Consider the following 115,343-nt stretch of genomic DNA (forward strand, 5'->3'; position numbering starts at 1 on the left):
GCCGCGCGCGCCAGCCAGCTGCCGGCGGCGGCGAAATCCGAGGCCGCCGCAGCCGCCTCGGCGCGGCGGATCAGCGCGCTCTCCACCGCCGCCACGCCCTGCCGCGCGCGCGCATCGTCGGCATCCAGCAGCAGCGCCTCGCGGAAATTGGCCAGGGCGCCGTTGCCGTCCTCGCCCAGGCGGCCACCACGCAGGTCGTCCTCGCCGGCGCGGTTGTAGGCCAGCACCCGCGAGGCGGTCTCCACCCGCTGCTGCAGGCGCCGCACCCCCGGGTCCTCGGCATCCAGCCACAACGCCACCATCGCGATGCGCGCAGCCTGTTCGAGCGTGCGCTCGGAAAGATCCGGGTCGCGCAGCGCCTGCGCGCCGAGCTGCAGCAGACGCCGCCGCGCCTTGCGCAGGCCGTCCTGGGCGATGCGATCGTTGGGTGCCAGGCTGCGGATCGCCAGGTACAGCGGAATCGCCGACTGCGCGTCCTCGAACAGGCGATCCTCGGCCAGCGCGCGCGCCGCCTCGCGTCGCGCCTGCGGCAGGCCGCTGCGGGTCAAGGTCGGCAACGGCGGCTGCCAGCGCGCCACGGTCTCGGCCGCGTCCTCGCCGCCGATGGTCACGCTGGGCGCCTGCACCGGCCGGGCCGGCGGCGACCGCGCCGGCGCGGCCGCCGCGGCGCGCGCAGGCGCGGGATCGGCGGCCGGCGCCGGCGGCTGCCGCGCACAGCCGACCAGCGCCGCCGCAAGCATGCTCCAGACCATCACAACGCCGCTGCTGCGCACCTTTCCTCCGAACATGGCCCTAGGGCGACGCCGTCCCGCCCGGCGCGCCGTGCGGCCGGCGGAGCGACGTTAGGCTATTCTCGCCTGCCTGAGCAAACCCTGCAGTCAACGGAAATCACGTGCCTTATTGGATCAAGCAACCCGCCGAGCTGAGCGAACGGCTGGCGCAGCGGCCGGCCCGCATCGGCCTGGATACCGAATTCGTCCGCGAGCGGACTTACTGGCCGCAACTGGCGCTGGTGCAGATGGCGGTAGGCGACGAAATCCTGCTGATCGACCCGCTGATCCCGGGCATGCCGCAGGCGCTGGCGCCGTGGCTGAGCGACCCGGGCATCCTCAAGATCATGCACAGCGCCAGCGAAGACCTGGTCGCCTTCAAGTGCGCCTGCGGCACCCTGCCGCGGCCACTGTTCGACACCCAGATCGCCGCCGGCCTGGCCGGTCTGGGCGCCGGCATGGGCTACCAGAAGCTGGTGCTGGAAATCACTGGCGTGCACCTGGCCAAGGGCGAAACCCGCTCGGACTGGCTGCGCCGCCCGCTGTCGCCGGCGCAGCTGGAATACGCCGCCGACGACGTGCGTCATCTGTTCGCGTTGCACGACGCGCTGCAAGCGCGCTTGCAGACCCTGGAGCGCAGCGACTGGCTGCACGAGGACGGCGAACGCCTGCTCGGCACCGTCGAGCACGACGACGGCGAACGCTGGCCGCACCTGGGCATGCGCGCGGCGCAATTCATGGACCGCCCCGCGCAACTGCGCCTGCTGCGCCTGTTGCGCTGGCGCGACGCGCAGGCCCGGCACAGCGACAAGCCGCGCAGTTGGATCCTGGACAACGAACTGGCCGCCACCCTGGCGCGGTTCCCGCCGCAGGACCCGCCGGCCATGCTGGCCCTGTTCGACAAGCACCCCAAGGCGCCGCGCAAGCTCAGCGATGCGCTGTGGCAGGCGCTGACCACGCCGCTGGCCGACGAGGCCGACGCGCCGCAGGCGCTGGCCGCCAGCGACGACAACAAGGCGGCGCTGAAGCGGCTGCAGGACGCGGTGGCCGCACGCAGCGCCGAACTCGGCCTGCCCGACGGCCTGCTGGCCTCGCGCAAGCACCTGGAAGCGCTGCTGGAAAGCGCGCAATGGCCACAGCCATTGGCGGGCTGGCGCCGGCGCGAACTGGAACCGCGGCTGCAGCCGCTGCTGGCCGGCACGCGTTGAGCGGTGCGGCCGAGCCCGGCCGCGATCGCGCCATCACGTGCCACGTCGCCCGGCGCATCGGGCATAAAAAAGGCCAGGAGATCCTGGCCTTTTTTCGTCAGCTCAATACTTGAAGAGCGGGAACTTCAGATCCGGATGGCGCGCCTTCCATTCGTTGTAGGCGGCGGTGCCTTCCCAGGCGGCGAACGCCTTCGGCGTGCGGCCGCGGCCGGACCAGGTTTCGCCGGTATGCGGCAACTGGTACTTCGGCTTGACCTCGCTGCGGCCGCCGGCGGCGGACTTGCTGCTGGCCGGCTTGGACGCCGCGCTGGTCACGTAGGCGGCGATCTCGTTGCGCTGCTTGGCGCTGAAGAACTCGGCGAACTGTTCCAGCAGCGACAGCACGTTGGCATGCGCCGCATTGGTTTCGCCCTCGCGCGCCTGCCGCTCCTGCTCTTCCAGCTTGCGCATTTCTTCCTGCAGCTTGGCCTTGGCTTCGGCGATCTGTTGCAAGTTGCGAACTTCCGTCATGTGTAAAAGACCCGTCTTTAGTAAAAGGTGTGGAGCGGACGGCATTATTTCGTCCGGAACGAAATCACCGCGGGAGATTTCGGCCGCCGAGTATATCCACTCCATGCGCGCGCTGTAGACAGCATGCTGAGTGCGTTTGCGCGGGTCCCGAGCGGCCCCCGCCCCGGCGCCGCGGATGTTGCATTGCCCCCTTGGCATGCGGCCCCATGCCCAGTTACACTACGCGTCTGATGTGGGGCGGTAGCTCAGCTGGGAGAGCGTCGCGTTCGCAATGCGAAGGTCGAGGGTTCGATCCCCTTCCGCTCCACCATCTTTCCGTCTTCGACGGTGCAACAAGGCCAGACAGCCACCAGGCTCTCTGGCCTTTTTGTTGGCCGGTATTGGCTGTCTGCCGATCCTGGCGCTGACCGCGCTCGCTCACGCCGATCCTTCATGCGAGGCGCGACCGGCGATGGCGCGCCCCGGGCCCTCGGCCTTCTCACTAAAGCAAAGCGGCGGGATGCCGACGCGCTGCGCCCCCCGCCGCTTGCTCGATCAGCCGTTGTCGTCCTGCGCGGCCTGGTCCTGGCCGGAGCGCGGGCCGCGCTCGTGCGCCTCGCGCAGCTTCTGGTCTTCCAGGCCGGGCCGCTGCTTGGCGGTGTCGTCCTGGGCACGGTCCTGCTGGCCCTCGTGGATGCCCTGCTGCTTGCCGGACTGGGTGGTCTCGTCTTTTGCCATGGTCTGCACCTCGCTGGGGCGGATGCCCCTCCGCTGCCACCCTAGCGAGACCGCCGTGATGCACCGATCACGGCGTGCCGGGCGTCACGCCGCCAGCGCCGGCGCGCCGGCCTCGGCGATGTCGTCGCTGCGCAGCAGCCGCGCGCGGTCCAGCAGGATCACCAGCCGATCCTCCAGCTTGCCCATGCCTTGCAGCAGGTCGCGGCGGATATCGCTGCCGAAGGCCGGCGGCGCCTCGATCTGCTGCGGCGGCAGTTCCAGCACCTCGTTGACCGCGTCCACCAGCAGGCCGAAGGACTGCGCGCCGCCGCCCTCGTCGGTGGCGGCGGTGGCGATGACGATGCAGCTGCGCCGGGTGACCTGGCTGGGCGCGCGGCCGAGCCGCGACTGCAGGTCCACCACCGGCACCACCGCACCGCGCAGGTTGATCACCCCGCGCACGCAGGCCGGCATGGTCGGCACCGGGGTGGGCGCGCGGTACTCGATGATCTCGTGGATGCCGGCGATGTTGAGCCCGAACAGTTCGCGATCCAGCTGGAAGGTCAGGAACTGCCAGCTGCTATGCGGTGTGTCTCCGGCCGCGGTCTCGTAGCGATCGTTGTGCATGATCTTCCCCTTCAGAAGTTGACGAACTGGCCTTCGTCCGGCGCATCCGCCAGCGCGTAGGCCGGAACCTGGCGTGCCCGCGGGCGCAGGCCCTTGCCGGCGCTGCGCACGGGCCGCGTGGCCGCCGGCCTCGGCGCCACCGGTGCGGCGCGGCGTGGCGCGCCCAGTTCCTGTTCGCGGTTGAGGCGGAAGAAGCCCATCGCCTGTTGCAGCGATTCGGCCTGGGTGCTCATCTGCTCGGCGGTGGCCGCCAGTTGCTCGGAGGCCGCCGCGTTCTGCTGCGTGGCCTGGCTGAGCTGGGCCACCGCCAGGTTGATCTGGGTGACGCCGGAGGACTGCTCCTGCGAGGCCGATGCGATCTCCTGCACCAGATCCGAGGTCTTCTTGATGCTGGGCACGATGGTGCCGAGCAGGTTGCCGGCACGATCGGCCAGGCCGACGCTGCTGGCGGCGACCTCGCCGATCTCCTGCGCCGCCACCTGGCTGCGCTCGGCCAGCTTGCGCACTTCCGCCGCCACCACGGCGAAGCCCTTGCCGTGCTCGCCGGCACGCGCGGCCTCGATCGCCGCATTCAGCGCCAACAGGTTGGTCTGGTAGGCGATGTCGTCGATGATGCCGATCTTCTGTGCGATCTGCTTCATCGCGTGGGTCGAAGCCAGTACCGCTTCGCCGCCCTCCACCGCTTCCTTGGCCGCCTGCGCCGACATGCCTTCGGTGACCTTGGCGTTGTCGGTGTTCTGCGCGATGGACGCGGTCATCTGCTCCAGCGAGGCGCTGGTCTCCTCCACGCCGGAGGCCTGTTCGGTGGCGGCCTGGCTCAGCGACTGCGCGGTGGCGCTGACTTCCTCGGACGAACCGGCCAGCGACTGCGCGCTGGCGTTGACCTCGCCCACCACCTCCGCCAGCCGCTCGACCATCGCCTGCAGCGCCACCATCGCGCTGGTGCTGTCGTTGGGACGGGTCGGCACCTGCACGGTGAGATCGCCACGCGCGATCCGCGAAGCGACTTCCATCACCGTGCTCGGCTCGCCGCCGAGTTCGCTCATCAGCGAACGCGCGATCAGGAACCCGATCACCGACGCGCACAGCGCCGCGACCAGGCTGCCGACGATCAGGGTGAGGTTGGTGCGCTGCTGCAGCTGCTCGGCCTCGGCGGCGCGCACCGCCAGCAAGTCGCTCTCGGCGCGGCGCACTTCGGCCATGCGGTCGCGCATCGCATCCATGTAGGCCTTGCCCTTGGAGGCGCGTACCGAGGCGGCCAGCGCTTCCATCGTCGCCTGACCCTCGTTGACGTTCTTGCGCAGCGCGATCTGCGGATGCACCGCCTGGCTGAGCCATTGCGCCTGGGTCTGCTTCAGCGCGTTCAGGCGCTCCTGCTGCTTGGGATTGTCCGCGGTCAGTTCCTGCGCCGTGCGCAGGTGGCTGTCGAAGCTGGCGACGCCGTCGCGGTAAGGCTGCAGGAAGGCGTCCTCGCCCGTCAGCGAGAAGCCGCGCGTACCGGTCTCGATGTTGATCAGGCTGCTGAGCGCGGCATCGACTTCGGCGATCACCTTGTAGGTGTGGGTATTCCAGTAATTGGCCTGCGACAACGCGGACACGTTGAAGTAGGCCACGCCGGCCAGGGCCAGCAGGATGCACAGGACCACGGCGAAACCGCCGTAGAGTTTGGTTGCGATTTTGAGATTCTTCAGCACGGCACTCTCCCGACGATGGGGCAGTTGTGACAACGACGGCGACACGGAACTGGCGGCGCGACACGCGCCGCCGGGTAAATGGATCAGGCGTGGCCCAGCAGCGCTTCGCTGCGGTCGCGATTGCCTGCGCCTGGGCGGCGCGCGGCCGCAGATGGCGCGCGCGCCGACCAGCGCGCGCCGGCCGCACGCAGCGGCGCCGCCTCGCTTTCGTCCAGCACGTGCGTGGCGCGGCGCGTGGCGGCGGACAGCTGGAAGAAGGCCATGCTCTCCTGCAACTGCACGGCCTGCGTGCTCATCGATTCGGCGGTGGCCGCCAGCTCTTCGGAGGCGGTGGCGTTCTGCTGGGTGATCTGGCTCAGCTGCACCACCGCCGCATTGATCTGGGTGACGCCGGAGGACTGCTCCTGCGAGGCGGCGGTGATCTCCTGCACCAGGTCCGAGGTCTTCTTGATGCTGGGCACGATGGTTTCCAGCAGTTGCCCGGCGCGCTCGGCCAGTTCCACGCTGGAACCGGCGACCTCGCCGATCTCCTGCGCGGCCACCTGGCTGCGCTCGGCCAGCTTGCGCACTTCCGCCGCCACCACCGCGAAGCCCTTGCCATGCTCGCCGGCGCGCGCGGCTTCGATCGCCGCGTTCAAGGCCAGCAGGTTGGTCTGGTAGGCGATGTCGTCGATGATGCCGATCTTGTGCGCGATCTGCTTCATCGCCGCCACCGTGGCCACCACCGCCTCGCCGCCCTCCAGGGTCTCGCGGGCCGCCTGCGCGGCCATGCCGTCGGTGATCTTGGCGTTATCGGTGTTCTGCGCGATGGACGCGGTCATCTGCTCCAGCGACGCGCTGGTCTCCTCCACGCCGGCGGCCTGCTCGGTCGAGGCCTGGCTCAACGACTGCGCGGTGGCGCTGACTTCTTCCGACGCGCCAGCCAGGCTCTGCGCACTGGCATTGACCTCGCCGACCACCTGCTGCAGCTTGCCGACCATGCGCTGCATCGCCAACAGCAACTGCGCGGTCTCGTCGCGGCCGCGTACGTCGATCGACATGCTCAGGTCGCCCTCGGACAGCGCATTGGCCACGCTGACCGCCTTGCCGATCGGCCGGGTCACGCTGCGACTGATGAACACGCCCAGGCCCACGCCGAGCAGCACGCCGCCGATCACGATGGCGAGCATGGTGCGGGTGCTGCTGGCGTAGATCTCGTCGGTGGCGTCGTTGGCCTTGGACGCATTCGCTTCCTTGATCTCGCTCAGCTCGGACATCAGCGCATCCAGTTCGTCGGAGCTGCTGCGCACGCTCTTGGACAATGCGGCCAGCTGCGGATTGCCTTCCGGCAGCGGCTCGCGCATCACCGAGTCGACGAACTGGCCGCGTCGCTCCAGATAGGTCTTCCACACCTGGTCGAAGCGGGCCAGCTTGGCCAGCGTGTCCGGGTCGTCGAAGGAGGCCCTGGCCTTGTCCATGTGCTCGACCACCTTGGTGGTGTACTTGTCGAGGCTCGCGACATGCTTGGCACGGTCTTCCGCCGTGCTGGCCAACTGCAGGTTGGCGCGCGAACGGCCGGCGTTGATCAGGTTGATGTTGGCCTCTTTCAGGTGCGACAGGCCGAGCAACTCGCGTTCGTACAGCACCGTGGCGTAGTCGTTGATGCGGCCCGAGTTGCGGATGCCGACCCAGCCGATGCAGGCGCCGATCGCCGCCACGATCAGGAACGCCGCCGTCAACCTGACCCCGATTTTCATATTGCCCAACATGGTGTGTACCCCGATTTGTGTGTGTCCGCATGCGCCGGGCGATGCATCCGGCTGCGTTTCGCGGCGCCTCGCGGAGCAGTCCCGCTCGCCAGGTCGCGAGGGGAACGCTGCGCTGCAACGTCATGCGTGAGGGCTATCGGCGCAATTGAGGACGCCTTTAAATCGCGTGAAAACTGCGGAATCCCGCATAACGCAGGTGGTTTCGCGACATTCGTGAATGCGCAACGAACCTTGCGCCACGGCACTCGACACAGAAAAGAGAACACGAGGGCCGCTCGTCGCCGATGCCGCACTTGTTCTGCAATGGCAGATCCCCCCGGTTTTGCACCGAGGCCAAAGTGGGATACCAACCCCTTTAATTTGTAGACAGAATGTGAAAGCAGCGCCGATATACCGGCATCGCGATGCGCGGCCGCGGGCGGGGCGCAGCGGCTTCACACCATCGGCAGCGCCACGACCGTTCGCCGTTCCGACGCACTGCCACCGCGCAACAGCCGCTGCGCTTGCGCATGCTCCTCGGCATCCATGTCCTGCAGCGGCTCGAAGCGCTCGCCGACCCAACTCGCCATCGGCACACCATCCCGGTACAGCACGCGCGCGCCCGCCACCCGCGGCACGCGCGCGCCGGGCAACACGCCGCCGAGCAGATTGGCCGGATCGGCGGCGGCCACGCACACCCAGCTGCCGTCGCCGGGCTGGCGGCGCACCTGCCGCAGCAGGCCGATCGCCTCCGGCAGGGCGAACTGTTCGCCGGACAGGCCGTCGATGAAGCGCCCACCGCGGATCTCGCCACGCGCCTCCAGGCGCTGGTAGACCCGCAGCAGCTCGCGCCACGGCGGCAGCCACGCCGCCTCGCGCTCGAGCAGGCGCCAGCAGACTACGCCGTAGCGGCGCAGCAAGGTGCGCGCGACATGCTCGACCGCCTCGCTGCGCGCGGCCGGGTCGTCGGCCTCGGCACCGGCGCGCAGTACCGCCCAGCGCCCGGCATCCTGGATACCGCCGTACAGCGCCATGCGCGGCCGCCGCCGCGACAGCGCCGAGGGCCGCTTCGATGCCGGCACCAGCAAGGCGCGCAGGCCGGCATAGCTGTCGCAATGGACCCGGCCGGCGGCGACCAGTTCGGCCAGTGCCGCCTCCAGCTCGGTGGACAGCAGGCGCGTGGCCTCGGCGATCTCGTCGAAGAACGAGGCGCCGTGCGCCTCGAGATGGTCGGCCACCTTGCGCGCGCGCGACCCCAGCGCGCCGGCTTCCGGCGCTGGCGACAGCCGCGACCACTGTCCGGCGCTGCGCCGCGGCAGCAGCAGGATCGGCGTGCTGCGCAGCGTCGGCGCGGCGCCGCCGGCGCCGGGGCGCAATCGCGTCCACAGCGTACGCCCGGCGCTGCAGGCCTCGTCCAGCCATGCCGGGCGGTAGTCGCGCACCCGTGCCGGCAGCAGTTCCGCCTCCCACAGCGGCGCCGCCGCCTCCACGCCCTCCAGTTGCGCCAGCACCGCGCCCAGCGCCTCGGCGCCCTCCACCTGACCCTGCGCATCCAGATGCTGCCAACGGAACAGGAAGCGCGCGTAGTCGCGCGGCGCCACCGGCTCGATCTCGCGGCGCAGGCGGCCGAGGGTGTAGCGGTGGATGCGCGCCAGCAGGTGCCGCTCGCACCATTCCTCGGCAGTGGCGTCGGCGCTGAACCGCCCGCCCAGCACATAGCCGTCCTGCTGCAGCGCCAGCAACCCGGCCTGCACTTCGCGCAGCGGCAGGTGCAGCGGCGCCGCCAGCGCCTCGGCGGTGACCGGCCCCAGCCCGGCCAGGCGCCAGCGCAGCAGTTCGCGCAACGCGCTGTCGCGCTCCCAGTCGGCGACCGCGTAGCCATCGGGTACGGCGATGACCGGTTGCGCGCCGGCCTGCGGATACAGCGGCGCCACCGCCGCCAGCGCCTCGGCCGCCACCCACAACGCCGCCGCGGCGCCGTCGACGCCACGCAGGCAGGTGGCCCGCGCGTCTTCCGCCAGTTCACCCAACCACTGCCGCCACTGCGGCTGTGCAGCGACCTCGTCCGCGCTCACCGCGCCGAGCGTGAGCAGTGCCTCGTGCATCTCGTCGCGGCTGCGCGGCTGCGGCCAGGCCTCCTCGCGCACCGCGGCGATCGCCTGCGGATCCAACTGGCCGAGATCGTCGGCATTGTCCGGATCATGGTAGCGACGGCTGTGCACCGCCTGGGTCCGCCGTTCCTCCAGCGGGGCGTCGTCGAGAAAGGCATAGGGCCGCGCATCCAGCGCCTCGGCCGCCAGCGGCGACGGCGCGGTCAGTTCGCGCGCCAGTACGCGCACGTCGCCGGCCTCGAGGTGGCGCAGCAGTTGCAGCCAGCCGGCGCTGTCCATCGCCTCGTCCAGGCAGTCGCGCAGGGTCTGCGCCACCAGCGGGTGCTCGGGAATCTCGCGCTCGCCGACAAGATTCTCCGCGCACGCCACCTGGTCGGGAAACACCGTGGCCAGCAGATCCTCGGACTTCATCCGCTGCAATTGCGGCGCGACCTTGCGCCCGCCGGTGAAGCGCGGCAACGCCAGCGCGTTGGTGGCGTTCCAGCGCCAACGCACGCCGAACAGCGGCGCGTCCAGCAACGCCTGTACCAGCACGTCCAGCGCCGAGGCGGCGCGCAGGTAGCGCGCCACCTCGTCCAGGGCGAAGCTGTGCCGGGTCGACAGCGACAGCACGATCGCATCCTCGGTCGCGGCCGCCTGCAGCTCGAAATTGAAGGTGCGGCAGAAGCGCTTGCGCAGGGCCAGGCCCCAGGCACGGTTGATGCGGCTGCCGTAGACGCTGTGGATCACCAACTGGGTGCCGCCGGTGGCGTCGAAGAAACGTTCCAGCACGATGCACTGCTGGGTCGGCAAGGCGCCCAGCGCCGCATGCGCGCGGCCCAGATAGTCGACGATCTGCTGCGCGGCGGCCGCATCCAGCGCCAGCGGCCCGCACAGCCACTGCAGCGCCTGCGCCGCCCCGCCCTGCGCCAGCGCCTGCTCGACCTCCGCCCGCAGCCGTGACACGCCCAGCGACAGCGCGTCGCTGCGCCCCGGCGCTTCGCCGATCCAGAACGGGATGTTGGGCGGCGCACCGCGCGCGTCCTCCACCCGCACCCGCCCGGCTTCCACGCGCAGGATGCGGTAGCTGGCGTTGCCGAGCTGGAACACGTCGCCGCCCAGGCTTTCCACCGCGAAATCCTCGTTGACCGTGCCGATGGTCTGCGCCTGCGGCTCCAGCACCACGCTGTAGTCGCCGGTCTCGGGGATGGTGCCGCCGGAGGTGAGCGCCGCCATCCGCGCGCCGCGGCGCTGGCGTACGCGGCGATGCACCGCATCGCGATGCAGGTAGCCGGCGCGCGGCCCCAGCCGCGTGCTGAAGCCTTCGCTGAGCATGCGCAGCACCGCGTCGAACTGCGCGCGCGGCAACGCCGCATACGGCCAGGCGCCACGCACCAGCGCATACAGCGCGTCTTCGTCCCACTCCTGGCAGGCCACCTCGGCGACGAGCTGCTGGGCGAGCACGTCCAGCGGCGCATCGAGCATGCGCAGCGCATCCAGTTCGCCGCGGCGCACGCAATCCAGCATGGCCGCGCACTCGACCAGGTCGTCGCGCGACTGCGGGAACAGCCGCGCCTTCGGCGTGCCGCCCACCGCATGCCCGGAGCGGCCGGCGCGCTGCAGGAATGCGGCGATCGACCGCGGCGAACCGAGCTGGCAGACCAGGTCGACGTCGCCGATGTCCAAGCCCAGTTCCAGCGACGCGGTCGCCACCAGCACCTGCAGTTCGCCGGCCTTGAGCCGGCGCTCGGCGAGCAACCGGGTCTCGCGCGCCAGACTGCCGTGATGCGCCGCCACCGCCTGCGCGCCGAGCAGTTCGCCGAGATGCCGGGCGGTGCGCTCGGCCATGCGCCGGGTGTTGACGAACACCAGGGTGGTGCGGTGCGCGCGCACCAGTTCGGCCAGGCGCGTATACACCTGCTGCCACTGATCGGCGGACATCGTCACGCTGAGCGGCGTCGGCGGCACCTCCAGCGCCAGGTCGCGGGCGCGCACATAGCCGATGTCGACGATGGCGCAGTCCGCCTCGCCGTCGTGCACCGCCGCGCTGCCCACCAGAAAGCGCGCGACCGCATCGATCGGCTTCTGCGTCGCCGACAGGCCGATGCGCAGCGGCGGCACTTCGCACAGATGCTGCAGGCGCTGCAGCGACAGCGCCAGATGGCTGCCGCGCTTGTTCGCTGCAAGCGCATGGATCTCGTCGACGATCACCGTGCGCACATGGCGCAGCGTCTCGCGCCCGGACACCGAGCCGAGCAGCACGTACAGCGACTCCGGCGTGGTCACCAGCACGTGCGGCGGACGCCGCCGCGCCTGCGCGCGCTCGCGCTGCGGCGTATCGCCGGTGCGCACCGCGGTGCGGATCTGCACATCCGGCAGGCCCAATGCCGCCAACTCGGCGCGGATGCCCTGCAGCGGCGCCTCGAGATTGAGCTGGATATCGTTTGAAAGCGCTTTCAGTGGCGACACGTACAGCACCTGGGTGCGGTCCTGCAGGCCGCCGTCGCGCAGGCCTTCACGCACCAGCGCATCCAGCGCGGCGAGGAACGCGGTGAGGGTCTTGCCGGAGCCGGTCGGCGCGGCAACCAACGTGTGCCGTCCGGCCTGGATCGCCGGCCACGCCGCCGCCTGCGCCGGCGTGGGCGCAGCGAAACGCTGTTCGAACCAGCGTGCAACGGCGGGATGAAAGCGCGTGTGCGCCAACGACATGCGATCTCCTGTACCGCCGAGGTGCGGCGCGCAGCGATGCCACGTTTTGCGCATTGTCCACGCGACTGTCTCGCGTCATCGCCTCGCCAATGAAAATGGTGACGTTATCTAGGCAATCAAGCGCATTCGCATGCGAGTGCTGTTTTTATGGGGTTTTCCATTAAGCATTCATCGAACGACATAATGTCTACCACTCGCTCCGCAGAGCGCGGTTATGTTGTCGACGGCATCACGTATCTCGGCCTAGCGTTTGCGCAGACGCGCAAGCTTCGTTTCCGGGGACGGAATGCGGCACGGCAACACAAGCGAACACTGCTATCGCCCATCACGCGCGCGGGACGCTCCACCACCCGCGCACGCGGTTGCGGCGGCACGCGTTCGCCTCGCCTTCCGCCTCCCGTCTCTCTTCGATGTCGAACTGCCGCCGCCTCGTGGCGAGCGGCAGCGATGGCGGCGGCATCCGCCATCGGGTCCTGCATTGCCGGACTGCGCATGCGTTGCACCTCTCCATCCGCCATCGCCAAGGAGCATCACCAATGGCACAGAGCAGCCCGTATCTCTCCAGCAACGACCTGAGCCAGCGCCGCAGCAGCGACGCGCCGCAGTCGCTCGGTGTCGCGCCGAACGTGTTCGAAGGCAACGACCCGGCCGCGATCGCACGCGCGCTCAAGCAATCGGCCGACCTGCACGCACGCCGCCGCACCGGTCCGTATCGTTCGGCCATGTCGATGCTGACCTTCTACATCAATCGCGCCGGCGATCAGTTGCCGGCGCAACGCCGACAGATCCTGGAGCAGGCCAAGGACGAGTTGCGCAGCCTGTACGGCAAACCGCGCAAGGGCGACGCCGGCGACAGAGCGTAAGCGGCCACGCAGCGTGATGGAGCGATCAGTTCCGCACGCTGCCTGAGCCTGGTGCATCTCGCCCGATTGCCGTCCTCCGACGCATTGCCACATGATGCGGACATGGCCAAGGCATCCGACATCTCGGACCTCATCCAGCACGCTGCCGCCGCGACGCAAGACGACGCGGCGCTGCTGTCGCGCATCATCCTGGCGCAGGGCGAGATCGCCGCGGCCGGCGGCGATCCGCTGCAGGTGGTCGACGTGGTCACCCGCCGCGCGCAGGAGCTGACCCGCTCCAACGGCGCCGTGGTGGAGATGTGCGACGGCAAGGACATGCTGTACTGGTCGGCCAGCGGCGTCGCCGAACGCCACCTCGGCCTGCGCCTGCCCAGCAACGGCAGCCTGTCCGGCCTGTGCATGCGCAGCGGCCAGGTGTTGCGCTGCGACGATTCGGAAATCGACCCACGCGTCGACCGCGCGGCCTGCCGGCGCATCGGCCTGCGCTCGATGCTGGTGGTGCCGCTGCGCTATGGCGACCGCAGCATCGGCGTGCTCAAGGTGCTGGCGCCGCAACCCGATGCCTACAGCGCGCAGGACGTGCGCACGCTGGAACTGCTGGCGACCCTGGTCGGGGCGACGCTGGCGCTGGCGATGGACCGCGCCGCGCTGCAGACCGACATCGCGCGCCGCCAGGACGTGGAGAAACACGCGTTTCGCGAGAAGGCGGCGATCGCCACCCGCATCCGCGAAACCATCGCCGGTGGGCGCCTGCAGATCGTGACCCAGCCGGTGCTGGCGCTGGCATCGCAGCGCATCGTCGGCGTGGAAGCGCTGTCGCGCTTCCCGGCCAATCCGGCGCTGCCGCCGCTGCGCTGGTTCGACGATGCGAGCCGGGTCGGGCTGGCGCTGGAGCTGGAACTGGCTGCCGCGCGCAAGGCGCTGGACCTGCTGGCGCAGTTGCCGGCACCGGTCTACCTGGCGATCAACGTGTCCGCGCAGACCCTGCTGCATCCGCAACTGCAGGCGCTGCTACACGGCCACGACCTGTCGCGGATCGTGCTGGAGATCACCGAGCAACTGCAGGCACCGGACTATCCGCGCCTGTCCGAACACATCGGCCTGCTGCAGCGGCAGGGCCTGCGCATCGCCCTGGACGATGCCGGCACCGGCTTCGCCAGCCTGCGCCACCTGCTGCACCTGGCGCCGGACATCATCAAGCTGGACCTGACCCTGACCCGCGGCATCGACGCCGAACCGCGCCGGCAGCGGCTGGCGATGGCGATCCTGTCCTTCGCCGCGGAAACCAATGCGGACGTGGTGGTCGAAGGCATCGAGACCGAGAGCGAACTGGCGACGCTACAGGCGCTGGGCGCGCGCTACGGCCAGGGCTACCAGCTCGCCCATCCCGGGCCGCTGTCGGCGCACCTGGCGCGTTATCCGGCGATCGGCGACGGCATCGGCTGAGGACTTCCACCGCACGCGCGGCGCTGGTCCTCGGTTCGGGGTCACCCCAGGCATTCCCAATAGATCGCCATGCCGGCCTGGTCGCGGCTGAAGCCGCTCCTACGAAAGCGTACGCTACGGGCGCGACAGCCACCCTCGCCGACCCTGGGCCGCTGTCAGCGCATCTGCAGACGCTCTCCAGCGATCGCCAACGGCCTCGGCTGAGCCGCGGGTCAGGCGCTCCATCATCCTAGGGCGGCCTCAGCCGCGACGCGGCGTCACCGTTGACGCCCCGTCGCGCTGGCGCAAACGCCAGGCAAGAAAAAAGCGGGCCGAAGCCCGCTTTTCCCTGGAACGACGCTGGCAGCGCGCGGCTTATTCGGCCGACACGCCCTCGCCTTCCTCGACGGCCTTCATCGACAGGCGGATGCGGCCCTGCTTGTCGACTTCCAGCACCTTGACCTTGACCACGTCGCCTTCCTTCAGCTTGTCGCCGACCTTCTCCACGCGCTCGCTGGAGATCTGCGAGACGTGCACCAGGCCGTCCTTGCCCGGCAGGATGGTCACGAACGCGCCGAAGTCCATGATCTTGGCGACCTTGCCTTCGTAGATGCGGCCCGGCTCGACGTCCGAGGTGATCTGCTCGATGCGCGACTTGGCGGCCTGCGCCGCGATCGCGTTGACCGAGGCGATGACGATGGTGCCGTCGTCCTGGATGTCGATCTGGGTGCCGGTTTCCTTGGTGATCGCCTGGATGGTCGAACCGCCCTTGCCGATCACTTCGCGGATCTTGTCCGGGTGGATCTTGATGGTCAGCAGGCGCGGCGCGTAGTCGCTCAACTCCGCACGCGGGCTGGTCAGCGCGCTGGCCATCTCGCCGAGGATGTGCAGGCGGCCGGCCTTGGCCTGGGCCAGGGCCTGCTTCATGATTTCCTCGGTGATGCCTTCGATCTTGATGTCCATCTGCAGCGCGGACACGCCCTCGGCGGTACCGGCGACCTTGAAGTCCATGTCGCCCAGGTGATCTTCATCGCCCAGGATGTCCGACAGCACCACGAAGTCGTTGCCTTCCTTCACCAGGCCCATGGCGATACCGGCCACCGGCGCCTTCACCGGCACACCGGCGTCCATCAGCGCCAGCGAGCTGCCGCACACCGAGGCCATCGACGAGGAACCGTTGGATTCGGTGATTTCCGACACCACGCGGATGGTGTACGGGAACTCTTCCATGGTCGGCATCACCGCCAGCACGCCGCGCTTGGCGAGGCGGCCGTGGCCGATCTCGCGACGCTTGGGCGCGCCGAAGCGGCCGCACTCGCCCACCGAGTACGGGGGGAAGTTGTAGTGGAACAGGAAGTTTTCCTTGTACTCGCCGGAGACCGCGTCGATCACCTGGCCGTCGCGGGCGGTGCCCAGCGTGGTGACCACGATCGCCTGGGTCTCGCCGCGGGTGAACAGCGCCGAGCCGTGGGTGCGCGGCAGCACGCCGGCCTTCACGCTGATCGGGCGCACGGTGTCCAGCGCACGGCCGTCGATGCGCACCTTGGTGCTCAGCACCGAACCGCGCATGGTCTGGTATTCCAGCTCGCCGAATTCCTTGGCCAGGTCGGCGGCGACCCAGTTCTCGGCGGTGGCGCGCGGCGCCAGCTGCGCCAGCACGTCCTTCTTGATCGCGGCGATGGCATCGCGGCGCTGCAGCTTGTCGCGCACCTGGAAGGCGGCGGCCAGCTGATCGCCGACGGCTTCCTTCAGCGCGGCGATCATGGCCTCGTTCTTGGCCGGGGCGACCCACTCGGACGGCTTGGTGCCGGCTTCGACGGTCAGCTCGTTGATCGCGTTGATGACCTTCTGCATCTCGCGGTGGCCGAAGGTGACCGCACCCAGCATCACTTCTTCGGACAGCAGCGCGGCTTCGGACTCGACCATCAGCACGGCGTTGGCGGTACCGGCGACGACCAGCTCCAGCTGCGATTCCTTCAGATCCGACACGGTCGGGTTGAGGATGTACTCGCCGTTCTTGTAGCCGACCTTGGCGGCGCCGATCGGGCCCTTGAACGGGGTGCCGGCCAGCGACAGCGCGGCCGAGGCACCGATCAGCGCGGCGATGTCGCCGTCGATGTCCGGGTTCATCGACATCACCGTGGCGATGATCTGCACTTCGTTCTTGTAATCCTCCGGGAACAGCGGACGGATCGGACGGTCGATCAGACGCGAAATCAGCGTCTCCTTCTCGGTCGCACGGCCCTCGCGCTTGAAGAAGCCGCCGGGGATGCGGCCGCCGGCGTAGAACTTCTCCTGATAGTCGACCGTCAGCGGGAAGAAGTCCTGACCTTCGCGCGCGCTCTTGGCGGCGACGGCGGTGACCAGCAGTACGGTGTCGTCCATCTTGACGATGACGGCACCGCCGGCCTGGCGGGCGATCTCGCCGGTTTCGAGGGTGACGGTGTGCCTGCCGTACTGGAAGGTTTTGGTGATTTTTGCCACGGGGTTTCCTTGGATGATGCTGTCTGCAAATGGACCGCTGACGGCCCATGCCGCTGGCGGGTGGCCGGGAGGATCCGGCCGGTGGCGCGGAGCGATCCCCGGGCCACGGTACTACCCAAAACAAAACCGCGGCGCATCGCTGCGCCGCGGTGGGGTTCGTTGCCTCAGCGACGCAGGCCGAGCTTCTCGATCAGCGCCTTGTAACGCTCGCCATCCTTCTTCTTCAGGTAGTCGAGCAGGCTGCGGCGGCGGTTGACCATCTGCAGCAGGCCGCGGCGGCTGTGGTGGTCCTTCTTGTGGGTCTTGAAGTGGCCGGTCAGCTGCTCGATGCGGGCGGTCAGCAGGGCGACCTGCACTTCCGGCGAACCGGTGTCGGCAGCGCCGCGCTTGTTTTCTTCGATGACTTTCTGGGTGTCGATGGACATGAGGTTTTCTCTGAGATGCGGGGCCGGCAGGAACGTGCGAAGGACGCACCGCCTGGCTCGCCGATTGCGAAGGATTGCGCCGGAGCGCAGCGTGCCGGAAAGGCCGCGAAATTGTACCGGCCCTGGCCCGGAGGAACAAGGCGTTAAGACAGCGTCATGACTGAACGACAGTCAGGTGGCGGCCGATGCGCCTGCCGTTGCGGTCACGGATTGAACATGCGCTGCGGCGCCAGCAGCCCGCTGGCATCGACCTGGCCCAGGCCCAGCAGCACCCCGTCGGCGTCGAACACCGCGGCCAGGCCGGGCGCCCAGGCCGGATCGCGCAGGCGCTGGCCCATGCGGAAACGCTGCGCCGCAGCATGCTCCAGCCGCACCGGCGGGAAATCGGCCAGGCCGGCGGCCAGCGGCAGCACCAGCGCCTCCAACGCCGCCGGATCCTGCGCGGCCAGTTGCTGAAGATACTCCAGGGTCACCATCTGCGGCGTGCGGAACGGCTCCACCCACAGCCGTCGCAGCGCGGCGATGTGCGCGCCGCAGCCCAGCGCCTCGCCCAGGTCGCGGGCCAGGCTGCGGATGTAGGTGCCGGACCCGCAGGCCACATGCAGGCGCAAGCGGTCGCCGGCGTGGGCGAGCACGTCGATCGCATGCACCTCGACCTCGCGCTCCGGCGCCTCGATCGCCTCGCCGCGGCGCGCCTTGACGTACAGCGGCTCCCCGCCCTGCTTGAGCGCGGAGTAGATCGGCGCGCGCTGGCGGATGCGCCCGCGCAGCGGCGCCAGCGCCGCCTCCAGCGTCGCCGCGTCCAGCGGCGGCACCGGCCGGGTCCGCAGCACCGCGCCCTCGGCATCGTCGCTGTCGGTGGTGACCCCTAGCACCACCTCCGCCTCATAGGCCTTGGCCGACCCGAGCAACAGCCCGGCCAGCTTGGTCGCCTCGCCGAAGCACAGCGGCAGCAGCCCGGTGGCGAGCGGATCCAGGCTGCCGGTGTGGCCGCCCTTCTCGGCACGGAACAGCCGCCGCGCCGCCTGCAGCGCCGCGTTGGAACTCATGCCGATCGGCTTGTCGAGCAGCACGATGCCGTCGAGGCGACGGAAGACGATACGGGGCAGACGCGGGCCGAAGACGGGCATGGGGTGAGGGCGGGGATTCGGGATTGGAGATTCGGGATTGGCGGATCCGACCCCCAGCATGGCGCGGGCGAACGGCACGCATGGAACAGCGTGACGCCAGACGGATGAAAGAGCGCCGCGATCGCGACTGCGAAACGGGCGCTCGCATTCGGCGCCCGCACTCAAACACTGGGAGCCGACGCCGCGGCGTCGGCAGCGGACTCAGTCCTTGCGCGGCGCCGTTTCGGCGTCGTCGGCGGCATGGCCGTCGTCGTCCTGCTTCTGCTGCAGTTCCGGAATGTCGCGCAGCAGGTTGTCGATGCGCTCGCCGCGATCGACCGAATCGTCGTAGTGGAAATGCAGTTCGGGCACATGGCGCAGCTTCATCGCCCGCGCCAGTTCGCTGCGCAGCTGCGGCGCAAGCTCGCGCAGGCCCTTGACCGCCTCGACCGAACGTTCCGGCATCAGCGCGGTGACGAACACCTTGGCATGGGCCATGTCGCGGGTGACTTCGACGTCGGACACGCTGACCGACGGCAAGCCGTGATCGCGCACGGCCGCATGCACGATCGTGCCGAGGTCGCGACGGATCTGCGCGGACACGCGATCGGTACGGTGGAAGGATTTGGTCGGCATATTAGGTCCGGAATCTCTTTAATTCGGGACCCGGGACCCGGGACCCGGGACCCGGAAAAGCAAAAGCCGTTGCTCTTGCCTTTCCGGGCTCCCGGGTCCCGGGCCCCGAGTCCCGGCTTTCACAGCGTACGCTGCACTTCGATGCGCTCGAAGCACTCGATCTGGTCGCCGGCCTTGACGTCGTTGTAGGCCTTCACGCCAATACCGCACTCGGTGCCGTTGCGCACTTCGTCGACGTTCTCCTTGAAGCGACGCAGCGATTCCAGCTCGCCCTCGAACACCACGGTGTTGTCGCGCAGCACGCGGATCGGCTTGTTGCGCTTGACCACGCCCTCCACGACCATGCAGCCGGCGACGGCGCCGAACTTGGAGCTGCGGAACACGTCGCGCACCTGGGCGATACCGATGATCTCTTCGCGGATCTCCACGCCCAGCAGGCCGGACGCCACCTGCTTCACCTGGTCGATCACGTCGTAGATGATCGAGAAGTAACGCAGGTCGATGCCGTTGGTCTCGATGATGCGCCGCGCCGAGGCGTCGGCACGCACGTTGAAGCCGATCACCGTGGCCTTGGACGCCAGCGCCGAATTCGCATCGGACTCGGTGATGCCGCCCACGCCGGAGTGGATCACGTTGATGCGGATCTGCTCGTTGGACAGCGCGGTCAGCGACTGCTTCAGCGCTTCCACCGAACCCTGCACGTCGGCCTTGATCACCAGGTTCAGCGACAGCTGGCCCTCGCCCTTGCCGAGCTGCGACATGATGTCTTCCATGCGGCTGCCCGCCGTGGACACCAGGCGCGACTCACGGCGCTTGGTCTCGCGCTGCTGCGCCACGTCCTTGGCCAGGCGCTCGTCGTCGACGACCACGAAGTCGTCGCCGGCATCCGGCACGCCGGACAGGCCGAGCACCTGCACCGGGATGGACGGACCCGCGGAATCCGGCTGCTTGCCGGTCTCGTCGAACAGCGCACGCACGCGGCCGTACTGGATGCCGCACACCAGGTAGTCGCCCTTCTTCAGCGCGCCCTGCTGCACCAGCACCGTCGCCACCGGGCCGCGGCCCTTGTCCAGCGAGGACTCGATCACCACGCCGCTGGCGCGACCTTCGGCCACCGCGCGCAGTTCCAGCACTTCGGCCTGCAGCGAGATCGCGTCCAGCAGCGTGTCGATGCCCTGGCCGGTCTTGGCCGACAGCTCGACGAACTGGGTGTCGCCGCCGAACTCTTCGGCGACCACGTCCTGCGCCAGCAACTCGTTCTTGACCCGCAGCGGATCGGCGCCGGACTTGTCGATCTTGTTGACCGCCACGATCAGCGGCACGCCGGCCGCCTTGGCATGCTTGACCGCCTCGACCGTCTGCGGCATCACGCCGTCGTCGGCGGCGACCACCAGCACCACGATGTCGGTGAGCTTGGCGCCGCGGGCGCGCATCGAGGTGAACGCGGCGTGGCCCGGGGTATCCAGGAAGCTGATGACGCCGCGGTCGGTTTCGACGTGGTACGCGCCGATGTGCTGGGTGATGCCGCCGGCTTCGCCCGAGGCGACCTTGGTGCGGCGGATGTAGTCCAGCAGCGAGGTCTTGCCGTGGTCGACGTGGCCCATGATGGTGACCACCGGCGGCCGCGGCAGCTTCTCGCCCTGCGCGTCCTCGGTGTGCGCCAGCAGCGCGTCCTCGGCGTCGGCACTGCCCGCACGCACCGGCTTGTGGCCGAGCTCTTCGGTGACCAGCGCCGCGGTGTCGTGGTCGATGGTCTGGGTGATGGTGGCCATCACGCCCATCTTGAACAGCGCCTTCACCACGTCGCCGCCCTTCAGCGCGAGCTTCTGCGCCAGGTCGGCCACGGTGATGGTGTCGCCGATCGCCACTTCGCGCACCACCGGCGCGGTGGGACGCTCGAAGCCGTGCGCGCCGCCGCCGCTGCGCGACGGCTCGGCCTGGCGACGGCCGCCGCTGTGGCTGCCGCCGCGCGGCTTGCCGCGCACGTTGGAACGGCGCGCACGGTCGGCCGCGGACAGGTGCAACTGGCCGGCGAAGCGGCTGGTGCTGTCGTCGTCCTCGACACCGGCGACCATCACGTGCGAGCCGCGGGTCTTGTGCTTGTTGTTGGCGTTGTTGCGGTCGTCGCTGCGCGGGGCCGCCGGCTTGGCCGGATGCGCCGCACCGGCCGGACGCGGCGCCACCGCCGGACGCGGTGCGCGCGGCGCAGCGGCGGCGTTGCGGTCGGCGGCAGGCGCGGCCGGCGCCGCAGCCGGCGGCGCCGACTCGGCTTCCAGCGCCGCCTGCGCGGCGCGCTGCTCGGCCTCGGCGCGCTCGCGCGCTTCCTGCTCGGCCTTGCGCTTGCGCTCGATTTCCTCGGCGCGCGCACGGTCCTGCTCGGCGAGCTTCTGCTGCTCGGCCAGGTTGCGCTGCTTGGATTCCTCCAGCTTGCGCAGGATCTCGGCCCGCTCGTCGTCCACCCGTCCGCCCGCGGACGGCGCCGCACGCTCGGCGGCCAGGTCCTCGGCCGACTTCACGTAGGTGCGCTTCTGCCGGACCTCGACGTTGACCGTGGTCTTGCTGCGCCCGGCGCTGACCGTCACTTCCTGCAGCTTGCGCCGGTTCAGGGTGATCTTCTTCGGCGCCGCCTGGGCCTCTTCCTCGACCGGCTTGTCGGTCTTGCCGTGGGTACGGCGCAGGAAGCCCAGCAGCTTCATCTTTTCGGTGCTGGTGACGACCTGGTCGGGACCGCTGAACTTCATCCCGGCGTCGGCCAGTTGAACCAGCAGTTTCTCGACCGGCGTGTTCACCAGTTCGGCCAGCTTGCGGATGGTGGTTTGCTGCGACATTCGGATCCTATGATCTGGTTGGCGCCCCCTCGCCGCGTGCGAAGGTAGCGCGGATTCTAAGCCCTGATCGGGTCAGGGCGGCATTCATCGCTGACTCATTCGCCGCGCTCCAGGCGGGCGATCTCCTCGGCGCGGGCGGCCAGGATCAGGGCCGCGGCGCGGTCCTTGTCCAGGTCCTCGATGCCGAACTCGAGGATTTCGTCGGCAGCCAGATCCGACAGGTCCTCGCTGGTGCGTACGCCATGGCCGGCCAGCGCGTAGGCGGTGGCTTCGTCCATGCCCGGCAGCGACAGCAGGTCCGCCGCCGGCACGCCGTCGTCGTCGCTCTCCTCGGCGGCCAGCGCCTCGTTGAGCAGCGCGTCGCGGGCACGGGCGCGCAGTTCCTCGACAATGTCCTCGTCGAAGCCTTCCACCGCCAGCAGCTCGCCAACCGGCACGTAGGCGATTTCCTCGACCGAGTTGAAGCCCTCGGCGACCAGGATCGCGGCGATCTCCTCGTCCACTTCCAGCTTGTCCATGAACAGCTGGCGGGCCACGGCCTGCTCGGCCTCGGACTTGGCCGCGACCTGCTCGGCGGTCATCACGTTGAGCTGCCAGCCGGTCAGGCGGCTGGCCAGGCGCACGTTCTGGCCGCCCTTGCCGATCGCCTGGGCCAGGCGGTCTTCCGCCACCGCCAGGTCCATCGAGTGCTTTTCTTCGTCGACGATGATCGACTGCACCTCGGCCGGCGCCATCGCGTTGATGACGAAGTTGGCCGGGTTGTCGTTCCACAGCACGATGTCCACGCGCTCGCCGTTGAGCTCGTTGGACACCGCCTGCACGCGCGAACCGCGCATGCCGATGCAGGCGCCGATCGGATCGGTGCGGGTGTCGTGCGCCAGCACCGCGATCTTGGCGCGGTCGCCCGGATCGCGCGCGCAGGCCTTGATCTCGACCAGGCCCTGGCCCACTTCCGGCACTTCCAGCTTGAACAGCTCGATCATGAATTCCGGCGCGGCGCGGCTGATGAACAGCTGCGGGCCGCGCGGCTCCGAACGCACTTCGGCCAGGTAGCCGCGCACGCGGTCGCCGGCGCGCAGCACATCGCGCGGAATGCCCTTGTCCTTGGGAATGAAGGCCTCGGCGTTGCCGCCCAGGTCCACGTAGATGTTGCCGCGCTCGGCGCGCTTGACCACGCCGGTGACCAGCTCGCCGACGCGATCCTTCCACGCGTCCACCACCTGCTGGCGCTCGGCCTCGCGCACGCGCTGCACGATCACCTGCTTGGCGGCCTGCGCGGCGATGCGGCCGAAGTCCGGATTCTCGATCTGCTCTTCGATGTAGTCGCCGACCTCAACGCCCTCAGCCTCGTCGACCGCGTCCATCAGGCGGATCTGCCGGTCGGGCGACTCCATCACCACGTCGTCGGCCACCACTTCCCAACGCCGGAAGGTCTCGTAGGTGCCGTCCTTGTGGTCGATGGTGACGCGCGTCAGCACGTCCTGGTCGGGGTAGCGCTTCTTCGCCGCCGACGCCAACGCGGCCTCGATCGCATCGAAGATCACTTCGCGCGGCACGCCCTTTTCGTTGGCCACCGCGTCGACTACCAGCAACAGTTCCTTGCTCATTCTTTCGCTCCGCGCGCAGCCTCGTCGGCCGCCGGTTCGTTGGATGGTTTCTTATTGGATTTTGCGTTCTTGCCGGCCGGCTTCGGCCCCTTGCCCGGCTTGGTCGGGGCCAGGCCCAGCGCCGCCCAGTCGGGCATGATCCGCGCCTTGTCGATATTGTCGAAGTCCACCGCCAGTTCGGCGCCGTCGACCTCGAAGGTAATGCGGCCGGCATCAGCGTCGGCCTGCACGATGCGCCCCTGCAGGCGCCGACGGCCCTGCTGCGGCAGCTTCAGCACCACCTTGGCCGATTCGCCCAGGTGGCGGGAAAACTGTTCAGCGCTGAACAGCGGCCGGTCCACGCCCGGCGAGGACACTTCCAGCGTGTAGTTGCCGCTGATCGGGTCTTCCACGTCCAGTTGCGCCGAGACCTCGCGGCTGACCCGCTCGCAATCGTCGATATTGACCACGCGCTCGGGCTGCTCGGCCAGCGGCACGTCGATGTACAGGCGCAGCGTGGCGCCGCCGGGGGCCGGCAGATATTCCGCGCCCAGCAGTTCCAGGCCCAACGCGTCCACGGTCGGGCCCAGCAGAGTCGCGATTTCGTTTGCCTTGTCGCTCACAGCCTGCCTTGCATCTGAAAGGGTTGAAGAGTCGGTTGCGTGCATTTTCCGGACCCCGGAAACGACAAAGGGCCCTCTGGGCCCCTTGTCCGGTAAAACTCCGGTCACGCTGGATTCCGGTTGCGACGACGGGAACATGCGTCATCACGAAGCCCAGATTTCCCTGCCGCAGACAACCGATGCGCTGGTTGCCGCTGCAGACAAATATGGTAGCGGGGGCAGGATTTGAACCTGCGACCTTCGGGTTATGAGCCCGACGAGCTGCCAGACTGCTCCACCCCGCAGCAGAAGCGGAATTATGAAGAATCAGTGCGTCGATTGCAAGCCCTGATTTTCATCTCGACGCGGTAGCGAGGCTGCCGTGCGAAGGACGCCATGATAACCGCACACGATGGAAAACGAAACAGCAATCGCATCGCCGAATGCAAAAACGCCGACGCCGCCTTGCGGCGGCGTCGGCGGAAACGACGGGAAAACCGCCCTTTCGCGATCAGGCCAGGTGCGCGAAGGCGCGCTGGCACCACGCCATCAGCGGGCTCCAGGCCAGGCCGAAGGCCAGCAGGCCCAGCGCGTTGACGCCCAGCGCCACGCCCAGCACGCGATCGTCGTTGGCCGGCAGCGGCGAGCCGACCGGCTCGTCGAAATACATCACCTTGATCACGCGCAGGTAGTAGAACGCGCCGATCACCGCGCACAGCACCGACAGTACGGCCAGGCCGGTCCACCACAGGTTCTGGTCGGGCACCGCGACCACCGCGCCCAGCACCGCCAGCTTGGCCCAGAAACCCAGGAACGGCGGCACGCCGGCCAGCGAGGCCATGATGCACAGCACCAGCAGCGCCATCCACGGGTTGCGCGCGTTCAGGCCCTTGAAGTCGTCGATGTTCTCGGCCTCGAAGCCCTTGCGCGACAGCGCGATGATCGCGCCGAACGAGGCGGTGGACATCACCGCGTAGCAGATCGCGTAGAACAGCGCCGCCGCATAGCCGCGCTCGCCGCCGCCGGCCACGCCCAGCAGCAGGAAGCCGATGTGCGAGACCGTGGAGTACGCCAGCATGCGCTTGAGGTTGCTCTGCGCCACCGCCATCAGGTTGCCGACCACCAGCGACAGGGCCGCCAGGCCGCCGATCACCCAATGCCACTGCGCCGCCAGCGGACCCACGCCCACTTCCAGCAGACGGTAGGCCATGCCGAACGCGGCCAGCTTGGAGGCCGAGCTGATGAACAGCGCGATCGGCGCCGGGGCGCCCTGGTAGACGTCCGGCAGCCACATGTGGAACGGCGCGGCGCCGAGCTTGAAGGCGACGCCGGCGATCATGAACACGGTGCCGGTGAGCAGCAGCATGTGCTCGCGGCCGTTGCCGATCGCCTCGTGGATGCCGCTCAGGCTCAGCGTGCCGGTGGCGCCATAGATCAGCGACATGCCGTACAGCAGCAGGCCGGAGGCCAGCGAACCGAGCACGATGTACTTCATCGCCGCTTCGGTGGCCATGCCGTTGTCGCGGTTGGAGGCGACCAGCGCGTAGGAGCACAGCGCCAGCAGTTCCAGGCCCAGGTACACCATCAGCAGGCTGCCGGCCGACACCAGGATCATCATGCCGACCGTGGCGAACAGCACCAGCACCGGGATCTCGCCCTGGTACAGATTGCGCTCGCGCAGGTAGCTCCAGCCGTAGATCAGGGTCAGCGCGCTGAGGCCGACGATCACCGTCTTCATCACGTCGGCGGCGGCGTCGCGCACGAACATGCCCTGGAACACCTCGCCCTGCCCGCCCACGCCGGCCAGCAGCATCGCGAACACCGCGACCAGGATCGCCACCGACACGATGTGGGTCCAGGCCTTGTTGCGCTCGCTGACGAACAGATCGAGCATCAGCAGGAAGAAGGCACCGGCGGTCAGCACCAGCTCGGGCAGCAGGGGCGGCAGGTCGACGGTGGTCAGAGGCAGCAGCGCAGGGGTGGTCATCATCAAATCTCTGGAATCAATACGCTCGACGGCCGCTTACAGCTTGCTGGTGGCGATCTGCGCCGCCAGCTTCGCGATCGAGGGCTCCATCAGGTCGGTCAACGGCTTCGGATACAGGCCCAGGGCCAGCACGCCGAGCGCGAACACGCCCAGCACCAGCGCCTCGCGGCCGTTGATGTCCTTCAGCTCGGCGACGTGCGCATTGGCGACCTCGCCGAAGAACACGCGCTTGTAAAGCCACAGGGTGTAGGCGGCGGTGATCACCAGGGTGGTCGCCGCGCCGAAGGCCAGCAGCGGGTGCTTCTGGAAGCTGGCCATGATGACCATGAACTCGCCGACGAAGCCGCTGGTGCCCGGCAGGCCCGCGTTGGCCATGAAGAACAGCATCGCGAAGGTGGCGAACCACGGCATCACGTTGACCACGCCGCCGTAGTCGGCGATGCGGCGGGTGTGCATGCGGTCGTACAGCACGCCCACGCAGGAGAACATGGCGCCGGACACGAAGCCGTGCGAGATCATCTGCACCATCGCGCCCTGCAGGCCCAGCCGCGCGGCGTCAACGCTGCCGAAGCCGACCAAACCAAAGGCGACGAAGGTGCCGAGGGTGACGAAGCCCATGTGCGCGATCGACGAGTACGCGATCAGCTTCTTCATGTCGTCCTGGACCAGGGCGACCAGGCCGACGTAGATCACCGCGATCAGCGACAGCGCGATCACCAGCCATGCCCACTCGTTGCTGGCGTCGGGCAGGATCGGCAGGTTGAAGCGCAGGAAGCCGTAGCCGCCGATCTTCAGCGCGATCGCCGCCAGGATCACCGAACCGGCGGTCGGCGCTTCCACGTGCGCGTCCGGCAGCCAGGTGTGCACCGGGAACATCGGCACCTTGACCGCGAAGGCGATCAGGAAGGCGAAGAACAACCAGGTCTGTTCCTTCGAGGTCAGCGAGAGCTGGTACAGGTCGGCGAGCTGGAAGCTGCCGCCCTTCAGGTACAGGTAGATCAACCCGACCAGCATCAGCACCGAGCCGAGGAAGGTGTACAGGAAGAACTTGACCGCGGCATAGATGCGGCGCGGGCCGCCCCAGATGCCGATGATCAGGAACATCGGGATCAGCATCGCCTCGAAGAACACGTAGAACAGCATCGCGTCGGTGGCGGAGAAGATGCCGACGGTGACGCCTTCCAGGATCAGGAACGCGGCCACGTACTGGTTGACGCGCTTGTCGATCGAGGTCCACGCGCCGATCAGCGCCAGCACCGTGACCAGGGTGGTCAGCACGATCAGCGCGACCGCGATGCCGTCGGCGCCGAGGTTGTAGCCGATGTCGTACGCCGGGATCCAGGCGTGGGTCTCGACGAACTGCAGCGCGTCGCTGGCGTAGTCGAAACCGGTGAGCAGCGGCACGCTGAGCGCGAAGGTCAGCAACGCCACCAGCAGCGACGCCCAGCGTGCCGCACGCGCGTCGCGCACGGCGAGGACCAGGGCGCCGCCGATGATCGGCAGCCAGATCAGGATGGAGAGTAGAGGCCAGTTCGACACGTGTTCTTATTCCGTACAGGTCAACGCCAGAAATGCATCAGCACGCCCAGCAGGGCAATGAGACCGACGATCATCGCGAAGGCGTAGTGATAGAGGAAACCGGATTGCGTGCGACGCAGCAGGTTGGCCGCCAGGTCGATCACGCGTGCGGTGCCGTTGACCATGACGCCGTCCACGACATGCGTATCCACCGCACGCGACACCTTGCCCAGGCGCACGCCGCCGCCGGCGAAACCGCCGATCCAGAGCTTGTCGAAACCGTACTTGTTCTCGAGGATCCACACCGGCACCGAGAAGGTCTTGCGCGCCTTCGCCGCCAGTTCCGGCTTCCACAGGTACAGGATCCAGGCCAGGGCGAAACCGGCCAGGGTCAGGAAGAACGGCGGCTGGGTCAGGCCATGCAGGGCGAACGCGACCGGGCCATGGAACTCCTCGGCCAGCGCACCGACGGTGTCGCGCGCCGGGTCGTAGAAGTCGACGATGCCGGTGAAGAAGCTGACCGCCTGGCCCTTGATCGCCGCCGCGGCATGCTGCCCCGCCCAGTCGGTGCCGAACAGCATCGGGCCGATGGTGAAGAAGCCGATCGCGATCGACGGGATCGCCAGCAGGATCAGCGGCACCGTCACCACCCACGGCGACTCGTGCGGCTCGTGAGCGCCATGGTGGCCGTGGTGGTCGTCATGCGCATGCGCGTCGTGCGCATCGTGCGCGTGGGACTGCGCCTCGGCGTCGGTGTGGGCGCTGTCGTGGTGGGCGTGCACGTCGTGCGCATGCGCATCGCGGAAACGCTCCTGGCCGTGGAAGGTCAGGAACAGCAGGCGGAAGCTGTAGAAGCTGGTGATCAGCACGCCGCCGAGCACGGCCATGTAGCCATAGTTTTCGACGCTCCAGAACGGCATCCCCTCGGCGTGATGCGCGGCCGCCTCGATGATGGTGTCCTTGGAGTAGAAGCCGGCGAAGAACGGGGTGCCCACCAGCGCCAGGGTGCCGATCACGCTGGTCCAGTAGGTGATCGGCATGTACTTGCGCAGGCCGCCCATCTTGCGCATGTCCTGCTCGTGGTGCATTCCGATGATCACCGAGCCGGCCGCCAGGAACAGCAGCGCCTTGAAGAAGGCATGGGTCATCAGGTGGAACACCGCCGCCGAGTACGCCGACACGCCCAGCGCCACGGTCATGTAGCCCAGCTGCGACAGTGTCGAGTAGGCCACCACGCGCTTGATGTCGTTCTGCACGATGCCGATCAGGCCGGTGAAGAACGCGGTGGTGGCGCCGACGACCAGCACGAAGTTCAGCGCGGTCTGCGACAGTTCGAACAGCGGCGACATGCGCGCCACCATGAAGATGCCCGCGGTGACCATGGTCGCGGCGTGGATCAGCGCCGAGATCGGCGTCGGGCCTTCCATCGAGTCCGGCAGCCACACGTGCAGCGGCACCTGCGCCGACTTGCCCATGGCGCCGATGAACAAGCAAATGCAGATGATGGTGGAGACGTTCCAGGCCTGCCCCGGGAGCAGCTGCACCTGGGCCAGGCCGCCGGCGGCCTCGTTGCCCAGCACCGCGGTGGCGTTGGCGAACACACTGGCGTAGTCCAGCGTGCCGAACCACAGCAGCACGCCGGCGATGCCGAGGATGAAGCCGAAGTCGCCGACGCGGTTGACCAGGAACGCCTTCATGTTGGCGAACACCGCGGTCGGGCGCTTGAACCAGAAGCCGATCAGCAGGTACGACACCAGGCCCACCGCTTCCCAGCCGAAGAACAGCTGCAGGAAGTTGTTGCTCATCACCAGGCTCAGCATCGAGAAGGTGAACAGCGAGATGTAGCTGAAGAAGCGCTGGTAACCCGGGTCATCGGCCATGTAGCCGATGGTGTAGATGTGCACCAGCAGCGACACGAAGGTCACCACCACCATCATCATCGCGGTCAGGCGGTCGACCATGAAGCCGACGTGGGCCGAGTAATGGCCGACCTCGAAGAAGGTGTAGAGGTTCTGGTTGAACGGCGAAGCGCCCTGCCCCACCAGCTGGTACAGGGTCCAGCACGACAGCGCGCAGCTGACCGCGACGCCGAGGATGGTGGCGAACTGCGCGCCCTTGCGGCCGACCTGACGGCCGAACAGGCCGGCGATGATGCTGCCGACCAGCGGGGCCAGCACCACCGCGATCAGCAGACTCTTGGAGAGCGTAATTTCCATCTGCAGGTCAGCCCTTCAGCGAATCGACTTCGGCCACGTTGATCGTGTGGCGGGTACGGAACAGCGTCACCAGGATCGCGAGGCCGATGGCGGCTTCGGCCGCGGCCACGGTCAGGATGAAGAACACGAACAACTGGCCGGCGGCGTCGCCGAGCTCGCGCGAGAAGGCGACGAAGTTGATGTTGACCGACAGCAGCATCAGCTCGATCGACATCAGCAGCACGATGACGTTCTTGCGGTTGAGGAAGATGCCGGCCAGGGCGATGCAGAACAGCACCGCGCCGAGCGCCAGCAGATGGCCTAGGGAGATCATGGCTGGCCCTCCTGCGATGCCGGCGGAGTGTGGAGCGTGGGCTTCTCGGCGTCCATCTTGACGATGCGCAGACGGTCGCTGGCCTTGACCCGCGACTGGTCGCCCGGGTTCTGGGTCTTGATGCCGGTGCGCTTGCGCAGGGTCAGCATCACCGCGGCGACCACCGCCACGGTCAGGATGATCGCGGCGAACTCGAACGGCAGCAGGAACTGGGTGAACAGGGTCTTGGCCAGCCAGGTGATGTTGGAGGTGTCGGCGGCCTGGGCCGCGGCGTTGTCGGCCGGGAACGGCGCCGCGCTACGCGCCTTGACCCCGATCAGGGTGACCATCTGCACCAGCATCGCCACCGCCACCACCAGGCCGACCGGCAGGTAGCGCACCCAGCCTTCGCGCAGGCGGGCGGTGTCGATGTCCAGCATCATCACCACGAACAGGAACAGCACCATGACCGCGCCGACGTAGACCAGCACCAGGGTCACGCCGAGGAACTCGGCGCCCACCAGCAGCCACACGCAAGCGATGGAGAAGAAGGTCAGGATCAGGCACAGCACCGCGTACACGGGGTTGCGCACGCTGATCACCGCGCCGGCGGCGACCGCGGCGATGGTGGCGAAGATCCAGAAAGCGATATTTACCCAATCCATTTCGGAACCTCAGCGGAAGGGAGCGTCGGCAGCGCGGCGCTCGGCGATCTCGGCCTCGAGCCGGTCTCCGATCGCCAGCAACTGCGGCTTGGTGACGATGTTCTCGCCGCGCTTCTCGAAGTGGTACTCCAGCACCTGGGTCTCCACGATCGAATCCACCGGGCAGCTTTCCTCGCAGAAGCCGCAGTAGATGCACTTGAACAGGTCGATGTCGTAGCGGGTGGTACGGCGGGTGCCGTCCTCGCGCTTGGTCGAGTCGATGGTGATCGCCAGCGCCGGGCACACCGCCTCGCACAGCTTGCAGGCGATGCAGCGCTCTTCGCCGTTGGGATACCGGCGCAGCGCGTGCAGGCCGCGGAAACGCGGCGACTGCGGGAACTTCTCCATCGGGTACAGCACGGTGTACTTGGGACGGAACGTGTACTTCAAGGTCAGCCACAGGCCGCCGAGCAGCTCGAGCAGCAGCAGGCTCTTGAAGTAATGGGTGATTTTATTCATCGCTTACACGCCCTTCTGGATCACGCCGTAGAACACCATCAATGCCGTCACCGCGATCCACACGATCGTCAGCGGGATGAACACCTTCCAGCCCAGGCGCATGATCTGGTCGTAGCGGTAGCGCGGGAAGCTGGCGCGGAACCAGATGTACGCGCTGGCGAAGAACAGCACCTTCATCAGCAGCCACGGCCAGCCGCCGGTCCAGATCCAGTTGACCCACGGCGACACGTCGGCGGTGACCCAACCCTGGATCGGGCTCAGCCAGCCGCCCAGGAAGAAGATCGAGACCAGGAAGCTGACCAGGATCATGTTGGCGTATTCGGCCAGGAAGAACAGCGCGAACGCACCGCCCGAATACTCGACCATGTGGCCGGCGACGATTTCCGACTCGCCTTCGACCACGTCGAACGGCGCGCGGTTGGTCTCGGCCACGCCGGACACCCAGTACACGATGAACAGCGGGAACAGCGGGATCAGGAACCAGTCGAAGAACCCGGAGCTGCCGGCCTGCGCCTGCACGATCGTGCTCAGGTTCAGGCTGCCGGCGGCGATCATCACGCCGACCAGGGCGAAGCCCATCGCGATCTCGTAGCTGACCACCTGCGCCGCCGAGCGCATCGCGCCGAGGAAGGCGTACTTGGAGTTGGACGCCCAGCCGGCCAGGATGATGCCGTACACGCCCAGCGAGGTCATCGCCAGCAGATACAACAGGCCGGCGTTGGCGTTGGACAGCACCAGTTTGGCGTCGAACGGCACCACCGCCCAGGCGGCGAAGGCCGGCGCCAGGGTGATCAACGGCGCGATCACGAACATCGCCTTGTGCGAGCTGCTGGGCTGGATGATTTCCTTGAACAGCAGCTTGAAGACGTCGGCGAAGGCCTGGAAGATGCCCATGCCCACGTACATCGGCCCGTGGCGCACGTGCATCCAGCCGATCAGCTTGCGCTCCCAGACCACGTAGAACGCCACCGCGATGATCACCGGCATGGCGATCACCAGGATCTTCAGCACGATCCACAGGACCACGCCGAGGGCGCCCAGGCCGAGGAACCACTGGTGCAGCGGGTCGACCACGTTCAACAGCATCTCGTTCATGCAGCCACCACCGTCACCCGACCGGCGCCCAGCGGCGCGGTCGCGCCGTGGCCCGTTTCGATCCAGGCCGCGCCCGGCGCGACCCGCTTGTCCGTCGCCAGCGGCAACGTGGCGCTACCCGCCGCGGTGCCGACCTTGACCATCTGCCCGTCGCGCAGGCCCAGCCGCGCCGCTTCGTCCGGATGCAGCGCCACGCCCGGCGCACGGTTCAGCGGATGCTGCTGCAGCGCCTGCGCGCGACGCACCACCGCATCGGTGCGGTAGATCGCCGGGCTAGCGGCCAGTTCCAGGCCCTCGTCCTGGCGTGCCGGCTGCGCCGAGCTCGCCGCGGCGACCTCGCGCGGCTGCAGGCCATCGCGCAGCCCGGCCAGGTCGATGAACGCGAAGCCCTGCAGGCCCAGCTCGCCGCCGAGCGCGCGCAGCACGCGCCAGCCCTCGCGGGCCTCGCCCGGCAGCTTGCCGCCGGCGCGGGTGCGCTGGTCGCTGCCGTTGAGGTTGGTCAGCGTCGCCTCGATTTCCGGCAGCGCGCCGATCGGCAGGATCACGTCGGCCACGTCGCGAGTGGAGGCGCAGGCGAAGTGGCTGAACGCCACCACCTTGGCACCCGCCAGCGCGCTGCGCGCGGCAGCGGCGTCGGCGAAGTCCAGCCCCGGCTCCAGGCCGTACAGCACGTAGGCGCTGCGCGGCTCGGCCAGCATCGCCGCGACGTTGCGGCCGCGCGGCAGCACGCCGTAGCGCGACAGGCCCAGCGCGTTGGCGCCCTGCGGGATGCGGCACAGCGCCGCGCCGGTGGCGGCGGCGAAGTCGCGCGCGGCCGCGCGCAGCGCCGCGGCCTGCGGATGGTTCTCGACCAGCGCGCCGACGATCAGCACCGCACGGCCGGCGCCCTGCACCGCCTCGCGCAGCGCGCCGTCGGCCAGCGCCTCGGCGAACTTCGACGGCGCCACGATCTGGCGGCCGGCCTGGTCGAAGGCCACGTCGAAATCGACCGGGTTGATCGAATACACCTTGGTCTGGCGCTGCATCCGCGCCTTGCGCAGGCGTGCATGCAGCAGCGGCAGTTCATGGCGCAGGTTGCTGCCCAGGATCACCACCACGTCGGCCTGCTCGATCTCCGCAAGCGGCAGCGCGAACGGTTCTGCCAGCGCGGCATCGGAGAAGTCGCGGTTGTACACGCGGTGATCGAGGTTGCCGCTGTCCAGGCCCTCGGCCAGGCGCGCCAGCAGCGCGCCCTCCTCGTTGGAGGTGGACGGATGCGCGAGCACGCCCAGCGCGTCGCCACGGTTGGCCTTGAGGATCTCGCCGGCGGCGGACAGTGCTTCCGCCCACGACACCTCGCGCCACTGCCCGTCGACCTTGCGCATCGGCCGCAGTGCGCGGTCCTCGGCGTACAGGCCCTGGTGCGAATAGCGATCACGGTCGGACAGCCAGCACTCGTTGACCGCCTCGTTGTCGCGCGGCACGGTGCGCAGCACTTCGCCGCGACGCACGTGCAGGAACAGATTCGAACCCATCGCGTCGTGGTAGCCCAGCGACTCGCGCGCCACCAGTTCCCAGGGGCGCGCGCGGAACTGGAACACCTTGTTGGTCAGCGCGCCGACCGGGCACACGTCGACCACGTTGCCGGACAGCTCGGTGGTCAGCGGCTTGCCGTCGTAGGTGCCGATCTGCAGGTTCTCGCCGCGGTACATGCCGCCCAGCTCGTAGGTACCGGCGATGTCCGCGGTGAAGCGCACGCAGCGGGTGCACTGGATGCAGCGGGTCATCTCGGTGGCCACCAGCGGCCCGATGTCCTCGTCCGGCACCACGCGCTTGCGCTCGTTGAAGCGGCTGACCGAGCGGCCATAGCCCAGCGACACGTCCTGCAGTTCGCACTCGCCGCCCTGATCGCAGATCGGGCAGTCCAGCGGATGGTTGATCAGCAGGAATTCCATGACGCTGCGCTGGTACTTCAGCGCCTTGTCGCTGCGGGTCTGCACCTTCATGCCGTCCATGACCGGCGTGGCGCAGGCCGGCGACGGCTTGGGCGACTTCTCGACGTCGACCAGGCACATGCGGCAGTTGGCCGCGATCGGCAGCTTCTCGTGGTAGCAGAAGCGCGGGATCGGGATGCCGGCCTTGTCGGCCGCCTGGATGATCATCGAGCCCTTCGGCACGACCAGCGACTGGCCGTCGATCTCGACGGTCACATGGCCTTCCGGCACGACCGCCGGGGTCGCGCCGGGGTTGTTGGGTTGCGCGCTCATGCGGCGGCTGCCTCCAGCTTCTTGCCGTCAACCATCGAATGACCGTTGACGATGTAGTACTCGAATTCGTCCCAGAACTGGCGCAGGAAGCCCTGGATCGGCCAGGCCGCCGCTTCGCCGAAGGCGCAGATGGTGTGGCCTTCGATCTGCCCGGCGACGGTGCGCAGCTGGTGCAGGTCTTCCATCGTGGCCTTGCCGGCGACGATGCGCTCCAGCACGCGGTGCATCCAGCCGGTGCCTTCGCGGCACGGGGTGCACTGGCCGCAGGACTCCTTGTGGAAGAACTGCGAGATGCGGCAGGCGAACTTCACGCAGCACACGCTGTCGTCGAGCACCACGATCGCGCCCGAGCCCAGGCCGGTGCCCAGCGCACGCAGGGTGTCGTAGTCCATCTGCAGGCCCGCAAGCTGCTCGGCCTTCAGCACCGGCATCGACACGCCGCCCGGGATCGCGCCCTTGAGGGTGCGGCCCGGCTTCAGCCCGCCGGCCATCTCCAGCAGTTCGTCGAAGGTGGTGCCCAGCGGCACTTCGAAGTTGCCGCCCTTCTGCACGCAGCCGGAGACCGAGAAGATCTTCGGGCCGCCGTTCTTGGTCTTGCTCAGGCCCAGGAACCATTCCGGGCCGTTGCGGATGATCGCCGGCACCGAGGCGTAGGTCTCGGTGTTGTTGATCGTCGACGGCTTGCCGTACAGGCCGAAATTGGCCGGGAACGGCGGCTTGTAGCGCGGCTGGCCCTTCTTGCCTTCCAGCGACTCCATCAGCGCGGTCTCTTCGCCGCAGATGTAGGCGCCGGCGCCCAGCGCGCCGTAGATGTCGATGTCGATGCCGCTGCCGAGGATGTCCTTGCCCAGCCAGCCATTGGCGTACGCGTCGGCCAGGGCCTGCTCGAAATGTTCGAACGGCTCGTGGTGGAACTCGCCGCGCAGGTAGTTGTAGCCCACGGTGGAGCCGGTGGCGTAGCAGGCGATGGCCATGCCCTCCACCACCGAGTGCGGGTTGTAGCGCAGGATGTCGCGGTCCTTGCAGGTGCCCGGCTCGGACTCGTCCGAGTTGCACAGGATGTACTTCTGCGGCGCGCCCTTGGGCATGAACGACCACTTCAGGCCGGTCGGAAAGCCGGCGCCGCCACGGCCGCGCAGGTTCGACTGCTTGACCATCTCGATCACCTGCTCCGGCGGGATCTTCTCTTCGAGGATCTTGCGCAGCGCGGCGTAGCCACCGGTCTTCAGGTAGCTCTCGTAGGACCACGGGGTGTCGTAGTGCAGCGTGGTGTACACCACCTGGTGCGGCTGCGGCGCGGGGCCGACCGGACCGGTGGGGGCGTGGGGATGCTGTGCCATTGCCGTTACTCCAACCCGTCCAGCAATTCGTCGACCTTGTCCTTGGTCAGGTGCTCATGGTAGTGGCCGTTGATGACCATCATCGGTGCGCCGGCGCAACCGGCCAGGCACTCTTCCTCGCGCTTGAGGTAGACGCGGCCGTCGGCGGTGGACTGGCCCAGCTTGCAGCCGAGCTTCTTCTCGGCGTGCGCGACCAGGTCTTCGGCGCCGTTGAGCCAGCAGCTGATGTTGGTGCAGAACGCGACGTTGTTGCGGCCGACCTTCTCGGTCTCGAACATCGAGTAGAAGCTGGCGACCTCGTAGGCCCACACCGGCGGCAACTCCAGGTACTTGGCCACGCCGGCGATCAGTTCGTCGGTCAGCCAGCCCTGGTTCTGTTCCTGCGCCGCGTGCAGGCCCTGCAGCACCGCCGAACGCTTGCGGTCCGGCGGGAACTTGCTCAGCCAGTGATCGATGTGCGCGCGCGTCTTGTCGCTCAGCACCACCATCGGATCGACGTCGCGCGCCGCTTCGAAATTACCTGTCGCCTTCATCGGTCGACCTCACCAAACACCAGATCATAGGTACCAATCATCGCCACCACGTCGGCCAGCATGTGGCCGCGCACGATCGCGTCCATCGACGACAGATGGGCGAAGCCCGGCGCGCGCAGGTGCACGCGGAACGGCTTGTTGGCGCCGTCGGACATCAGGTAGCAGCCGAACTCGCCCTTCGGCGCCTCGACCGCGCAATAGGTCTCGCCGGCCGGCACGCAATAGCCTTCGCTGAACAGCTTGAAGTGATGGATCAGCGCTTCCATGTCGTCCTTCATGCCTTCGCGGCTGGGCGGAGCGACCTTGAAATTGGTGACCATGACCGGGCCCGGGTTGGCCTTCAGCCACTTCACGCACTGCTTGATGATGCGGTTGGACTCGCGCATCTCGGCCACGCGCACCAGGTAACGGTCGTAGCAGTCGCCGTTGGTGCCGAGCGGGATGTCGAAATCGACGCTGTCGTACTTGGCGTACGGCTGCTTCTTGCGCAGGTCCCAGGCGATGCCCGAGCCGCGCAGCATGGGACCGGTCATGCCCCAGGCGTAGGCCTGCTCCGGGGTGACCACGCCGATGCCGACGGTGCGCTGCTTCCAGATGCGGTTGTCGGTCAGCAGGGTTTCGTATTCATCGACCCGCCCCGGGAACACGTCGGTGAAGTACTCGATGAAGTCGAGCAACGAACCTTCGCGCGCGGAATTGAGCCGCTTGAGCGCGCCGCCCTTGTGCCAGCGCGACTCCTTGTACTTGGGCATGTGATCCGGCAGATCGCGGTACACGCCGCCCGGACGGTAGTAGGCGGCGTGCATGCGCGCACCCGACACTGCCTCGTAGACGTCCATCAGCTCTTCGCGTTCGCGGAACGCGTACAGCATCACCGCCATCGCGCCCAGGTCGAGCGCGTTGGAACCGACCCACATCAGGTGGTTCAGGATGCGGGTGATCTCGTCGAACATGGTGCGGATGTACTGCGCGCGCTCCGGCGCCTCGATCCCCATCAGGGTCTCGATCGCGCGCACGTAGGCGTGCTCGTTGCACATCATCGACACGTAGTCCAGCCGGTCCATGTACGGCACCGACTGGTTGAACGGCTTGGACTCGGCCAGCTTTTCGGTGCCGCGGTGCAGCAGGCCGATGTGCGGATCGGCACGAACCACGGTCTCGCCGTCCATCTCCAGGATCAGGCGCAACACGCCGTGCGCGGCCGGATGCTGCGGGCCGAAGTTCATCGTGTAGTTGCGGATCTCCTGCTTGGCTTCGGCAGGATTGCTGGCGAACCCGTCGTGCGCCTGGTGGTACTCGCTCACTTGGCGGACTCCTTCTGTGCTTCGCCCGCCGCGGTCTGGTAGCGCGCATCGTGGCGGATCACGCGCGGCACGCCCACGCGCGGCTCCACCGATGTCACCGGCTCGTAGATCACGCGCTTCTTCTCTTCGTCGTAGCGCACTTCGACGTTGCCGATCAGCGGGAAATCCTTGCGGAACGGATGGCCGACGAAGCCGTAGTCGGTGAGGATGCGGCGCAGGTCCGGGTGTCCGGAGAACACCACGCCGAACAGGTCGAACGCCTCGCGCTCGAACCAGTTCGCGCCCGGCCAGATGTCGGTGACCGAGGCCACCACCGGCAGGTCTTCGTTCGGCGCGTAGCAACGCACGCGCAGGCGCTGGTTGTGGCGGTAGGAGATCAGCTGCGCCAGCACCGCGTAGCGCTGCTGCGGGACCGGCATCGGCTGCACGCCGGCGGCGGTCTCGGCGCTGGGGAACTCGCCCCAGGCGAAGCGGCCCATGGCCTTGCCTTCGACGCCACGGCTGAAGCCGTGCGAGGACACGTCCGAGGTATCCCACTCGTCGCTGCCGTGGCCCAGGTAGTCCACGCCGCACAGGTCGGTCAGTTGTTCGAAGCCGAACTCGTCGCGCAGCGCCAGGCAGGTGGCGTGCCAGGCGTCGGCCGGCACTTCCAGGGTGACTTCACCGCGCGGAAGGGCCACGAAGACCTGGCTGCCGGGGAAACGGGCGCCGAGTCGGTCGCTAAAGGAAGATGCTTGCTCTGCCATGGGGGCTTGGCGTGCTCTCTGAGGAAAGAGGAATCAGCGCGCGATGGTCTGGGTTCGCCAGATCTTCTTCTGCAACTGCAGGATGCCGTAGACCAGGGCCTCGGCGGTCGGCGGGCAGCCGGGGACGTAGACGTCCACCGGCACGATGCGGTCGCAACCGCGCACCACCGAATACGAGTAATGGTAGTAGCCGCCGCCGTTGGCGCAGCTGCCCATCGAGATGACCCACTTCGGGTCCGGCATCTGGTCGTAGACCTTGCGCAGCGCCGGGGCCATCTTGTTGACCAGGGTGCCGGCGACGATCATCACGTCGGACTGGCGCGGCGACGGGCGGAACACCACGCCGTAGCGGTCCAGGTCCAGGCGCGCGGCGCCGGCGTGCATCATCTCGACCGCACAGCAGGCCAGGCCGAAGGTCATCGGCCACATCGAGCCGGTGCGCGCCCAGTTCAGCAGCGCATCGACGCTGGTGGTGACGTAACCCTTCTCCAGCAGCGGGTTCTCGCCTTCGGGACGCAGGATGTCGTCCACCCGCCCTTCCGGGATCGGGTTGGTCATCAGGCGATCCAGGGTCTGAATCACTCCCATTCCAGCGCTCCCTTCTTCCACACGTAGACAAAACCGAGGAACACCATGCCGACGAACAGGCCCATGGTGACCAGGGAGCGAGCGCCCAGGTCCATGAACACCTGCGTCCACGGCACGATGAAGATGATTTCCAGATCAAAGACGATGAACTGGATGGCGATCAGGTAGTAGCGCACGTCGAACTTCATGCGCGCGTCCTCGAAGGCCTCGAAGCCGCACTCGTAAGGCGAGAGCTTCTTCAGGTCAGGACGCCGGGGACCGAGGAACCGCCCCACCAGCATCAGCGCGACGCCGATACCGGTGGCCACGATCAGAAACAGCAGGGTCGGCAAATATTCGGCCAGCACTCGCGATTCTCTCTTGCCTGTGCCCGCGCGCGTGCCGCGCAGGCATGGGATAGACGATTCTCCGGACAAGGGCGTGACGCCCCTGCGCAGAAACCGTAGCCAAACAATGGTGCCCAAGAGGGGACTCGAACCCCTACGACCTAAGTCGCTACCACCTCAAGGTAGTGCGTCTACCAATTCCGCCACCTGGGCTTGCGTAAAACCTGCGCGGCAATCCCGCCGCGCAGCATATTGTAACCGTCTTCAGTCTTTCTGCGACGGGGCAGGCGACTTTTCTTGTGCTTTTTCCGGCGCCTGCTGGGCGGCCGGGGCGGCGGCGGGCGCCGCAGGGGCCGCCGACGGCGCCTGCGGGACCTGCAGCTCGCCGGCCGGCGCAGCCGGCGCCGGGGTGGCGGACTGCGACATCACGCCCAGATTGGCGTCGGCCGGACGCGCGCTGTGGCCGGCGTACCAGGCCATGAACAGGCTGATGGCGAAGAACACCACGGCCAGCCACTTGGTCGACTTGGACAGGAAGTTGGACGCGCCACGCGATCCGAACACGGTGCCGGACGCGCCGGCGCCGAACCCGGAACCCGCCGCCGCACCGGCGCCGCGCTGCATCAGGATCAGCGCGATCATCGCGATCGCCACCAGCACGTAGACCACATTGAGGATGACCATCAGCATTTCGAAATCCGTCCGGACAGTACGACTTGGGGGACCAACGGCCGCCATCGGCAGCCATTCGCTCAACAGGCGGCCGCCGCTCGCACGATGGCCAGGAATTCCGCGGCGACCAGCGAGGCGCCGCCCACCAGCCCGCCATCGACATCCGGCTGCGCGAACAGCTCGGCGGCGTTGTCGGGCTTGACGCTGCCGCCATACAGGATCGGCAACGAATCCGCGATTCTAGCATCGCGCGCCGCCACTTCGCCACGGATGAACGCATGCACGGCCTGCGCCTGCGCCGGGCTGGCGGTGCGGCCGGTGCCGATCGCCCAGACCGGCTCGTAGGCCACCACCGCCCGGGCAAAGCCCTCGGCGCCGACCAGGTCCAGCACCGGCGCCAGCTGCGCGGCGATGACCGCCTCGGTGCGCCCGGCCTCGCGCTGTTCCAGGGTCTCGCCCACGCACAGGATCGGGACCAGCCCGGCATGCATGGCGGCGGCGAACTTGCGCGCGACCAGCTCGCTGCTCTCCTGGTGGTACTGGCGGCGCTCCGAATGCCCGACCAGGCCGTAGTCGGCGCCCACGTCGACCAGCATCGCCGCCGACACCTCGCCGGTATAGGCGCCCTTCTCGTTGCTGCTGACGTCCTGCGCGCCGAAGCGCAGCATCCGGTCCTCGAAATTTTCGATCAGGTCGCCCAGATACGGCAGCGGCGGCAGGATCACCACCTCCACGTCGTGACCGGCCTCGTGCAACCCGGCGACGATCTCCCGCACCAGCTCGGCGGCGAAGTGGCGGGTGCCATGCAATTTCCAGTTTCCGGCTACGATCTTGCGTCGCATCGGCGCATCTCCGGCGAAAAAGTGCCGAGAGGATAGCCGATGCGCCGCCAAGGGCAGGTATCGCCGCGCCCCGCCGCCCGTCCCTTCCCCGCCGCCCGCTCCACGCGCAGAGACTGCCATGACCCAGCTTCCCGGCTACGCCCTGATCACCGGCGCCTCCAGCGGCATCGGCCGCGAGATCGCCCGCGAATACGCCCGCCGCGGCGTGCCGCTGATCCTGACCGCGCGCCGCGAGGCACAGCTGCAGGCGCTGGCCGCCGAGCTGCGGCCGCAGGTGCCGGTGGAGGTGCTGGTCGCCGACCTGGCCGACCCGGCGGCGCCGGCCGCGCTGGTGGCGGAACTGGAACGGCGCGGGCTGGCGGTGCGGATCCTGGTCAACAATGCCGGCTACGGCGTGCCCGGTCGCTACATCGCCCAGGACTGGGCGGTGCACGCGGCGTTCCTGCAGGTGATGGTCGGCGCGGTGTGCGAACTGACCTGGCGGCTGTTGCCATCGCTGCGCGCCAGCGGCCACGGCCGCATCCTCAACGTGGCCTCGTTCGCCGCCCTGGTGCCCGGCGCCGACGGCCACACCCTGTACGCGGCGGCGAAGAGCTTCATGCTGCGCTTCAGCGAATCGCTGGCCCTGGAGAACGCCGACCGCGGGGTCGGCGTGTGCGCGCTGTGCCCCGGCTTCACCTGGTCCGAGTTCCACGACGTCACCGGCACCCGCGAACAGATGAACGCCCTGCCGCGCTGGATCTGGCTGCAGACCGCGGCCGTGGCCCGCGCCGGCATCGACGGCGCCGAACGCGGCAAGGTGCGGGTGGTGCCGGGTGCGGTCTACCGCGCCCTGCTCGGCCTGACCGCGCTGTTGCCCAATGCCCTGCTGCTGCGCCTGATGGGACGCGGCTCGCATCGGATCAGGTCGGTGGAATAGCCCGCGACCTGCCGGCCCGGCGAGCGCGGTCCGGATATCGCGCCGCGCAGCGCCGGCAGCGCGCCTGCCAGACCCGACGCGGCATCCTCGGGAATGGGTGACACGCCCTAGGGCTGGTTGACGATATCGCCGTGCAGTGGCGCCAGCCTGGCCAGCAACCGGTTCTGCACGCGGCGCGGGATGCCGCGCTGGTCCATTGCCCACACCAGGTCCTCGACCAGCGCGTTGAAGTCCGCCTCGTGGATCGGCAGATGCTGGTGCGCCTGCTTCATCGGCTTGGCGGTATCGGCGCACGGCCCGTCGCTGAGGTGGCAGAACTTCTGCACCAGGCGCTGGTCCAGCATCACGATGTTGACCCGGGCGAAGTGCTGGACGATGCGCGGGTCGTCGGCGATGCGCGACAGCAGCGTCTCCACCAGCGCCTCGATGCCGGGCTGGCCACCCAGGTCGGCGTACAGCGTGCGCGGCGGCCGCGGGGCGCTGGCGCAGCCGGCCAGCAGCGCGGCCGTCGCCAGCAGGATCGGGATCAGGACGCGCATCGGCCTGGCCATGTCAGAACGCCACCTGCAGGGAGAGATAGGGCCCACGCTGGTCGCGCAGGGTGGCGACGTCGCCGAGGTCGGCCCAGGCGCCGACCACGGACACGCGCTTGTTCGGGAACCATGCCACGAACGCATCCGCCCAGGCGTCCTCGCGGGCGAACCCGAGGTTGTCCGGTTTCTGCCGGTATTCCAGGCCCAGCACCCACGACGGGTCGAGTACCACCGCGACGCTGGCCTCGGCCACCAGCCGGTAGGCATTGCCGCGATCGCCGCCGAACCCGAGCAGTCCGGTCTGGTTGGCGCGGGTGGCGCGCAGGGTGCCGTTGACCAGCAACTGGTAGCCGCCGGCCGCGTCCAGCCACAGCTTGGCGGCGCTGAGATAGACGTCGGTGCCATGGTCGGCACGCGCGCCGACCGCCAACGGCAAGCTGCCGTCGCGCAGCCGCTTGTACTGCACCCCCAGCGCCACCTGCGGCGCGGCGCCGTAGACCAGGTCGCCGCCCAGCCGCAGCTTGGCGCCGACCACATCCTGGCCGAGCGCATGCCAGGGCAGCGCCAGGCGCCGCTGCAACGTGCCCAGGTCCAGGCGCTGCCGCGCCAGCGACAGCTCCAGGCGGTTGCCCAGGGTCAGCGCCGCCCCCTGCACGTCCAGCCGGTAATCGCCGCTGTCCACATGCGTGGCGAACAGCACCACGCCGTCCTGATCGCGCGTGCCGTAGCCGGACAAGGCCGCCCACGGCACGATGCCGCCACCGCCGCTGCCTTCCACGCTGGAGGCGCCGCCGGTGGCCAGCAGCCGCCCCTGCCCGGCCCACGCCAGCCCCGGCAGCAAGGCCGCGACCGCCAGCAGCGCGCGTCGTCGAGATCGGGGTCGGGTCATCGGGGCGTCTCCTCGGTCGGGGCCGGCGTGGCCGCGCCGGCCGCCGCGCGGCGCGCGCACCAGGCCAGCAGCGCCGGCGCATCCAGCGGCGGCGCGTACAGATAGCCCTGCGCCATGTCGCAGCCGTAGCTGCGCAGCAAGGCCTCCGCGGCGGCGTGCTCGACGCCCTCGGCCACCACCTGCAAGCCCATGTGGTGGCCCAGGTCGATGGTACTGCGCACGATCACCGCGTCGTCGCTGCCCGCGGCCAATTGCAACACGAAGCTCTTGTCGATCTTCAGTTCGTGCACCGGCATGCGCTTGAGCTGCGCCAGCGACGAATAGCCGGTGCCGAAGTCGTCGATGGACAGGCGCACGCCGCAGCGGCGCAGCTGCTGCAGCATGTTCAGGGCGTGCTCTACGTCGCGCATCAGCGCGCTTTCGGTCAGTTCCAGGGTCAGCCGCGGCGCGGCCAGGCCGTGCCGCGCCAGGCAGCCGCTGACGAACGCCGGCAGGCCCGGATCGTTGAGGTCCAATGCCGACAGGTTCACCGCCAGGCCCAGATCCAGGCCCTGGCCGCGCCACTGCGCCTGCAGGCGCATCGCCTCGTCGAGCACGAACTGGGTGAGCTGCTGGATCGCGCCGGAGTGCTCGGCCAGCGCAATGAACTCGTCCGGCCCGATCGGGCCGAGCAGCGGATGCTGCCAACGCAGCAACACCTCCACGTGTTCGACCGCGCCGCGCGCCAGGCAGATCTTCGGCTGGAAGCGCAGCGACATCTCGCCGCGCGCGATCGCCTGGCGCAGGTCGCCGGTCAGGCGCAGGCGGCGCAGGTGCTGCTCGTCCTGACCGTCGCGGTACACGGATGCGCCGCCGCCGTGTTGCCGCGCCTGCTGGCGGGCGATATCGGCGCGGCGCAGCAGGGTGTCGGCATCGGCGCCATGCGCGGGAATCAGCGCGATGCCGATGCTGGCGTCGGCCAGGATCCGCGCCTGCGGCAGGCTCAACGGGTGCCGCAGTTGCGCCAGCAGTTCGGCGGCATAGGCCTCCACCGCGGCGGCATCGGTGTGCGCCAGCACCACCATGAACTCGTCGCTGCCGAGCCGTCCGACCCGGTCCGGCGCGCGCACCGCCTGTTCCAGCCGGCGCCCGGTATGGACCAGCACCTGATCGGCGAAATCGTGGCCGAAGCTGTCGTTGAGTTCCTTGAAGCGCTCCAGGTCCAGCACCAGCACCGCGGCGGTGCTGGCATCGGCCTGGCGGGCCTCGACCACGGTCTGCAGGTGTTGCAGCAGCGCCGTGCGATTGGGCAGCCCGGTCAGCGCATCGTGCCGTGCCTGATGCAGGATGTCCTGCTCGCGGCGGGCGATGCGGCGCTGCATGGCGCCGAAGCTGCTGGCCAGCTCGGTGAGTTCGGCGCCGGCGTGCAGCGGCAGCAGCGCCTGGTAGTCGCCGTGCTGGATGCGCCGCGTCGCCGCGACCAGTTGCGCGACCGGACGGCTGACCCCGCGCGCCAGGAAGATCGCCACCACCAGCGCGGCCAGCGTGGCCACGCCGGCCAGGATCAGGATGCGCAGCTTCAGCAGGCGGTACGGCGCGTCGGCGCGGTCCAGCGAGGCCTGCAGCGCGACCATGACCCGGCCGTCGTCGGCCGCCAGCCGCACCCGCAACAGGTAGCGCGCCTGCCCCAGCTGCAGCGGCTGCGCGGCCGCCGGCGCCAGCGGCGTGCGCCGCAGCTGCTGCTGGAACTGCGCGGCGCGCAGCGGATCCAGGGTCGAGGCCAGCACCTGCGGCGCGCCTTGGGTGGTGAAGAAGGTCGCGTCCAGCCCGGTGGTCCCGATGAAGTCCTGGCCGAGCTCGTCGCCGGATTCCCCGCCGATCGCGACCCAGCCGACCCGTTGCGGCGCCAGCACCTGCACCAGCGCCAGACGCATCAGGCGCCGGTCCAGCAGCACGATGCCGACCGCGCTGCCGTTGCGCTGCGCCTGCCGCAGCAGCGGCTGCACCGCACGCAGTTGCTGCGCCTGCGGCAGCGCCGACAGCCCTGCCAGGACTGGCCATCGGCCGACAGCAGCAGGGCGCTGGGCGCGCGCACGCGCGCGGCGTGGTTGCGCAGCGCCGACTGCATGGTCGGCACGTCGCCGCTGGTCACCGCGGCGCGGAAGCCGAAATCGTCGGCGAGCACCGAGGCGGCCTGCAGCAGTTGCTCGTCGCGGCGTTGGTCGATGCGCTGCCACACGCGCTCGCCCGTGCGTAGTTCGTCGTCCAGTTGTGCGGCGACGCTGCGCTGGGTCGCCACGTGCACGGCCAGGAACGTCAGCGCCTGGGCCGCCAGCACCACCAGCACCAGCAGCGCGGCGATGCGGGTGTGCAACCGCCACGGCTTCATCGCGTCGGCGCCGTCTGGCTGCGGCGGAACTTGTCCTGCAGTGCGCGAATGCGCGGATCTTCCGGAACGACCTGCGCCGGTCCGTGCGTGGCCAACTGCACCGCCTGGCGCAGCGGCGCGCGCGCCACCTGCAGCGGCTGCGCGTAGCCGGCGCCGCTCAGGCGCGGATGCCACACCCGCAGTTCGTAGGCGCCGGGCGGCACCTCCAGCCGCACCTGCGCGTCGGCGCCGGTCACCGCGAAGTACGGGGTATCCAGCACCACCACGTAGCCGACCATCCAGTCATGGATGTTGCAGCCCACCGTGACCAGACCCGCTTGCTCGAAGCGCACCGGCTTGGCGGTACTGCCCTGGTACAGCGGCAGTTCGAAGCGCTTGGCCGGCGAGAAGGAATAGACCTGGTGGCGGATCTGGTCGCTGTTGGGAAAGCGCACCCAGCTGCCGGTCTGCACCGCCAGCACCGCAGGCACGAACTGCGAGTTGACCTGATCCATCGTCGCCGTCGCCGAGGCCGGCGCGGCCGGGCGCGCCGGCGCGGTCGCTTGCAGGCTGACCACGGCATCGGCCAGCGGACCGTCGGCGTCGGCCACCAGCACCGTGACCGGGGTGGCCGCGGCCGGCAGCGCCGCCATGGCCAGCACCACTGCGAGCCAGCGGCGGCGGCCCTGCCGCCAGAACGATTCCGTCCGCCTTGTCATCGCACCCTCGCTACGGGCCCGGCTGGCAGCGCCCGGACCTCCCGGACGGCGCGTCGAGGGCGACCTGCAAGCGATATCGGCCGTGAACGGACCCGGCTTGAGGCCGACCCTGCCGCCGGGCGTCCCGGCGGCGGCACGCAGCGTTGCGGGCGCGGCTTACTTCAGCTTGATCTCGCGCAAGCGCTCTTCCAGATAGCCCTGCGCGGTGATCGGCTCGGGATAGCGGCTGGGGTTGTCGGCGCTGACGCAGGACGGCAGCACGTCGATCACGAAATCCGGGTTCGGGTGCAGGAAGAAGGGGACCGAATAGCGCGGCTGGCGCGCCTGCTCGCCCGGCGGGTTGACCACGCGGTGGGTGGTCGAGGGATACACGTGGTTGGTCAGGCGCTGCAGCATGTCGCCGATGTTGACCACGATGGTGTCGGCGTCGGAGGTGAACGGCACCCACTCGCCCTGCTTGGACTTCACTTCCAGGCCGGCGGCGCTGGCGCCGACCAGCAAGGTGATCAGGTTGATGTCCTCGTGGGCACCGGCGCGCACATTGGGGATGTCGTCGGCGGTGATCGGCGGGTAGTGGATCGGGCGCAGGATCGAGTTGCCCGAATCGGTCTTGTCGACGAAGTAGTGCTCGGGCAGGCCGATGTGCAGGGCCAGCGCCGACAGCACGCGCGCGCCGAGCTGGTCCAGCGCCTGGTACAGGCCGTAGCCGTGGGCGCGGAAGCCGGGCACTTCGCTCGGCCACAGGTTCGGCGGCATCACGGCGCGGTACGGGGAGTCGTCGGCGATCTCGCGGCCGATGTGCCAGAACTCCTTCAGGTCGAAGTGCTTGGAGTCCTTGGCGGTCTCCACACCGAAGGCGGTGTAGCCGCGCGCGCCGCCGCTGCCCGGCAGGTGGTACTTGCGCTTGGTCTCCTCGGGCAGGGCGAAGAACGCCTTGAACACGTCGTAGGCGGCGTCGATCTGCACCTGGGCGATGCCGTGGTTGCGGATGCCGGCGAAGCCCCACTCGCGGTAGGCCGCGCCCAGCTCGGCGACGAACGCCTCGCGGTCGGTGTCGAAACGGGTGATGTCGAGGGTGGGAATGCGCGCAGTCATGGCAGGAACCGTCGTCTCGTAAGAGGGAACAAACGCCGCGCTCAGCGCAGCAGGCGGTACAGCAGGTAGAACGTGATCGCCTTGGCGACGATCACGAAGAGGGCAATGGCGATCGACTCACGCCGCGTCACGGACCGCCTCGGCCAGCGCGTCCAGGGTCTGCCGCATCAGCGCGGCATCGTCGGCCTCGACCGTGACCCGCACCACCGGCTCGGTGCCGGAGGCGCGCAGGAAGGCGCGCCCGCGCCCCTGCACCGCCGCCTGCGCCGCGGCTAGCGCCGCCTTGACGGTGTCGGCCTCGAGCGGGCGCACGCCCGGTTGCAGGCGCACGTTGACCGTCTGCTGCGGCACCGTCTGCAGCCCGGCCAGCGCCTGGCGCAAGGTCTGCCGCGAGCGCTTGAGCACTTCCAGCACCTGCAACGCGCTGACGATGGCGTCGCCGGTGGTGGCGCGGTCCAGGCACAGCATGTGCCCGGAGGCCTCGCCGCCGAGCACGCCGCCGTGTTCGACCAGCGCCTGGTGCACGTAGCGGTCGCCGACCTTGGCGCGCAGGAACGGCACCTGCAGCGCGGCCAGCGCCCGCTCCAGGCCATAGTTGGTCATCAGCGTGCCGACCACCGGCCCGTGCAGGCGGCCGCTGGCCTGCCAACCGCAGGCCAGCACGTACAGCAGGCCGTCGCCGTCGACCGGGTTGCCCTGGTCGTCGGCCATCAGCACGCGGTCGCCGTCGCCGTCGAAGGCGATGCCCAGGTGCGCGCCATGCTCGCGCACGTTGGCGGCGAGGTTGTCGATGTGCATCGAGCCGACGCCGGCATTGATGTTGAGCCCGTCCGGCGCCGCACCGATCGCGATCACCTCCGCACCCAGCTCGCGGAACAGCAGTGGTGCGATGTGGTAGGTCGCGCCGTGCGCGCAGTCCAGCACCAGCTTCAGTCCGCGCAGGTCGAAGCCGCGCGGCACGCTGGCCTTGCAGAACTCGATGTAGCGGCCGATCGCCTCGCGCGCGCGCATCGCCTTGCCCAGGCGCTCGGATTCGACCGTGGCGAACGGCGCGTCCAGCGCGGCCTCGATCGCCTGCTCGGTGGCGTCGTCGAGCTTCTCGCCGTGGGCGGAAAAGAACTTGATGCCGTTGTCGTAGTGCGGGTTGTGCGAGGCGCTGATGACGATGCCGGCGTCGGCACCGAGGGTACGGGTCAGGAACGCCACCGCCGGGGTCGGCATCGGCCCGAGCAACTGCACGTTGGCGCCGGCCGCGACCAGCCCGGCCTCCAGCGCCGACTCGAACATGTAGCCGGAGATGCGCGTGTCCTTGCCGATCACCACGGTGGGCCGCGCGGTGCCGCCGGCGACCAGCACGCGGCCCAGCGCGTTGCCCAGGCGCATCACGAAATCGGCGGAAATCGCCCCCTGCCCGACCCGGCCACGGATGCCGTCAGTGCCGAAGTATTTGCGGGCGCTCATGGGGTCGGGACCCGGGACCCGGAACCCGGGACCCGGAAAAAGCTGAAAGCGCGCGCTGCGGGGGAAACACCCACGCTGTTGACGCAATACATCCGTCGCGGGAAACCACGGGACCCGGGTCCCGGGTCCCGGGTCCCGGCTTTATCCCCGGCTCCGGCCTTCACGCCACCTCCGTCTTCGCCGGGGCCGGCTGGCGCATCATCATCGCCAACAGCTCGGACAGGCGGTCGCGCAGTTCGCGGCGGTCGCAGATCTGGTCGATGGCGCCGTGCTCGAGCAGGAACTCCGAGCGCTGGAAGCCTTCCGGCAGGGTCTCGCGCACGGTCTGCTCGATCACGCGCGGGCCGGCGAAGCCGATCAACGCGTACGGCTCGGCGATGTTGATGTCGCCGAGCATGGCGAAGCTGGCCGAGACGCCGCCGGTGGTGGGATGGGTCAGCACCGACACGTACGGCAGGCCGGCCTCGCGCAGGCGGCCGAGCGCGGCCGAGGTCTTGGCCATCTGCATCAGCGAGAACAGGCCTTCCTGCATGCGCGCGCCGCCGCTGGCGGAGAAGCACACGAACGGCGCGCCGATCTTCAGCGCGGTCTCGGCGGCCAGGGCGAAACGCTCACCGACCACCGAGCCCATCGAGCCGCCCATGAAGGCGAAATCGAACGAGGCCGCGACCAGCGGCTGGCCCTTGAGCAGGCCCTGCATCGCCACCAGCGCGTCGTATTCGCCGGTGCTCTTCTGCGAGGCCTTGATGCGCTCGCCGTACTTCTTCTGGTCCTTGAACTTCAGCGCGTCGGTCGGGCCCAGGCGCGCGCCGATCTCGGTCGGCGCGGTGTCGGCGTCGAACAGCGCGGCCAGGCGCGCGCGCGCGCGGATCGCCATGTGGTGGCCGCACTTCGGGCACACCTCCAGGTTCTCTTCCAGCTCCGGCCGGTACAGCACGGCGCTGCAGTTGGGGCACTTCTCCCACAAACCTTCGGGGACGCTGCGCTTCTTGCTGGGCGTGCTGTCGGTGCGAATGCCCGAAGGCATCAATTTGCTGAGCCAACTCATGCGATGTGACGATCCATTGGGCGGCCGCGAGAGCCGCAGAGGGGCGACAGTCTAACTCGGTCCCCCGCTGGCCTGCAGACGGTGGCGCATGGGGCGGCCAGGCCGGCCGGCACCGGCGCGGCCGCTGCCAGGGCAGCTATCGGGGCTCGCCCATTGCGAGACCTGCGGCGCCGCCTCCGCCCTCCCGGGCAGCCAACCATGTTCCATCCCAACGGCCTGCGCGCGCCATCGACCGGCGAGGCGTGGGCCGCACGCACCCGCGCGCCGCGAATGCGGCATCGCCGCAAACGCGAACGCCCGCGCATGGCGGGCGTTCGGCTAGAACCAGGCGTGGCTCAGCCGGCGTCCAGCGCCTGCCGCAGCGGCACCAGGAACGCCAGGGCCGCCTCGCGCGCGGCCTGCGCGCTGGCGGCCTCGGCCAGCGCCGCCACCAGCGCGCTGCCGACCACCACGCCGTCGGCATCGACAGCCATGGCCTTGGCGCTGGCGGCGTCCTTGATGCCGAAGCCGGCCACCACCGGCACCGGGCAGCGCGCGCGCAGCTGGCGCAGGCGATCGCCGGCGGCGCGGGTATCCAGCCGGTCGGCACCGGTCACGCCGGCGAAGCTGACGTAGTACAGGTAGCCGCGCGCCGCATCGCACAACAGGGCGATGCGCGCATCGCTGGTGGTCGGCGAGGCCAGCACGATCAGGTCCAGCCCCGCGTCGGCGAAGATCGCCAGGGTCTCGGCCGATTCCTCCGGCGGCAGGTCGACCAGCAGCACGCCATCCACGCCGGCCGCCACCGCTTCTTCGGCAAAGCGCGCCGTGCCGTGGACCTCCACCGGGTTGAGGTAGCCCATCAGCACCACCGGGGTGTTGGCGTCGTCGCGACGGAACGCACTGACCGTCTCCAGCACGTAGCGCAGGCCGGCGCCACGCGCCAGCGCGCGCTCGGAACTGCGCTGGATGGTCGGGCCATCGGCCATCGGATCGGAGAACGGAACGCCCAGCTCGATCACGTCGGCGCCGGCCTCGACCAGCGCATGCATCGCCGGCACGGTCGCCTCCAGCGACGGATCGCCGGCGGTGAGGAAGGGAATCAGGGCCTTGCGGCGTTGGGAATCGAGTCGGGCAAAGGTGTCGGCGAGGCGGTTCATGTGGGACCTATGCACCCCTCTCCCGCCGGGAGAGGGTTGGGGTGAAAATAAGAGGCGAAGCGGTGCGGCATTTGGTTTACGGAGCTGCGCCCGTACCCGCATCCGGCGCTTCGCGCCACCTTCTCCCGAAGGAGAAGGAAAAAGCCGTTACAGCGTCAGCCCCTCGCGCGCGGCGATGGTGTGCACGTCCTTGTCGCCGCGGCCGGACAGGTTGCACAGCACCAGCGCGTCCTTGGGCAGTTCGCGCGCCAGCTTGATCGACTGCGCCACGGCGTGGCTGGACTCCAGCGCGGCGAGGATGCCCTCGGTATGCGCCAGCAGGTGGAACGCGGCCAGCGCCTCGTCGTCGGTGATGCCCTGGTAGACGGCGCGGCCGCTGTCGGCCAGGAACGCGTGCTCCGGCCCCACGCCCGGGTAGTCCAGGCCGGCGGACACCGAATGGGTTTCGATGATCTGCCCGTCGTCGTCGCAGATCACATAGGTGCGGTTGCCGTGCAGCACGCCGGGACGGCCGGCCGCGATCGAGGCGGCATGGCGGCCGCTGCCGATGCCGTCGCCGGCGGCCTCGGCGCCGTAGATCTTCACCGAGGCGTCGTTGAGGAAGGCATGGAACAGGCCGATGGCGTTGCTGCCGCCGCCGACGCAGGCGCTGATCGCATCCGGCAGGCGACCGTAGTCGGCCAGCATCTGCGCGCGCGCCTCGCGGCCGACGATGGCGTTGAAGTCGCGCACCATGCGCGGATACGGATCGGGGCCGGCGACGGTGCCGATGATGTAGAAGGTGTCCTGCACGTTGGTCACCCAGTCGCGCATCGCCTCGTTGAGCGCGTCCTTGAGCGTGGCCGAGCCGGAGTGCACCGGCACCACCGTGGCGCCGAGCAGCTTCATCCGGTAGACGTTGATCTTCTGCCGCTCGATGTCGGTGGCGCCCATGTACACCACGCACTCCAGGCCCAGCCGCGCGGCCACGGTGGCGCTGGCCACGCCGTGCTGGCCGGCGCCGGTCTCGGCGATGATGCGGGTCTTGCCCATGCGGCTGGCCAGCAGCGCCTGGCCGATGGTGTTGTTGATCTTGTGCGCGCCGGTGTGGTTCAGGTCCTCGCGCTTGAGCAGGATCTGCGCGCCGCCGACTTCGCGGCTGAGCCGCTCGGCGTGGTAGATCGGGCTGGGCCGGCCGACGTAGTGGGTCAGGTCCTTGTCGTAGGCGGCGATGAAGGCCGGATCCTGGCGCGCGGCGTCGTAGGCGGCGGCCAGTTCCTGCAGCGGGCCGATCAGGGTCTCGGCGACGAAACGGCCGCCGTAGCGGCCGAAATGGCCGGCGGCGTCGGGATAGGCATGGAAGTCGCTGACGGGGACAGAGGACATGGCGCAAACCGGAGGGCAACAGGACAGGCCTGCACTTTAGCGCACACGTCGGCGCACAAAAACCGATAAAGTCTGACGCAAATCGTCAGGAAAACTCACATGACAAGCCCGCGCCGCCTGCCCTCGCTCAACGCCCTGCGCGCGTTCGAGGCCGCCGCGCGGCTGCGCAGCGTCGGCGCCGCGGCGGCGGAACTGCACGTCACCCACGGCGCGGTCAGCCGCCAGGTGCGGCTGCTGGAACAGGAACTGGGGCTGCCGCTGCTGCAGCGCGACGGCCGCGGCATCCGCCCGACCGCCGCCGGCACGCGCCTGTGCGAGGCCGCCGGCACCGCTTTCGCGCAGTTGCACGAGGCGGTGGCGGAGCTGCGCCGCCCCGCGCGCCCGGCCGCGCTGGTGCTGGGCTGCCCCGGCAGCATCCTGGCCCGCTGGATGATCCCGCGGCTGCAGGCGCTGCAGCGCGACTTGCCGGCGCTGACCCTGCACCTGTCCGCGCACGAAGGCGACTTCGCCGCCGACCTGGACGGCCTGGATGCCGCCCTGCTGCTGGGCCAGGCGCCGTGGCCGGCGGACTGGCAGGTCCGCGTGCTGGCGCCGGAGCGGATCGGCCCGGTGCTCAGCCCCGCCCTGCCGCAGGCGCCGGCACTGGCCACGGCCGCGCCGGCAGCGCTGCAGGCGCTGCCGCTGCTGCACACGGTGTCGCGCCCGCAGGCGTGGCCGGCTTGGGCCGAGGCACAGGGACTGGCACCGGCGCAGTTGCGCTACGGCACCGGCTTCGAACACCTGTACTACCTGCTGGAGGCGGCGTTGGCCGGAATCGGCGTGGCGATCGCGCCACAGCCGCTGGTCGCCGACGACCTGGCCAATGGCCGCCTGCTGGCGCCGTGGGGCTTCGTCGCCACCGGCGGGCAGTGGGCGCTGTGCACGCGCCGCGAGGTGCAGGACCCGCGGGTCGGCGCGCTAGCCCAGTGGCTGACGCAGGAGCTGCAGCGCTGAGCTCGACGGACCGCAGGCGACGCCGCGACCGCCTGCCTGCCCTTCCGCCGCGACGCGCTGCCGCGCTCAGCAGTTCGTATTCAACTCGTGGCAGTCGGCGCGGCGCACTTCCTCGACGAACTTGCGCATCTTGTGGCCGTCCTTGATGCCGGGCTGGCTCTCGATGCCGCTGGACACGTCCACGCCCCACGGCAGCGTGGCGATGATCGCGTCGAACACGTTGTCGCCATTGATGCCGCCGGCGAGCAGGAACGGCCGGTGCAGGCCGGTGGGCAGCCGCGACCAGTCGAAGGTCTTGCCCGAGCCGCCGCTTTCGCCCGGGGCGTGGCTATCGAACAGGAAGCCGGCGGCGTTGGGGTACTGCAGTTGCAGGGTGCGCGCGTTGACCTCGCCGCCGCCCATCGGCACCGCCTTCAGGTACGGCAGGTTGAAGCTGCGGCAAAAGCCGTCGTCCTCGTCGCCGTGGAACTGCAGCAGGGTCGGACGCACGGTGCGCAGGACCTCGCGCACCTCGTCCTTGGGGTTGTCGCGGAACAGCGCCACCACGTCGACCATGGGCGCGGCGGCCTGGCGCATCGCCCGCGCCTCGGCCGGCGCCACTCGCCGCGGGCTGCCATGGGCGAACACGAACCCGATCGCGTCCACGCCCAACTCGCCTGCCAGGCGGATGTCGCCGGCGCGGGTCATGCCGCAGAACTTGATGCGGGTGCGATACAACGTGCGATTCATAGCGTGACCTCGTCCGGAAGCGTCCAGTGGGCGGGATAGAGGGGACCGACGAACACCAGGCCCTGCGGCGGTGCCGTCGGGCCGGCGACGCGGCGGTCGCGTCCCGCGAGCAGTTCGCCAATCCAGGACACCGGCTTTTCGCCCGTTCCCACCATGACAAGGGAACCAACGATATTGCGCACCATGTGATGAAGGAATGCATTGGCCTGGACCTGGATCTCGACCAGGTCGCCGCTGCGGCTCACGGTGATCGACTGCAGCTCGCGGCGCGCGTGCAGCGCCTGGCACTGCACGCTGCGGAAGGCGCTGAAGTCCTGCTCGCCCAGCAGTGCCTGCGCCGCCGCGTGCATGGCCTCGGCCTGCAGCGGGCGCCGCTCCCAGCTCAGGGTCTGCCGGTACAGCGCCGGGCGCACCTGGCGGTTGAGCAGGCGGTAGCGGTAGCGGCGCGCGCGCGCCGAGAAGCGCGCATGGAAGTCGTCGGCCACCGGTACGCACCAGCGCACGCACACCGAGGGCGGCAGCCGCGCGGTGGCGCCCAGCATCCAGCCGCGCGCCGGGCGCGGCGCATCGCAGTCGAAATGCACCACCTGGCATTCACCGTGGACGCCGGCATCGGTGCGGCCGGCGCAGACCACGCTCACCGGCGCGTCGGCCACCGACGACAGCGCCGTCTGCAGCGTGGCCTGCACGCTGGGGCCACCGCTCTCGCCGAGCTGCTGCCAGCCCTGGAACTCGCTGCCGTCGTACTCCACGCCTAGCGCGTAACGCATGGCGACCTCCACTGCAGTCGGACACGGGCGTCGGCCCGCTGCGTGGCCGCCTCGCGCCTGGAACAGCACAGCACGCCTGTCACTACGCAGCCGTGGCGGCTGTGCCCCGACAAGACGGGATGCGTGCACGCGCGGACGCCCGCGCTCGCCCACCGCCGACGGGCAGGGTGCCGCGCCGCCGTCCCGCTCCAGGCCGGACGGCCGCGGCGAGCGCGCCGCGCGCCGCCTGCCCGCATCAGTCCAGCCGTCCCAACAATTGCAGCGCCTCGGCGCGCGCGGCCGGGTCGCCGCTGGCCGCGACCTCGGTCAGCAAGGTACGTGCGGTCTCGTTGTCGCCCAGGTCCATGTACGCCACCGCCAGTTCCAGCCGCTCGCGGCCCACCGGCGGATACGGCGACGGCGCTTCGGCCGGTGCCGGTGCCGGTGCGGCAGGCTCCGGTGCGGCAGGCTGGTGCCAGGTCGGCTCCTGCCGGCCGGCGCCTGCGTCGCTGTCGACAGGAAGGTCGCTGCTCGGCACCGCGGACAGCGACGGCGGTTGCCGCCAGGACCTCTCGGCCGCGGACTCGACGGCCGGGGCGGCCTCCGGATGGGTGTCGGCCGGGTCGACGGAATGCAGGTCGTCGTTGCCCGCGGACAGCGGCGCATCGGCCGACGCATGGCGCATCGACTGCTGCGCCAGCACGCGCTCGAAGGCGTCGTCGTCGAGCGTGGCGTGGTGGTCGGCGTGATCGTCGGCAACGTGGTCGACGCGCTCCCACGCCGGCAGCGCCTCCTCGTCGCGGGCGGCCGCAGCCTCCTCGACCAACGGCTCGGGTTCCAGCGGCGGCAGTTCCGGCGCATCGACATCGCGGTGCGCGACCACCGGCACCGCGGCCCTGGCCGCCAGTGCCGCGTCGTCGTCGCGCGGCAACGGCGGCAGCGGCGACGGCTTGCGCCGGCGCGACAGCACCCAGGCGCCAAGGCCCAGCACCAGCAGGCTCAGCCCGCCCCACAGCCACAGCGGCCAGCCGGTATTGGCCGGCGCCGGCGCGGCCGCGGCGGCCGGCGCCGCCTGCCCGGCCTGGGCCAGGCGCTTCTGCGCCGCGGCCAGGTCGCTGTCCTTCAGCGCGATCAGTTGCTGCTGCTGGGCCTTGAGCTTTTCGAGCTGCTCCACCCGCGAGCGCAGTTCCTGGACCTCGGCATCGCGTGCCGCGAGGTCTTCGCGCGCCTGCTGCAATTGTTGGGTCGCCACCATGTCTCCTTCGTCGCCGGCACCGGTGCCGGACTTGGTTCCCGCCTCGCGGCGCGTCGCCGGCACCGCCGGCGCGATTTCCAGGCGCGCGCCGGACGCGGCCGCCGTCGCCGCGGCGGCCGGCTTGGCTGCGGCCTGCGCGGTCGCCGCGTCCTGCTGCGCCTGTGCCGGCTGCGGCACCGGCGCGCGCGCCTGGCGCCATTGCGCCGCCTGCTCGCGCACTACGGCCTCGGCCGCGGCGGCATCCAGGCTGGCCAGGTCCTCCTCGCGCGGCGTGCGCAGCACCGCGCCCTGCTTGAGCAGGTTGAGATTGCCGCGGATGAAGGCGTCCGGGTTGGCGCGCAGCAGCGCGACCATGGTCTGATCGAGCGAATGGCCGTTGCCGCGCGCGAGCTGGCCGGCGATCTGCGACAAGGTCTGCCCGGCGCGCACCGGCGCCAGCGCATCGCCTGGCGCGGCAGCAGGAGCCGGCGTCGGACGCGGCGCGGCGGCCGGCCTCGCACTCGGCGTCGCTGGCGTCGCGGCGGCCGCCGGCGCTGGGGCGGCCGTGGATGCCTCGCGGGTGATGCGGTCGGACGGCTGCGCCGCGGCCGGTGCATCGATCGCCGGCGCGTCGATCGCCGCGGCGGTGTTGGGGGCGTCGATCAGTGCCGAATACTCGCGGATCAGCCGCCCCTGGCCCCAATCGACCTCGATCAGGAAGCTCAGCGACGGCACGTCGACCGGCATGCGGCTGCTGACCTGGATCACCACGCGGCCCTTGCGGGTCTGGGTGAAGCGGAACTGCAGATCGCTGACCAGGCCCTGCGGACGCTCCAGCCCGACCCGTGCGAAGGTCGCCGGCGAGGCCAGCGCCACCCGCGCCCGCTCCAGTTCGCCCGGTTCGTTGGAGATCACCGGGATCTCGGCCAGGAACGGCTCGCCCGGCTTGGACAGCACGCGGATATCGCCCAGGCCCAATGCCAGCGCCGCCTGGCTGCAGGCCAGCAACAGCAGCGCCGCGGCCGCGCGACAGACATGGCGCAGCCCGGGCGCGGTGGACACCGCATCGCCGCTGCGGCGACGGAACAAACGTGGTTGTAGGCGCATCCCGCCCCTGCCCCTTGGAGTCATGTCGTCAATATATATGAAGCCGGGATTGGGGATTTGGGATTTGGGATTCGTTGCGGGCAGGGCACTGCAGCGGCGAGGGTGTGGTCGCGGGTGCGCGAGCGGCTTCTCTCCCTTTTGCGGGATCAGTGACCGACGAACGCTGCAACGCCCTTGTCTTGTAGGAGCGGCTTCAGCCACGATGGCGTTCCCGGGAACGCTTCGTCGCGGCTGAAGCCGCTTCTACGGATGCGCCCGTCATCATCGCGCCCGCAGGCGTTATCGCATCTTCTTCTTGCAGCACGATACGGACCCCGGACACGACAACGGCCAGGGCATGCGCCACTGGCCGCTGCGTGATTGCCTGGAGATCCCGCGCTTCGCAGCGCCGAAACGGCGCTGCGCGGCTCTTACGAATCCCCAATCCCGACTGCCAAATCCCGGCCCCTCAGCCCTCCTGGGCCACCAGCTCGGCCAACTGCACCGCATTGAGCGCGGCGCCCTTGCGGATGTTGTCGGCCACCACCCACAGGTTGAGGCCGCGCGGGTGCGAGAAGTCCTCGCGGATGCGGCCGACGAACACCGGGTCCTTGCCGGAGGCATGGGTCACCGGGGTCGGATAGCCGCCGGCCTTGTGCTCGTCGACCACCTCCACGCCGGCGGCGTTGCGCAGCAGTTCGCGCGCCTGCTCCGGGGTGATCTTGCGCTTGGTCTCGATGTTGACCGCCTCCGAGTGGCCGAAGAACACCGGCACGCGCACCGCGGTGGGGTTCACCAGGATGCTGCTGTCCTCGAGGATCTTCTGCGTCTCCCACACCAGCTTCATCTCTTCCTTGGTGTAGCCGTTGGGCTGGAAGTCGTCGATGTGCGGGATCAGGTTGAAGGCGATCTGCGCCTGGAACTTCTGCGGCTCGATGTCCTGGAACGCCAGCAGCTGCGCGGTCTGCTTGCCCAGTTCCTCCATGCCCGAGCGGCCGGCGCCGGACACCGACTGGTAGGTGGCCACGTTGATGCGCTCGATGCTGTATTTCTTGTGGATCGGCGCCAGCACCGGCATCAGCTGCATGGTCGAGCAGTTGGGGTTGGCGACGATGCCGCGCGGACGGTTCTTCAGGGCGTGCGGGTTGACCTCCGACACCACCAGCGGCACGTCGTCGTCGTAGCGGAAGGTCGAGGAGTTGTCGATCACCACCGCGCCGGCCGCGGCGAACTTCGGCGCGTACTCCTTGGAGATGCCGCCGCCGGCGGAGAACAGCGCGATGTCCACGCCGGTCGGGTCGAAGGTGGCCAGGTCGAGCACGGTGACCTTCTGGCCGTTGAACTCGACCTGGCCGCCGGCCGAGCGCTCGGAGGCCAGCGGGTACAGCGTGGCGACGGGAAAACCGCGCTCGGCAAGGATGCTCAGCATGGTTTCGCCGACGGCACCGGTGGCGCCGACGACGGCGACGTTGAAACGACGGGTTGCATTGCTCATGGAAGGATTCGATCCGCAGGAAGAAAAAAGGGGAGGAACAGCCGCACTGCCACGTGGATTCGGGGAACCTGCCGTGCGCGCCGCGCACAGGGCCGCAGGCTCCCTATCGTTTTTTGTCCGCCATCGCCCGCGCGCCGCCGCCGGCCGCGGCGATCGCGTCCAGGTTCAGCGCATTGGGCGGACGCCCGGCGTCGGCACCGATGCCCAGCGCGGCAAGCAGGTTGTCCACCGCCAGCGCCACCATCGCGCGGCGCGTGGCCACGCTGGCGCTGCCGATGTGCGGGGTCAGCACCACGTTGCGCAGCGCCAGCAGTTCCGGACGGATCGCCGGCTCGCCTTCGAATACGTCCAGCCCGGCCGCGGCCAGGCGCCCATTGGCCAGTGCGTCGGCCAGCGCGACTTCATCGACCAGACCGCCGCGGGCGATGTTCACCAGCGTCGCGGTCGGCCGCATCCTGGCCAGGGCCGCCGCGTCGACGATGTGGTGCGACTGTGCGCTGTACGGCAGCACCAGCAGCAGGTGGTCGGCGCGCGCCAGCAGTGCGTCGAAGCCGACGTACTCGGCGCGATGTGCACGCTCCACCTCGGCCGGCAGGCGGCTGCGGTTGTGGTACAGCACGCGCATCGAGAAGCCGGCGGCGCGGCGCGCGATGGCCTGGCCGATCCGGCCCATGCCGAGGATGCCCAGCGTGCTGCCGTGGACATCGGCACCCAGCATGGTCTGGAACGACCACTGCTGCCACTGCCCCGCGCGCAGCCAGCGTTCGGCCTCGCCGATGCGCCGCGCGGCGGCCATCAGCAGGGCGAAGCCGAGATCGGCGGTGGTCTCGGTGAGCACGTCGGGGGTGTTGGTGGCGACGATGCCGGCCGCGCTGAGCGCGTCCAGGTCCAGATTGTTGTAGCCGACGCCCACGTTGGCGATGGCGCGCAACCGTGGCGCCCCGGCGATCTCGGCGGCGCCGATGCGTTCGTTGAGGGTGACCAGGGCGCCGTCCAGCGGCGCCAGCGCCTGCGCCAGGTCCTGCGGCGAATACTTGGTCACGTCCGCGGTGGTGGTCAGCGCGCAATGCGCGCCCAGCCGTGCGACGACATCGTCGAACAGCGGCTGGCTGACCCACACCCGCGGCCGCGACTCAGCCATCGCCACCGCCGGGGATGCGCGGCGTCACCGTGCCGACGTCGCCGCATTGCGCGCGGTGGCGCAGCGCCTGGTCCATCAGCACCAGCGCCATCATCGCCTCGGCGATCGGGGTGGCGCGGATGCCGACGCAGGGATCGTGGCGGCCGGTGGTGATCACGTCCACCGCCTGCCCGTCCACGTCCACCGTGGCGCCGGGCAGGCGCAGGCTGGAGGTGGGCTTGAACGCGACCGAGACGACGACCGGCTGGCCGGTGGCGATGCCGCCGAGCACGCCGCCGGCGTGGTTGGACTGGAACCCGTCGGGCGCGATCAGGTCGCGATGGTCGGTGCCCTTCTGGGTCACCGCGGCGAAGCCGTCGCCGATCTCCACGCCCTTGACCGCATTGATGCTCATCATCGCCGCGGCCAGCTCGCCGTCGAGCTTGCCGTAGACCGGCTCGCCCCAACCCGCGGGCACGCCGTCGGCGACCACGGTCACGCGCGCGCCGATCGAATCGCCGGACTTGCGCAGCGCATCCATGTATGCCTCCAGTTCCGGCACCTGCGGCGCGTGCGGCCAGAAGAACGCGTTGTCTTCCACCGCGTCCCAGGCGAAGCCCTGCGGCAGCAGCGGCCCGAGCTGGGACAGGTAGCCGCGCACGCGTACGCCGTAGCGCTGCGCCAGCCACTTCTTGGCGATCACGCCGGCGGCCACGCGCATGGTGGTCTCGCGCGCGGACGAGCGTCCGCCGCCGCGCGGATCGCGGATGCCGTACTTCTGCCAGTAGCTGTAGTCGGCATGGCCGGGGCGGAACTGCCGGGCGATGTCGGTGTAATCCTTGCTGCGCTGGTCGGTGTTGCGGATCAGCAGGCCGATCGGGGTGCCGGTGGTGCGGCCCTCGTAGACCCCGGACAGGATCTCGATGGCGTCGGCCTCGCGCCGCGCCGAGGTGTGCCGGCTCTTGCCGGTGGCGCGGCGCTGCAGGTCGTGGGCGAATTCGCTGGCGTCCAACTCCAGCCCCGGCGGGCAACCGTCGACCACGCAGCCGATCGCCGGCCCGTGCGATTCGCCGAAGGTGGTGACGGTCAGCAGCGTGCCGAAACTGTTCGCGCTCATGGCCGTGGCGTCACCGGTCCGCGGCCAGCGCGGCGATGCGCGCGTGGTGCGTCAGCAGTTCGCTGCGCTCCACCGCGAAGATGCCCATCTGCCCGACCTTGAACTCGACCCAGGCGAAATCCACTTCCGGCAGCAGCTGCGCCAGCGCGCGCTCGGACTCGCCGACCTCGCAGATCAGCAGCCCGTCCTCGCTCAGGTGCGCCGGGGCGTCGCGCAGGATCTTCAGCGCCAGGTCCAGCCCGTCGTCGCCCGCCCGCAGGCCAAGCTCCGGCTCGTGCGCGTATTCCGGCGGCAGCGCGTCGGTCTCGGCATGGGTGACGTAGGGCGGATTGGTCACGATCAGTTCGTAGCGGCGCCCGCCCAGCCCGGCGAACAGGTCGGACTTGACCAGTTCGACGTTGTCGGCCAGCAGCCGTTCCTTGTTCTCGGCGGCCAGGCTCAGCGCGTCGTCGCTGATGTCGACCGCGTCCACCTGCCAGTTCGGGTTGTAGTGGGCCATGGCGATGGCGATGCAGCCCGAGCCGGTGCACAGGTCCAGCGCGCGCTCGACCGGGCGGCCGGCCAGCCACGGCTCGAAGCCGGCCTCGATCAGTTCGGCGATCGGCGAACGCGGCACCAGGGCGCGCTCATCGCTCTTGAAGCTGAGCCCGGCGAACCAGGCCTCGCCGGTGAGGTAGGCGGCGGGGATGCGCTCGGCGATGCGGCGCTCGAACAGCGCCAGCACCTGTGCCTTCTCCGGCGTGGTGACCCGCGCGCTGCCGTAGGCCGGGCCCAGGTCGTGCGGCAGGTGGAGCGCGTGCAGCACCAGTTGCGTGGCCTCGTCCAGGGCGTTGTCGTAGCTGTGGCCGAAGCTCAGCCCGGCGGCGTTGAAACGGCTGGTGCCGTAGCGGATCAGGTCGATGATCGTGTGGAGTTCGGCGGCCGCGTCGGCAGTCATGGCAACAGGCAAGGCAATGTGGCCCCCGATTATAGAGGCCCGGCCGCTATGATGAGCGTTCGTTGCATGGGAAATCAGTATGTTCAACCGCACCTTCGGCATCGTCCTGGTGGTTGCCCTGGCCGCCGGCCTGGGGCTGCTGCTGGCCCAGAAGTACTTCGGCGGCAGCGCCGCCCCGGCCTGGCCGGAGACCCGCACGGTGCGCATGTATCCGCAGCCGCGGCCCCTGCCCGACTTCCACCTGCGCCAGACCGACGGCACGCCGCTGGTGCCGGGCGAACTCAAGGGCCACTGGACCCTGGTGTTCCTGGGCTTCACCGCCTGCCCGGACGTGTGCCCGACCACCCTGGCCGACCTGGCGCGCGCGCAGAAGCAATGGGAGACGCTGCCGGACACGCTGCGCCCGCGCGTGCTGTTCGTCTCGGTCGACCCGCAGCGCGACACCCTGCCGCGGCTGGGCGAGTACGCCCATGCCTTCCACAAGGACACCATCGCCGCCACCGCCGACGTGCCCGAGCTGGAGCGCTTCGCCACCGCGCTGGGCTTCGTGTTCCAGAAGGTGCCGGGCAAGCACTACGCCGAGAACCCGAACGACTACAGCATGGACCACTCCGCCGCGATCGCGGTGCTCGACCCGCAGGGCCGCCAGGCCGGGCTGATCCGCCCGCCGTTCGATGCCGCGGCGATCGCCGCCGACCTGCAGGCCCTGACCAAGGCCACCGCCCCATGAGCCTGACCACCCGCCTGACCTACGTGCTGCCGCACCGGCTGCTGTCCTCGCTGGCGCGGCGCCTGGCCTATTCCTCGCGCCCCGGGCTGAAGCAGTGGCTGATCGACACGGTGGTGCGCCGCTTCGGCGTGGACCTGAGCGAGGCCGCGCAACCGGATGCGCGCGCCTACCCGACCTTCAATGCCTTCTTCACCCGTGCGCTGAAGCCCGGTGCGCGCGTCGCCGACCCCGACCCGCAGGCGCTGCTGATGCCGGCCGACGGTCGCATCAGCCAGCTCGGCCGGATCGAGGACGGGCGCATCTTCCAGGCCAAGGGGCAGTCGTTCACCGCCGCCGAACTGCTCGGCGACGACGCCGCGGCGGCGCCGTTCGCCAACGGCCTCTATGCCACCGTGTACCTGTCGCCGCGCGACTACCACCGCGTGCATATGCCGTGGACCGGCACCTTGCGCGAAACCGTGCACGTGCCGGGGCGGCTGTTCAGCGTCGGCACCGACGCGGTGCGCAGCGTGCCGCGCCTGTTCGCGCGCAACGAGCGCCTGGTCTGCCATTTCGACACCGACTTCGGCCCGATGGTCTCGGTGATGGTCGGCGCGCTGCTGGTGTCCGGCGTGGAAACCGTGTGGAGCGGCGTGGAGATCCCGCGCTACGCCGACCGCATCACCCGCAAGGATTGGCGCGGCAAGGGCATCACCCTGCAGCGGTTCGAGGAAATGGCGCGCTTCAACTACGGCTCCACGGTGATCGTGCTGCTGCCGCCGGGCGTGGCCGCGTTCGATCCGGCGCTGGCGGCGGAATCGCCGGTACGGCTGGGCCAGGCGCTGGCGCGGCTGGTGCGCTGAAGCGAGAGAGGGCCACGCTGCGGCCCTTTCTCTTGAGGAGCGCCTTTGTGGGAGGGACTTCAGTCCCGACGCATGGGCGGTGGAAGGACCGCCTTTCCCTGCGATGGATGACGGCAAGCCACACGCCCGAAACTGCGCATGGCCCGCCCCTCATCCGGCGCTACGCGCCACCTTCTCCCGGGGGGAGAAGGGATTGGATCGCGCCTTGTCTCGCAACTGGTGTGCAGCGACAGCCCCACTATGGGAGGGACTTCAGTCCTGACGCATGGACGGTGGAAGGACCGCCTTTCCCTGCAATGGATGACGGTAAGCCACACGCCTGAGACTGCGCATGGCCCAACCCTCATCCGGCGCTGCGCGCCACCTTCTCCCGGGGGGAGAAGGGATTGGATTGCGCTTTTGTCTCGCAACTGGTGTCCAGCGACAGCCCCGCTATGGGAGGGACTTCAGTCCCGACGCATGGACGGTGGACGGGCCGCCTTTCCCTGCAATGGATGACGGCAAGCCACACGCCCGAGACTGCGCATGGCCCGACCCTCATCCGGCGCTGCGCGCCACCTTCTCCGCGGGCAGAAGGGATCCCTACTTCTCGCAGCCCACCAGCTTCAGCGACTGGCCCGGCTTCAACGCATAGCCCGGGGCGCGCAGGCCGTTGGCCTTGGCCAGTTCCTTCAGGTCGCAGTCGTGGCGGTCGGAAATCCGCCCCAACGTGTCGCCCTTGGCCACGCGGTAGCTGCGCACCTGCTTCTGCTTGGGCTTGGCCGGCGCGGGACGGCCGGTGGCCACCGTGGTCGGCACGCCGGCGACCGGACTGACGTCGCCCACCGCCACGTTGCCGGTGAGGTCGGCGGCCGGCGCCGGGCTGCCGCTGCGCACCGCGGCAGTGACGTCGGCGGTGATCAGCGCGCGCGCCAGGTCGGCGCGCGGGCCGCTGACGCAGTAGCGGTTGTACAGGCCGACGATCTTGGTGGTGGCGTTGATGGTCACCCCGGCCGGGATCCAGCCGTCCGGCTCGTAGCGCGGGTTAAGGTTGCGCAGCGCGCGCATGTAGCCGTCGCGGGTGCCGTCGCTGCCCAGGCAGATGGTCAGTTCGTAGATGGTGGTGGACTTGGCCAGGCGCAGCGTGGCCGGCTGCGCATTGATCTTGGGGAAGGCCACGCCGTACTGCTGCGGGTGCAGGAAGATCCACGCCGCGGCGATCACCATCGGCACGTAGTCCTTGGTCTCGGCCGGGAACTGGTTGTACACCGAGGCGTCCCAGAAGCTGCGGCCTGGCATCTGGTTGAACACGCGCGCCGCACGGCCTTCGCCGCCGTTGTAGCCGGCCAGGGCCAGTTCGACGCTGCGGTTGAGCTCGGCCATGCGCTCGTTGATGTAGACCGCGCTGGCCTCGGCGGCACTGCGGGCGTCGTAGCGGGTATCGAAGCCGGTGCCGTCCGGGCCCAGGCCGAAACGGCGCCCGGTGGCCGGCATGAACTGCATCAGTCCGGCGGCGCCCACCCGCGAATTGGCGTGCACGCGGCCGTTGGACTCCTTGGCGATGATGCCGAACAGCAACGCCTCCGGCAGGCCGCGCTTCTCCCACTCCGGCCACATGATCGCGCGCAGGTTCTGGTAGTTCTCGTAGCTGCTCATCAGCGCCGGGCGCATGTCGGTCAGCCAGCGGCGGATGCCGGCCTGCACCGCCGGGTTGTACTCCACCATCGAATCGAAGGCGTGGCGCTTGTCGTTGAGCAGGCGCGCCGCGCGCGCGGCTTCCGGCACGTCGGCGGCCAGCGGGCTGATGTGGTCGGGGTCGGCCTGCAGCGGCGCCGCGTCTTCGTCGTCGGCGGCATCGGTATCGCTGGCCTGGACCTGCGCGTCGGTCTTGGCCTTGAGCAGGCGCTTGTACGCGCCCAGGTAGGTGCCGACCTCGCAGCCACGCTGCTTGATGCAGGCCTGGATCACGTCCTCGATGTCTTCCAGCGCGGCGTCGCTTTCCTGGGTGCCCTTGGGGTCGCTGTTGCCGACCAGCACCATGGCGTCGTTGTAGCGCTTCTCGGCGGCGGCCAGGCGCTGATCGAGGACGGCAATGGCGGCCTGGTCGCGGGCGGACACGCGGGCATGGGCGGCAGGAGCGGTGCAGGTCAGCGCCACGGCAGCCGCGACGGGCCACGCGTGGGTGAAGCGAAACGGAAGGGGCATGGTGGGACGCGGCGACGGAAAGGCCGCAGGGTAGCCCCCGCCGTCGCATCGCGGCAAGGTCGCCGCGGCCCTGGCCCGACCCGCGGCGGGCCGACGTTCATGGCCGGCGCGCGTCCCGCGCTGCAACACGGGCACCGCGCGCACCGCGCCCGCGCCCCGCGATGCCGTCGCCACTCCCGTGCCGCAGCATCGAACGGCCAAACCACGCAAAGACGCCATTTCGCGCGGTGCGCCGGTGTCCGCATGGCGTCGCGGCGCGCCTGGCGCACCCGTGCGCGTTCGGCCATCCCGCAGACGCTCTAGAATCCAGGCATCTCATTGCGGACCCCGATATGGACCCGATCCTGCTAGGCAGAGGCGTGACCGACGACATCGCGGTGCTGCTGCAACCGCGCCTGGGCAACCGCCACGGCCTGGTCGCCGGCGCCACCGGCACCGGCAAGACCGTGACCCTGATGACCCTGGCCGAAGGCTTCTCGCGGATCGGCGTGCCGGTGTTCCTGGCCGATGTGAAGGGCGACGTGGCCGGCCTGGCGATGCCCGGCGACGGCAGCGAGAAGGTGCTGCAACGCGCCAGGGAGATCGGCGTGACCGACTACGCCCCGGCCGCCAACCCGGTGGTGTTCTGGGATCTGTACGGCCAGCTCGGTCATCCGGTGCGCACCACCGTCAGCGAGATGGGCCCCACCCTGCTGGCGCGCGTGCTGGAACTCAACGACACCCAGGCCGGCGTGCTCGACATCGTGTTCAAGCTGGCCGACGACCGCGGCCTGCTGCTGCTCGACCTGGACGACCTGCGCGCGCTGCTGGCGCTGGTGGTGGAAGAGCGCAAGGACATCTCCACCGAATACGGCCTGGTCAGCGCGCAGTCGGTGGCGGCGATCCAGCGCGCGCTGCTGCGCCTGGCCCAGGACGGCGGCGAAGGTTTCTTCGGCGAGCCGGCACTGGACCTGGCCGAGCTGATGCGGGTCGACCACGACGGCCGCGGCGTGATCGGCATCCTCGCCGCCGCGCAACTGGTGCTCAAGCCGCGGCTGTACTCGACCTTCCTGCTGTGGCTGCTGTCGGAACTGTTCGAGCAACTGCCGGAAGTGGGCGACCTGGACAAGCCCAAGCTGGTGTTCGTGTTCGACGAGGCGCACCTGCTGTTCGACGACGCGCCACCGGCGCTGGTGCAGCGCATCGAGCAGGTGGTGCGGCTGATCCGCTCCAAGGGCGTGGGCGTGTACTTCTGCTCGCAGTTCCCCGACGACGTGCCCGACAGCATCCTCGGCCAGCTCGGCAACCGCGTGCAGCACGCGCTGCGCGCCTACACCCCGCGCGACCAGAAGGCGGTGCGCACCGCCGCCGACACCTTCGTCGCCAATCCCAAGCTGGACGTGGCCAAGGCCATCTCCCAGCTCGGCACCGGCGAGGCGCTGGTGTCCACGTTGCAGGACAAGGGCGTGCCATCGCCGGTGCAGCAGACCCTGATCGCGCCGCCGCGCTGCCGCATGGGCGCGATCACCGAGGCCGAGCGCGCGCAGGTGCGCGCCGGCAGCCCGGTCGGCGCGCGCTACGACACGCCGGTCAACCGCGAATCGGCGGCGGAAATGCTGGCGCGCCGCGTCGAGCAGAGCGCCGACCGCAGCGCCGCGCCGCCAGCACGCACCCGCGAACAGGACGAGGCGCAGGACAGCGGCTTCGGACAGGCGGTCAAGGACGCGGTGTTCGGCACCAAGCGCCGCCAGGGCATGCTCGAGGCGATGGCCAAGCAGACCTCGCGTACCATCGGCAACCGCATCGGCCAGCAGATCGTGCGCGGCATCTTCGGCAGCATCTTCGGTGGCAAGCGCTGAGCGGAGCCGATGCCAAAGGACGCTCCAGCATGGACAGAAACGCGATGAGCGCCTCTCAATGATGTCGCGTGCGGACAAGCTGACAACGCTCCAGGGAAGCTGCCACTGCGGCTGCCTGACCGTCGCGTTCTCGACGGATCAATCGGCAGAGGACATCCGTCCGCGCGCCTGCGACTGCAGCTTCTGCCAGAAGCATGGTGCGGCATACGTTTCCGATCCCGCCGGCACGCTGCGACTGACGGCCACGCATGCCGAGGCCGTGCATCGTTATCGCCAGGGCGCAGAGGCCGCCCACTTCCAGCTGTGCCGCCAGTGCGGGGTACTGGTCGCGGTCACGTTCGAGCATCAGGGGCGGCTTTACGGTGCCGTCAATGCCGGCTGTCTGAACAAGACGCCGGCGCTGGGGGCCGCAGCGCCGGTTTCTCCGCAATGGCTGGACGCCGAAGCAAAAATGGCCCGATGGCTGCAGGCGTGGGTGCCGGACGTGCAATGGGTCATCGCTGACACCTGAGCATGCCTGCCGCACACCGTCGCCACCAGCGATCGACAGGCCCGGCCTGCAGAACGCTCGATTCGCAGGTATCCGCGGCCTTCGATCCAGGCGATGCCACGCGCAGATACAACAACCGACAACGCTACGCTAGGCCAGCAGCCCGTGCAGCTTGGCGTACTGCAGCAGCATGATGGTCTTGGCGTCGGCAATCTCGCCGGTGTCGATCATCGCCAGCGCGGCATCGAGCGCCAGCTCCAGCACCTCGATCTCCTCGCCCTCGGCGGCCACGCCGCCGCCGGCGCCGACCTTGTCGCGGTCCACGTATTCGCCCACGAAGAAATACAGCCGCTCGGTCACCGAGCCCGGACTCATGAACGCCTCGAACACCTTGCGCACGTTCTCGATCCGGTAGCCGGTCTCCTCTTCGGTTTCCTTGCGGATGCAGGTCTCCGCATCGTGGCGATCGAGCAGCCCGGCGCAGGCCTCGATCAGCATGCCGTCGGGATTGCCGTTGAGCAGGGTCGGCAAGCGGAACTGGCGGGTCAGCATCACCGTGCCCTTGGCGCGGCTGTACAGCAGGATGGTGGCGCCGTTGCCGCGGTCGTAGGCCTCGCGCGTGAGCGTCTGCCAGCGGCCGTCCTGGCGCTGAAAATCGAAGCTGACCTTGCGCAGCACGTACCAGTTGTCCGACAGCACTTCGATGTTGGTGACGCGCACGCGCGGATTGCCGGAAACGAAGGAAGGGTCCAAGCGAAGCTCCAAGGGGGAATGGGGGAATGCGCAGCGCGTGTGCACGACCATCGGCATGGCATTGCGCTGTCCACGCTCGGGCGCAGTGTAGCGAGCCGGCGCACGGCGACGGCGGCGTGGAACGCGCGTTGCGCAGTCGACCACACAATGGCTGCAGGCAACCCAAGGGCCCCACCAGAGGTTTGCCCGGCGGCCCACGATTGCGCGCGCCGCGGCCGACCCGCACAATCGTCACACTTCGTAGACAGGGGGCGTCATGGAAGACCGTCGTCGCGCGGCCGCAAGCCGCGCCCATCGCAGCACACCCGAGCCGTTCTGGGCGCGCACCCGCGCCATCGCGCTGTATCCGTTGCACGGCGGCGCACTGTACGCGCTGATCGCGCTGACCCTGTGCAGCCTGCTGGGCCTGCTGCCCGGCATCGGCTGGATCCTGAGCATCGTCACCACCCTGGCGATCTACAAGTACGCCTTCGAGATCCTGCGCCACACCGCCGACGGCTACCTGGACGCGCCGGAACGCGGCTTCGACATCGGCGACGGTGTGGTCGTGCGGCTGTTTGCGCTGATGATCGTGCTCGGCGTGGCGGTGTTCGCGGCGCTGCTGCTGACCGGGCCGGTCGGCGGCCTGCTGATGCTGCTGGCGGTGGTGCTGCTGCAGCCGGGCTTCCTGATTTCCCTGGCGATGGACGGCAGCCTGCGCCGTGCGCTGAACCCGGCGGTGTCGATCGGCTTGGCGCTGCGCATCGGCTGGCCTTACCTGGCCGCGTTCGGCCTGCTGTTCGTGATCCAGGCCAGTGCGCTGGGCGCCGCCGCCTGGCTGCAGCGCGCCCTGCCGCCGCTGGTCGCCGACCTGGCGGTCACCGTGGTGACGATCTGGGGCCTGTTCGCGGCCTTCCACCTGATGGGCTATCTGGTCTACCAGTATCACGCGGTGCTGGGCTACGAACCGGCCGCCGACGCGGCAGGTGCGTTCGCCCGCCATGACCCGGACCAGCGCGTGCTCGACGAGGCCGAGCAATTGGTGCGCGACGGCCACACCGACGACGCCTTGCAGGTGCTGCGCAGCGAAGTGCGCAGCCGCGCGGTGAGCCTGGGCGTGCACGAGCTGTACCAGCGCCTGCTGCGCGGCAGTGCGCGCCAGGAAGAACGCCGCGAGCATACCCGCCAGTACATCCACCGGCTGCTGCAGGAAAAGCAGGAACGCCGGGCGCTGGCCCTGCAGCGCGAGGCGCTGGATGCCGATCCCGACTTCGCGCCGCTGCTGCCGGAACAGGCCACACTGCTGGCCGAACGCGCGCAATTGGCCGGGCAGTTCCGGCTCGCCGCCGACGGCCTGCAGGCTGCGCTGCGTGCCTGGCCGAAAGCGCCGGAACGCAGCGCCTGGTCGTTGCAGGCCGCCTTGCTGCTGGCCGAACGCTTCGGCGAGGACGCGCGGGCCCGCGACCTGCTGGAGGACGCGCTGAACCACTGCGACGACGAGGTGCAACGCGGCAAGCTGCAGGCGGCGTTGCGCGCGGTGACGATCGCGCCGGTCTAGCGTGGGTCGTGCGCGGCGCGGGGGCACGCTGACGCGCCCCGCTTCCGCGCCCGGCAGCGCCCTCACGCGTTGGCGAGCAGGAACCGCGCCTTGTCCGCCTGCGGCAGGTCTGGATAACGCGCGACCAGCGCCTCCAGCACGCGCCGCCACTCCGTCGTGGCCTGGCGTTCGCCATGGCCCAGCGCCAGCCGGAACCAGGCCTGCGCCTGCTGCTCGCGCGACGAGACCGCATCCTGCGCCAACAGCGCCTCGGCCTCGGCCAGCAGCCCCAGCGCCATCCAGCGCGCGAACAGCGCCGCGCGCGTCGACGCATCCAGATCGCCGGCCGCGGCAAGCACTGCCGCCTGCTGCTGCGCCTCCTGCACGGACGGCGCCGCCAGGCGCAGCACGTCCAACGCGCGCAGCCGCGCCGTCGCGACCTGGCCGGCGTTGGCGGCCAGGCGATAGCGCGCCAGCGCCACATCGAAGCGCTGCGGCGCTTCGGCAGCCAGCGCGTCCAGCAGCGCGCCGGCCTGGAAGTGTTCCATCCGGCCCAGATGCGTCTGCGCGCGGTCCCAGCGGTCGTCGGCCGGCACCCCGTCATCGTCGCGCAGGAACGCCTCGCGCGTCTGCCCGGTCGCCACCAGCACGGCACCGAGCAGTGCGCCGACCACCAGCCCGCCGGCATGCGCGTCGAAGCCGATGCCTGCATCGCCGTTGAGCAGCAGGTTGTACAACTCCCAGCCCAGCCACAGCGGCAGCAGCACGATGGCCGGGGCGCGCACGTAGTCGAACAGCACCGCCGCCCAGTAGAAGAAGCGCACCGGACGACGCCCCCACACCACGCAGAACGCGCCCATCAATGCGGCAATGGCACCGGAGGCGCCGAGCCCCGCCCCGGCTTCGCCCCAACGCCACCACAGGCTCGCCGCGCTGGCACCGAACGCACCGAGCAGGTACACCGCCAGGAACCGCCAGCCGCCGATCGCGCCTTCCAGCAAGGTGCCCAGCGCCAGCAGGAACAGCATATTGCCGACCAGGTGCAGGGCGTCGGCATGCAGGAAGGCCGACGTGAGCATGCGTGCCGGCGCCCATTCGGAGCTGCGCTGCACATGGCGCAGGGTGAACACGCGCTGCAGCAGCGCGTCGTAGCGCGCGCGCAGCGGCGCCCAGGCCTGCCGGGCATCGGCGTCCGCGAATGCGCTGCCGTCGCGCATGGCCTGCACGAAGCGCACGTCGTGCAGGGTGGCGGCGCCGACGAAGGCCGGCCGCTCCGCCGCCGGCACCTGCTGCAGCCGTGCCAGCGCCTCGCGCTCGCCACTGCGCTCCAGGTAGCGCGCATAGGCCGGCGCTTCCAGCGCGCCGAGTCCGGAGTCCAGGTACACGCGCAGCGCCTGCCGCAGCGGCGCCCCGTCGTGGCGCTGCCAGCCCACATAGACCGCGACGTTGAGCAGGATCAGCAGCAGCGTGACCAATGGGAAGTTGTCCCGCGACAGCGGCTTGTGCAGCGGCAGGATCAGCATCGGGCGACGTTCGTGTGCGGGGCGGCGCCAGCTTCGGCCATCGCCTGCGGGTGCGCAAGCCGCAGGCACGCGCTAGCATCGCCACCCCGCTCCACCGCAGTCGCATCGATGAGCCGCTGGCGTCCCCCTGCCGAGAAAAGCACCGCCCTGATCACCCCGGAAGGCCATGCCCGGCTCAAGGCCGAACTGGACGAACTGTGGCGGGTGCGCCGCCCCGAGGTGGTCAAGGCACTGGCCGCGGCCGCGGCCGAGGGCGACCGTTCGGAGAACGCCGAGTACACCTACCGCAAGAAGCAACTGGGCGAGATCGACCGCCGCGTGCGCTACCTGAGCAAACGCCTGGAAGCGCTGCGCGTGGTCGCCGAGGCGCCGTCGGACCCTCAAGCGGTGTTCTTCGGCGCGCACATCGAACTGGAGGACGCCGACAGCGGCGAACTGCGCCGCTACCGCATCGTCGGCCCGGACGAGACCGACGCGGCGCGCGGCTGGATCAGCATCGATTCGCCGCTGGCGCGGGCCCTGCTGAAGAAGCGCGTCGACGACGAAGTGGAAGCGCAGCTGCCCGGCGGCCGCCACAGCTTCGTGGTGGTGGCGGTGGACTACGCCACGCCCTGAGCGCGCGGCGCCGTGGCGCCCCGCATGCGGCCGCCTGCGGCCTCAGAGCACCCGCAGGTCCAGTGGCCGCGCCGGCGCCGCGGGCGCCGGCAGCGCATCGCCGAACAGGTCGTGCTCGTCGCTGTCGGTGATCTCCACCTGCACCAGGTCGCCCGGCTTGAGCCCGAGTTCGCCGCCGTTCTGGATATGCACCAGGCCATCGATCTCCGGCGCATCGGCCTTGGAGCGCGCCACCGCGATGCCATCCTCCAGCAGGTCGACCAGGCACTCCTGCACGCTGCCGATCTTGGCTTCCAGACGCGCGGCGGAAATCGCTGCCTGCCGCTCCATGAAGCGCGCCAGCCGCTCCTGCTTGAGTTCTTCCGGCACCGGATCCGGCAGCGCATTGGCGCTGGCGCCCTCCACCGGCGAATAGGCGAACGCACCGACGCGGTCCAGCTGCGCGGCGTCCAGGAACTCCAGCAACTGCTCGAACTCGGCGTCGGTCTCGCCGGGGAAGCCGACGATGAAGGTCGAACGCAGCGTGATCTCCGGGCACAGCGCGCGCCAGCGCTGCACGCGCTCCAGGGTGCGCTCCACCGCGCCCGGCCGCTTCATCAGCTTGAGGATGCGCGGGCTGGCATGCTGGAACGGGATGTCCAGGTACGGCAGCAACTTGCCCTCGGCCATCAACGGAATCACGTCGTCCACGTGCGGATACGGGTACACGTAGTGCAGGCGCGCCCACGCGCCCAGTTCCGACAGCCCCTCGCACAGCGCCTTCATCCGCGTCTGGTAGGCGCGGCCGCGCCATTCGCGCTCGGCGTACTTGAGGTCCACGCCATAGGCCGAGGTGTCCTGCGACACCACCAGCAACTCGCGTACCCCGCCCTTCACCAACCGCTCGGCCTCGCGCAGTACCTCGTCGACCGGGCGCGACACCAGGTCGCCGCGCATCGACGGAATGATGCAGAAGCTGCAACGGTGATTGCAGCCTTCGGAAATCTTCAGGTAGGCATAATGCCGCGGCGTCAGCTTGACCCCGATGTCGTCCTCGGCGCCCCGCGCACGCGGCAGCAGGTCCACGAACGGGTCGTGGCGCGGCGGCAGCGCCGCATGCACCGCTTCCATCACGCTCTGGTAGTCCTGCGGGCCGGACACCGCCAGCACGTCCGGATAGGCCGCGCGGATCTGCTCCGAACGCTTGCCCAGGCAGCCGGTGACGATGACCTTGCCGTTCTCGGCCATGGCCTCGCCGATCGCCTCCATCGACTCGGCCACTGCCGAATCGATGAAGCCGCAGGTGTTGACCACCACCACGTCGGCCGCGTCGTAGCTGGGCACGATCGCGTAACCCTCCACGCGCAGTTGGGTGAGGATGCGTTCGGAATCGACAAGGGCTTTGGGGCACCCAAGGCTTACCATACCTATACGCGGCTGTCGGGCCGCCTGTGCAGTCGTTTCTGTCATGTGGGGTGAACTGTGAATGGTCTTGTCTATAGCTACATGCGCTTTTCCGACCCGAGCCAGGCGGCCGGCCACAGCCGCGAGCGCCAGGAGGCGTACGCGTCAAAATGGGCGGCGGAGCACGGTCTGCAGCTGGACAACAAGCTCACGATGCTGGATGAAGGGCTGTCAGCCTATCACCAGCGGCACGTGACGTCAGGAGCGCTCGGGGCGTTTCTGGCGGCGGTACAGGCCGGGCGGATCGAGGCGGGATCGGTGCTGGTGGTCGAAGGACTCGACCGGCTTTCGCGCGCCGAGCCGATCCAGGCACAGGCGCAACTGGCCCAGATTGTAAATGCCGGCATCACGGTAGTCACCGCCAGCGACGGCAAGGCCTACAGCAGGGAGCGACTGAAGGCGAACCCCATGGACCTCGTCTACAGCCTCTTGCTGATGATCCGCGCCCACGAGGAGAGTGACACCAAGAGCAAGCGGGTCAAGGCGAGCATCCGCTGGCTGTGCGAGGGATGGCAGGCGGGGACGTACCGCGGCCGGATCCGCCAGGGGCACGATCCCGAATGGTTGCGCGAAGTGCCCGGCGGGCCCAACAACGGTTGGGAGCTGGTTCCCGAGCGTGTCGCGGCCGTGCGCAGAGCCGTGGCCTTGTACGTCCAGGGTGCAGGTGGACTGCGCATCATGCAGGTCCTTGACGCTGAGGGTCTGCAGCTCTACACCACCAGCAAAAACCACGCGCCCCAGTTCTACCGACTGATCAAGATGCCCCAGTTGGTGGGCAACATGCCCGTGAGGGTCGATGGCGAGGAGTTCCTGTTGGAGGGGTACTACCCCGGAGTTCTCAGCCAAGCGGAATGGGAGGAGTTGTGCCGGGTCCGTGCCCAGAGCGGACGACGGCGCGTCAAGGGCGACCTTCCCCATGTCATCACTGGGATCGGTATCACAACCTGCGGCTATTGCGGCCGCGCCATGTGTGGACAGAACCTCGCGTCCAAAAAGCGCCTGCCCGACGGGCGCATCAGAGACGGGTACCGAAGGCTGTTGTGTTGTTCCAACGCTTCGTTCGGCGACGGCTGTAGCGTCAAGGCCAGCACCAGTGTGGCGCCGATCGAGCGGGCGCTCATGAAGTACTGCAGCGACATCATCAATCTGCAGGCGCTCTTCGGCGCCGAGGGCATCGACGCACCTCGTGCCCGGGCCGCTTCCGCGCGGGCGAAGGTGGCCGAGATCAACGCGCAACTGGAGAAGGTGATGGATGCCATGCTGGCCACGTCAGGGGAAGGAACCCCGCAGGTGTTCGCGCGCCGCGCGCGCGCCCTGGAGAAGGATCTGCACGATGCCGAGAGCGCCCTGAGAGATGCCGAACTCGAACTTGGGAAGGTCAGTCGCAGGGATCTGCGAGGGGCCGACCAGGCATGGCGTGACCTTGCCGCTGGCGTTGAAGCCCAGGAGATCGAGGCCCGACTGCGCGCACGACAGTTGGTAGCAGATACCTTCGAGCGGATAGTGATCTATGCCCGTGGCATGCGACCCGATCCAGAAGCCAGCGGACGCGACTACTCCATAGACGTCGTCCTCGTGGGACGCGGAGGCAACGCACGCCTGCTCCAGATTGACCGAGAGGGCAATCTGCTCCAGGCCGAGGATGTCGCTCACCTGCAGGCTGTCGAGGTCGAGCCACCCAGGCATTCAACATAGCGCCGCACCTGACAAAGGCCATCGGCATCCCCTACGCCATGCCGGATCGGCCGCCAACTGGTATGCGGTACTAAAGCCAAACTGATTTCCTCGGGCCGACCAAGTCGTCGGCAGCCATCATGCCCGGCAGGTCACAAATGACGCCGAGGCATCCATGACGCTCTACACGACGGACTACCTAGAGTACTACCTCACACTCGTGGGATGGATCGTCCAGAACGGCATCTGGAACATCCTCGTCGCGAGCGGAGCCTTCGCCCTCCCCTTCGTCGCGATCGTTGTCCAGGAGTGGCTTCGCGCACGGGGCGAAGGCGCCGACGAAGGCAACAAAGGTGTGCTGTCGGCCGCCCGGATCGAGAACCGGGTGTGGGTGGCCGTGGTGGTCATCCTGTTCGCCGGCATCCCCTTCATCGACGTGGACCTTTCGACGATGCAGTTCGATGCCAGCCGTTCCAAGCAGTGCAAGGTCGATATGGCCGTCCCCCAGGACACGCGGTGGTCGAATGCGTTTACGACACTCAACAACCAGAGCGCGCGAGTGCCGGTGTGGTGGTTCTTCATGCACGCGATTTCCAAGGCCGTGACCGGGGCCGCCGTCGCAGCGATCCCCTGCGGAACAGATCTACGGCAGATGCGGATGGAGATCGACAGCACGCGCATCAACGATCCTGTGCTGGCGCAGGAAGTGGCCGACTTCACGCGGGACTGCTACGGGCCCGCGCGGGCCAAGCTCTTCATGGGCCGCCCCGAACTTTCGGATGCCCAGATGGACGACGTGACGTGGATCGGATCCGCCTACTTTCTTGGAACCGGCGGGTACTATGACAGCTACCACTCGCAGACACCCCGAACATCCTGGCCCTACGACGCCACGCGCGACGCAGGGCTGGCACAGGTCGCAAACGGGGGCGGCTACCCGACCTGCAGGCAATGGTGGAACGACGGCGAACGCGGCCTGCGTAGTCGGTTGTTAGCCCAGGTGGATTCCGGTCTCCTGGCCCGCGTTGGGCGCTGGGCGAGCTTCGTGTCGCGCCAGCAGGCGGACGACGCGGTCATCCGGGCGATCGCGGCGCCGCGCCAGCAGACCATGAACCAGGGCCAGGCCTACGCCGACTACGGTGGTCAGGTCGATATGACGCTTCCCAACATCGTCACGCGGGGAGCGGCCGATGCGGGCCTCGCCGTCGGCTCGGTCGGCTTCTTCCCTGCCATGGACGTGATGCGCCAGGCCCTGCCGATGGTGCTGTCGTTCCTCAAGATGGCGATGGTGATCTGCGTGCCGCTCGTCCTGCTGTTCGGCACCTACGACCTCAAGGCCGTGGTGACCATGAGCTGTGTGCAGTTCGCCCTCTTCTTCGTGGACTTCTGGTTCCAGTTGGCCCGCTGGATCGACAGCACCATCCTCGATGCACTCTATGGATGGAGCGGTCCGCACAGCAACCTCGACCCGCTTCTCGGCCTGAACAATGCGTTCGGCGACATGCTGTTGAACTTCGTGATGGCCAGCATGTTCATCGTATTGCCGGGCGTCTGGGTCGCAGCCCTCGGCTGGGTCGGAGTGCAGGCCGGAACGATGGCGCGCATGCTCGCTACGGGCAGCGACGGCGCAAGATCGGCTGGAAGCAAGGGAAGCGACGCAGCCCTCAATGCCGCCATGCGGTCAAAGTGAGCGACGCGAGGGTCTATGTGTCTTCCTGCTCGCCGGGATCGATCCGCGTTTCGCCCCGGTAGAGGCCGTAGCCCTCCCATCCGTCCCTCCACTCCGGTTCAGGAGTGGGGTCAAAGCCGTCGATGTGGCCGATGGCCCAGAGAGCGACCACAACCCCAAAGACCAACGCACCCAGCCAGAAGGCTACATAGAGAAGCACACCGATCACCAGCAGCAGAGCAAAGGCACCCACGGCTTTTGCCAAACCAGCGGGAAGCCCGGCTGCGATCAGCCAGCGGGTGAACTGACCATTCCGAAAGAGCAGCCGGCGCCAGGCTCGTGCCGCAGCATGCCCTGCCCTCCGGCTCAGCGGTGTCTCCGATCGCGAGGTAGCCATGGTGGTGCCCTCATGCTGCTTCAAACATTGAACGGGTTACGGATCGACAGGCTCTCTTCGATGATGAGGCCATGGTGCATGTCCTCGGAATAGAGCGTCTGGCAGCCCTCCGTCGCAGCCGCCGCCACGATGCAGGCATCGTAGAACGACAGCTGGTGCCGCGCGGCCAGTTCTCGGGCCCGGTCATGCACTTCGACGGTCAGGGGAACAATGGTGCAGAACTCCCGGACCAACGCCAGGAACTGCCCGACTTCGCTCCACCCCATCTTCAGCTTGCGCACGCAGACGTGGGTGACCTCGTTAAGTACCTGGACGCTGATGACCGGGCGGCGCTGCAGCAGCGCCTCGGCGCTGTCCGCCTTAGAGGCGTCCTCGGACAGCAGGTACAGCACCACGTTGCTGTCGAGGAATACCTTGCTCTTACCCGCGGCCATTGGCCTCGTCCCGGCTGAACTTGAAGTCCGCCGGCAGTTTGCCGCGGAAGGTGCGGAGCCGCTCCAGCATAGCTTCGGCCCCAGGCTTCTTGCGCACTGCGAAGAGCCGGGGGGCGTCCACGACGATCTCGATATCGTCGCCCTCCCGCAGTTCGAGCGCCTCGACCAGACTCGTCGGCAGGCGGACGGCCAGGCTGTTACCCCACTTCGCGACTTGCATGGCAGCACCTGATTGATATACACAACATGATGTATATCCTAGCCCGTCTGCGACGCTTGGCAAGTCCGATCGTCGGCACCGTTAGCAAAGGGCGCGTTCGCGGCAAATGGGAAAGGGAATGGAAGGGGCACCAAGGGGAAAGGCCCTACCCGGAAAGGCAAAAAGGCGGCCACTCGGTGCGCCCTTTCATCGGCGCCGACGGCAACGGCGTTCTGCTACTACTGAAAAGGCGGTGTCCACGGCAGCTGGCCCGCTGCAGGCACCGATCCCCGGTCGTCGAGAACTAAAGCCCTTCACCATCCCAGGAGTTCGCCCCATGCCCCTCGTAGTTGGCCTTGCAACGCTTCTCGCTGTGGCACCCGTGCAGACCGGAAGCGCCATGCAGGCGGGCGCCGCGCTCTGCGGCGAAGCGATGAGCATCTACCTGCCCGAGCCACTCGGCACTCCGGCCCCCAACATCCAGCTGGCCCACTTTCAGTACATGAGCCCGGACGAGGCCTGTGCGCGGAACGTGCAGCGCGACGTGCTCATGCGCCTGCACGATCGCATCAAGCCCATCGCCGCTTCCGCCTTCGCGAACAGCAAGGCGAGCTTCAGCGTCATGGTGCGCTACACGCTCACGCCCGATAAGCCAGCGGTGTTCGAGATGCAGACCACCACAACGCCAGCGACTGAAGAGGGGCGGCTGACCGCGTTCTACCACGGCGCCGCGGCCCTTGACGATGCCCGCAGCACCCTCGGAACCGTCTACGTCGTCTTCAACTACGACATCTCGCCAGCGAGGCGATGAAAGCGACTGTTCGCATCGGGCAAAGAAGAGCGGCTTTCGACACGATACTGTCGCTCATAGCAGTACTGTTATGGTTGCTGTGAGCGACAGCTGTGTTCTCCATAAAGCGGAGAAACCACCACTATCGCAATGAGGCCGGCCTTTTACACACGAGCAGCAAGCTCACCTCGACTACGGATCACAAGGTAGCCGTACGCTTGAGATAACCTGCGGACAGTCGGGATTAGCGTTGCGGCTGCACAATAGCGTCGTATCCACAGCTGCGACCTCTCGTCAATTCATACCCTGCCTGCACGCGATTCCGGCGTAGCTTTTGCCGCGGGGACTAGCAAGTTGGCGTACATCGCTTGAAGCAAGGGCTCCACGGTGCTGTAGGTGACGTCCCATTCTTCCTCAACGAGCACCGAGTATTTCCGCTCAAGGTGCAGTTCGAAATCGAACAGATACTCCGTGGGCGTCTCAAGGCCGACGATGAGCTGGATATCGTCCGGCAAGTCTTTAGCGATGAACTCAAGCACTGCGGGAAGATTTACGTCATCTTGCGCCTGCTGGTTGGGCGAATCGATGACTACTGGAATATCGTACGTGGCGTTGGAGCCGTGCGCCGTGCGCCAAATCGCCGCGTAGTAAGCCAATATGGAGCGGGGACCTCCGCTTCCAGAGAGGTCTGGTCGCCCTGCTAGTTTCATCTTGGACACGTCAACGGAAGGAAGCTTAAGTGCGACCCGGCCAGCGGCGTAAAAGCCTCTGAAGTCGGCAAGTATTGCTTTCGTCCGCTTGACAGCCCGCAGCTCCTTCATCGTCTCATCTAGCTTGTCGACGGCCAGGACAGCCTCGTCAATAGCTTCTTGCAGTTGCTTGCGTTCGGCCTCAAAGGCGGCCAGAGCGCCCTCGGCACCGATACCTCCGACAACGTCTTGAAACTTGAGTTCGCCTTTTCTGGTGTCCAGCAGTCGGGATATCCGGAGGTAGCTCTCGTTGAGGGTAGCCAGTTCGCCGATCGCCTTTTGGCATCGATCGCGAACAACGGCCGCATCGTCGCGAAGGCGTGCGGCTAGTTCGCGCAGGACACGCGCATCTTCTGCGAATCGCAACAGGTCTAAGAATGGCTTTTCGTGCTCTGCGTGACAGGTGGGGCAAATGAGCGGCTGACTCCCCGCCGTCCGGATCCATGCAGCATCACTGTTATATGCCTTCAGTGCCTCGTCGGCCATCCGAATCTGATGGTCCAAGCTGGCCAGCAACTCTTGTTCGCGAACTGCATCACTGCGGAGCTTCTCCTGGCGACCGTTGAGTTCGGAGACTTCACGGGTCAGCTGCTCAATCTCAGCCTCGAAATTCGCAGCACTCAGCTTAGGCCCATGCACTGGTACAGTGCGGCTGAAACGGGCCAATGTTCGCTCTAGAAGCCTAAGCTCTCGACGATGCTCATCCAACACGCGCGAATGTTGGCCTTTCTTCGCGCGCGCTTCGTAGTACGCAGGGGGGCAAACGCCAGTGAAGTACTCGAGGATTGCAGTCCAGGGCGCAGTGAAGCGCTTGAGGCCATTGAATGTGTTCCACTCAGATTGCCAGCTTCCGTCTTGATTGACATAGAAGGGCAAGAAGAAGCACGCAGCGTCTGCCGAAACAACCTCCGACTCGGTCTTGCCAGTGAAGACTAGATTGAAATCCGTTACATCACAGAAAACCCTCGTCCATTCGGCGAACTTGGCTGTCGTGGCAACCAACTGGCGGTCTGAATCGAACAGTGCTCGGCGCCCGTTCTGGTGGAGAACGAAGAAGTGCTTCCCGTCGAACGAGAATTCGAGGAGCGAGACGGCATCATCATCCCATGACTCGAGAGTTCCCTGAGGCGTGGCACCCAGGGTCTCAAAGAGGCTCCGAATTAGTGTTGTCTTCCCCATGTGGTTCCGGCCCCTGATGAGGTTCTTCCTCGGGTGGAACTTCACGTGGCGTGCCTTCTTGTCCCGCAGTGAGAGCAGCCAGATGTTTTGAAATCGAAAGCGATGCATAGGTCTTAGTTCTCAGGCTACGAACGAGAAGTCTCAGCTCGGGTCCATTCATGTTGTCATTACCCTCATGACAAAGCGTGCCAAAAGCTCTTCGTCCCGGTACTGCCCGAAGTTAGCCCTCATCGCGACAAGCGCAGCATCGACGTATGGCTTTAGATTTGGTCCACACGCGTTTGCCTGCGCCCAGCTATCGCAGAACGAGTCAATGGCGTGAGCTTCAGGCGATGGACCGGTGAGTCGTTCCGCCGCAACTCTAGCCGCAGCCATTCGCATCGTCGTAAGCGCCCTGAAGTCAAAGCCCTCCTGTTGGAGCTTAGCGAGCCAACTCTCGAAGAGCGCGTTTCGGTCCGGGATGGTTGCAAGCGAACTGAGCGCTGTGTGGAACTCGGCCCTAGAAAAGCCTCGTTCTTTAACCAGGTCAGCGAATGTCGCGCACGTCGCCGTGCGGCGACCTAGCGCAGAGACCTTCATGACAAGCGACTCCACGAACGCTCGAGCCTGGGCGGCATGTCCGGGACTGCGTTGTGTCAGCAGTTCCAGCGCTTTGGCCACCGCCGGCGCCGAGGGGTCGTCCGGGTGAATGGCCACACGGGCAAGGCGCACCCTCTTGAGATCTGGGATCGGAGCTCCCGCAGCGGACAGACTGTTGAGCGCGTCCGTCAGGAGTTGCGCATGGTCTGCTGCCAGGTCTGATAGAGAGCAAGGTAGAGACGTCGCTGCGTTCGCACCGGAGGCTAGTGGAACGTCGCAACCAGCGTTCGAAATGAAGATACCCTCAGCCGGCAACTTCTCAAACGCCATCAAGCTCAGATGGATCTTGCCGAGGACGCTGTTGCCGACATTGTCGAAGCTTGGGACGACAGTAGGTACCGGTGCGGCGGGGCCGCTAGCAGCACTTTTCTTCGCGGGCTTTGGTTGCTTCGGCGCTGAGGTGCCAGTCAACACCGACCAAGACCAGGTGCCCGTATCCTTCTTCTTTACTTGGTATATGGCGGCCTTGGTAGGAGCGCTGAGGGAATCGAGTTCAGTGACGTCCTGTACTGCTTCGAAAAGCAGCAGGAAATCTGGGGCATTCGACTGCTCCAGTTCAAGCATCCTGAGAACGGCCCACCATCGCTGAAAGTCAACGCCCTTAGCGCCGTGTCCGCCACCTTTCTCGGTAAGGCCCGGCTTATTGGCAACTAGCAGGACTTCCGCCGCGCCTGTAGCTATGGTCAAAAGTATCCCTCCCTAAACGCCGCCGCTCAGTTGCAATCGATTCCTTGTTGCTCTTGGGTAAAAGTGAGGGCTAGCCTTTTAATTCTACAGTTTGTAACGGTGGGCAGCGAATCCTTGCCAGGACTCGCTTTAGGGCTAGTGCTGTGCATCGCAAAAGCATTCACTTGCCGGAGGTCGCTATGCAACAAGAGCTGTAACTTGACCGTTGCGAGGCGAACCGCAGCTTTCAGCCTGAGGCAGGCCAGAGTTTGCCTTGGCTAACCGCTCCTGGCTACAAGCAGGTGCGAACACCAGCAGCGGTTCGGCATCGCCGCCCGACGCCAGACTCGCCCCGGGTTCCAACCCTGACTAGAGCCATTTTAGGGACGTGGCATTCTGTCGCGGACGGCCGAGCCGCATTGTCAGCTTAGTCCACCGAAGCCCCCGACTCCCTGACGACCCGCCCCCACTTCGCCCGTTCGTCTTTGAGCAGGCTGGCAAACGCGGGCACGGTGCCGCCCAGGGATTCCTGGATCGCCCCCTGGTCGATCAGCGACTGCCGCAGCTGCGGCTGCTTGAGGGCGCGGTTGATCTCCTGGTTGAGCCTGGAGACCACGGGGTCGGGCGTGCCTGCCGGCGCCACCACGCCGAAGATCACGGCCGCCTCGATGCCCTGGAAGCCCGATTCGGCCATGGTCGGAATGTTCGGAAGCGCCGCTGCCCTCATTGGGGACGCGACCGCCAGCGGCCGCAGCAGGCCGGCCTGGATCATCGGCAGCGCTGCGGTGATCGACGCGGCGAACATGTCCACCTGCCCGCTTGCCAGATCGGTCATGGCCGGCGCCGCGCCGCGGTACGGCACGTGCACCAGGTCAAGGCCAGCCTTGCCCTTCCAGAGCTCTCCGCACAGATGCGCCAAGGTGCCGTTGCCGGACGATGCGAAGGTCACGGCCTTGCGCTTGGCGGCGCCCGCCAGATCCGCGACGCTGCGGTAGGGTCCCTTGGCGGACACCACCAGCACCAGAGGCACCTTGGCCATGAGCGTCACCGGCGTGAGATCGCGGGCGACGTCGAACGGCATCTTCTTGTAGAGCGCCTGGTTCACGGTCAGGTTGCTGGACTCGCCCATCGCCAGGGTGTAGCCGTCAGGCGGGGACTTGGCCGCTTTGTCCAGGCCGATGTTTCCCCCGGCGCCCGGCACGTTGTCCACCACCACCGTCCAGCCCAGCGTGGAGTTCAGGGCATTCGAGAGCAGCCGCGCCATCATGTCGGTACCACCGCCGGGCGGGGCCGGCACGACCAAGCGGATCGGCTTGGACGGGTACTCGGCCGCCTGGGCTGCACCAGCAAGCCATGCCATGCCCGCGCCGGCGGTCCAGCGCAGCCATGCACGCCGGGAGGTGGAGACGTTGTGGGAAATCTCGGTCATGGGGAGGCCTCGTTTCAATCTTAGGGGTGGATGGGCGCCGATGTGGCGGCGATGGCGGAGATCTCGATCAACAGATGTGGGGAGGCGATGCGCCCCTCCACGGTGCAGCGTGCCGGGGCGGTGCCCGGGGCGATCCACCGCTCCCAAGCAGCATTCATCGCCGCGAAGTCATCCATGTTCCGCAGGTAGACCGTCACGGACAGAAGCGATTGCTTGTCCGAGCCCGCGTCCGCCAGACGGGCCTCGATGCGGTCCAGAACCTCCTGCATCTGCTCATCGAAGGACGTGGCGGGCGAGCCGCTGGCGGTCTGTCCGCTCAGGAACACGAGCGGGCCGAACACCACCGCTTTGCTCAAGCGCGGGTTGGTGTGGAGGCGATGGAGTGCGAAGGCGGTCATCGGGTGAAGCGAATCAGCGTCCAGGGTCACGGCTGGCCGCATTGGTTGAAGTTGGCGATCACGGAGAGAGGAAGCGGCTTCAGGGGCGGACGAACCCGGTAGGCCCCCACTTCCTCGGGATGCAGGCCCAGGCGCTGGGCCATCAACTGCGTCACGGGCGTGCCGCACATGCGCCCCTGGCAAGGCCCCATGCCGCAGCGGCTCATGAACTTGGTCTGGTTCGGCCCGGCGCAGCCGAGGTCGGCCATCTCCCGCACGGTGCCCGCGTTGACGCGCTCGCAGCGGCACACGACGGTGTCGTCGCCCGGCTCCTGCAGCCACTCGGGAGGCGGATAGAGCGCATCGAGAAGCGGGCGGATACCGGTGTGGCGCCGGAGATTGGCGACATGGATGGCCGCGCCCTGTTGCAGCTCTTGCAGCGCGATCCGGCCGAGCGCTCGTGCCGCTCCCAACGCGGCCAGAGCACCCCGCTCCGCGGCCGCCAGCGCGCCGGCGATGCTGGCGCCATCACCAGCGACGAAGATGCCCGGCGCGGATGTCTGCCCATAGGGGTCGCACTCGACCTGCCAGGCCAACTGCTCGTTGCTCCAGCGGTGCGCGAGGCCCAGCAGCCGCGACAGCTGGTGGTTCGGCACGACGCCGTGATGCACCAGCAGCGTATCCACCGCCAGTTCCTTCGGCTTGCCGCGGTGCCGGAAGCGGACACCGCGCACACGCTCGTCACCGATCGCCTGCAGGGCATCGCAGCCCCTGAGCCAGGGAACACGCGCGCTCCAGAGGCTGCCCATCATGGAAATGCCCTTGAGCAGGTCGCGGTGGGAACGTAGCGCCGACGGCAGGTGCGACAGCGCGCGGCGCGCGTTGCCCGGCTCCCCGGTCTCGATCAGGGCCACCACGTCGGCGCCTGCGCGAATCAGCTGCTGCGACACGAGAAGAAACAACGGTCCGCAGCCTGCAACGGCCACGCGTCCCGAGGGAACGACGGCATCGGCCTTGAGCGCGATCTGCGCGGCGCCCGCGGGCATTACGCCGGGCAAGGTCCATCCCGGGAACGGCGATGCGCGCTCCATCGCGCCCGTGGCCACGATGAGCTGTCTCGCGCGCACCTGCCGGATGCTTCCTTCGACACGGAAGAACACCACCCACTGCGGCGACACATCGACCACGAACGCCCCGAAACAGGTGTCGGCTCCGCTGGCCTGCAACCGATCGACCAACTCGCGCCCTGCCGCATAGTCGTTGCCCAGGATGTGCAGGGCCTGTGGCCCCGCCTCCTGCACGCGCCGATAGATCTGGCCACCGGCCTGCGCCTGTTCGTCGAGCAGTAGCACCTTGAGGCCGAGCGCTGCCCCCTTCGTCGCTGCGGCCATGCCGGCAGGCCCGGCGCCGATCACCACGAGGTCGTAGTCCATCACGCTCCTCCGATGGGGGCGGCGCCCCCTTGCGACAGGCACACGCGCATACCCGCTTCTGCCCTGACCAGGCAGGCCTGCACGTTGCTCTGCCCATCCAGATGCACCAGGCACTCGAAGCACACGCCCATGAGGCAGAAAGGAGCACAGGGCTCTGCCCGGTGGTTGCGGCGCGTGGCGGCATAGCCTGCTTCCAGCAGCGCGATCGCGAGCGTCCTCCCCTTCGCGACACGGACGGTGGCGCCGTCCACCTGGATCTCCACGAGGTCGACAGGCGGTGCGCCATCCAGTGGCTTAAACATGGAACCTCCTTGCGGTGAAACCGCCGATACCGTCCGGCCGCTCGCCGGTGGCGATCCACTCGGCAATCGGCCCCGCGTGCTGCGGTGCCAAGGTGATGCCGCTGTGGCACGTCACCAGGAACGCACCGGGGTGCTGCAGCGACTCGTCGTAGATCGGAAGGCCGTCCGGGCTCATCACGCGCAGGGCGCCCCACCCGCGAACCATGCTGAGCCCGGCCAGCGTCGGGAAGCTCTGCACCGCTCGTTGCGCGATCCGTGCGAACACGTCCCAGCTCGTGCCCGTATCGAGCCCCACGTCCTCCTTCGAGTCACCGATCTGGACCGTTCCATCGAAGGTCTGCCGGACATGGAGCGTCGGGTAGCGCAGGAACGGCTCGGCGCGCTCGGTGATGAGCAACTGTCCGCGGATGGGGTGCAGCGGCGCGTCCAGGCCCAGGCGGGAAGCCAGTGCGGTACTGCCCAGGCCGGCGGCCAGGACCACCTTGTCCGCGTCGATCGTCCCGGTCGCGGTGCGCGCGGTGAAGCCGCCCTGTGGCCGCGCGCTGAGCGACTGCACCACCGTGTGGGGGCACAGCACGCCACCGCATCCGCTGAACGCCGTGAACAGCGCCCGGAGCAGCTTCAGCGGGCTGACGTGGCCGTCCAGTGGGCAATACGTCGAGCCGGCGATCTGCGCGCTGGCATGCGGCATGCGGGCCTGCGTCTCGTGCCCGGACAGCGCCTCGAACGCGAACTTTGCTCCCAGCCTCTGCTGCATGCCCGTGAGCATGCCGACGCGCGCCTCGTACTCCTGCGCGCTGGTACAGATCACGAAACCGCCCGGCTGGTACAGCTCGACATCGACCCCGCCGGCCTGGCGCAGCTCCGCGGCGAAACCCGGCCACATGCCGGCCGCATCGATCGACCAGTGGGCGTAGTCGTCGCACTTGGCCCCCTTGCCCTGGACCCAGGCCAGGCCGAAGTTGCCCCGGGACGCCTTGAATGCGATGTCACCTTCGTCGGCCACGCAGACCGAGAGGCCACGCTGCGCCAGACCGTAGGCCACGCTCATGCCCACGGCGCCCGCACCGACGACCAGCACATCGAAGCGGTGCTTGGCCGGACGCCGCGCACGCGACTGCTCGCCACCCGCCGGCAGCGTGATGGGGTGTTGCACAGCGGACATCACTTCGTCCAGTCAGTTCCGAGTGCTCGGTCCAACGGCGCTGTCTCGCCCTGCTCGAACTGCTGCAGCGCCTGCAGGAACTCTTCCTGCCGCCGCGGGCCCAGCGTGTGTGCGGTCACCTGCCGGAACTTCGCCACGAGCTCGGGCCGGTGCATCGGGTGTGCCGGATCGCCACGCGGGTCCACCACGGGGGATACGATGCGTTCGCCCGTCCGCAGGGTGACCGTGAGCCGCGATGGCGAGCGCTCGGGAAACAGCGATTCGAGTTCCGGGTCGGCTTGCACGACGACGGTACGTGCGAGCCGGACAATCCTGGGATCGCTCAACATCGGCTGGGTCAAAGGAAGCAGCGCGCCCTCTCCACCGATCGCCGCCGCCGCGAGACAGAACGGAACACTGTACTGCGCGTCGGTGAGTGAGGTGGGCGCGGGCCGGTTCGCGAGGTTGAACGTGGCCCGGTAGGTCGCGACCTCCATGCCGTCGATTTCTTCGGCGCAAAAGCCATGCTCGCGCTGCAACAGCAGAAGGGCATCGAGCGCGCCATGGATGTGGCGGCAGCACCCGAAGGGCTTGAAGTAGGTGCCTTCGATCAGCGGTGCAGGGCCGAAGTCGGCCAGGGCCACATCGCCGCTGAACAGCGTCGGGATGTCGAAGATGTCGATGGGACCGGTCGTTCCGGCCGCGGCCATCTCCAGCGCGGCCAGGCCCGCGAGGCATCCGTAAGGGATGCCCTCTTTCACGTCGGAGCCGGCCAGGCCTGCGAGGGCCGGCAGCGCGGGCGATGCCTGTGCGGCGATGGCAAGTGCGTGGGCCACACATTCCAGCGAGGTTCCCTGCAGATAGCCGAGCGCCGCGATGACGCCGTACGCCGACCATGCGCCGGAGGGGGCATACGACAGCCGCGCCATGGCGACACGCAGCGCGACCTCGTAGCCCGCGACGACCGCGCCGAGGATCTCATCGGCGGACAGGGCCGGCCGCAGCGCGAGCATCGCCAAGGCGGCCGGAACGACCGCCGCACCGGGATGGCCACGTGCGCGCCGGTAGCCGTCGTCGAGGTCCAGCGCGGCGGTGGCCGCGCTGTTGGCCAGCAATGCGGCACCCAGCGTGCCACTGCCACCCGAGAACCAGATCGGCACCGCACCTCGCCCGAGCAGGCGCCTGGCACCCTCACGGGTGGCGACCACACCCGGGACATCCATGGCGGCGCCGGCAGAACCCAGCGCATCAAGAACGCATTTCAGGGCGACCTCCCGCGTCGCAGGCAGCAGTTGCCGCTCCCGAGCACCGACGATGAAAGAAGCCAGCGCATGCGCAGCACCGCCATCCGTGCCGTCCGGTGCCTGAACTCTCCTGAACATATAACTCTCTGGCATATTCCGATCCTCTGGAGTAACGCAGCACCGACACCGCTGCGGCACAGGAATTTTTGTTGGATGTTCTGATCGTATGGAGAACCCCTCGTCTCGACTATTGCCATGTCGGGGGCTGCAAATGCCGAAAGGTTATGTATGAAGACCGACCTCAACTTGAGGCACATCGAAGCCTTCCGCGCGGTGATGCTCGCGGGCAGCGTCGTCGGCGCGGCGGAACTGTTGAGCGTCACCCAGCCCGCGGTGAGCCGCACGATCGCCCAGATGGAGCTGCGACTGGGCTATCCGCTGTACCAGCGCAAGGGACGCCGTCTCGTGCCGACCTCGGAAGCGCAGGCGCTCTTTCGCGAAGTCGAGCAGGTGTTCGGCGGCATCGAGCGCATTGCGCAGGTCGCCCAAGACCTGCGGCACCACCGCGCGGGCGCATTGCGCATCGCCGTGTTGCCCGCCCTCGCACAGTGGGTCGTTCCGGATGCGCTCGCACGGTTCATGCAAGAGCGGCCCCAGGTGAGGACGTTCGCGCAGACGCTCCCGTCGCGGCAGATCGCCGAGTTGGTCTCCACACGCCAGTTCGATGCGGGTGTGATCGAGCTGCCGCTCTCGCATGCGGGCATGGAGGTGCGGGCCCTGCCCTCCGCGGCGCTCGTAGCCATCGTCCCCCGAGGGCATCGCCTGGCGGTCTCCAAGCAGATCGCGCTGCGCGAGCTGGCCTCCGAACGCCTGATCCTGCCCTCGCCGCACAGCTACGTGCGCTACCAGATCGATGACGCCTTCAATCAGGGGGCCATCGCTGCGCAGGTGGTCGCTGAAACACCCACCTCTTCCATTGCGTGCGCGCTGGCCGCTGCTGGCGCCGGAATTGCGCTGGTGTCGCGCTGGGTGCCTGCGCCGATGGACGATCCCCGCTACGTGGCCGTTGCCCTGCGCGAGCCGATCCGGTCCCAGTATGGGCTCATCACGCCTTCGGGCGTACCGGAAAACGCGCTGGTGGACGAGTTCGCGGACCTGCTCAGCCAGCGCATGGAGCAAGGCTGAGCGTCCGCTGCGGCATGGCTGTGCCAAAGATTGAGCCGCTCGCGCGTTCACTCGGCCGGGTTCCCCGCTGTCGGAACGCGCCGCGCACGCCGCGCCCTGGCCTGTTCATGCACTGTCATGCCGACGTTGGCACCGACGATGGCGGCGATCCCGAGCCATTCGACGGCTCTGGGCATCTCACCCCAAACGATGAATCCCACCAGGATCGCGCCCACCAGCGTGGCGTATTCGTAGGGCGCGAGCACCGAGGCCGGCGCCAGCCGGTAGGCCATGGTGAGCAGCAGTTGAGCCGTCCCGCCAAGCACTCCCACGGACACCAGTCGCGCCGCATCGGGGGCGTCGGGAACCACCCACTGCAGTGGCAGCGTTGCAGCGCCCACCACCGTGCCAAAGAGCGTGAAGTAGAAGGCGATCGCGAGCGCCGATTCCGATGCCGCCATCTGCCGGATGGCCACCAATGCCACCGCGGTCGCAACGGCGGCCATCACGCCGAGAACCTTGCCCAACGGCAGTCCCGCCTCCAGGTCCGGCTGGACCACCATCCACATCCCCATGAATCCGATCACCACAGCGGCCCACCTGCCTGGCGAGACCTGCTCACCGAGCAAGACGATCGACAGCAGCGTGATGAACAGAGGCGCCGAGTACGTGAGCGCGGTAGCGGTGGACAGCGGCAACAGCGAGACCGCACCGAAGCTCAGGAACAGGGATGCCACGCCCGCGACCGAACGGCGCAGATGGGCGAGCGGCCGGGATGTTCGCAGCGTGCTCCACTGGCGCCTGGCGTGCAGTACAACGATGATCGGCAGCAGGGCGAAGCCGCTGCGTGCGAAGACGATTTCCCCGACGGGATAGCGGCTGCCGAGCGACTTGATAAGCGCGAACATGCACGCCAGCACCAGTGCGGAGGCGAGCTTGTACGCGATGGCACGCAACGTCGCCCGCCTCGGGCCATCCGGGCGCACAGCAGGCGCTGACGATCCCGGAGACACGGCACGCCTCGCGCTCAACCAGCGGCCACGGCGGCAAGGATGCCCCGCCGGTCGAGGCCGGCCAGTCCGAGCCGCCGCAGCGCACTGCCCTCATCCGGCGGGGGCTGGTGGCGCACGACGGAGGCGATCTGGATGATGGCGCGCATCGTCAGCGCATCGAGGCCTGCTTTCAGGCCCAGTTCGTGCCATGGCACGAGCACCAACGGCACGTCCTGTTCGACGAAGCGATGCCGCATGGTGGAGGGGGCCATCTTCTCCTGGTTGTGCTCCGCACTCTCGCGCGCGAAGTCGAGCAGGCTGGCGAAGCGTCCCCCGTAGTACGCGTTCATCATCTCGACCGCGGAGCGGACCGACAGTCCATACCGGCTTGCGATGCGCATGCGCTCCTGATCGATCGCCTGCATGACCCGGACGACCGATGCGCTCATGCCCTGGCGGTAGAAATCGAAGTCACCGGCAGTGGACTCGATCCATCCGGTGTTGAGCAGCGCGGGCACCGGATGCAGGACGGCATTGATGCAGGACAGGCCTGCCTCCAAGACGTTTCGGTGCCAGCGCAGCGGCATGGGGAACAGACGCGCCAATGCCTGCAGCGTCCCCTGATCGCCGATGGGTGCGAGCGATGCGATGTGGAGTTGGGATTTGACGCCCATCACCTTCACGTCGGCACCGACCACGCGGGACGCATACGGCGCCGAGCTGGTCTCCAGTATCGCGCGCGCCCTGAGCGATCGCCTGGCTGCGAGGCAGAAGAAGTTGCCGGCGATGCACACGATGACGTGCCGGCCAAGGTCATGCGCGGCGAGCGCCGCGATCATGTCATCGTGCGCGAACGATGGCAGGGCGAGAACGACGTACTCCGAGAACCGGAGCGCTTCGGACAGGTCTTTGCTGAGCACCGGCATGAAGCGGCCGCGCATCTTCCCCGTCACGTCGAGGTAGCCCTGTCTCAGGATCGCGTGAAGCGTCGCGCTGTGGTCCGGGTGCGCGTACAAAAGCGCCTTGCCGCCGCGTCCGAGAACGTCGGCCGCGATGGCGCAACCGCAGTGACCTGCGCCTATGATGGAGACAGCAATCTCGTTGGCCATGTCGCGCATCCGTGGGCTCTTGGACGGGCCGCATCAAAGCCGCGAGCACGCGCAAATTCCGTGAGCGCGATTCCATGGATCTGGATTGGTCTCGCAAATGCACCAATTGCTGTGCGAGAGGTGGGGAAGCAGCGATCCCGCTCGTCATACCCCTGGATATCGCCAGCACTCTGCGCACATGTCCATGGTGCGCTGCATTCACCGCTCGGCCGACCGAAGCGGACCGCGCAATACCGGCGAGGTCACGACCTTATTGCAGCATGACGTCGCAGATGCCATGCCGCACCCTGCGATACCTGTATTCCACGGGTGCGGCACAGGCGGGGCCGGGCGTTCCCGCTCCAACCACGACCAACACGTCATGTTCAGTCTATTTCGGCGCGCGGCCGGACCAGCCGTGACAACGGAACGCGCCCCCATTGCTGCGCCAGAGGCTGCTGCCACCCCGCCTTCGTCGCCGGGTTGGACCACGCATCAGTCTGCCGCCGAACTGCTCGCTCCCACGCGCCGCCAGCGCCTTCTGGAGCACATCTGGCAGCGGACATCGCTGTCGCGGCAGCAATTCGACCAGCTGTACCTCGCTCCGATCAAGCGCTATGCCGAGTTTGTGCAACTGTTCCCCGCGTCGGAGAGCCATCACCATGCCTATCCCGGAGGGATGCTGGACCATGGCCTGGAGATCGTGGCCTACGCGCTCAAGCTGCGGCAGTCCCATCTGCTCCCTGCAGGGGCGACACCAGAGGCGCAGGCCGCCCAGGCGGAAGCCTGGACCGCCGGCGTGGCATACGCGGCGCTGCTGCACGACATCGGCAAGATCGCGGTGGACCTGGAAGTGGAGCTGGACGACGGCTCGCGCTGGCACCCATGGCACGGAGTGCTGCGGCGCCCCTACCGCTTCCGCTACCGCCGGGGGCGCGAGTACCGCCTGCACGGGGCCGCGAGCGGCCTGCTGTACCTGCACATACTTGCCCCCGCCATCCTGGACTGGCTGAGCGGCTACCCGGATTTGTGGCCGCCCCTGCTGTACGTGCTCGCCGGTCAGCACGAACACGCGGGCGTGCTCGGGGAGCTCGTGGTGCAGGCAGACCAGGCGTCGGTAGCGCAGGCGATGGGAGGCGATCCGGCCCGTGCGCTGGCCTCGCCGAGGCATGCGCTGCAGCGCAAGTTGCTGGATGGCCTGCGTTTCCTGTTGCGCGAGCAGTTGCAGCTCAACCAGCCCCAGGCATCGGACGGATGGCTGACGCGCGATGCCCTGTGGCTCGTAAGCAAGACCGTATCGGACAAGCTACGGGCCCACTTGCTCGCCCAGGGCATGGAAGGCATCCCTTCGAGTAACACCGCGGTGTTCGATGTGCTGCAGGAACACGGCATCGCCCTGCCCGCCCCGGACGGCAAGGCCATCTGGAGGGCCGCCGTCACCAGCGAGAACGGATGGTCCAACACATTCACCTTCTTGCGCGTGCCGCCAAGCCTGATCTGGGATGCGGGCGACCGCCCCGCCCCATTCTCCGGGACGGTCAAGGAGGTGACGCAGGACGCCGTGGCAGCACCCGTGCCGTTCCCCGCTCCGCAACCCCCAGCTGCAACGGGGGTGGACATGGACGCTCCAGCGCCAGGTCAGGGATCACCAGCGCCGCAGCAGGACGGCATCGGAGCGCTGCTGGACCTGCTGCAGCTGGATCAGCCTACCGGCCAGGACAAGCCAGCCGATACGGCGACCAGTCCACCACCCATGCGGCCTTACAACCCCACCGGCGACGACGCCAAGGCGGTAGCACCGCTTGAATCCGACGCCTCGGAAAATGCTGTGTCAGGGCACGGATTCGTGGATTGGCTCAGGCTGGGCCTGCAGCAGCGCCGGTTGGTCCTCAACGATGCCAAGGCACTCGTGCATACCGTGGCGGACACCGCCTACCTCGTGAGCCCTGGGGTGTTCCAGCGCTATGCGCAGGAGCATCCCGGGGTCCGGGCCTTCGCGAAGAGCGAACAGCTCGCGGATTGGCAGTGGGTGCAAAAGCAGTTCGAGCGCTTGCGTCTGCACCGCAAGCAGGCCAACGGCCTCAACATCTGGACGTGCGAAGTGGCGGGGCCTCGCAAGACGCGCCGGTTGCACGGCTACCTGCTGCGCGATCCACTCGCGGTGCTGCCCGAGGCCCTGCCGAACAACCCGTATCTGCGTTTGCTGGACTTGAATGAACCAGAGCCGCCGCCCCACTCGACGCCCGCGGAGTGAGTGCCGCGAGGCAGCGCGAAGACGGGATATTTGCCGATTTCGAGGTGGTGCGAACGAATAGAACCAAATCCCTACCTGCCATTTTTGACAGATTTCTCAGGGGGTCGCATCAACCGATCTCAAAAACGTAAATAGGTATTGGCAGGACGGAGGGAAGAAGCTCCAATTTTCGTCCTTGAACGGGTGGGTACGACCGATTACCCCGCTTCGGAGCAATCCGACCCACGACAAGAAGGCAACCTTTCTCAACACGAGAAGGACGTACAGAGGCACAAGGCAAGTTGACTCAACAGCACACGGTTACAACGTTCCCACCTGCGTGGGGTAGTCACTACATCCGCGTTTCACAATTCTACAGGGCGGAACAAAAAATCTGACTTTGGGGTGAGCAATCGAATTGCCAGCCCACCGCCGATGACAGTATTCAATAAATGAATAACCAAGAAGAAAAATAAGAAGCTCGGGCAGGTACTGCCAGCGCTTCACGGGACGGGACACGCACCTATCCACTGATTATCGGACCAACCACGTTGGCCCGAGGGTGCGTCATGGGGGGAGAGGCTTGAGTTCGCAAAGGAGTTGCGAAGGATGCTGCTTCCGGAAACACGCGCACGACAAAAATTAAAATGCCAATCCCAAGAAACCGCCCCCGTACTGGTCCGCCTCCAAGCAGCGCCGCATAGCGCAGCGCCGCCGACCGCCGCGTTTCTCCCCGTCCGAGGTTTCCGCATCCGCTCCCTGCGCGATGGATCGCGAGCGCGCCTGGCGTCGGCTGACGGTACTTCCTGCTCAAGCGACTTTGCGCTCGCGCGCATACCGCATTTGCGGTGTGCCGCGCGGGCGAACCGCGATCCACTGGTGACTTCCACACAACGCCAGCGAGCGTCAGGAATGACCACCATGTCGTCAGCAGCCAGCCAGAACACCCGCACGGCGGACGATGCGCCGACCAGCCGACGCGTCCTGCGGCGGCCCTTGGTCGAGCAGCGAACCGGCTTCAAGCGCGCGCACATCTACAGCCTCATGAAGGAGAAGAAGTTCCCGCAGCGCGTGCGGCTGGGTGTGCGGGCCGTAGGCTGGTACGAAGACGAAATCGACCAGTGGCTGGCGCAGCGGGAGCGTGCGTGAGCGCGCCCGCATCCCGCAGCGGCCCGGCCCCGCTGGTGGTTTCCATCGTTTCCACGAAGGGCGGTGTCGGCAAGACGACCACGGCCGCCAACCTGGGGGGCTTCCTGGCGGATGCGGGCATGCGCGTGCTGCTGCTCGATCTGGACATTCAGCCCACGCTGTCGAGCTACTTCCCCCTGGATCGCCGAGCCCCGGGCGGCATCTACGAGCTGCTCGCCTTCAACGAGCAGGATCCCGGACAGCTGATTTCGTCCACCGCCATTGGCGGACTGGATCTGCTGCTGTCCAACGACGGGAAGGGCCAGTTGGGCACCCTGCTGCTGCACGCCGCGGACGGCAGGCTGCGGTTGCGCAACTTGCTGGGTATGTTCCACAGCCGATACGACGTGGTGCTGATCGATACCCAGGGAGCGCGCTGCGTCACGCTGGAGATGGCCATCCTGGCGTCGGACTTCTCGCTGTCGCCGGTCACACCGGAGATCCTGGCCGCGCGCGAGTTGCGCCGGGGCACCCTCAGCCTGATGGACGACATCGCGCCGTATCGCCACTTGGGCATCGAGCCGCCCCCTCTTCGCCTGCTCATCAACCGGGCCCGCACCGTGTCGGTGAACGGCCGGCAGATACAGCATGCCCTGCGCGGGATGTTCCAGCAGGCATCCGGCATACACGTTCTGGAGACGACCATCCCGGCCATCGAGGCCTATCCCGCGGCGGCGCTGCGCCGGCTTCCCGTCCATCGCGTGGAAGCGCGCCGCCCGCGCGGTCGGCTGGCGCCTGCGGCACTGGAGAGCCAGCGCGCGCTCGCTGGGGAGCTGTTTCCGATGTGGCGCGACCGATTCGACCATGTCACGGGACGAAGCCATGCCGGCGCCGCGTGACCGCCGAGCCACACGCGCGGCGCTGCAGCGCCTGGTCGCGTTCGCGCGGGTGGACGGCTGGGTGCCGGTGTTCACGAATGGCCGCCTGAAGCGCCTGTGCAAGCCGAGCCTGCCTCCGATCCACCTGGGCGCGCCCGAAATGCTCCACAGAGGGAGCGAGGCCCATGAGCGTGCTGGGGCGGATGGCGGGCCCCGTGCCAACGACGGACGGAGCCGGTGATGTCGCAGGGCACCTCACAGGACATCGCCAGCCAGCTGCTCTCGGAGACGTTCGATCGCAGCGGCCCCTCTGCGCAAGCGCTGACCGACCCCATCGCGGACACCCCCATGGTCGTCACGCTGGACCAGCTGCGCCCCTACGACCTCAACCCGCGCGTGACCGTCAACCCGCTGTACGCCGAGATCAAGGCGTCCATCCGCGAGCGCGGCCTGGACACCGCACCCGCCATCACGCGACGGCCCGGGGCGACCCACTACATGATCCGCAACGGCGGCAATACGCGCCTGGCGATCCTTCGCGAGCTGTGGGCGGAGACGAAGGACGAACGGTTCTTCCGCATCCCCTGCCTGTTCCGCCCGTGGCCCGAGCGCGGAGAAATCATCGCGCTGACCGGCCACCTGGCAGAGAACGAATTGCAGGGGAAGCTGACGTTCATCGAGCGAGCGCTGGGCGTGGAGAAGGCCCGAGAGCTGTACGAGAGCGAGAACGGCGGCAAGCCCATCAGCCAGATGGAACTGGCGCGCCGGCTGGCGGCGGATGGCTACCCCATTCCGCAACCCCACATCAGCCGCATGCGCGATGCGGTGCAGTACCTGCTGCCGGCGATTCCTTCGGTGCTCTACGCAGGCATGGGCCGCCACCAGGTGGAGCGACTGTCGCTGCTGCGGCGCGGTGCCGAGCAGGTCTGGTCGCAGCGCGCGGAGGCTGACGCGATCGCGTTCGCAGACCTGTTTCAGGATGTCCTGTCGGGATTCGATGTTGCGCCGGATGAGTTCTCCTTCGACCGGGTACGCGATGAGCTGATTGGGCAGATGGCACAGGTGCTGGGCGCCGACTACGACGTGCTGGCGCTGGACATCGCGGGGCTGGAGGGCCGGCAGCGGGTGCTGCTCAGCGCTCCGACGCCGACCATGCCGCCGGTGGCCCCTTCGTCACGGGGCGCGGCACAGGATCCTTCGCCCCGACCGACAGGCGATGGGACTGCACCTGCAACCGCCGCGGCCCGTCCTGCCGAACCCCTCGGTGCTGCAAGCCAAAAGCCAGAGGCCGCTGCTGACGACTCGACGCGACCGGCGTCGAACCCTCCGGACGAGCGCACCGCATCGCCCGCTCCCACGACCGAGCGCCTGCAGTCGATCCAGAAGCTGGTCGCGGACCACCACGGCGAGCCTGCGCACTCCTTCGCCGACAACGTGGTACATGCCATCCCGGTGCAGGCGGGCGGCCTCTACCCCATCACCGACGTGTGGCACATCGACCCGGGCCTGGATACACCGGACCGCCTGCGCGTGCATATCGCCCAGTTCGCGCGGGAGATCGCCGCCGAAGGCGGAGCAGCCGAGGGCGTGGAGAGTTCGGACCAAGGAATGGGGTACGTGTGCGCTGCGCCGCCCGCCAACCCGCCCGCCGACAACTCATTGGCCAAGGCCATGCTGTCGCTCCTGCAGGCGTTGTCTGGCGTGCCGGCGGCGCCCGGGGCGCTGTCCGACGTGCTGGGTCCGCTGCTGCGCAGCGACGGAGCCGTTGCCCGGCTCAGCGACAGCGGGCTCGTGAAGCTGTTCCGGCTGATCCGCCTCGCGCGGCGCCTGTGTGAAATCCAGCCCGGCGCCGGAGCGACGCCATGACCACGCCCCATCCGCTGAACCAGGCCGTGATCGCGCAGGCGCTGCACGACCTGCGCAACGGGCAACTGCGCCGCGCCCGCTCCATGGGCTTCGGCGATGCAGAACTGGCTGCGCTCAAGCGCCCCGATCTGGTGAGCGTACTGCTCAACGCCTCGGTGTCCTGGTGCTCGGTGACGGTGAACCCGGAAGTCGTGCGCCGGCTGCTCGGACAAACGCAGGACGTGGAGCGCGAGATCTCCACCGTGGACCGCATGCTGCGCCTGGGCGCCAGTACGGAAATGGTCAGCACGTTCTTCGGCCTCTCGCACCAGGAGGTGGCGCTGCGGCGCGAGATCCTCGCGCTGCCCAAGCGCAAGGGACGGCACCCAGTGCTGAGCGAAGCGCAGGACGCGGAGCTGTGGGGCAAGTGGAAGCCTGCGATCCGTGAGCGGGGCATCGAATTGCACGACGACCTCGCGATGCTCGACGTGGCAATGGACTTGGCCGAGGAAATGAACATTCCGCTGTCCGTGGTTTGGGCCGCGATACAGGGCTGGATCGCGCAAGGTCTGGTCTAAGCCCATGGCAGCGCCCGGGACGCCGAGGCCGCCCGGCCCCCGATCGCTGTCGGACGTGTTCGATGCGGCCTTCGACCAGGCGCAGCCCACGTCTCCAGCGCCCGCCACAAATGCCGGGAAGCCCAATACCCAGGACGGTTTTCTGTTCAGCGGCAATCGCCACGAGAGCGTGCCGCGCGCGTTGTTCCTGGACCGCCGGCTGACGCCGCTCGAACGCAACGCATGGCAGGTCATCCGGATGCAGTTGAATGTGGATGGCCTGACGGCCCTGCCCACCTACGATCAGTTGCGCCCCCTGCTTGCGGTCATGCCCTGCGGTCCCGTGGCCTCTACGGAGACCGTCGCGCGCGCACTCACGCTGCTGCGGCTGACACGCTGGTTGAGCCTCGTGCGCCGGCGCCGTGACCAGCGCAGCGGCCGGATCATGGGCAACCTCTACGTGCTGCACGATGCTCCGCTCACGCCGTTCGAAGCGATGCAGCTCGATGCCGATTACCTCGGGCTGGTCAGCCAGGCGCTGACGCATGCGAGCAAAGCAGTGCAGTCCGTGGGACAGCATGTGCTGCGGGAAGTCGCTGAAGATCCGCTGCTTCGCGGTGGCGTTCTGCCCACGCGGCTGCAGGTGCTTTCGGCGCAGCTTTCCCAGGGTGTGCCGCAGGAACAACCGCGGAGCGAGAGTTACCCACAGGATGCGCACATCGGCGATTCCGAAGGAGGCCAGGCGACCCTGCTTCGGATTCCTGAGCCGCCGTCTTCGGATTCCGAATCAGGCCGCAAACCCGCGCCAGAGCGCTCTCTTCGGAATCCGAAGGAGGCCCGTACTGGTAGTTTTCGTATAGGAGAACGTACTGTACCGCGCGAGCACGAGCGCGCGATCGACGGACTGCGCCTGCCGGCGAAGTTCCTCGGTTTGAAGGACGAACAGCAGTCGGGCGCGCTCGTCGCCCTGCGGCAGGTGCCGATGGAGCAGCGCCAGGCCGTGGTGGACGAGTGGGCAGCGCGATGCCGCGATAGCGCCGTGCGCAACCCTGCAGGCTATCTCTTCGGGCTGATCCAGCGCGCGATGCGCGGCGAGTTCAAGGCCTGGGCTGGAGCGGGGAACGCCAAGGCTCCCGCGCCCGACGCGCCACCACCTGCCCCGCCTCGACCACCACCTCCACCACCCGCCCCGGCGCCGAAGCCCGCGAGCCCGGAAGTGGCGCGGGCGCACCTGGAGCGGCTGCGCGCCATCCTGCGCGGCGGCTGAGCAGACGCAGCGAATGTGCAGCGCCAGTCGGCGCTATACCCAGGGTATAGGGCCGGCGCGATGCCGATCGCATCGCCGATGCACGCCAACAGACGATCCGGTCTCTACCGCGGTGCCGAAGTTGTCGCGCTGCGAGCTATACCCAGGGTATAGCGGCGGGAACAACCGCATCAGGCCGCGCTACTCGTCGGGTCGCGTACGCCGCCCGGTCTCTCCACCGCACCGGCCAGGTCGAATCAGGCGGCCCCGGGCTGCGAGTTGTTGACGGACAACCTTCCCGGCCCGCGGCGACGCTGGCGGCTCGTACATCCATCGCGAGTCATCCATGGCTGAAACACCCAACACCCCTGCTCTGCAGCTCAACCTCGGGTCGCTGCGCAGCGCGATGTCGCTGACGCTGCACACCCACCACGCATCCCGGATCTGGCATGGCCGCGCGCCCGCTGAGGGGCGGCCGGGCATCGTCGGCCTCAATGGCTACATCGCCGTGATGAACAAGATGAAGCGCGGTGCGGAGCAGGACGATCCCTATAGCGACTGGTGGATGCTACGCATCGAGGAGAAGCTGTCGCAGACCGACATCGCCCTGCGGCAGCTGCGCGAACAGGTGGACCGCGCGCTCACCTGCGTACCCGCCGCGCTGTCGCTGGGCGAGAACCTCAACGTGCAGCCGATCCGCCTTCCGCTCTTCGTCAATGCGCAGCTGGGCTTCATGGCCGTCTACCTCCTGGCCGACTACGACGAACTGGCGCGCAAGCTCATCCTGGCCCACCACACCGCGCTCATCGATCGCTCCACGCTGGAGCGCTGGCTCAACGAGGGTGCCCATGCCCTGCGCAGCCTGTTCTCCCTGGCGCAGCAGTACCGCTACTCCGGATGCACGCGCGACGACTTCGCCGCGAAGAACGCCGCAGCCCGGGCCGCCGTGGAGAAGTACGGCGAACTGCCGCAGGACGTGCTCGAAGGAACCCGCCGCTCGCGCTACGCGCCCCCCATCGTCCGCCGCTCCGGCCTGGTCCGCACAACCAGCGCGCCGGCTGACGACATCGAGCCGGCTGCGTCCAGCAATGCCGCGGCGCTGGGCAGCGGTGACGCCGCCGGCCACGACAGCACCACCGCGGCGAAGGAGGGCGACGACGATGAAGGCTCTGCGCCATGACGGAGCATGCATCCTGCGCCAGCGGCGGCACGCGGCGCTTCGCACCACTGGAACAGGCGGACTTCCGTGGACTGCGACAGGCGGCCTCTCTAAAAGGCCTTTTACAGCCTTTTAAAGGTAAGGGGCCTCTGGAGGCCTGGGCCAGCGAATGCCATGCGCTGCGCGACGCTCTCACGGACATGGCGCAGCGGCGCGTCCTGTCGCAGGCGAACCAGTACCCGTACCTGCTGCTGCCCATCCATCTGGCCCAGCAGACCACTGGCGCAGGGACGAGCTTCTTGCGCTGGCGCAGACACGACCGCTCCGCGATGGGCGTGGCGCTATGGGAAGAGATGATGGCGAGCGCCGCGACGCCGGAGGGCCTGATCGACGATCTGCACGACATGGAGGTGCAGCGGGTCGTGCTCAACATGCAGGTGAGCCTGTTGCACACCCTGGGGCGGCAGGCAATGGACTGCGCCAGCAAGATCGCCAGCGCCGAGGCCGCCTACCTGCGCCGGAGGGCACGGAAGCCTGCGGACTGCGGCTCCGGCCATGGACAGAAGCCGTGACACCAACCTCCCCACCCCGCGTATCCGGTGCCGCCGCTCTGCGACCTCTGCGGAACCTTATCGGCTGCGAGCGCATTCGGTCGCACATCGACGCAACCCACCTGCGCTGACGTTCGCTGGCGCAGTTCCCACCACCACGACGGAGAAGACCATGAGCACCCATTTCCATGGCGAAGGCAACATCGGCTCGCCCCCAAAATTCGACGAGTATCCGAACGGCAACGAAGAGCCGCGGCGCGTGCTGCGGCTCAACGTGTACTTCGACAACCCTACGCCCGGCAAGGATGGCGCCTACGACGATCGCGGCGGCTTCTGGGCGCCTGTGGACTGGTGGCACCGCGACGCGGAGCACTGGGCAACGCTGTTCGCCAAGGGAATGCGGGTCGTCGTGCGTGGCCGGATGATTCGCGACGCGTGGACGGACGAGGAAGGCCAGCCGCGCACGACGTACAAGGTGGATGCCCGAAGCGTCGCCATCCTGCCGTATCGGCTGGACTCGGTAGAACTCAGTCCCAAGCCTGCTACCGGCGACGAGTAGCCCTCGCTTGGCGCCGTCGCTTGCGATGGCGCCACAGTCAGCACCCCGGCACCCAGCAAGCCGGAGACTGCGGCGAGCGCCTTCTTGGCTGCGCCAGCTCTTCGGGCCCCCGATGCTGACGGTCATTCAATGACTGTCATGCATTTCCCGGAGGGCCTCTCTCATGCGCGTTGTTCTGTGCGAGAAGCCGTCCCAAGGCAAGGACATCGCCAAGGTCCTGGGCGCGCACCAGCGCGAAGCGGGTTGCCTCAGCGGGCCGGGCATCAAAGTCACCTGGGGCGTCGGCCACCTGATCGAGGCCGCGCCCCCGGAGGCCTACGGCGAGCGCTACCAACGCTGGACGCTGGAGACGCTACCGATCGTCCCTCCAACGTGGCAGTGGGAGGTCAAGGCCGCCACTGCTGCGCAATTCAAGGTCGTCCAACGCCTGTTGGCGCAGGCGTCCGAACTCATCATTGCAACCGATGCTGACCGCGAGGGCGAGATGATCGCTCGCGAGCTGGTCGATTACTGCGGCTACCGCGGACCGATCCAGCGCCTCTGGCTTTCCGCGCTCAACGAAGCGTCGATCCGCAAGGCATTCGGCGCGCTGCGTGCATCGAACGATACGCTGCCGCTGTACCACTGCGCCCTGGCGCGGTCGCGGGCGGATTGGCTCATCGGCATCAACCTGACGCGACTGTTTACCTTGCTTGGGCGCAAGGCAGGCCATGACGGTGTGCTCACCGTCGGGCGAGTCCAGACGCCCACGCTCAAACTGGTCGTTGACCGTGATCGGGAAATCGCTGCTTTCGTCTCGGTTCCGTTCTGGTCCATCGAAGTCTCGCTTTCGGCTGGAACGCGGGTGTTCTCCGCGCACTGGATTCCGCCGGAGGCCGTCGCAGACGATGCAGGCCGTTGCGTGCGGCAGAGCGCCGCGCAGCAGGCGGCAGACGCCATCCGCGGCGCCGGCCAGGCGCAGGTCACGAGCATCGATACCGAGCACGTGCAGGAAGGCCCGCCGCTACCTTTCGACCTGAGCACGCTGCAAGAAATCTGTTCGCGGCGCTTCGGCCTCGACGTGCAGGAAACACTGGACATTGCCCAGGCCCTGTACGAGACCCACAAGGCGACCACGTATCCGCGCACGGACGCGGGCTACCTGCCGGAGAACATGCTCGCGGAGGTTCCGACGGTGATCCAAAGCCTCGTGGCGACGGACCCTGCGTTGCGCCCCTTGATCGGCCACCTCGACCTTGCCCAGCGCTCTCGCGCCTGGAACGACGCGAAGATCGCGGCGCACCACGCGATCATCCCCACGCTGGAACCTGCCGACCTGTCGGCGATGTCCGAGAAGGAACTGGCCGTGTACCGGCTCATCCGCGCCCACTATCTGGCCCAGTTCCTTACGCATCACGCGTACGATCGAACGACGGTGCGCCTTGCCTGCGGCGGCCAAGCGCTGCAGGCGTCCGGAAAGCAGGTCATCGATCCTGGCTGGAAACTGGCGTTCTCCGCCTCATCGCTGCCAGCCGCCACGGCGGATACGCCGGACGCGGACGCGAACGACGACACGCCGCGCGATCAGGCGCTTCCGTCATTTCACGATCACATGGCCTGCCAGGTGAAGTCGCTCGATCTGAAGTCGTTGCGCACCAAGGCGCCGCCCCCGTACACGCAGGGCGAACTTGTCAAGGCGATGAAGACGGTCGCCAAGCTCGTGACCGATCCGCGCCTGAAACAGAAGCTCAAGGACACCACCGGCATCGGCACGGAGGCGACACGCGCGAACATCATTAGCGGCTTGCTCGCACGCGGGTTCCTGGTCCGCAAAGGCCGCGCGGTCCGCGCGTCCGAGACCGCGATGACCCTCATCGATGCGGTTCCCACAGCCATCGCCGATCCGGGCACCACGGCGATCTGGGAGCAGGCGCTGGACATGATCGAAGCGCGCCAGATGGGCCTGGAATCGTTCGTGGCGAAGCAGGCCGCATGGGTCGCGCAGTTGGTCGAACAGCATCGGGCAACAGCCCTCGCGATCCGCGTTCCTTCGGGCCCGCCTTGCCCGCTCTGCGGGGCCGCCACGCGCCAGCGCACCGGCAAAACCGGCGCGTTCTGGTCCTGCTCCCGCTACCCCGAATGCAAGGGCACCGTACCGATCGATTCTGGCAAAGCAGGCCGCCGCAGCGGGTCGAAGACCAAGCCTCGCGCCGCTCGCAAGTCCCGCTAGTCTCGGGAGTCCCTCGCCCCGTCACTCCGACCGCACCGCAGGTGCGGCATCCTCGCGCCCCCGCGAGGCCCCCAGCATGCCCCGCCTTCTGCGAAGCGTGCCCGCCGGCAGCGCCATGCCTGCCCGGCGGAAGGCCCATTCGTCCGCACGCCGCTGCAGCGGACCTTTACTGATCGCGCGTTTCCGTTGCCGACGGGTCTCCCGGCGCCCTGCACACCGCGCGGGCCGCCCGGAGACCCGTCGGGTCAACGGCAGTCCTTGCCGGCGCCCACCGGCGCAACAACGGGCTCCCTTTGTGCGCGGATGCGCGCCAAGGAATATCGGCCCCAGCCACGACACGGGCCGGGTGATTTGCGCTGCACGGGGTTCTTACGCCGACTTCCGTGCGATGCCTTCCACGGGTGGCCACCTCCTCGTCAGCCGAAGATCCCCGCGGTCTTCGGCGCCTTCCTCCTGCCGTCCAACCCCAACGAACAGGAGACACCGATGAAACCCATACCCCCCGACACCGAGGGCATCGCATACGGCAGCGTCTGCAGTGGCATCGAAGCCGTCAGCCTTGCCTGGGAACCGCTGGGCCTCAAACCCGCCTGGTTCGCGGAAACGGACGCCTTCGCGAGCGCCGTTCTGGCGCACCGATTCCCGCACGTCCCCAACCTCGGCGACATGACGCAGCTGGCCCGCCGAATCCGCGCGCGCGAGGTCGCCGCGCCCGACGTCCTGGTTGGCGGCACGCCGTGCCAGTCATTCAGCACCGCAGGGGCCCGCCAGGGACTGGCTGACCCGCGCGGTGCGCTCACCCTTGCCTATGTGGAGATCGCCAATGCCATCGACCAAGTCCGTGCCCGCTCCTGCCGCCCGCCCGCGACGGTCGTCTGGGAGAACGTCCCAGGCGTCCTCAGCGACCGGGGCAATGCCTTTGGCTGCCTGCTGGGCGCACTGGCCGGCGAAGACCGTGCTCTCGAACCGCCAGGGAAGAGATGGACGCACGCTGGTTGTGTGTCTGGCCCCCAGCGGCGCATCGCCTGGCGTGTGCTCGACGCCCAATACTTCGGCCTCGCCCAGCGCCGCAAGCGCGTGTTTCTTGTGGCAAGTGGTCGAAGCGACCTCGATCCCGCCGCGGTACTTTTTGAGCGAGAAGGCCTGCCGCGGCATCCTGCGCCGGGCAGCGCGCCGCGGGAAGGCGCTTCCCCTGCTGCTGGAACTCGCGCTGCATCAGCAGGCGGGAGATCCCACCTGGGTTCACCATATGGCGCGGTCCGCGTCTCGGTTGGGTTCGGCAACGGCCAAGGGCCGACCGAGCTCGCGGCATGCCTGATGGGTGCGCCGCCCCGGTTCGACCTCTCCACCGAGACGGTGCTGGTCCAGTCCGTTGCCGGCGCAATCAGCCACACCCTGGACACGGCGAATGGCGGCAAGGGGTGCGGCGAGGATGGCACGGGCAAGGGCGTGCCCATCATCGCATTCACGGCGCAGGGCAGCGGTGCCGACGCGCTGGGCGGGTGCTGCCCGACACTGCGCGCCGGCGGCAGCCGCGCAGGCCACGCGAATGGCGGTGTCGTTCCTGCAATCGCCTTCGCACAGAACTCCCGCAACGAGCTGCGCTGGGAGGGCGGCCACGGTCAGATCGCCGGCACGCTGTCCACCGGCGGCGGCAAGCCCGGCCAGGGTCATCCCATGGTGCTGCAGGCAGCGAGCCACGAGGACCACTTCGTCTGCGAGCCATCCGGTACCGATAGCTGGGGCCCGCGCTGGCGCGTGCGACGGCTCATGCCGCGCGAATGCGAGCGACTGCAGGGCATGCCGGACGATCACACGCTGGTGCCCTACCGCGGCAAGCCGGCGGCCGATGGGCCGCGCTATAAGGCCATCGGCAACTCGATGGCTGTGCCGTGCGTTGCCTGGATCGGCGCGAGACTTCAGCGCGCCCTGTCGGGAGCACCCTGACGCATCGTCAGAAAACCCCGACCCTACGCAGGGCAGGTTCCCGATGGTGCAGGCCCGGGCCGGGGCGCGAGGATGACGCTGCCGACCCGGGGCCATTGGCCGCTCGACCCGAGGGGCGCCCGAGCAGCGCCGATCCGGCAACCCAACCATTCAGGTGGCGTCTCCTCCGCTGAGACCGCGGCCGATAGCATGGCCCCATGCCGCTACCCGAACACTTTGCGTGGGATACCGACCGGTGGGGCAAGGCCTGGCTGCGGTGTCAGCACACCATTGTCGCGAGCGTGAGCAAGACGGTGTTTCCCGACGGGCGCTGGATTGCGAACGTCAATCGGCACGACCAGAGAACGGCCAGCTACCCACACGCCTACTTCCGCTCGCAGGGATCGGCGATGCGCTCGGTGGAGCGCTGGGCTTGCGCGCACGCCGCACGCCTTGTGCGCGAACTGGAGACGGGTGCGCGTCGACGCCTCCCGGAACCGAGACCCAACCGCGAGGAGAAGCGGCTGGCGCGGAAGATGCGGGGGTAGGCACGCCCGAGTTGACCATCAAGGATCGCTTCGCGTATGCGGTTGGTTGCCCGAGTTGCCGGCAACCGATACTTCCGCGCCAGTTTCGACGGCTCGATCCCAAAAGTGGTTGCCTAAAGCGGTAGCTACGCAGGTTGCGCTTGCGCCCCCTCACCGTGCATTCAATTTACGCAGTTGCTCCGCGCTGGGCGCGTGAAACTCCGTTATGGTGCCAAATGACTTTACGGCCCCAGACTCCATTGCGAAGACGGTTGTGTGGGATAAGCGTCCACCGAACCCATCCAGGCCGCTGCCAACACCTTGTCCTCCATAGACATTCTTCTCGCCAGCCAATATCCAAACGGGTTCCAATCCTGACGTTGCAAGCTTGTCGAGAAAGTAGTCTCGGGACACAACACCTGCACCTGCACCGCGCGAACGCAACGACGGGTCTTGCCAACGAAGGACCCCTTCGGAGTCGACATACTCAGGGTCTTTTCCGCTACGTAGGTGCAGGCCCAGTGCCGTAATGACACCTGATGATGGTAAGCAGAGCGAGAATCCGTCATCGATCGAGTTATCGTTGGTATTACCTTCGGCGCTCAGTGACTCTACGATTCCTGCATATGGCGTTCTAATGCCGGCGCCCATCTTCTGCTGTAATTCGATTGGTTTGGGGTCGCGCCAGCCATGCTCCCCCAAGAAGGGCAAAAAGTAGCCGGCTTCCCAAAGACGCGATGCGTCGCCACGCTGCTGGGCAAGTAGCTCGGTTGCCAGCTGAGAACCGTTACCTAGAGCTGTGACAAGGCAGCTGATGCGACACCAGGCATCAGCGTGACTGCGTCGACTCTGGCCGGGCACAGTCCAGCGGCAAAAGCCGTTTATGGCCAGCCATTGCTTGCCATCTGGACTCACCAGTTCGATTTGACGCACTTCATTGCACAGATCGCCCTCGACGCGCAGCCATGCTAGAAGCAACTCTGTATCTCCGGAAGGTAGTCGGGGAGCGGATGGTGTCCACCATGTGACAGGTGCCGCCTCCCAGCCGGTATCGAGGGTGCTTCGCACAAGAAGGGACGGATCAATGTCCCTTTTCATGTCGCGACCTCGCGGCCCCGGCTCATATGCGCGAAGCTTCCCCTCGTCCTCCCACGTACACATTGCTAGATTGTCTGTTATGCGGGCTGTCACTTCCGCAAGCGCAATATACTGATACTTCTTGCCGATGCGCTCGACGCGATGCCTGCCTATCCGATCACGACTAATGATTGGGCTTACCTCGAACTGCCCGAATAGCTCTTCGGTCCAACCGAGCTGGTGCGCACGCTCGCAGATCCAGCGTCGCACCGGCGCAGGATCGATCTCCAACGGACCGCGACTGTCGTCGCGCATGCGCGTAGATTCAAGGAGATGATGCTCCGGAAATCCGGCATACCTGATGCGCAACCCTTCGGACAACGTGCCCTTGAACAGCTGGTTCGCTTGCACGACCTTTTTCCAAAGGCGCTCAAATTGATCTGCGCTTTCTTTCGTAAACGATATTCTCAGAGGCCTCATTCGAAACTCGTCAGTCACCTCACGCAGAGCTAGGTAGGCTTCCTGTTGCTCCGCGGTCGCCTCATCGAACAATGCGTTCTCCCAATGTTCGAAGATCTCCTTGCTGGTACTGCCCACCAGAGCTACCGGCATGTCAACAATATCGTGCAGCCAAGATCTCAGTGTGTAGTTACCGAAGTCGCCGTGCTCGTCCATGGACGAGCAAATTGAGTCCCCGTAGCCGCGACCTCGGTATTTCTCAAGATCCTCCTCTGTCACACACTCCAGCGGCCAAACTGAGGTGAACTTTGCCTTGCATGCGTCGATGTCAGCTCCCACCGGCAGCTGACCCACGTGTTGAGCGTACAGCAGGAGACCGAGGGCATAGTCTCGCGCCATCAAATGCAACGGCGGCCGTTTACCCTCGGCAAAGTAGCTCCTCCAAATCGAAGTGGCTAGCTCTCTGCAACCGGCCCGGTCCATACCCTGCATTGCAGCGCCATAACAGGCAGCCAGAAGACGCTCTGTAATGTAGAGATCGTCGATGTCGACGAACTGGCTGACAAGTGCGGCAGCGTGGCGCAGCTTGCAAGAAAGCAGGTTGACAAGTGCCTTGGTGGCACTGTCGCGAACCGCGCGGTTGCTTGTCGACAAGAACCAAGTCAATGTCACCATGGCAAGCCGCAATCTACGTTCATCGACCTCACTGCCATCAACATCCCTGGCCCACTCAACAAGCGAGGCAACCGCGCCGCCCTCACTCAAATCGTCTTCTGCCAGAAACACAGACCACGCGGCGTCTCTGCACGGCATCGGACGCGACCAAAGGTTCGCATGCAGCCAGTCGGCATTGAATAGGTTCTCGGGCTCAGTACTGACCAAAAGCATCAAGCCAAAGGCTGAGCGGCCTTCGGCCACGCAGAGCTTATCTACCCATTGAACCGTTCGATTCGTAAAGGCCCTGGGGTCTCGCCAAGCGAGCGAACTCTCGAAGGCTTCTCGGAGAGATGGATCATCGATCGCCTCACTAGGCAGTACATCGAACAACTCAAGACCTAACACTTCCGGGAGTTGCACCGCAATCGCTTCCCTCACTCCAGCAAACGCCCAGCCCTCGAATGGCTTGAAGTAGTTGACCAACGGCGCTTGTCGGAATGACTCTTCAACATCTGCGCGATCCATTTGCCCAATAAGTCGCTTGGCGTGAAGGTGGTCAGAAAACCGCTCGAAAGTGAAACGAACGATTTCCCTCCGGGTTCCTCCCTGCCATTCGATATCCTGCGTGAGTACGCCCTCCGACATGAACGCTGAAAAGAGGCTGTGCCGTGTGTAGCCACCCGAGCTGTGGATACCTTCCAGCAGATCCACGGCATCTTGCAGAGACAGACTTGCACCGTCGCCTCGAGTTACACATGCCTCCAGAAAACTCTCCAAAGCTTTGTACGGAATGTTAAGCTCTGGAATGAGCCCCAGCTCCCTTTGGACCTTGTCCGCTACTGCGGTCAGGTAGAAGTCGAAGATAGAGGTAACGCCGCTCATCCCCTTGGGCAATTGCTTGAGCCCTTCCGTATCGAGATATTCGCAGCAGCTTCGAAGAAACAGGGGGTTTTCGAACTCCCTAGCCAAATTCGGTGAGCTGGGTCGAGCAATGCCGCGACGATCCAGGTATACCTTGGCTGCGGCACCGGCATGACCGGCAAACCCTGGGTGCACAATGCATTCCAGGCCCTTCAGCGGAAGAAAGCGGAAGTAAGTGCTGCGCACGGTCAACACCAGCGCGAGACGAGAGAACCTCTGGATCAAATGGATAAACCCCGGAAGGCGCGTCTCCCAAAGCGCGAGACCGTTTCTCTCGTTGAGCGCATCTACTGCAAGCACTGCCCGACAGTTGGCTGCCTCAGCCGCCGCATCGAGTGCGCCGAGGAAGTCAGCGGTCGTTACGTTAACCAGATCAAGTTGCCCTCGGATTTGGTCCCACGGATCTCCGTCCGTCAAACTTCCGCTGAGCACAAGTATGAAAGGGCGGCCGTCCTCAAGCTGCCTGTTTCCGAAGTCAGCGATCAGATGAGATTTGCCGATGCCCCCTGGCCCTGAGACCACCAGTTGGCGCTTGTTCATGAGCTGCCAGCGCTCGCTCGCAACCTCTTCGCGGACACGCTCCACTGCGGAATAAAGGTCGTACAAGTCCTTCCTCAGAGTAAATTGCCTGCTCTCTGGGACCTTCTCCTTGACCTCGGTCAGGGATTCCGCAACGCATTCGATGGTCAAGTCCACCAGCTTTGCCCAATTCTCCAAAGGCACCAGTTCATCCAAAGCCACGGGCGATGCCCCAAGACTTTGCAGTAGCGGACTACAAGCTTGTCGCACTCGATCAGCAACGTGCGAAAGCTTTTCGAGCGAAAGGCTAGCTATCGCGCCATCCATCCGGTAAGTAATCTCGGCCACCCAGGTCGCCGGGACTAAGAGCAATTCAGGGGTGCGTGCCAGCGCACTCAAGGCGTGGTGAATTGGAAGCTCGACATGGCTTTCAGGGCTATATCGCTCACCGAGATTGTGACGCTGCACATCGAAATGGTTGCGGAACCAGGCCGAACTGAATTTGAGAGCGTCGAACCAGTACCGTGCTCGCCCAGAGTAAGCTGGACTGTCACGACCAAGGCGCTCGAGGATGCTGGATGCGCTCCAGAGAACAATTTCAATATTGCGGCCTTTGGCAGCCGCATCGCTGACCATCTTCTCGCGCCACCTTTCATAGCGCTGTTGTTCACTCAGCTTCCTACCTCCCCGGTTGTCTCGCAAGTCGATGGGAAGACAGACAACAAATGTTGTCAACCTCGGATGAGCGCTGAGTGCACGCTCCAATGAGTCATCCAAGTTAGCAACCTGTCCATCACCGAAGTCATTGATGAAGTACTTCGCCTGCCACCCCACCTCATGTCCGTCTTCGTAGATTTGGAAGCACTCTAGTCCTTGGTCGGCTCCCGGGCCTTTTCGTAGAAACCGGCAGCCCGGAGCAGGATCCTCCAGCGCAGCAAGCTGACAGCAAAGCTCCTCGAACCCGCCGTCCTGACTTCCTCTATGTTCGCGAATATGTTTGAAGTCCAATCTCAGCACAGCCACTCTCCGTTTTCTTCTCAGGCCGCTTCAGCAATTCCGAGGCGTCGCCCCCGTCTCTTCCAGAACTGTACAAGAGTTGGGTTCACCTTCCCTTCGGGGATGCCAAAGCAGGCAGCACTGCTATCACGAATCTGCTGATGGCGGACTTCCACCAACATCTGGAATTGGTTCCCCTGCCTGGTCTCCCCACGACTACTCGTTGCTCCAACTGCTCGGATCCTCGGGTCGCGCTGCCCCCCCCTGACCACGATGCCACTGGGAGAACGTCACTAGGCTGACACCGCCTACTTCGTCTTATCTGCCGCTCCTGGGCGCCCAGCGCCGTAGCTCCAATGTCGGAGCAAAGCCATCCTCTGGCCTGGAATGTGGGGCGTGGCCTTATCAAGTACTTCCGCCACTACCGAGCATGCAATCGAGATGCTTGAGCCATGTGCTGCTGACGTCCTCAGCGCCACGCCAGCAGCCAGGATCCCCGGGCTGCCGCGGAGCGTCAACCGCGCGATCCGCCAGTCCGCTTTGCATCAGTCCTGCGGGCGCACGCCCTCCCCGGGCGTTGATGCGAACCCTTCTCCGGGCGACTCTGCCCACTTCGTCCCTACCGGCAAACGTCCTGTTCGCCCGCTCATGCAAGCGGACGGGCGTGCGCCTGCGTGCGCCACGGCGCACTCCATCCAAGGAGCCAACCATGACGACCATTCGACTTCAGACCAATCAGCACCGCCTCATCGCCAATCTGCGGCATGCGTTCAACCAGCGCTCCATGCTGGGGGAACTGTTGCAGAATGCCCGCCGTGCCCAGGCGAGCGAGATCCGCATCTACGTCACCGACGACTGCATTGCGATACACGACAACGGCAGCGGCATCGAAGACCTCCAATCGCTCATCCACATTGCCGAATCAGGCTGGAAGGCGTCCATCAGAGAGCGCGAGAATGCCTTCGGCATGGGGGCGCTCGCCACGTTGTACTTCGCCGAACGGCTGATGGTGCGGTCACGCGGCAAGACCTTTTCCGCACGAACCGCCGACATTCTTGCCGGAGGGCCGATCGAGGTCATCCCGGCCGATGGCACCTGGCAGGGCACGCAGATCCAGCTCGACGGCGTACGCTCACCAGATCGCCACGTTTTCTTGCCTGACTGGGTGCGCTCGGAGATGCGGCGACTGTGCGAGGCATTTCCGGTCAGCGTGTACGTCAATGACGCCGAAGTCCCCAGGCCGCTGACAAAGCCCGACCTTCGATGGCGTCAGACATCCATGGGCAAGGTGTTGATCGACCTCCATGGCGCCACAAACCAGTGGCGATGCTTCCTTCAGGGGTTGCCTATCCAAGTAGGAAGTTCGCATGAGCCAAAGCAGGTCGTCCTTCTGCCCGACAACATGGTCGCCAGGCTCCCTGATCGCCAGCATCTGCTGAACGAATCCAGCGATTTTCCTCGTATCCAGGCTGCCGTGAATCAAGCCTACCGCCAAGCCTTGATGGACGCGAAGGCCGAACTGGCCGGCCACGAGTTCGCCGAGTGTTATGCCGACGCATGCGTCATTTCCTCCAACGCCGACCTCCTCAACGATGTTCCCTTCGTGCCGCGCGCCTGGTTTCGCAACTGGCAAGAACGGCCAGCCGGGGTTTGCAGGTATTGGGAGGGGTACGCCAACGATGGGGTGACGTCCGCGGAAGCTATGACGGAAGCCGGCGTCTGGCGGATCGAAGACGATGATGGCGATGTGCTGTTGGCTGAGGTGTATCTGCAGGCGGCGGACGCCTATTTGCTGGAACAACTCAACCTGGATGAAGGTCACTGGCTGCTTCGTCTGGCACGTCCGCTCAGCGCGAAACAGATCGCGGTCAGCGTTGGCGCATCACAGCATCGGGTTGAGCATCCAGGTTTGGCCGACTGGGAGGTCGCGCTGGAGCTCGTCAACTCGCTGCAGGTCGCCCTTCTGGAAGGCAGCAAGCTCTACGATGTCCCAGCCCTCCGCACGGACGGCACGCTGTACGTCACCGCAGAGGCAGGCAACGTCACGCGGCTGGTCAGCGACTACATCGTGGACGAACGTTACGACGAGGACCTCGAAGACGACGATGAAGAGACCATCCGAACCTTCATCGCCGTGGGCAGCTCCTCGTCACCGCACCATGTGGTCGAAGCCCTTCTTCCGGACGCACTGCGCTACCAGGCACAGGCCAAACTGGCAGATGCCAGCGTGACGCTAGCCTTCGATGCGAAAGGCAAGTTGGCATCGGTCATTTCCTCCTAGCTATCGATCCATAACCAGGCCACGTGGGCCCCGCACTCCGGTGCGGGGTCTTTTTTTGCCCGGAATGCGGTCCAAGGCCGCATCGGATTGGCCGACCACTGCCCGGCATCGAGGCGGAATGCTGGACGCATGTGTAGCTGACACCGTCAGCGCCATGTCCAGCAGCCTGGATCTCAGGGCTGCCGCGGGACCCGTCCTGCGCGATCCACCAGTCCGCTTCGCATCGGTCCGCGGACAAGCGCCCTCGTGGCGTCGATGCACTTTCATCCACGTCCTGCGGGAGCCCCTGCCCGCACTGGGCTGTGGCGCCTCGCGCATACAGAAGGATCTGCCCATGCCAAAGCCACCTGTCTTCGGCCGCCTGGCCCTGAACTACGCCGGCAAGTTGCTGCCCCTGGAGGTGCTGCACAGCGCCGCCGGCCACTACATCGGTACGCGCGACTTCGACGGTCCCGTGTCCCGTGAATCGAACGAGTACTTCCGCAGCGAGAAAGCGGCGCAGCGCGCGCTGGAGCGCGGTGGATGGTCCCAGTTGCCCAACCCCTGATCCGTGAAGGATTGCATCATGAACCTGACTCTTCCCCCGGAAGTCTCCGATCTGTTCGTGCGCGAACAGATCCATTTCGCCGCTGCACCTGAAGCGTTTTTCCAAGCCTGGAAGCGTGGTGTCGAGATTGCCGGTCCGGAGTGGTTCGGCGACGGCACGATGGAAGGGATGCGCAAAGCCACGAGCAAGTGGGACCTGCGGCCCAACCTGCTTGCCATCGCCGAAGCACTACGCGTGCTGAGCAGCGGCCAGCGCATGTTCCTTTCCGCCATGGTGAGCTTCTACAACGCACGCGAAGGTGCAGCCATGCTGCGCCAATGCCGGTTCGAGGGCCTCGCCGACTTCGGCGGACTCGACCTGCAAAGCAGACAGGTCATCGCGGACCTGCTGCTGAACTACGTGGGCTGGTAAGTCCGCGCCGGCCAGGGTCCTGGCCATGAGGCACCTCCACGGCTCGCCGTGCGGTCCTCGCTTTCGTCACCGGGCGCCCTGTGCGCCCGTTTTTCTGTCCACCCACAAGGGAGCCTCTCCCTTAGGGGAAGTCCCTTGTGCTTCATCAAGGAGCTTTCCATGGATCCGACCATTCTTCGCGCCCAGATGCCCGCCCTGGTGCGGTCACATATTCCCTCCAACGTGCGCAGGTTCACCTACTGCATCCTCGACGGCGTGCCGCGGCCCTCATCTCTCGGCATCACCTTCGATCCCAAACCATTCGAGGGCAAGGTCGTCGCCAAGACGCAGGAGGCCATCGTCGTCAAGACGGGCCGCACCGAGTTCGCCGTACTGGACCGGTCGCTGGTCACCAGGGATCCCGACGAGGGTGCCAAGGTGCTGGTCGAGCCGTACGCAAGGCGCCGGTTCGACGGCCTGCGTGCAGACACGCCGGAACGTCGGAAGGAGCGGACTGCGGACGGCACCGAGTTCGTTTCGGAGACGATGGTGCTGGGCGCTGCGCCGGCCAAGCTGCCCATCCCTAATCCACGATGCCCCGAGCTCGCTGCACTCATTGAGCAACTGGAGGAGCTTCCGGCGCCTGACGGCTTCCGCCGCATCACGCACATGCTGGTGGACGCGGGCGCCCGGGTCTTCAACTGGGTGGATCCGGAGCCGTCGGACATCTGCAAGACGCCGCCAGCCATCACCTTCACGGTCTCGGCGGCGAAGTTCGATGGAGCCGTGCGCATCCTGTACGACCGCGGAGCAGACACCTATGTGATCGAGTTTCTTCCCTCGGGCCAGCCCATTGACCGCATCGCAGACGTGTACTTCGAAGACCTCGGCAGCGTACTGGAATCGCGCATCGATGACGGCAGCTGGCGGCGCATCCGCGTCACACCGCTGCCGGCGAGAACGTGCCCACCGGCGTGAAGCATCGCACAGCCGCGATCCTTTTTACTTCGTTCTTTGGAGGACACCATGTCTCTTCGTTTCAGGGGCGCCGATCTGCGTCCCGTACTGGCAGAAGCTGCCGCTCAGCGCTGCAGGATCGTGCTGGTCAAGGACCGGGGCGTGTACTGGCTCGCCGAGCGCGGTGCTCGCATCGGCAATGGCCGCCAGAAGCTGATCGCGTACGCGGTGGGCTGCAATCCGGACATCGACCCATTCGATGACTGGTGGCACACGGCGAATGCTGAACTCGGTGGCGACGATTTCGCGGAGCACATCGACCCGAACGATGGCGTTTTCGCCAAAGTTCTGGCCGGCGGGTATGACCTCGAACTGTCTGCCACACC

95 protein-coding genes, 3 tRNA genes and 1 pseudogene (2 of these 99 cut by a window edge) are annotated in these 115,343 nt (G+C 67.8%); 33 read left to right on the top strand and 66 right to left on the bottom strand.

Annotated features, from left to right (window positions below):
* A protein-coding gene (locus FHR56_RS08420) for a formylglycine-generating enzyme family protein (RefSeq protein ID WP_160947149.1) crosses the window boundary here: on the bottom strand, positions 1 to 740 show its start. The gene continues 1,114 nt to the left of window position 1, outside the view; only the first 740 of its 1,854 coding nucleotides appear in the window; its start codon is at positions 738 to 740; its stop codon lies off the left edge, out of view.
* Positions 741 to 892: 152 nt separating this feature from the next.
* Between FHR56_RS08420 and rnd the strand changes: the two genes are divergently transcribed.
* On the top strand, positions 893 to 1,978 hold the full coding sequence (gene rnd, locus FHR56_RS08425; RefSeq protein WP_160947081.1) for a ribonuclease D: 1,086 nt from the start codon (positions 893 to 895) through the stop codon (positions 1,976 to 1,978).
* A 102-nt stretch (positions 1,979 to 2,080) separates the two neighbouring features.
* Here rnd and FHR56_RS08430 read toward each other — a convergent pair whose 3' ends face one another.
* Positions 2,081 to 2,488, bottom strand: a complete 408-nt coding sequence (locus FHR56_RS08430; protein WP_019796325.1) for an H-NS family nucleoid-associated regulatory protein — start codon at positions 2,486 to 2,488, stop codon at positions 2,081 to 2,083.
* A gap of 234 nt (positions 2,489 to 2,722) precedes the next feature.
* Between FHR56_RS08430 and FHR56_RS08435 the strand changes: the two genes are divergently transcribed.
* Positions 2,723 to 2,798, top strand: a tRNA-Ala gene (locus FHR56_RS08435).
* A gap of 224 nt (positions 2,799 to 3,022) precedes the next feature.
* On the opposite strand, the gene FHR56_RS08440 is transcribed toward FHR56_RS08435, so the two are convergent.
* From FHR56_RS08440 to FHR56_RS08460, 5 genes are all read right to left on the bottom strand, one after another.
* The gene (locus tag FHR56_RS08440; RefSeq protein ID WP_160947082.1) at positions 3,023 to 3,205 is read right to left on the bottom strand and encodes a hypothetical protein; all 183 of its coding nucleotides are present in this window, start codon (positions 3,203 to 3,205) and stop codon (positions 3,023 to 3,025) included.
* Between the two features lie 84 nt (positions 3,206 to 3,289).
* The gene (locus FHR56_RS08445) at positions 3,290 to 3,811 is read right to left on the bottom strand and encodes a chemotaxis protein CheW (protein ID WP_160947083.1); all 522 of its coding nucleotides are present in this window, start codon (positions 3,809 to 3,811) and stop codon (positions 3,290 to 3,292) included.
* An 11-nt stretch (positions 3,812 to 3,822) separates the two neighbouring features.
* The gene (locus tag FHR56_RS08450; RefSeq protein ID WP_160947084.1) at positions 3,823 to 5,505 is read right to left on the bottom strand and encodes a CHASE3 domain-containing protein; all 1,683 of its coding nucleotides are present in this window, start codon (positions 5,503 to 5,505) and stop codon (positions 3,823 to 3,825) included.
* 83 nt (positions 5,506 to 5,588) lie between these two features.
* Complete coding sequence (locus FHR56_RS08455) at positions 5,589 to 7,253, bottom strand: methyl-accepting chemotaxis protein (RefSeq protein WP_160947085.1); 1,665 nt, start codon at positions 7,251 to 7,253, stop codon at positions 5,589 to 5,591.
* Positions 7,254 to 7,687: 434 nt separating this feature from the next.
* Positions 7,688 to 12,031 (bottom strand): DEAD/DEAH box helicase, encoded by a 4,344-nt coding sequence (locus FHR56_RS08460; RefSeq protein WP_160947086.1) that lies wholly within the window; start codon positions 12,029 to 12,031, stop codon positions 7,688 to 7,690.
* A gap of 536 nt (positions 12,032 to 12,567) precedes the next feature.
* Here FHR56_RS08460 and FHR56_RS08465 point away from each other — a divergent pair.
* Positions 12,568 to 12,894 carry a DUF3175 domain-containing protein gene (locus tag FHR56_RS08465; protein WP_019797593.1) on the top strand — a complete coding sequence of 109 codons (327 nt, stop codon included), beginning with the start codon at positions 12,568 to 12,570 and terminating at the stop codon, positions 12,892 to 12,894.
* A 102-nt stretch (positions 12,895 to 12,996) separates the two neighbouring features.
* Complete coding sequence (locus tag FHR56_RS08470) at positions 12,997 to 14,340, top strand: EAL domain-containing protein (RefSeq protein WP_160947087.1); 1,344 nt, start codon at positions 12,997 to 12,999, stop codon at positions 14,338 to 14,340.
* A gap of 354 nt (positions 14,341 to 14,694) precedes the next feature.
* On the opposite strand, the gene pnp is transcribed toward FHR56_RS08470, so the two are convergent.
* From pnp to tpiA, 25 genes are all read right to left on the bottom strand, one after another.
* A complete protein-coding gene (gene pnp / locus FHR56_RS08475; protein ID WP_160947088.1) occupies positions 14,695 to 16,803 on the bottom strand; it encodes a polyribonucleotide nucleotidyltransferase in 2,109 nt (702 codons plus the stop codon).
* A 164-nt stretch (positions 16,804 to 16,967) separates the two neighbouring features.
* Positions 16,968 to 17,228, bottom strand: a complete 261-nt coding sequence (gene rpsO / locus FHR56_RS08480) for a 30S ribosomal protein S15 (protein ID WP_019797620.1) — start codon at positions 17,226 to 17,228, stop codon at positions 16,968 to 16,970.
* 203 nt (positions 17,229 to 17,431) lie between these two features.
* Positions 17,432 to 18,358, bottom strand: coding sequence for a tRNA pseudouridine(55) synthase TruB (truB, locus tag FHR56_RS08485; protein WP_160947089.1), 927 nt, complete (start codon positions 18,356 to 18,358; stop codon positions 17,432 to 17,434).
* A gap of 201 nt (positions 18,359 to 18,559) precedes the next feature.
* On the bottom strand, positions 18,560 to 18,973 hold the full coding sequence (rbfA, locus tag FHR56_RS08490; RefSeq protein WP_019796602.1) for a 30S ribosome-binding factor RbfA: 414 nt from the start codon (positions 18,971 to 18,973) through the stop codon (positions 18,560 to 18,562).
* 119 nt (positions 18,974 to 19,092) lie between these two features.
* The gene (gene infB, locus FHR56_RS08495; protein WP_160947090.1) at positions 19,093 to 21,801 is read right to left on the bottom strand and encodes a translation initiation factor IF-2; all 2,709 of its coding nucleotides are present in this window, start codon (positions 21,799 to 21,801) and stop codon (positions 19,093 to 19,095) included.
* A 95-nt stretch (positions 21,802 to 21,896) separates the two neighbouring features.
* A complete protein-coding gene (gene nusA / locus FHR56_RS08500) occupies positions 21,897 to 23,408 on the bottom strand; it encodes a transcription termination factor NusA (RefSeq protein WP_160947091.1) in 1,512 nt (503 codons plus the stop codon).
* The gene (rimP, locus tag FHR56_RS08505) at positions 23,405 to 24,010 is read right to left on the bottom strand and encodes a ribosome maturation factor RimP (protein WP_019796233.1); all 606 of its coding nucleotides are present in this window, start codon (positions 24,008 to 24,010) and stop codon (positions 23,405 to 23,407) included. Before rimP ends, nusA begins: the two co-directional genes overlap by 4 nt.
* A 207-nt stretch (positions 24,011 to 24,217) precedes the next feature.
* Positions 24,218 to 24,294, bottom strand: a tRNA-Met gene (locus tag FHR56_RS08510).
* Positions 24,295 to 24,500: 206 nt separating this feature from the next.
* On the bottom strand, positions 24,501 to 25,976 hold the full coding sequence (nuoN, locus tag FHR56_RS08515; protein WP_184502609.1) for an NADH-quinone oxidoreductase subunit NuoN: 1,476 nt from the start codon (positions 25,974 to 25,976) through the stop codon (positions 24,501 to 24,503).
* Positions 25,977 to 26,012: 36 nt separating this feature from the next.
* Positions 26,013 to 27,515: an NADH-quinone oxidoreductase subunit M gene (locus tag FHR56_RS08520; RefSeq protein ID WP_160947093.1), complete on the bottom strand. Its 1,503-nt coding sequence runs from the start codon at positions 27,513 to 27,515 to the stop codon at positions 26,013 to 26,015.
* A 20-nt stretch (positions 27,516 to 27,535) separates the two neighbouring features.
* Positions 27,536 to 29,710: an NADH-quinone oxidoreductase subunit L gene (gene nuoL / locus FHR56_RS08525; RefSeq protein WP_160947094.1), complete on the bottom strand. Its 2,175-nt coding sequence runs from the start codon at positions 29,708 to 29,710 to the stop codon at positions 27,536 to 27,538.
* A gap of 7 nt (positions 29,711 to 29,717) precedes the next feature.
* Complete coding sequence (gene nuoK / locus FHR56_RS08530; protein WP_017908131.1) at positions 29,718 to 30,023, bottom strand: NADH-quinone oxidoreductase subunit NuoK; 306 nt, start codon at positions 30,021 to 30,023, stop codon at positions 29,718 to 29,720.
* Positions 30,020 to 30,667, bottom strand: coding sequence for an NADH-quinone oxidoreductase subunit J (locus FHR56_RS08535; RefSeq protein WP_019796545.1), 648 nt, complete (start codon positions 30,665 to 30,667; stop codon positions 30,020 to 30,022). The genes nuoK and FHR56_RS08535 overlap by 4 nt, the downstream gene beginning before the upstream one ends.
* A gap of 9 nt (positions 30,668 to 30,676) precedes the next feature.
* Positions 30,677 to 31,165 carry an NADH-quinone oxidoreductase subunit NuoI gene (gene nuoI / locus FHR56_RS08540; protein ID WP_012915532.1) on the bottom strand — a complete coding sequence of 163 codons (489 nt, stop codon included), beginning with the start codon at positions 31,163 to 31,165 and terminating at the stop codon, positions 30,677 to 30,679.
* Between the two features lie 3 nt (positions 31,166 to 31,168).
* The gene (gene nuoH, locus FHR56_RS08545; protein ID WP_160947095.1) at positions 31,169 to 32,260 is read right to left on the bottom strand and encodes an NADH-quinone oxidoreductase subunit NuoH; all 1,092 of its coding nucleotides are present in this window, start codon (positions 32,258 to 32,260) and stop codon (positions 31,169 to 31,171) included.
* On the bottom strand, positions 32,257 to 34,506 hold the full coding sequence (gene nuoG, locus FHR56_RS08550) for an NADH-quinone oxidoreductase subunit NuoG (RefSeq protein WP_160947096.1): 2,250 nt from the start codon (positions 34,504 to 34,506) through the stop codon (positions 32,257 to 32,259). The genes nuoH and nuoG overlap by 4 nt, the downstream gene beginning before the upstream one ends.
* Positions 34,503 to 35,846 carry an NADH-quinone oxidoreductase subunit NuoF gene (nuoF, locus tag FHR56_RS08555; protein ID WP_019797068.1) on the bottom strand — a complete coding sequence of 448 codons (1,344 nt, stop codon included), beginning with the start codon at positions 35,844 to 35,846 and terminating at the stop codon, positions 34,503 to 34,505. Before nuoF ends, nuoG begins: the two co-directional genes overlap by 4 nt.
* 5 nt (positions 35,847 to 35,851) lie before the next feature.
* Positions 35,852 to 36,379: an NADH-quinone oxidoreductase subunit NuoE gene (nuoE, locus tag FHR56_RS08560; protein ID WP_010343009.1), complete on the bottom strand. Its 528-nt coding sequence runs from the start codon at positions 36,377 to 36,379 to the stop codon at positions 35,852 to 35,854.
* Positions 36,376 to 37,683, bottom strand: coding sequence for an NADH-quinone oxidoreductase subunit D (locus tag FHR56_RS08565; protein WP_160947097.1), 1,308 nt, complete (start codon positions 37,681 to 37,683; stop codon positions 36,376 to 36,378). Before FHR56_RS08565 ends, nuoE begins: the two co-directional genes overlap by 4 nt.
* A complete protein-coding gene (locus FHR56_RS08570; RefSeq protein WP_160947098.1) occupies positions 37,680 to 38,429 on the bottom strand; it encodes an NADH-quinone oxidoreductase subunit C in 750 nt (249 codons plus the stop codon). Before FHR56_RS08570 ends, FHR56_RS08565 begins: the two co-directional genes overlap by 4 nt.
* A gap of 33 nt (positions 38,430 to 38,462) precedes the next feature.
* Complete coding sequence (locus tag FHR56_RS08575) at positions 38,463 to 39,017, bottom strand: NADH-quinone oxidoreductase subunit B (protein ID WP_010343006.1); 555 nt, start codon at positions 39,015 to 39,017, stop codon at positions 38,463 to 38,465.
* Positions 39,008 to 39,364 (bottom strand): NADH-quinone oxidoreductase subunit A, encoded by a 357-nt coding sequence (locus FHR56_RS08580; RefSeq protein WP_160947099.1) that lies wholly within the window; start codon positions 39,362 to 39,364, stop codon positions 39,008 to 39,010. The genes FHR56_RS08575 and FHR56_RS08580 overlap by 10 nt, the downstream gene beginning before the upstream one ends.
* Before the next feature lie 107 nt (positions 39,365 to 39,471).
* Positions 39,472 to 39,556 (bottom strand) — tRNA-Leu (locus tag FHR56_RS08585).
* A gap of 51 nt (positions 39,557 to 39,607) precedes the next feature.
* On the bottom strand, positions 39,608 to 40,033 hold the full coding sequence (gene secG / locus FHR56_RS08590; RefSeq protein WP_160947100.1) for a preprotein translocase subunit SecG: 426 nt from the start codon (positions 40,031 to 40,033) through the stop codon (positions 39,608 to 39,610).
* A 62-nt stretch (positions 40,034 to 40,095) separates the two neighbouring features.
* Positions 40,096 to 40,857 carry a triose-phosphate isomerase gene (gene tpiA / locus FHR56_RS08595; RefSeq protein ID WP_160947101.1) on the bottom strand — a complete coding sequence of 254 codons (762 nt, stop codon included), beginning with the start codon at positions 40,855 to 40,857 and terminating at the stop codon, positions 40,096 to 40,098.
* A gap of 118 nt (positions 40,858 to 40,975) precedes the next feature.
* Between tpiA and FHR56_RS08600 the strand changes: the two genes are divergently transcribed.
* Entirely contained in the window at positions 40,976 to 41,776 is an 801-nt protein-coding gene (locus FHR56_RS08600; protein ID WP_160947102.1) for an SDR family NAD(P)-dependent oxidoreductase, read from the top strand.
* 107 nt (positions 41,777 to 41,883) lie between these two features.
* Here the strand turns inward: FHR56_RS08600 and FHR56_RS08605 are convergent, their stop codons facing one another.
* From FHR56_RS08605 to trpB, 9 genes and pseudogenes are all read right to left on the bottom strand, one after another.
* A complete protein-coding gene (locus FHR56_RS08605) occupies positions 41,884 to 42,327 on the bottom strand; it encodes a group 1 truncated hemoglobin (protein ID WP_184502470.1) in 444 nt (147 codons plus the stop codon).
* A gap of 1 nt (position 42,328) precedes the next feature.
* Positions 42,329 to 43,198, bottom strand: a complete 870-nt coding sequence (locus FHR56_RS08610) for a DUF3034 family protein (protein ID WP_160947104.1) — start codon at positions 43,196 to 43,198, stop codon at positions 42,329 to 42,331.
* Positions 43,195 to 45,566 (bottom strand): annotated as a pseudogene (locus tag FHR56_RS08615) (EAL domain-containing protein). The gene FHR56_RS08610 and the pseudogene FHR56_RS08615 overlap by 4 nt, the downstream one beginning before the upstream one ends.
* Positions 45,563 to 46,198: a methylamine utilization protein gene (locus FHR56_RS08620; protein WP_160947150.1), complete on the bottom strand. Its 636-nt coding sequence runs from the start codon at positions 46,196 to 46,198 to the stop codon at positions 45,563 to 45,565. The pseudogene FHR56_RS08615 and the gene FHR56_RS08620 overlap by 4 nt, the downstream one beginning before the upstream one ends.
* 222 nt (positions 46,199 to 46,420) lie before the next feature.
* Complete coding sequence (locus FHR56_RS08625) at positions 46,421 to 47,359, bottom strand: isopenicillin N synthase family oxygenase (protein ID WP_160947105.1); 939 nt, start codon at positions 47,357 to 47,359, stop codon at positions 46,421 to 46,423.
* 117 nt (positions 47,360 to 47,476) lie between these two features.
* Positions 47,477 to 48,820 carry a phosphoglucosamine mutase gene (glmM, locus tag FHR56_RS08630; protein WP_160947106.1) on the bottom strand — a complete coding sequence of 448 codons (1,344 nt, stop codon included), beginning with the start codon at positions 48,818 to 48,820 and terminating at the stop codon, positions 47,477 to 47,479.
* A gap of 160 nt (positions 48,821 to 48,980) precedes the next feature.
* A complete protein-coding gene (gene accD / locus FHR56_RS08635; protein ID WP_160947107.1) occupies positions 48,981 to 49,868 on the bottom strand; it encodes an acetyl-CoA carboxylase, carboxyltransferase subunit beta in 888 nt (295 codons plus the stop codon).
* 335 nt (positions 49,869 to 50,203) lie between these two features.
* Complete coding sequence (trpA, locus tag FHR56_RS08640; protein ID WP_160947108.1) at positions 50,204 to 51,007, bottom strand: tryptophan synthase subunit alpha; 804 nt, start codon at positions 51,005 to 51,007, stop codon at positions 50,204 to 50,206.
* Between the two features lie 147 nt (positions 51,008 to 51,154).
* On the bottom strand, positions 51,155 to 52,372 hold the full coding sequence (trpB, locus tag FHR56_RS08645; RefSeq protein WP_160947109.1) for a tryptophan synthase subunit beta: 1,218 nt from the start codon (positions 52,370 to 52,372) through the stop codon (positions 51,155 to 51,157).
* 99 nt (positions 52,373 to 52,471) lie between these two features.
* Here trpB and FHR56_RS08650 point away from each other — a divergent pair, with 99 nt between their 5' ends.
* Positions 52,472 to 53,365 carry a LysR family transcriptional regulator gene (locus FHR56_RS08650; protein ID WP_184502471.1) on the top strand — a complete coding sequence of 298 codons (894 nt, stop codon included), beginning with the start codon at positions 52,472 to 52,474 and terminating at the stop codon, positions 53,363 to 53,365.
* A 66-nt stretch (positions 53,366 to 53,431) separates the two neighbouring features.
* Here the strand turns inward: FHR56_RS08650 and FHR56_RS08655 are convergent, their stop codons facing one another.
* The 7 genes from FHR56_RS08655 to prmB all read right to left on the bottom strand — a co-directional run bounded on the left by FHR56_RS08655 (position 53,432) and on the right by prmB (position 61,832).
* Positions 53,432 to 54,094, bottom strand: a complete 663-nt coding sequence (locus tag FHR56_RS08655) for a phosphoribosylanthranilate isomerase (RefSeq protein ID WP_019798168.1) — start codon at positions 54,092 to 54,094, stop codon at positions 53,432 to 53,434.
* Positions 54,091 to 54,864, bottom strand: a complete 774-nt coding sequence (truA, locus tag FHR56_RS08660; protein ID WP_160947111.1) for a tRNA pseudouridine(38-40) synthase TruA — start codon at positions 54,862 to 54,864, stop codon at positions 54,091 to 54,093. The genes FHR56_RS08655 and truA overlap by 4 nt, the downstream gene beginning before the upstream one ends.
* Before the next feature lie 235 nt (positions 54,865 to 55,099).
* The gene (locus FHR56_RS08665) at positions 55,100 to 57,091 is read right to left on the bottom strand and encodes a FimV/HubP family polar landmark protein (RefSeq protein ID WP_160947151.1); all 1,992 of its coding nucleotides are present in this window, start codon (positions 57,089 to 57,091) and stop codon (positions 55,100 to 55,102) included.
* A 541-nt stretch (positions 57,092 to 57,632) separates the two neighbouring features.
* Positions 57,633 to 58,658: an aspartate-semialdehyde dehydrogenase gene (locus FHR56_RS08670; protein WP_160947112.1), complete on the bottom strand. Its 1,026-nt coding sequence runs from the start codon at positions 58,656 to 58,658 to the stop codon at positions 57,633 to 57,635.
* 103 nt (positions 58,659 to 58,761) lie between these two features.
* The gene (locus FHR56_RS08675; protein ID WP_160947113.1) at positions 58,762 to 59,799 is read right to left on the bottom strand and encodes a D-glycerate dehydrogenase; all 1,038 of its coding nucleotides are present in this window, start codon (positions 59,797 to 59,799) and stop codon (positions 58,762 to 58,764) included.
* Entirely contained in the window at positions 59,792 to 60,895 is a 1,104-nt protein-coding gene (gene aroC / locus FHR56_RS08680; protein ID WP_160947114.1) for a chorismate synthase, read from the bottom strand. The genes FHR56_RS08675 and aroC overlap by 8 nt, the downstream gene beginning before the upstream one ends.
* Before the next feature lie 10 nt (positions 60,896 to 60,905).
* Positions 60,906 to 61,832 carry a 50S ribosomal protein L3 N(5)-glutamine methyltransferase gene (gene prmB, locus FHR56_RS08685; RefSeq protein ID WP_160947115.1) on the bottom strand — a complete coding sequence of 309 codons (927 nt, stop codon included), beginning with the start codon at positions 61,830 to 61,832 and terminating at the stop codon, positions 60,906 to 60,908.
* A gap of 79 nt (positions 61,833 to 61,911) precedes the next feature.
* On the opposite strand from prmB, the gene FHR56_RS08690 reads away from it, so the two are divergent.
* A complete protein-coding gene (locus FHR56_RS08690) occupies positions 61,912 to 62,562 on the top strand; it encodes an SCO family protein (protein ID WP_010340523.1) in 651 nt (216 codons plus the stop codon).
* Positions 62,559 to 63,404, top strand: coding sequence for an archaetidylserine decarboxylase (asd, locus tag FHR56_RS08695; RefSeq protein WP_160947116.1), 846 nt, complete (start codon positions 62,559 to 62,561; stop codon positions 63,402 to 63,404). Before FHR56_RS08690 ends, asd begins: the two co-directional genes overlap by 4 nt.
* A gap of 582 nt (positions 63,405 to 63,986) precedes the next feature.
* Here asd and FHR56_RS08700 read toward each other — a convergent pair.
* Positions 63,987 to 65,588, bottom strand: a complete 1,602-nt coding sequence (locus tag FHR56_RS08700; RefSeq protein ID WP_160947117.1) for a transglycosylase SLT domain-containing protein — start codon at positions 65,586 to 65,588, stop codon at positions 63,987 to 63,989.
* Positions 65,589 to 65,920: 332 nt separating this feature from the next.
* Between FHR56_RS08700 and FHR56_RS08705 the strand changes: the two genes are divergently transcribed.
* Both FHR56_RS08705 and FHR56_RS08710 read left to right on the top strand, forming a co-directional pair.
* Positions 65,921 to 67,426: a helicase HerA-like domain-containing protein gene (locus FHR56_RS08705; protein WP_160947118.1), complete on the top strand. Its 1,506-nt coding sequence runs from the start codon at positions 65,921 to 65,923 to the stop codon at positions 67,424 to 67,426.
* A gap of 58 nt (positions 67,427 to 67,484) precedes the next feature.
* On the top strand, positions 67,485 to 67,937 hold the full coding sequence (locus FHR56_RS08710; protein ID WP_160947119.1) for a GFA family protein: 453 nt from the start codon (positions 67,485 to 67,487) through the stop codon (positions 67,935 to 67,937).
* A gap of 129 nt (positions 67,938 to 68,066) precedes the next feature.
* On the opposite strand, the gene nudK is transcribed toward FHR56_RS08710, so the two are convergent.
* Positions 68,067 to 68,669 (bottom strand): GDP-mannose pyrophosphatase NudK, encoded by a 603-nt coding sequence (gene nudK / locus FHR56_RS08715; protein ID WP_160947120.1) that lies wholly within the window; start codon positions 68,667 to 68,669, stop codon positions 68,067 to 68,069.
* 256 nt (positions 68,670 to 68,925) lie between these two features.
* Between nudK and FHR56_RS08720 the strand changes: the two genes are divergently transcribed.
* Positions 68,926 to 70,206: a hypothetical protein gene (locus FHR56_RS08720; protein WP_160947121.1), complete on the top strand. Its 1,281-nt coding sequence runs from the start codon at positions 68,926 to 68,928 to the stop codon at positions 70,204 to 70,206.
* A 62-nt stretch (positions 70,207 to 70,268) separates the two neighbouring features.
* On the opposite strand, the gene FHR56_RS08725 is transcribed toward FHR56_RS08720, so the two are convergent.
* Complete coding sequence (locus FHR56_RS08725) at positions 70,269 to 71,708, bottom strand: rhomboid family intramembrane serine protease (RefSeq protein WP_160947122.1); 1,440 nt, start codon at positions 71,706 to 71,708, stop codon at positions 70,269 to 70,271.
* Positions 71,709 to 71,816: 108 nt separating this feature from the next.
* Between FHR56_RS08725 and greB the strand changes: the two genes are divergently transcribed.
* Positions 71,817 to 72,323, top strand: a complete 507-nt coding sequence (greB, locus tag FHR56_RS08730) for a transcription elongation factor GreB (protein ID WP_019801381.1) — start codon at positions 71,817 to 71,819, stop codon at positions 72,321 to 72,323.
* Positions 72,324 to 72,365: 42 nt separating this feature from the next.
* On the opposite strand, the gene rimO is transcribed toward greB, so the two are convergent.
* On the bottom strand, positions 72,366 to 73,772 hold the full coding sequence (gene rimO, locus FHR56_RS08735; protein WP_160947123.1) for a 30S ribosomal protein S12 methylthiotransferase RimO: 1,407 nt from the start codon (positions 73,770 to 73,772) through the stop codon (positions 72,366 to 72,368).
* 36 nt (positions 73,773 to 73,808) lie between these two features.
* On the opposite strand from rimO, the gene FHR56_RS08740 reads away from it, so the two are divergent.
* Positions 73,809 to 75,461: a recombinase family protein gene (locus FHR56_RS08740; protein WP_184502472.1), complete on the top strand. Its 1,653-nt coding sequence runs from the start codon at positions 73,809 to 73,811 to the stop codon at positions 75,459 to 75,461.
* A 154-nt stretch (positions 75,462 to 75,615) separates the two neighbouring features.
* Positions 75,616 to 77,130, top strand: coding sequence for a conjugal transfer protein TraG N-terminal domain-containing protein (locus tag FHR56_RS08745; RefSeq protein ID WP_160947125.1), 1,515 nt, complete (start codon positions 75,616 to 75,618; stop codon positions 77,128 to 77,130).
* A 13-nt stretch (positions 77,131 to 77,143) separates the two neighbouring features.
* Here the strand turns inward: FHR56_RS08745 and FHR56_RS08750 are convergent, their stop codons facing one another.
* Genes FHR56_RS08750 through FHR56_RS08760 form a run of 3 tightly spaced genes read right to left on the bottom strand, consistent with a single transcriptional unit; the run spans position 77,144 to position 78,160 of the window.
* Complete coding sequence (locus FHR56_RS08750) at positions 77,144 to 77,506, bottom strand: DUF3742 family protein (protein WP_160947126.1); 363 nt, start codon at positions 77,504 to 77,506, stop codon at positions 77,144 to 77,146.
* A 20-nt stretch (positions 77,507 to 77,526) separates the two neighbouring features.
* Positions 77,527 to 77,940: a PIN domain-containing protein gene (locus FHR56_RS08755; protein WP_160947127.1), complete on the bottom strand. Its 414-nt coding sequence runs from the start codon at positions 77,938 to 77,940 to the stop codon at positions 77,527 to 77,529.
* A complete protein-coding gene (locus FHR56_RS08760; protein ID WP_160947128.1) occupies positions 77,927 to 78,160 on the bottom strand; it encodes an AbrB/MazE/SpoVT family DNA-binding domain-containing protein in 234 nt (77 codons plus the stop codon). Before FHR56_RS08760 ends, FHR56_RS08755 begins: the two co-directional genes overlap by 14 nt.
* A 316-nt stretch (positions 78,161 to 78,476) precedes the next feature.
* Here FHR56_RS08760 and FHR56_RS08765 point away from each other — a divergent pair, with 316 nt between their 5' ends.
* On the top strand, positions 78,477 to 78,950 hold the full coding sequence (locus FHR56_RS08765) for a hypothetical protein (protein WP_160947129.1): 474 nt from the start codon (positions 78,477 to 78,479) through the stop codon (positions 78,948 to 78,950).
* 278 nt (positions 78,951 to 79,228) lie between these two features.
* On the opposite strand, the gene FHR56_RS08770 is transcribed toward FHR56_RS08765, so the two are convergent.
* From FHR56_RS08770 to FHR56_RS08805, 8 genes are all read right to left on the bottom strand, one after another.
* Positions 79,229 to 80,902 (bottom strand): hypothetical protein, encoded by a 1,674-nt coding sequence (locus FHR56_RS08770; RefSeq protein WP_202406966.1) that lies wholly within the window; start codon positions 80,900 to 80,902, stop codon positions 79,229 to 79,231.
* Between the two features lie 111 nt (positions 80,903 to 81,013).
* A complete protein-coding gene (locus FHR56_RS08775; protein ID WP_160947131.1) occupies positions 81,014 to 82,183 on the bottom strand; it encodes a dsDNA nuclease domain-containing protein in 1,170 nt (389 codons plus the stop codon).
* 406 nt (positions 82,184 to 82,589) lie between these two features.
* The gene (locus FHR56_RS08780; RefSeq protein ID WP_160947132.1) at positions 82,590 to 83,591 is read right to left on the bottom strand and encodes a tripartite tricarboxylate transporter substrate binding protein; all 1,002 of its coding nucleotides are present in this window, start codon (positions 83,589 to 83,591) and stop codon (positions 82,590 to 82,592) included.
* Positions 83,592 to 83,611: 20 nt separating this feature from the next.
* Positions 83,612 to 84,019, bottom strand: a complete 408-nt coding sequence (locus FHR56_RS08785; RefSeq protein WP_202406967.1) for a RidA family protein — start codon at positions 84,017 to 84,019, stop codon at positions 83,612 to 83,614.
* Positions 84,016 to 85,401 carry an FAD-dependent oxidoreductase gene (locus FHR56_RS08790; protein ID WP_160947133.1) on the bottom strand — a complete coding sequence of 462 codons (1,386 nt, stop codon included), beginning with the start codon at positions 85,399 to 85,401 and terminating at the stop codon, positions 84,016 to 84,018. Before FHR56_RS08790 ends, FHR56_RS08785 begins: the two co-directional genes overlap by 4 nt.
* Positions 85,401 to 85,703 carry a (2Fe-2S)-binding protein gene (locus FHR56_RS08795; protein WP_160947134.1) on the bottom strand — a complete coding sequence of 101 codons (303 nt, stop codon included), beginning with the start codon at positions 85,701 to 85,703 and terminating at the stop codon, positions 85,401 to 85,403. The genes FHR56_RS08790 and FHR56_RS08795 overlap by 1 nt, the downstream gene beginning before the upstream one ends.
* Positions 85,696 to 86,868 carry an FAD-dependent oxidoreductase gene (locus FHR56_RS08800; RefSeq protein WP_160947135.1) on the bottom strand — a complete coding sequence of 391 codons (1,173 nt, stop codon included), beginning with the start codon at positions 86,866 to 86,868 and terminating at the stop codon, positions 85,696 to 85,698. Before FHR56_RS08800 ends, FHR56_RS08795 begins: the two co-directional genes overlap by 8 nt.
* Positions 86,868 to 88,244, bottom strand: coding sequence for an MmgE/PrpD family protein (locus tag FHR56_RS08805; protein ID WP_160947136.1), 1,377 nt, complete (start codon positions 88,242 to 88,244; stop codon positions 86,868 to 86,870). Before FHR56_RS08805 ends, FHR56_RS08800 begins: the two co-directional genes overlap by 1 nt.
* Before the next feature lie 135 nt (positions 88,245 to 88,379).
* On the opposite strand from FHR56_RS08805, the gene FHR56_RS08810 reads away from it, so the two are divergent.
* On the top strand, positions 88,380 to 89,276 hold the full coding sequence (locus tag FHR56_RS08810) for a LysR substrate-binding domain-containing protein (protein ID WP_160947137.1): 897 nt from the start codon (positions 88,380 to 88,382) through the stop codon (positions 89,274 to 89,276).
* A gap of 47 nt (positions 89,277 to 89,323) precedes the next feature.
* On the opposite strand, the gene FHR56_RS08815 is transcribed toward FHR56_RS08810, so the two are convergent.
* Positions 89,324 to 90,211, bottom strand: coding sequence for a DMT family transporter (locus FHR56_RS08815; protein ID WP_202406968.1), 888 nt, complete (start codon positions 90,209 to 90,211; stop codon positions 89,324 to 89,326).
* 71 nt (positions 90,212 to 90,282) lie between these two features.
* Positions 90,283 to 91,356: an NAD/NADP-dependent octopine/nopaline dehydrogenase family protein gene (locus FHR56_RS08820; protein WP_160947139.1), complete on the bottom strand. Its 1,074-nt coding sequence runs from the start codon at positions 91,354 to 91,356 to the stop codon at positions 90,283 to 90,285.
* A 178-nt stretch (positions 91,357 to 91,534) separates the two neighbouring features.
* Between FHR56_RS08820 and mobH the strand changes: the two genes are divergently transcribed.
* The 12 genes from mobH (at position 91,535) to FHR56_RS08880 (ending at position 106,174) form a co-directional block, all read left to right on the top strand.
* Positions 91,535 to 93,589 carry a MobH family relaxase gene (mobH, locus tag FHR56_RS08825; RefSeq protein WP_343160756.1) on the top strand — a complete coding sequence of 685 codons (2,055 nt, stop codon included), beginning with the start codon at positions 91,535 to 91,537 and terminating at the stop codon, positions 93,587 to 93,589.
* 900 nt (positions 93,590 to 94,489) lie between these two features.
* Positions 94,490 to 94,717, top strand: a complete 228-nt coding sequence (locus FHR56_RS08830) for an AlpA family transcriptional regulator (RefSeq protein WP_160947154.1) — start codon at positions 94,490 to 94,492, stop codon at positions 94,715 to 94,717.
* A gap of 35 nt (positions 94,718 to 94,752) precedes the next feature.
* Complete coding sequence (locus tag FHR56_RS08835) at positions 94,753 to 95,595, top strand: ParA family protein (protein ID WP_160947155.1); 843 nt, start codon at positions 94,753 to 94,755, stop codon at positions 95,593 to 95,595.
* A gap of 219 nt (positions 95,596 to 95,814) precedes the next feature.
* A complete protein-coding gene (locus FHR56_RS08840) occupies positions 95,815 to 97,440 on the top strand; it encodes a ParB family protein (protein ID WP_160947140.1) in 1,626 nt (541 codons plus the stop codon).
* Complete coding sequence (locus FHR56_RS08845; protein WP_160947141.1) at positions 97,437 to 97,997, top strand: DUF2857 domain-containing protein; 561 nt, start codon at positions 97,437 to 97,439, stop codon at positions 97,995 to 97,997. Before FHR56_RS08840 ends, FHR56_RS08845 begins: the two co-directional genes overlap by 4 nt.
* A 4-nt stretch (positions 97,998 to 98,001) precedes the next feature.
* The gene (locus FHR56_RS08850) at positions 98,002 to 99,243 is read left to right on the top strand and encodes an STY4528 family pathogenicity island replication protein (RefSeq protein ID WP_184502473.1); all 1,242 of its coding nucleotides are present in this window, start codon (positions 98,002 to 98,004) and stop codon (positions 99,241 to 99,243) included.
* Positions 99,244 to 99,568: 325 nt separating this feature from the next.
* The gene (locus FHR56_RS08855; protein ID WP_160947698.1) at positions 99,569 to 100,402 is read left to right on the top strand and encodes a PFL_4669 family integrating conjugative element protein; all 834 of its coding nucleotides are present in this window, start codon (positions 99,569 to 99,571) and stop codon (positions 100,400 to 100,402) included.
* Positions 100,399 to 100,953: a DUF3158 family protein gene (locus FHR56_RS08860; RefSeq protein ID WP_160947699.1), complete on the top strand. Its 555-nt coding sequence runs from the start codon at positions 100,399 to 100,401 to the stop codon at positions 100,951 to 100,953. Before FHR56_RS08855 ends, FHR56_RS08860 begins: the two co-directional genes overlap by 4 nt.
* A gap of 151 nt (positions 100,954 to 101,104) precedes the next feature.
* Positions 101,105 to 101,491 carry a single-stranded DNA-binding protein gene (locus FHR56_RS08865; RefSeq protein WP_160947700.1) on the top strand — a complete coding sequence of 129 codons (387 nt, stop codon included), beginning with the start codon at positions 101,105 to 101,107 and terminating at the stop codon, positions 101,489 to 101,491.
* A 163-nt stretch (positions 101,492 to 101,654) separates the two neighbouring features.
* On the top strand, positions 101,655 to 103,700 hold the full coding sequence (locus FHR56_RS08870; protein WP_160947701.1) for a DNA topoisomerase III: 2,046 nt from the start codon (positions 101,655 to 101,657) through the stop codon (positions 103,698 to 103,700).
* A gap of 486 nt (positions 103,701 to 104,186) precedes the next feature.
* Entirely contained in the window at positions 104,187 to 105,647 is a 1,461-nt protein-coding gene (locus FHR56_RS08875; protein ID WP_160947702.1) for a DNA cytosine methyltransferase, read from the top strand.
* A gap of 197 nt (positions 105,648 to 105,844) precedes the next feature.
* The gene (locus FHR56_RS08880; RefSeq protein WP_160947703.1) at positions 105,845 to 106,174 is read left to right on the top strand and encodes a hypothetical protein; all 330 of its coding nucleotides are present in this window, start codon (positions 105,845 to 105,847) and stop codon (positions 106,172 to 106,174) included.
* A gap of 150 nt (positions 106,175 to 106,324) precedes the next feature.
* On the opposite strand, the gene FHR56_RS08885 is transcribed toward FHR56_RS08880, so the two are convergent.
* Positions 106,325 to 110,809 (bottom strand): hypothetical protein, encoded by a 4,485-nt coding sequence (locus FHR56_RS08885; RefSeq protein ID WP_160947704.1) that lies wholly within the window; start codon positions 110,807 to 110,809, stop codon positions 106,325 to 106,327.
* Between the two features lie 682 nt (positions 110,810 to 111,491).
* Here FHR56_RS08885 and FHR56_RS08890 point away from each other — a divergent pair.
* From FHR56_RS08890 to FHR56_RS08910, 5 genes are all read left to right on the top strand, one after another.
* Positions 111,492 to 113,063, top strand: coding sequence for an ATP-binding protein (locus tag FHR56_RS08890; RefSeq protein ID WP_160947705.1), 1,572 nt, complete (start codon positions 111,492 to 111,494; stop codon positions 113,061 to 113,063).
* Between the two features lie 334 nt (positions 113,064 to 113,397).
* On the top strand, positions 113,398 to 113,610 hold the full coding sequence (locus tag FHR56_RS08895; protein ID WP_160947706.1) for a hypothetical protein: 213 nt from the start codon (positions 113,398 to 113,400) through the stop codon (positions 113,608 to 113,610).
* A gap of 18 nt (positions 113,611 to 113,628) precedes the next feature.
* A complete protein-coding gene (locus tag FHR56_RS08900) occupies positions 113,629 to 114,021 on the top strand; it encodes a hypothetical protein (protein ID WP_160947707.1) in 393 nt (130 codons plus the stop codon).
* A gap of 159 nt (positions 114,022 to 114,180) precedes the next feature.
* Positions 114,181 to 114,978: a GTPase gene (locus FHR56_RS08905; protein WP_160947708.1), complete on the top strand. Its 798-nt coding sequence runs from the start codon at positions 114,181 to 114,183 to the stop codon at positions 114,976 to 114,978.
* Between the two features lie 48 nt (positions 114,979 to 115,026).
* Positions 115,027 to 115,343, top strand: partial view of a DUF3085 domain-containing protein gene (locus FHR56_RS08910; protein WP_160947709.1) — the 5' portion only. It continues 46 nt past the right edge of the window; 317 of the gene's 363 nt are visible here — the first part of the coding sequence; the start codon lies at positions 115,027 to 115,029; the stop codon falls past the right edge of the window.

The sequence above is a fragment of the Xanthomonas sp. F10 genome (genome assembly GCF_014206815.1).
GTDB classification, from domain to species: Bacteria; Pseudomonadota; Gammaproteobacteria; order Xanthomonadales; family Xanthomonadaceae; genus Xanthomonas_A; species Xanthomonas_A indica.

Excerpts from the sequence above, each read along its gene's own strand:
- FHR56_RS08430 (WP_019796325.1), bottom strand. The coding sequence starts at position 2,488 with ATGACGGAAGTTCGCAACTTGCAACAGATCGCCGAAGCCAAGGCCAAG.
- FHR56_RS08440 (WP_160947082.1), bottom strand. The coding sequence starts at position 3,205 with ATGGCAAAAGACGAGACCACCCAGTCCGGCAAGCAGCAGGGCATCCAC.
- FHR56_RS08445 (WP_160947083.1), bottom strand. The coding sequence starts at position 3,811 with ATGCACAACGATCGCTACGAGACCGCGGCCGGAGACACACCGCATAGC.
- FHR56_RS08455 (WP_160947085.1), bottom strand. The coding sequence starts at position 7,253 with ATGTTGGGCAATATGAAAATCGGGGTCAGGTTGACGGCGGCGTTCCTG.
- FHR56_RS08460 (WP_160947086.1), bottom strand. The coding sequence starts at position 12,031 with ATGTCGTTGGCGCACACGCGCTTTCATCCCGCCGTTGCACGCTGGTTC.
- FHR56_RS08465 (WP_019797593.1), top strand. The coding sequence starts at position 12,568 with ATGGCACAGAGCAGCCCGTATCTCTCCAGCAACGACCTGAGCCAGCGC.
- FHR56_RS08470 (WP_160947087.1), top strand. The coding sequence starts at position 12,997 with ATGGCCAAGGCATCCGACATCTCGGACCTCATCCAGCACGCTGCCGCC.
- rpsO (WP_019797620.1), bottom strand. The coding sequence starts at position 17,228 with ATGTCCATCGACACCCAGAAAGTCATCGAAGAAAACAAGCGCGGCGCT.
- truB (WP_160947089.1), bottom strand. The coding sequence starts at position 18,358 with ATGCCCGTCTTCGGCCCGCGTCTGCCCCGTATCGTCTTCCGTCGCCTC.
- rbfA (WP_019796602.1), bottom strand. The coding sequence starts at position 18,973 with ATGCCGACCAAATCCTTCCACCGTACCGATCGCGTGTCCGCGCAGATC.
- infB (WP_160947090.1), bottom strand. The coding sequence starts at position 21,801 with ATGTCGCAGCAAACCACCATCCGCAAGCTGGCCGAACTGGTGAACACG.
- nusA (WP_160947091.1), bottom strand. The coding sequence starts at position 23,408 with ATGAGCAAGGAACTGTTGCTGGTAGTCGACGCGGTGGCCAACGAAAAG.
- nuoN (WP_184502609.1), bottom strand. The coding sequence starts at position 25,976 with ATGACCACCCCTGCGCTGCTGCCTCTGACCACCGTCGACCTGCCGCCC.
- nuoL (WP_160947094.1), bottom strand. The coding sequence starts at position 29,710 with ATGGAAATTACGCTCTCCAAGAGTCTGCTGATCGCGGTGGTGCTGGCC.
- nuoK (WP_017908131.1), bottom strand. The coding sequence starts at position 30,023 with ATGATCTCCCTAGGCCATCTGCTGGCGCTCGGCGCGGTGCTGTTCTGC.
- FHR56_RS08535 (WP_019796545.1), bottom strand. The coding sequence starts at position 30,667 with ATGGATTGGGTAAATATCGCTTTCTGGATCTTCGCCACCATCGCCGCG.
- nuoI (WP_012915532.1), bottom strand. The coding sequence starts at position 31,165 with ATGAATAAAATCACCCATTACTTCAAGAGCCTGCTGCTGCTCGAGCTG.
- nuoH (WP_160947095.1), bottom strand. The coding sequence starts at position 32,260 with ATGAACGAGATGCTGTTGAACGTGGTCGACCCGCTGCACCAGTGGTTC.
- nuoG (WP_160947096.1), bottom strand. The coding sequence starts at position 34,506 with ATGAGCGCGCAACCCAACAACCCCGGCGCGACCCCGGCGGTCGTGCCG.
- nuoF (WP_019797068.1), bottom strand. The coding sequence starts at position 35,846 with ATGGCACAGCATCCCCACGCCCCCACCGGTCCGGTCGGCCCCGCGCCG.
- nuoE (WP_010343009.1), bottom strand. The coding sequence starts at position 36,379 with ATGAAGGCGACAGGTAATTTCGAAGCGGCGCGCGACGTCGATCCGATG.
- FHR56_RS08570 (WP_160947098.1), bottom strand. The coding sequence starts at position 38,429 with ATGGCAGAGCAAGCATCTTCCTTTAGCGACCGACTCGGCGCCCGTTTC.
- FHR56_RS08575 (WP_010343006.1), bottom strand. The coding sequence starts at position 39,017 with ATGGGAGTGATTCAGACCCTGGATCGCCTGATGACCAACCCGATCCCG.
- secG (WP_160947100.1), bottom strand. The coding sequence starts at position 40,033 with ATGCTGATGGTCATCCTCAATGTGGTCTACGTGCTGGTGGCGATCGCG.
- tpiA (WP_160947101.1), bottom strand. The coding sequence starts at position 40,857 with ATGCGACGCAAGATCGTAGCCGGAAACTGGAAATTGCATGGCACCCGC.
- FHR56_RS08600 (WP_160947102.1), top strand. The coding sequence starts at position 40,976 with ATGACCCAGCTTCCCGGCTACGCCCTGATCACCGGCGCCTCCAGCGGC.
- FHR56_RS08605 (WP_184502470.1), bottom strand. The coding sequence starts at position 42,327 with ATGGCCAGGCCGATGCGCGTCCTGATCCCGATCCTGCTGGCGACGGCC.
- FHR56_RS08610 (WP_160947104.1), bottom strand. The coding sequence starts at position 43,198 with ATGACCCGACCCCGATCTCGACGACGCGCGCTGCTGGCGGTCGCGGCC.
- FHR56_RS08620 (WP_160947150.1), bottom strand. The coding sequence starts at position 46,198 with ATGGCGGCGCTGCCGGCCGCGGCCACCCCGGTCACGGTGCTGGTGGCC.
- FHR56_RS08625 (WP_160947105.1), bottom strand. The coding sequence starts at position 47,359 with ATGACTGCGCGCATTCCCACCCTCGACATCACCCGTTTCGACACCGAC.
- glmM (WP_160947106.1), bottom strand. The coding sequence starts at position 48,820 with ATGAGCGCCCGCAAATACTTCGGCACTGACGGCATCCGTGGCCGGGTC.
- accD (WP_160947107.1), bottom strand. The coding sequence starts at position 49,868 with ATGAGTTGGCTCAGCAAATTGATGCCTTCGGGCATTCGCACCGACAGC.
- trpA (WP_160947108.1), bottom strand. The coding sequence starts at position 51,007 with ATGAACCGCCTCGCCGACACCTTTGCCCGACTCGATTCCCAACGCCGC.
- trpB (WP_160947109.1), bottom strand. The coding sequence starts at position 52,372 with ATGTCCTCTGTCCCCGTCAGCGACTTCCATGCCTATCCCGACGCCGCC.
- FHR56_RS08650 (WP_184502471.1), top strand. The coding sequence starts at position 52,472 with ATGACAAGCCCGCGCCGCCTGCCCTCGCTCAACGCCCTGCGCGCGTTC.
- FHR56_RS08655 (WP_019798168.1), bottom strand. The coding sequence starts at position 54,094 with ATGAATCGCACGTTGTATCGCACCCGCATCAAGTTCTGCGGCATGACC.
- truA (WP_160947111.1), bottom strand. The coding sequence starts at position 54,864 with ATGCGTTACGCGCTAGGCGTGGAGTACGACGGCAGCGAGTTCCAGGGC.
- FHR56_RS08670 (WP_160947112.1), bottom strand. The coding sequence starts at position 58,658 with ATGAGCAATGCAACCCGTCGTTTCAACGTCGCCGTCGTCGGCGCCACC.
- FHR56_RS08675 (WP_160947113.1), bottom strand. The coding sequence starts at position 59,799 with ATGGCTGAGTCGCGGCCGCGGGTGTGGGTCAGCCAGCCGCTGTTCGAC.
- aroC (WP_160947114.1), bottom strand. The coding sequence starts at position 60,895 with ATGAGCGCGAACAGTTTCGGCACGCTGCTGACCGTCACCACCTTCGGC.
- prmB (WP_160947115.1), bottom strand. The coding sequence starts at position 61,832 with ATGACTGCCGACGCGGCCGCCGAACTCCACACGATCATCGACCTGATC.
- FHR56_RS08690 (WP_010340523.1), top strand. The coding sequence starts at position 61,912 with ATGTTCAACCGCACCTTCGGCATCGTCCTGGTGGTTGCCCTGGCCGCC.
- asd (WP_160947116.1), top strand. The coding sequence starts at position 62,559 with ATGAGCCTGACCACCCGCCTGACCTACGTGCTGCCGCACCGGCTGCTG.
- FHR56_RS08700 (WP_160947117.1), bottom strand. The coding sequence starts at position 65,588 with ATGCCCCTTCCGTTTCGCTTCACCCACGCGTGGCCCGTCGCGGCTGCC.
- FHR56_RS08705 (WP_160947118.1), top strand. The coding sequence starts at position 65,921 with ATGGACCCGATCCTGCTAGGCAGAGGCGTGACCGACGACATCGCGGTG.
- FHR56_RS08710 (WP_160947119.1), top strand. The coding sequence starts at position 67,485 with ATGATGTCGCGTGCGGACAAGCTGACAACGCTCCAGGGAAGCTGCCAC.
- FHR56_RS08720 (WP_160947121.1), top strand. The coding sequence starts at position 68,926 with ATGGAAGACCGTCGTCGCGCGGCCGCAAGCCGCGCCCATCGCAGCACA.
- FHR56_RS08725 (WP_160947122.1), bottom strand. The coding sequence starts at position 71,708 with ATGCTGATCCTGCCGCTGCACAAGCCGCTGTCGCGGGACAACTTCCCA.
- greB (WP_019801381.1), top strand. The coding sequence starts at position 71,817 with ATGAGCCGCTGGCGTCCCCCTGCCGAGAAAAGCACCGCCCTGATCACC.
- rimO (WP_160947123.1), bottom strand. The coding sequence starts at position 73,772 with ATGACAGAAACGACTGCACAGGCGGCCCGACAGCCGCGTATAGGTATG.
- FHR56_RS08740 (WP_184502472.1), top strand. The coding sequence starts at position 73,809 with ATGCGCTTTTCCGACCCGAGCCAGGCGGCCGGCCACAGCCGCGAGCGC.
- FHR56_RS08745 (WP_160947125.1), top strand. The coding sequence starts at position 75,616 with ATGACGCTCTACACGACGGACTACCTAGAGTACTACCTCACACTCGTG.
- FHR56_RS08750 (WP_160947126.1), bottom strand. The coding sequence starts at position 77,506 with ATGGCTACCTCGCGATCGGAGACACCGCTGAGCCGGAGGGCAGGGCAT.
- FHR56_RS08755 (WP_160947127.1), bottom strand. The coding sequence starts at position 77,940 with ATGGCCGCGGGTAAGAGCAAGGTATTCCTCGACAGCAACGTGGTGCTG.
- FHR56_RS08760 (WP_160947128.1), bottom strand. The coding sequence starts at position 78,160 with ATGCAAGTCGCGAAGTGGGGTAACAGCCTGGCCGTCCGCCTGCCGACG.
- FHR56_RS08765 (WP_160947129.1), top strand. The coding sequence starts at position 78,477 with ATGCCCCTCGTAGTTGGCCTTGCAACGCTTCTCGCTGTGGCACCCGTG.
- FHR56_RS08780 (WP_160947132.1), bottom strand. The coding sequence starts at position 83,591 with ATGACCGAGATTTCCCACAACGTCTCCACCTCCCGGCGTGCATGGCTG.
- FHR56_RS08790 (WP_160947133.1), bottom strand. The coding sequence starts at position 85,401 with ATGGACTACGACCTCGTGGTGATCGGCGCCGGGCCTGCCGGCATGGCC.
- FHR56_RS08795 (WP_160947134.1), bottom strand. The coding sequence starts at position 85,703 with ATGTTTAAGCCACTGGATGGCGCACCGCCTGTCGACCTCGTGGAGATC.
- FHR56_RS08800 (WP_160947135.1), bottom strand. The coding sequence starts at position 86,868 with ATGTCCGCTGTGCAACACCCCATCACGCTGCCGGCGGGTGGCGAGCAG.
- FHR56_RS08805 (WP_160947136.1), bottom strand. The coding sequence starts at position 88,244 with ATGCCAGAGAGTTATATGTTCAGGAGAGTTCAGGCACCGGACGGCACG.
- FHR56_RS08810 (WP_160947137.1), top strand. The coding sequence starts at position 88,380 with ATGAAGACCGACCTCAACTTGAGGCACATCGAAGCCTTCCGCGCGGTG.
- FHR56_RS08820 (WP_160947139.1), bottom strand. The coding sequence starts at position 91,356 with ATGGCCAACGAGATTGCTGTCTCCATCATAGGCGCAGGTCACTGCGGT.
- mobH (WP_343160756.1), top strand. The coding sequence starts at position 91,535 with ATGTCCATGGTGCGCTGCATTCACCGCTCGGCCGACCGAAGCGGACCG.
- FHR56_RS08830 (WP_160947154.1), top strand. The coding sequence starts at position 94,490 with ATGTCGTCAGCAGCCAGCCAGAACACCCGCACGGCGGACGATGCGCCG.
- FHR56_RS08840 (WP_160947140.1), top strand. The coding sequence starts at position 95,815 with ATGTCGCAGGGCACCTCACAGGACATCGCCAGCCAGCTGCTCTCGGAG.
- FHR56_RS08845 (WP_160947141.1), top strand. The coding sequence starts at position 97,437 with ATGACCACGCCCCATCCGCTGAACCAGGCCGTGATCGCGCAGGCGCTG.
- FHR56_RS08850 (WP_184502473.1), top strand. The coding sequence starts at position 98,002 with ATGGCAGCGCCCGGGACGCCGAGGCCGCCCGGCCCCCGATCGCTGTCG.
- FHR56_RS08855 (WP_160947698.1), top strand. The coding sequence starts at position 99,569 with ATGGCTGAAACACCCAACACCCCTGCTCTGCAGCTCAACCTCGGGTCG.
- FHR56_RS08860 (WP_160947699.1), top strand. The coding sequence starts at position 100,399 with ATGACGGAGCATGCATCCTGCGCCAGCGGCGGCACGCGGCGCTTCGCA.
- FHR56_RS08865 (WP_160947700.1), top strand. The coding sequence starts at position 101,105 with ATGAGCACCCATTTCCATGGCGAAGGCAACATCGGCTCGCCCCCAAAA.
- FHR56_RS08870 (WP_160947701.1), top strand. The coding sequence starts at position 101,655 with ATGCGCGTTGTTCTGTGCGAGAAGCCGTCCCAAGGCAAGGACATCGCC.
- FHR56_RS08875 (WP_160947702.1), top strand. The coding sequence starts at position 104,187 with ATGAAACCCATACCCCCCGACACCGAGGGCATCGCATACGGCAGCGTC.
- FHR56_RS08880 (WP_160947703.1), top strand. The coding sequence starts at position 105,845 with ATGCCGCTACCCGAACACTTTGCGTGGGATACCGACCGGTGGGGCAAG.
- FHR56_RS08890 (WP_160947705.1), top strand. The coding sequence starts at position 111,492 with ATGACGACCATTCGACTTCAGACCAATCAGCACCGCCTCATCGCCAAT.
- FHR56_RS08895 (WP_160947706.1), top strand. The coding sequence starts at position 113,398 with ATGCCAAAGCCACCTGTCTTCGGCCGCCTGGCCCTGAACTACGCCGGC.
- FHR56_RS08900 (WP_160947707.1), top strand. The coding sequence starts at position 113,629 with ATGAACCTGACTCTTCCCCCGGAAGTCTCCGATCTGTTCGTGCGCGAA.
- FHR56_RS08905 (WP_160947708.1), top strand. The coding sequence starts at position 114,181 with ATGGATCCGACCATTCTTCGCGCCCAGATGCCCGCCCTGGTGCGGTCA.